The organism is Paraburkholderia ginsengiterrae, assembly GCF_001645125.1.
Taxonomy (GTDB): domain Bacteria; phylum Pseudomonadota; class Gammaproteobacteria; order Burkholderiales; family Burkholderiaceae; genus Paraburkholderia; species Paraburkholderia ginsengiterrae.
In genome coordinates this window covers 57672-173014 of sequence record NZ_LXKA01000360.1, presented here as the reverse complement: position 1 = coordinate 173014, position 115343 = coordinate 57672, and the positions used below count along the sequence as shown (strand labels likewise).

89 protein-coding genes and 1 pseudogene (2 of these 90 cut by a window edge) are annotated in these 115343 nt (G+C 63.9%); 37 read left to right on the top strand and 53 right to left on the bottom strand.

The genetic code is table 11. From position 1 onward, the window contains the following. The 7 genes from A6V37_RS33315 to A6V37_RS33285 all read right to left on the bottom strand — a co-directional run. Positions 1-5027 carry the 5' portion of a choice-of-anchor Q domain-containing protein gene (locus A6V37_RS33315; protein WP_165614436.1) on the bottom strand. 3244 nt of this gene lie to the left of the window's left edge, so only the first 5027 of its 8271 coding nucleotides appear in the window; the start codon lies at positions 5025-5027; the stop codon falls past the left edge of the window. Positions 5028-5044: 17 nt separating this feature from the next. Beyond that, on the bottom strand, positions 5045-6709 hold the full coding sequence (locus tag A6V37_RS33310; protein WP_425262293.1) for a multicopper oxidase domain-containing protein: 1665 nt from the start codon (positions 6707-6709) through the stop codon (positions 5045-5047). A gap of 10 nt (positions 6710-6719) precedes the next feature. Continuing rightward, positions 6720-8285: a multicopper oxidase domain-containing protein gene (locus A6V37_RS33305; RefSeq protein ID WP_064267899.1), complete on the bottom strand. Its 1566-nt coding sequence runs from the start codon at positions 8283-8285 to the stop codon at positions 6720-6722. A 420-nt stretch (positions 8286-8705) separates the two neighbouring features. After that, the gene (gene argE, locus A6V37_RS33300) at positions 8706-9869 is read right to left on the bottom strand and encodes an acetylornithine deacetylase (RefSeq protein ID WP_064267898.1); all 1164 of its coding nucleotides are present in this window, start codon (positions 9867-9869) and stop codon (positions 8706-8708) included. Beyond that, complete coding sequence (locus A6V37_RS33295; protein ID WP_064267897.1) at positions 9862-10539, bottom strand: DUF1028 domain-containing protein; 678 nt, start codon at positions 10537-10539, stop codon at positions 9862-9864. Before A6V37_RS33295 ends, argE begins: the two co-directional genes overlap by 8 nt. A 10-nt stretch (positions 10540-10549) precedes the next feature. After that, on the bottom strand, positions 10550-10987 hold the full coding sequence (locus tag A6V37_RS33290; RefSeq protein WP_064267896.1) for a RidA family protein: 438 nt from the start codon (positions 10985-10987) through the stop codon (positions 10550-10552). A gap of 28 nt (positions 10988-11015) precedes the next feature. Further along, a complete protein-coding gene (locus A6V37_RS33285) occupies positions 11016-12344 on the bottom strand; it encodes a flavin-containing monooxygenase (protein ID WP_064267895.1) in 1329 nt (442 codons plus the stop codon). Positions 12345-12532: 188 nt separating this feature from the next. Here A6V37_RS33285 and A6V37_RS33280 point away from each other — a divergent pair, with 188 nt between their 5' ends. After that, entirely contained in the window at positions 12533-13459 is a 927-nt protein-coding gene (locus tag A6V37_RS33280) for a LysR family transcriptional regulator (protein WP_064267894.1), read from the top strand. Between the two features lie 76 nt (positions 13460-13535). Here the strand turns inward: A6V37_RS33280 and A6V37_RS33275 are convergent, their stop codons facing one another. The 5 genes from A6V37_RS33275 to A6V37_RS33255 are packed head-to-tail and all read right to left on the bottom strand — an operon-like array spanning position 13536 to position 19335. Next, entirely contained in the window at positions 13536-15101 is a 1566-nt protein-coding gene (locus A6V37_RS33275; RefSeq protein ID WP_064267893.1) for a DUF3138 family protein, read from the bottom strand. 37 nt (positions 15102-15138) lie between these two features. Next, on the bottom strand, positions 15139-16053 hold the full coding sequence (locus tag A6V37_RS33270) for an ABC transporter permease subunit (protein ID WP_064267892.1): 915 nt from the start codon (positions 16051-16053) through the stop codon (positions 15139-15141). Next, entirely contained in the window at positions 16050-16997 is a 948-nt protein-coding gene (locus A6V37_RS33265) for an ABC transporter permease subunit (protein WP_064286781.1), read from the bottom strand. The genes A6V37_RS33270 and A6V37_RS33265 overlap by 4 nt, the downstream gene beginning before the upstream one ends. Next, positions 16994-18157 (bottom strand): ABC transporter ATP-binding protein, encoded by a 1164-nt coding sequence (locus A6V37_RS33260; RefSeq protein ID WP_064286780.1) that lies wholly within the window; start codon positions 18155-18157, stop codon positions 16994-16996. The genes A6V37_RS33265 and A6V37_RS33260 overlap by 4 nt, the downstream gene beginning before the upstream one ends. 44 nt (positions 18158-18201) lie before the next feature. Next, positions 18202-19335, bottom strand: coding sequence for a polyamine ABC transporter substrate-binding protein (locus tag A6V37_RS33255; protein ID WP_064286779.1), 1134 nt, complete (start codon positions 19333-19335; stop codon positions 18202-18204). 455 nt (positions 19336-19790) lie between these two features. Here A6V37_RS33255 and A6V37_RS33250 point away from each other — a divergent pair, with 455 nt between their 5' ends. Both A6V37_RS33250 and A6V37_RS33245 read left to right on the top strand, forming a co-directional pair. After that, positions 19791-21263: an aldehyde dehydrogenase gene (locus tag A6V37_RS33250; RefSeq protein WP_064286778.1), complete on the top strand. Its 1473-nt coding sequence runs from the start codon at positions 19791-19793 to the stop codon at positions 21261-21263. A 30-nt stretch (positions 21264-21293) separates the two neighbouring features. After that, complete coding sequence (locus A6V37_RS33245) at positions 21294-22685, top strand: aspartate aminotransferase family protein (RefSeq protein WP_064286777.1); 1392 nt, start codon at positions 21294-21296, stop codon at positions 22683-22685. Between the two features lie 106 nt (positions 22686-22791). Here the strand turns inward: A6V37_RS33245 and A6V37_RS33240 are convergent, their stop codons facing one another. The 7 genes from A6V37_RS33240 to A6V37_RS33210 form a co-directional block, all read right to left on the bottom strand. Next, positions 22792-24210: an efflux transporter outer membrane subunit gene (locus A6V37_RS33240; RefSeq protein ID WP_064286776.1), complete on the bottom strand. Its 1419-nt coding sequence runs from the start codon at positions 24208-24210 to the stop codon at positions 22792-22794. A gap of 2 nt (positions 24211-24212) precedes the next feature. Then, positions 24213-27377, bottom strand: a complete 3165-nt coding sequence (locus tag A6V37_RS33235) for an efflux RND transporter permease subunit (protein WP_064268076.1) — start codon at positions 27375-27377, stop codon at positions 24213-24215. Between the two features lie 3 nt (positions 27378-27380). Further along, a complete protein-coding gene (locus A6V37_RS33230; RefSeq protein WP_064286775.1) occupies positions 27381-29072 on the bottom strand; it encodes an efflux RND transporter periplasmic adaptor subunit in 1692 nt (563 codons plus the stop codon). A gap of 822 nt (positions 29073-29894) precedes the next feature. After that, positions 29895-31457: a DHA2 family efflux MFS transporter permease subunit gene (locus A6V37_RS33225; RefSeq protein WP_064286774.1), complete on the bottom strand. Its 1563-nt coding sequence runs from the start codon at positions 31455-31457 to the stop codon at positions 29895-29897. Positions 31458-31539: 82 nt separating this feature from the next. After that, on the bottom strand, positions 31540-32781 hold the full coding sequence (locus A6V37_RS33220; RefSeq protein ID WP_064268074.1) for an HlyD/EmrA/EmrK family protein: 1242 nt from the start codon (positions 32779-32781) through the stop codon (positions 31540-31542). Positions 32782-32823: 42 nt separating this feature from the next. Further along, on the bottom strand, positions 32824-34362 hold the full coding sequence (locus A6V37_RS33215) for an efflux transporter outer membrane subunit (RefSeq protein ID WP_064268073.1): 1539 nt from the start codon (positions 34360-34362) through the stop codon (positions 32824-32826). Positions 34363-34435: 73 nt separating this feature from the next. After that, complete coding sequence (locus A6V37_RS33210) at positions 34436-34873, bottom strand: MarR family winged helix-turn-helix transcriptional regulator (RefSeq protein ID WP_064268072.1); 438 nt, start codon at positions 34871-34873, stop codon at positions 34436-34438. A gap of 276 nt (positions 34874-35149) precedes the next feature. Between A6V37_RS33210 and A6V37_RS33205 the strand changes: the two genes are divergently transcribed. Together A6V37_RS33205 and A6V37_RS33200 are read left to right on the top strand one after the other, a co-directional pair. After that, positions 35150-35830, top strand: a complete 681-nt coding sequence (locus A6V37_RS33205; protein ID WP_064268071.1) for an FMN-dependent NADH-azoreductase — start codon at positions 35150-35152, stop codon at positions 35828-35830. Beyond that, positions 35827-36258: a cupin domain-containing protein gene (locus tag A6V37_RS33200; RefSeq protein ID WP_082902715.1), complete on the top strand. Its 432-nt coding sequence runs from the start codon at positions 35827-35829 to the stop codon at positions 36256-36258. The genes A6V37_RS33205 and A6V37_RS33200 overlap by 4 nt, the downstream gene beginning before the upstream one ends. Before the next feature lie 118 nt (positions 36259-36376). Here the strand turns inward: A6V37_RS33200 and A6V37_RS33195 are convergent, their stop codons facing one another. From A6V37_RS33195 to A6V37_RS33170, 6 genes are read right to left on the bottom strand one after another with little or no spacing between them, the layout of a single operon-like run. After that, the gene (locus tag A6V37_RS33195; protein WP_131799874.1) at positions 36377-37816 is read right to left on the bottom strand and encodes a hypothetical protein; all 1440 of its coding nucleotides are present in this window, start codon (positions 37814-37816) and stop codon (positions 36377-36379) included. Between the two features lie 14 nt (positions 37817-37830). Further along, complete coding sequence (locus A6V37_RS33190) at positions 37831-38205, bottom strand: GtrA family protein (RefSeq protein ID WP_064268090.1); 375 nt, start codon at positions 38203-38205, stop codon at positions 37831-37833. Positions 38206-38215: 10 nt separating this feature from the next. Continuing rightward, positions 38216-38950: a class I SAM-dependent methyltransferase gene (locus A6V37_RS33185; protein WP_064268069.1), complete on the bottom strand. Its 735-nt coding sequence runs from the start codon at positions 38948-38950 to the stop codon at positions 38216-38218. A gap of 18 nt (positions 38951-38968) precedes the next feature. After that, complete coding sequence (locus tag A6V37_RS33180; RefSeq protein WP_064268068.1) at positions 38969-40033, bottom strand: glycosyltransferase; 1065 nt, start codon at positions 40031-40033, stop codon at positions 38969-38971. A gap of 57 nt (positions 40034-40090) precedes the next feature. Next, complete coding sequence (locus tag A6V37_RS33175; protein ID WP_242665807.1) at positions 40091-41362, bottom strand: glycosyltransferase family 87 protein; 1272 nt, start codon at positions 41360-41362, stop codon at positions 40091-40093. After that, positions 41359-42600 (bottom strand): glycosyltransferase family 87 protein, encoded by a 1242-nt coding sequence (locus tag A6V37_RS33170; protein ID WP_064268067.1) that lies wholly within the window; start codon positions 42598-42600, stop codon positions 41359-41361. The genes A6V37_RS33175 and A6V37_RS33170 overlap by 4 nt, the downstream gene beginning before the upstream one ends. Before the next feature lie 1073 nt (positions 42601-43673). On the opposite strand from A6V37_RS33170, the gene A6V37_RS33165 reads away from it, so the two are divergent. The 16 genes from A6V37_RS33165 (at position 43674) to A6V37_RS33090 (ending at position 58238) form a co-directional block, all read left to right on the top strand. Continuing rightward, positions 43674-43844 (top strand): Flp family type IVb pilin, encoded by a 171-nt coding sequence (locus A6V37_RS33165; RefSeq protein WP_064268066.1) that lies wholly within the window; start codon positions 43674-43676, stop codon positions 43842-43844. Between the two features lie 94 nt (positions 43845-43938). Beyond that, positions 43939-44157, top strand: coding sequence for a Flp family type IVb pilin (locus A6V37_RS33160; RefSeq protein ID WP_425262292.1), 219 nt, complete (start codon positions 43939-43941; stop codon positions 44155-44157). A 112-nt stretch (positions 44158-44269) separates the two neighbouring features. Then, complete coding sequence (locus A6V37_RS33155) at positions 44270-44452, top strand: Flp family type IVb pilin (RefSeq protein ID WP_064268065.1); 183 nt, start codon at positions 44270-44272, stop codon at positions 44450-44452. 31 nt (positions 44453-44483) lie between these two features. Further along, positions 44484-45035, top strand: coding sequence for an A24 family peptidase (locus A6V37_RS33150; protein WP_064268064.1), 552 nt, complete (start codon positions 44484-44486; stop codon positions 45033-45035). Between the two features lie 33 nt (positions 45036-45068). Beyond that, complete coding sequence (locus tag A6V37_RS33145; protein ID WP_064286773.1) at positions 45069-46466, top strand: hypothetical protein; 1398 nt, start codon at positions 45069-45071, stop codon at positions 46464-46466. 37 nt (positions 46467-46503) lie between these two features. Beyond that, positions 46504-47334, top strand: a complete 831-nt coding sequence (cpaB, locus tag A6V37_RS33140; RefSeq protein WP_064286772.1) for a Flp pilus assembly protein CpaB — start codon at positions 46504-46506, stop codon at positions 47332-47334. Positions 47335-47438: 104 nt separating this feature from the next. Then, positions 47439-49406, top strand: coding sequence for a type II and III secretion system protein family protein (locus A6V37_RS33135; protein WP_064286771.1), 1968 nt, complete (start codon positions 47439-47441; stop codon positions 49404-49406). A 21-nt stretch (positions 49407-49427) separates the two neighbouring features. Beyond that, positions 49428-49736: a hypothetical protein gene (locus A6V37_RS33130; protein ID WP_064268060.1), complete on the top strand. Its 309-nt coding sequence runs from the start codon at positions 49428-49430 to the stop codon at positions 49734-49736. A 35-nt stretch (positions 49737-49771) separates the two neighbouring features. Further along, entirely contained in the window at positions 49772-51022 is a 1251-nt protein-coding gene (locus tag A6V37_RS33125; protein WP_075643601.1) for a pilus assembly protein TadG-related protein, read from the top strand. A 9-nt stretch (positions 51023-51031) separates the two neighbouring features. Further along, positions 51032-51547, top strand: coding sequence for a TadE/TadG family type IV pilus assembly protein (locus tag A6V37_RS33120; protein ID WP_064268058.1), 516 nt, complete (start codon positions 51032-51034; stop codon positions 51545-51547). After that, positions 51544-52011, top strand: a complete 468-nt coding sequence (locus tag A6V37_RS33115; RefSeq protein WP_064268057.1) for a TadE/TadG family type IV pilus assembly protein — start codon at positions 51544-51546, stop codon at positions 52009-52011. Before A6V37_RS33120 ends, A6V37_RS33115 begins: the two co-directional genes overlap by 4 nt. 25 nt (positions 52012-52036) lie before the next feature. Further along, positions 52037-53245, top strand: a complete 1209-nt coding sequence (locus A6V37_RS33110) for a CpaE/TadZ family protein (protein ID WP_064268056.1) — start codon at positions 52037-52039, stop codon at positions 53243-53245. 21 nt (positions 53246-53266) lie between these two features. After that, positions 53267-54634 carry a TadA family conjugal transfer-associated ATPase gene (locus tag A6V37_RS33105; protein ID WP_064268055.1) on the top strand — a complete coding sequence of 456 codons (1368 nt, stop codon included), beginning with the start codon at positions 53267-53269 and terminating at the stop codon, positions 54632-54634. 99 nt (positions 54635-54733) lie between these two features. Beyond that, positions 54734-55711 carry a type II secretion system F family protein gene (locus tag A6V37_RS33100; RefSeq protein WP_064268054.1) on the top strand — a complete coding sequence of 326 codons (978 nt, stop codon included), beginning with the start codon at positions 54734-54736 and terminating at the stop codon, positions 55709-55711. Between the two features lie 49 nt (positions 55712-55760). Continuing rightward, positions 55761-56720, top strand: a complete 960-nt coding sequence (locus tag A6V37_RS33095; protein ID WP_064286770.1) for a type II secretion system F family protein — start codon at positions 55761-55763, stop codon at positions 56718-56720. An 87-nt stretch (positions 56721-56807) separates the two neighbouring features. Further along, positions 56808-58238, top strand: coding sequence for a sigma-54 dependent transcriptional regulator (locus A6V37_RS33090; protein WP_082902717.1), 1431 nt, complete (start codon positions 56808-56810; stop codon positions 58236-58238). On the opposite strand, the gene A6V37_RS33085 is transcribed toward A6V37_RS33090, so the two are convergent. Together A6V37_RS33085 and A6V37_RS33080 are read right to left on the bottom strand one after the other, a co-directional pair. Further along, on the bottom strand, positions 58235-58618 hold the full coding sequence (locus A6V37_RS33085; protein WP_064268087.1) for a hypothetical protein: 384 nt from the start codon (positions 58616-58618) through the stop codon (positions 58235-58237). The genes A6V37_RS33090 and A6V37_RS33085 overlap by 4 nt on opposite strands. Before the next feature lie 136 nt (positions 58619-58754). Then, positions 58755-61286 (bottom strand): annotated as a pseudogene (locus A6V37_RS33080) (penicillin-binding protein 1A). Between the two features lie 174 nt (positions 61287-61460). Here A6V37_RS33080 and fabV point away from each other — a divergent pair. Then, on the top strand, positions 61461-62657 hold the full coding sequence (gene fabV / locus A6V37_RS33075) for an enoyl-ACP reductase FabV (protein WP_064268050.1): 1197 nt from the start codon (positions 61461-61463) through the stop codon (positions 62655-62657). Between the two features lie 76 nt (positions 62658-62733). Here fabV and A6V37_RS33070 read toward each other — a convergent pair whose 3' ends face one another. Both A6V37_RS33070 and A6V37_RS33065 read right to left on the bottom strand, forming a co-directional pair. Then, entirely contained in the window at positions 62734-63093 is a 360-nt protein-coding gene (locus A6V37_RS33070; RefSeq protein WP_064268086.1) for a hypothetical protein, read from the bottom strand. Between the two features lie 68 nt (positions 63094-63161). After that, positions 63162-63794 (bottom strand): glutathione S-transferase family protein, encoded by a 633-nt coding sequence (locus A6V37_RS33065; protein WP_064268049.1) that lies wholly within the window; start codon positions 63792-63794, stop codon positions 63162-63164. A gap of 247 nt (positions 63795-64041) precedes the next feature. Between A6V37_RS33065 and A6V37_RS33060 the strand changes: the two genes are divergently transcribed. From A6V37_RS33060 to A6V37_RS33050, 3 genes are read left to right on the top strand one after another with little or no spacing between them, the layout of a single operon-like run. Then, positions 64042-65391, top strand: coding sequence for a glutamine synthetase family protein (locus A6V37_RS33060; RefSeq protein WP_082902716.1), 1350 nt, complete (start codon positions 64042-64044; stop codon positions 65389-65391). Between the two features lie 40 nt (positions 65392-65431). Further along, positions 65432-66790, top strand: coding sequence for an aspartate aminotransferase family protein (locus tag A6V37_RS33055; protein WP_157447921.1), 1359 nt, complete (start codon positions 65432-65434; stop codon positions 66788-66790). Positions 66791-66802: 12 nt separating this feature from the next. After that, positions 66803-67450, top strand: coding sequence for a GntR family transcriptional regulator (locus A6V37_RS33050; protein WP_064268047.1), 648 nt, complete (start codon positions 66803-66805; stop codon positions 67448-67450). 10 nt (positions 67451-67460) lie between these two features. Here the strand turns inward: A6V37_RS33050 and A6V37_RS33045 are convergent, their stop codons facing one another. After that, entirely contained in the window at positions 67461-68357 is an 897-nt protein-coding gene (locus A6V37_RS33045; protein WP_064268046.1) for a LysR family transcriptional regulator, read from the bottom strand. 172 nt (positions 68358-68529) lie between these two features. On the opposite strand from A6V37_RS33045, the gene tam reads away from it, so the two are divergent. The 3 genes from tam (at position 68530) to A6V37_RS33030 (ending at position 70938) form a co-directional block, all read left to right on the top strand. Then, on the top strand, positions 68530-69312 hold the full coding sequence (gene tam, locus A6V37_RS33040; RefSeq protein WP_064268045.1) for a trans-aconitate 2-methyltransferase: 783 nt from the start codon (positions 68530-68532) through the stop codon (positions 69310-69312). Between the two features lie 166 nt (positions 69313-69478). Then, complete coding sequence (locus A6V37_RS33035) at positions 69479-69844, top strand: hypothetical protein (protein WP_064268044.1); 366 nt, start codon at positions 69479-69481, stop codon at positions 69842-69844. A gap of 158 nt (positions 69845-70002) precedes the next feature. Beyond that, complete coding sequence (locus A6V37_RS33030) at positions 70003-70938, top strand: LysR substrate-binding domain-containing protein (RefSeq protein ID WP_064268043.1); 936 nt, start codon at positions 70003-70005, stop codon at positions 70936-70938. 68 nt (positions 70939-71006) lie between these two features. Here the strand turns inward: A6V37_RS33030 and A6V37_RS33025 are convergent, their stop codons facing one another. From A6V37_RS33025 to nirB, 9 genes are all read right to left on the bottom strand, one after another. Beyond that, positions 71007-72668 carry a GMC family oxidoreductase gene (locus tag A6V37_RS33025; protein ID WP_064268042.1) on the bottom strand — a complete coding sequence of 554 codons (1662 nt, stop codon included), beginning with the start codon at positions 72666-72668 and terminating at the stop codon, positions 71007-71009. 56 nt (positions 72669-72724) lie between these two features. Then, complete coding sequence (locus A6V37_RS33020; protein WP_064268041.1) at positions 72725-73942, bottom strand: mandelate racemase/muconate lactonizing enzyme family protein; 1218 nt, start codon at positions 73940-73942, stop codon at positions 72725-72727. After that, positions 73943-75265: an MFS transporter gene (locus A6V37_RS33015; protein WP_064286768.1), complete on the bottom strand. Its 1323-nt coding sequence runs from the start codon at positions 75263-75265 to the stop codon at positions 73943-73945. It lies immediately after the preceding gene. Positions 75266-75417: 152 nt separating this feature from the next. Continuing rightward, positions 75418-76854, bottom strand: a complete 1437-nt coding sequence (gene aldA, locus A6V37_RS33010) for an aldehyde dehydrogenase (protein ID WP_064286767.1) — start codon at positions 76852-76854, stop codon at positions 75418-75420. A gap of 167 nt (positions 76855-77021) precedes the next feature. Continuing rightward, positions 77022-77699, bottom strand: a complete 678-nt coding sequence (locus tag A6V37_RS33005) for a type IV pili methyl-accepting chemotaxis transducer N-terminal domain-containing protein (protein ID WP_064268038.1) — start codon at positions 77697-77699, stop codon at positions 77022-77024. 68 nt (positions 77700-77767) lie between these two features. Beyond that, a complete protein-coding gene (locus A6V37_RS33000) occupies positions 77768-79135 on the bottom strand; it encodes an MFS transporter (protein WP_064286766.1) in 1368 nt (455 codons plus the stop codon). A gap of 191 nt (positions 79136-79326) precedes the next feature. Continuing rightward, positions 79327-83520: a bifunctional nitrate reductase/sulfite reductase flavoprotein subunit alpha gene (locus A6V37_RS32995; protein ID WP_064286765.1), complete on the bottom strand. Its 4194-nt coding sequence runs from the start codon at positions 83518-83520 to the stop codon at positions 79327-79329. A 43-nt stretch (positions 83521-83563) separates the two neighbouring features. Then, the gene (gene nirD / locus A6V37_RS32990; RefSeq protein WP_064268035.1) at positions 83564-83917 is read right to left on the bottom strand and encodes a nitrite reductase small subunit NirD; all 354 of its coding nucleotides are present in this window, start codon (positions 83915-83917) and stop codon (positions 83564-83566) included. Positions 83918-83957: 40 nt separating this feature from the next. After that, positions 83958-86498 carry a nitrite reductase large subunit NirB gene (gene nirB / locus A6V37_RS32985; RefSeq protein ID WP_064268034.1) on the bottom strand — a complete coding sequence of 847 codons (2541 nt, stop codon included), beginning with the start codon at positions 86496-86498 and terminating at the stop codon, positions 83958-83960. On the opposite strand from nirB, the gene A6V37_RS41040 reads away from it, so the two are divergent. Together A6V37_RS41040 and cobA are read left to right on the top strand one after the other, a co-directional pair. After that, positions 86475-86756: a hypothetical protein gene (locus A6V37_RS41040; protein ID WP_131799873.1), complete on the top strand. Its 282-nt coding sequence runs from the start codon at positions 86475-86477 to the stop codon at positions 86754-86756. The genes nirB and A6V37_RS41040 overlap by 24 nt on opposite strands. A gap of 414 nt (positions 86757-87170) precedes the next feature. Then, entirely contained in the window at positions 87171-87998 is an 828-nt protein-coding gene (cobA, locus tag A6V37_RS32980) for a uroporphyrinogen-III C-methyltransferase (RefSeq protein WP_064268033.1), read from the top strand. Between the two features lie 105 nt (positions 87999-88103). On the opposite strand, the gene A6V37_RS32975 is transcribed toward cobA, so the two are convergent. Continuing rightward, positions 88104-88592 (bottom strand): NUDIX domain-containing protein, encoded by a 489-nt coding sequence (locus A6V37_RS32975; protein ID WP_064268032.1) that lies wholly within the window; start codon positions 88590-88592, stop codon positions 88104-88106. Between the two features lie 77 nt (positions 88593-88669). Continuing rightward, positions 88670-89554: an MOSC domain-containing protein gene (locus tag A6V37_RS32970; RefSeq protein WP_064268084.1), complete on the bottom strand. Its 885-nt coding sequence runs from the start codon at positions 89552-89554 to the stop codon at positions 88670-88672. Between the two features lie 331 nt (positions 89555-89885). Between A6V37_RS32970 and A6V37_RS32965 the strand changes: the two genes are divergently transcribed. From A6V37_RS32965 to A6V37_RS32955, 3 genes are all read left to right on the top strand, one after another. Further along, positions 89886-90119 carry a hypothetical protein gene (locus A6V37_RS32965; protein ID WP_131799872.1) on the top strand — a complete coding sequence of 78 codons (234 nt, stop codon included), beginning with the start codon at positions 89886-89888 and terminating at the stop codon, positions 90117-90119. A 45-nt stretch (positions 90120-90164) separates the two neighbouring features. Continuing rightward, positions 90165-90569 carry a heme-binding protein gene (locus tag A6V37_RS32960; protein ID WP_064286764.1) on the top strand — a complete coding sequence of 135 codons (405 nt, stop codon included), beginning with the start codon at positions 90165-90167 and terminating at the stop codon, positions 90567-90569. Positions 90570-90698: 129 nt separating this feature from the next. After that, the gene (locus A6V37_RS32955; protein ID WP_064268029.1) at positions 90699-92873 is read left to right on the top strand and encodes a malate synthase G; all 2175 of its coding nucleotides are present in this window, start codon (positions 90699-90701) and stop codon (positions 92871-92873) included. 228 nt (positions 92874-93101) lie between these two features. Here A6V37_RS32955 and galU read toward each other — a convergent pair whose 3' ends face one another. After that, on the bottom strand, positions 93102-94019 hold the full coding sequence (galU, locus tag A6V37_RS32950; protein WP_064268083.1) for a UTP--glucose-1-phosphate uridylyltransferase GalU: 918 nt from the start codon (positions 94017-94019) through the stop codon (positions 93102-93104). Between the two features lie 254 nt (positions 94020-94273). Next, a complete protein-coding gene (locus tag A6V37_RS41590) occupies positions 94274-94417 on the bottom strand; it encodes a hypothetical protein (RefSeq protein ID WP_165614440.1) in 144 nt (47 codons plus the stop codon). Between the two features lie 241 nt (positions 94418-94658). Between A6V37_RS41590 and A6V37_RS32945 the strand changes: the two genes are divergently transcribed. Next, entirely contained in the window at positions 94659-95879 is a 1221-nt protein-coding gene (locus tag A6V37_RS32945) for an acyltransferase family protein (RefSeq protein ID WP_064286763.1), read from the top strand. A 133-nt stretch (positions 95880-96012) separates the two neighbouring features. Here A6V37_RS32945 and A6V37_RS32940 read toward each other — a convergent pair whose 3' ends face one another. From A6V37_RS32940 to A6V37_RS32930, 3 genes are all read right to left on the bottom strand, one after another. Next, positions 96013-98469: a glycosyltransferase family 4 protein gene (locus tag A6V37_RS32940; protein ID WP_064268027.1), complete on the bottom strand. Its 2457-nt coding sequence runs from the start codon at positions 98467-98469 to the stop codon at positions 96013-96015. Further along, positions 98466-99932, bottom strand: coding sequence for a flippase (locus A6V37_RS32935; protein ID WP_064268026.1), 1467 nt, complete (start codon positions 99930-99932; stop codon positions 98466-98468). The genes A6V37_RS32940 and A6V37_RS32935 overlap by 4 nt, the downstream gene beginning before the upstream one ends. Positions 99933-100014: 82 nt before the next feature. Further along, complete coding sequence (locus tag A6V37_RS32930) at positions 100015-102216, bottom strand: NHL repeat-containing protein (RefSeq protein WP_064268025.1); 2202 nt, start codon at positions 102214-102216, stop codon at positions 100015-100017. A gap of 629 nt (positions 102217-102845) precedes the next feature. On the opposite strand from A6V37_RS32930, the gene A6V37_RS32925 reads away from it, so the two are divergent. From A6V37_RS32925 to gmd, 3 genes are all read left to right on the top strand, one after another. Beyond that, entirely contained in the window at positions 102846-103982 is a 1137-nt protein-coding gene (locus A6V37_RS32925) for an acyltransferase family protein (RefSeq protein ID WP_064268024.1), read from the top strand. After that, positions 103979-104704: an SGNH/GDSL hydrolase family protein gene (locus tag A6V37_RS32920; RefSeq protein ID WP_064268023.1), complete on the top strand. Its 726-nt coding sequence runs from the start codon at positions 103979-103981 to the stop codon at positions 104702-104704. Before A6V37_RS32925 ends, A6V37_RS32920 begins: the two co-directional genes overlap by 4 nt. A 143-nt stretch (positions 104705-104847) precedes the next feature. Continuing rightward, positions 104848-105891 carry a GDP-mannose 4,6-dehydratase gene (gmd, locus tag A6V37_RS32915; RefSeq protein WP_064268022.1) on the top strand — a complete coding sequence of 348 codons (1044 nt, stop codon included), beginning with the start codon at positions 104848-104850 and terminating at the stop codon, positions 105889-105891. Positions 105892-106056: 165 nt separating this feature from the next. On the opposite strand, the gene A6V37_RS32910 is transcribed toward gmd, so the two are convergent. The 7 genes from A6V37_RS32910 to A6V37_RS32880 form a co-directional block, all read right to left on the bottom strand. Further along, complete coding sequence (locus tag A6V37_RS32910; protein ID WP_064286762.1) at positions 106057-107223, bottom strand: glycosyltransferase family 4 protein; 1167 nt, start codon at positions 107221-107223, stop codon at positions 106057-106059. A gap of 80 nt (positions 107224-107303) precedes the next feature. Continuing rightward, positions 107304-108533: a glycosyltransferase family 4 protein gene (locus tag A6V37_RS32905; protein ID WP_064286761.1), complete on the bottom strand. Its 1230-nt coding sequence runs from the start codon at positions 108531-108533 to the stop codon at positions 107304-107306. Then, positions 108530-110014: a hypothetical protein gene (locus tag A6V37_RS32900; RefSeq protein WP_064268019.1), complete on the bottom strand. Its 1485-nt coding sequence runs from the start codon at positions 110012-110014 to the stop codon at positions 108530-108532. The genes A6V37_RS32905 and A6V37_RS32900 overlap by 4 nt, the downstream gene beginning before the upstream one ends. Before the next feature lie 3 nt (positions 110015-110017). Next, positions 110018-111256, bottom strand: a complete 1239-nt coding sequence (locus A6V37_RS32895; RefSeq protein WP_064268018.1) for a glycosyltransferase — start codon at positions 111254-111256, stop codon at positions 110018-110020. Between the two features lie 124 nt (positions 111257-111380). Next, the gene (locus A6V37_RS32890) at positions 111381-112313 is read right to left on the bottom strand and encodes a glycosyltransferase family 2 protein (RefSeq protein WP_064268017.1); all 933 of its coding nucleotides are present in this window, start codon (positions 112311-112313) and stop codon (positions 111381-111383) included. A 65-nt stretch (positions 112314-112378) separates the two neighbouring features. Next, the gene (locus A6V37_RS32885) at positions 112379-114604 is read right to left on the bottom strand and encodes a polysaccharide biosynthesis tyrosine autokinase (protein WP_423213123.1); all 2226 of its coding nucleotides are present in this window, start codon (positions 114602-114604) and stop codon (positions 112379-112381) included. A 93-nt stretch (positions 114605-114697) separates the two neighbouring features. Next, a protein-coding gene (locus tag A6V37_RS32880; RefSeq protein ID WP_425262291.1) for a polysaccharide biosynthesis/export family protein crosses the window boundary here: on the bottom strand, positions 114698-115343 show its 3' portion. Its footprint extends 563 nt past the window's final position; 646 of the gene's 1209 nt are visible here — the last part of the coding sequence; the start codon falls outside the window, past its right edge; the stop codon is at positions 114698-114700.

Here is a 115343-nt window from a genome sequence, read left to right as displayed (position 1 = left end):
AAATCCTTCATCGAGATCGGCACGTTCGGCACCGCGAACTTTTCACCGAATTGCGGCGAGTACGGGTCGAACTCGGATGAGAAGTCGTCCAGCATGAAGCCAGTGTAGTGCGCGGCGACGTGCGTCGAACTGAAAAGCCAGAACTTCGCGAGCGCCGTCCTTTGCGGCGTCAACGTCACTTCCTTGCGGTCGCACAGGTGCCTTGACGCGCCCGCGAACGGCGAGACTTCCTGCGAGCCCGGGAACAGGCTGATGAAGTCCGGCACGATGCGCAGCTCACCGACACAAGGCCAGAACTCCTCGATGCTGCCCGTGTCGCCTTCATGCCGCGGGTAGGTCAGGGAGCCGAGATCCTGAGTCGGATTCTGCGCACTGTTCCGGTTATAGCTGGCGTTCATCGCGGCCTGGTCGGGCAGGATAAAGATGTTGCCGATGCCGCCGAACTGCTGCGTGACCGGGGCAATATAGTTGTCGCCGATCAGGATGTTCTTGTCTTCCTCCTTCACCAGTTCATAGCCAGGCGGCACGATCACTTCGACGACGTACTTGCCGGCCGGCAGCATCTGCGTGCCGTCGCCCGAAGGGTTGGCCACGCAGATCGTGCAGTTCGTGGCAGTAGGCTTGCCGCTCGTCGTGCTGCGGCCCGTCACGCTGGGGAACCGGTACATGCCGTCGTACGGCGCGGGCTGCAGCTGGTTGAACGAGTGCATGCCGTCGTAGCACTTGAACTGCGAATTCGCCGGCAACGCACGCTTCTGCGGGTCGAGCCACTGGGGTGTGTTCTTCAACGTGTAGAAGAACGGGTCGGTGGTCTCCTGTCCCGGGCAGTTCATGTTCGGCACGCCGTCGGAGCGGAAGCCTTGCGCCCAGTCGTCCCAGCTTGCAGTCTTGGTCGTGTCCACCAGCGTCAGGCTGGTGGTGCCGTCCGCGGCGGTGCCCTCCTGATACAGGTTCACGGTGACGTTCGGCACGTTAGGCGTCCATTTCGTGTGGATCAGCAGCGACGGATCGTCGAACGGCCGTGTCGAGGCATAGATGACTTCGCCCCTGATGCCGCCGTTCTCAGTCGCGCCAAACTGCGCCTTGCCAAACTCGAGGAAGGAACTCTGCCCGGAGAAGCCCTGCCAGCCCATCGTGGTCACCCACGGCGGATCGACCCGGCCAGTCGACGGATTCGTGCCCGTGCGGTCATTGCAGTCCGCGTCGTTGCAATACACCGCCCCCGGCACGCGCAGGTTCGTCGGCAAGTGCGCCGTCGTGGATTCCAGCGTGTTGGCGTAGTTGGCGGCGATGGTCGAGCTGCCGCCACCAGGTGTGCCGTCGGGCGGGCCGCCCGCGTCGTACACCACGTGCACGCCGGTCTGCTTGAAGCGTGTTTCGTCGGTGTCAACTACGTACCAGTTGAACAGCGGGAACACTTCGTTAAACGATGCATAACCGTTCAGGTCGGTGTTGTTGAAGTTCGAATAGCTGCCGTCGCGGAAGCGGATATTGGTCGGAACCAGCGCGAGCCCCGGGTCGCTTGCCGTCGAGACGCCCGTGCCATTCAGATCCATGAAGGTCCGCGTGTAGAGATTCGTGTGCCACTGGAGCACAGAAATATCCCCGACATTCGTGGTCTGGCCATTCGCCAGTTGCACGGCCGTCGCGAGCCCATCGACGATCTGATCGTTCCATTGGTCGAAGATCGTGATTCTGTATGTGCCCGTTGGCAGTCCGCTAAAGCTGAAGGTTCCGTCGGCGTTGCACTTGGTGAACGCCATATCCTCGCCGTCCGGGTCGCCGACGCTGACATAGCATTGCGTGAAACTCAGCGAGGTGCGCGAGCCGGAGCCGAACAGATTTTCGTTCGGTGGACGGCTGTAGTGCAGGTTCGTTACCCTGCCCTTGATTCCGTTATTGCACGTCTGCGTTGCGCAAAGGAGCGGCAGGCGGGCGTTGATGATTTTCGGATTGGCGAAGCCGATCGCGACGTGAAAGCCTGCGGGCCCGAACTCCTGGAAGTACGCCGGCCCACCGACCTTGATGAACGAGTCGTGCGCCTTCTGGCCATCCAGCGTGTTCGTCTGCAGCCATTCCTCGCCTCGGCCGATCCGGTCGGCCGCCGGTGTCGCGACGATACCGTACCGGCCCGGCATCAGGTTGGCAATGATGGCCTGGCCGACGAGCGGCGAAACAGTCTTGCCGTCCGACTCGTATTTCGGGCACGTCGGGATCATGCCGACGAGGCCGTCGGTCGAGGTCGAAATCGGGCACGCATTCAGTCCTGTGACCGGATCGATAGTCCCCTGCAATGAATTGGACAGCGGCATGTTGAACATGTCGTAAGTCATCTGTCCGGTTGGGTCGCCCGAGCCGCCCGCGTCGTCCCACATCTTGATTTCGAACCCGCCCAGTCCCGGTTCGCGCGCCGTGCCGAACGTGTCGGTGCCGCCGCTGACATCCACTTCGCCATTCAGCGGAGCGTCGTCTTCGAAGACGAACACCGAGACCTTCGCGGTCGCCATCGGCGTCTCCTGCAGCAGCACGTTGACCGTGGTCTGTCCGGGAGCGATCGGCGCGCCGCCCATGGTGTGGCCGCACTTACCCGTGCCCGGCGCAAAATCCGCGCCGCCAGGACCCGTCGGGCAGTCCTTGGAAATATCGAACGGTCTTTGCGGCCCGGTCGGCTTCAACGGATCGACCGGCTGCGGCGTGCCCGCACCATTGCCGAAACTGTTGCCGGCGTCGCCTGGCAGGATCGAGATGTAGTAGTGCTTCTTCGGATCGAGCGCGACCCGCGACGGATCGACCGGCACCTGCTGCGCAGCCGTCGTGCGGCACACGCCGTTGCCGATATCGCACACGGCCGGCAGGTGCGAGTTGGTCGCCGGGTCATACACCTTCTGCCCCGACTCGCAGGCAACCTTGCCGACACAGCCTGCGGCCACCACCGGCATGTAGCTGGTGTGGAAGTTGGCGCCGAGGCTCGGAACCGGCAACGGCGGGCACGTAGCGGGACGCGTGGACGCGGTTGTCTGGCACGCCGGATCGATCTGGAACGTACGGTCTTCCTCGATGATCCAGCGGTAGTCGGTCAGCTGAACCGGCGTCATGCCCGGCGCCGTGCTCGGCCCGTCAAGCGGCTTGACGATGAGTCCGCTGCCGCCCTTGAACGTGACCGTCACGGTCGCGGGCAGGCTCGACGTGGACTGCGAATTCTTCGCCGTGTACTTGAACGTCAGCGTGGCGGTCGCGTTGCCGACCGGGGGCGTCGTCGGAATCGCGGTGAACGATCCATCCGGATTCAGCGTGACGGTCCCGCCTGTCACAGCACCAGAAATGGCCGCCGTCATTGCCAGTCCCTTCGGATCCGAGGCATAGGCCAGCACGCCGGGCGCGCCGATCTGCAATTGCGACGCGATGTTGCTGACGTAAGCGCCGTTGCTCGCCGTCGGTGGCCCCGACAGGCAGCCGTTCGCAGCGCTGCAGGCCGTCAGCGTGACGGTTGCAAATACCAAGGGGTTGCCGTTGGCCTGATATACGAAGCTGTCAGCGGTCGTGCCGGAGTTCGGCACGTAGACGAAGGTGCCGTCCGGGTTCAGCGTCAGCGCTCCGCCCGTGGTCGTCGTCTTGACCTCGACGCCATACACATTCACATCGTTTGCCTTCACGCCCTTGGCCGGGTCCGACACAGTCAACGTGGTGCCCGGAACAAAGAAGTACTTGGAGTTGGCGGCGGTCGCATTCTGGTTCGCGGCCCCGGCCGTCGGCAGCGCACCACCATTGACGGCGACGTAAGCCTGCATCCCGCCGTCACGCTGATTGTTGGTGGACAGGCTCAGTTCGCGGTCGAACACCGGAAGCGCCGATGCGCCGGTCGCCGGTGCATTGATCATCACGTCGTAGGTCTTGCCGGCCGCCAGAAACACTTCCGACTGGACACGCGGATTGCCAGGCAGCACATTGCCGTCCTCGGCGATCAGCGAGAAGCCGGAGGTGGCCGGATTGCCGGTTTGCGCACCGACCACCGAGGGTACGTGCATGCGCGAACCCGCGTTGACGAAACGCAGCAGCACCTGGCCCGTCAAGGCAGGCGCGGTGGCGGCAAATGAAGATCCACCGGCATTGGTCCGGTCGAATGCGACGCCATTGATCAGGTAGTAGCGCGGATCGTAGTTCACAGTCGGCGGATAGCAGGTGCCGAACGCGGTCGACTTCGAATCGCCGCATCCACCGGGCTGCCCTGACCACGCCATGGTCTCGCTGAAGCCCGGCGTCGTCACCGCTGCCGCAACAGCCGTGTTTTGCGCGGGATCGATTTCGCCCAGCACGAGCGGCACGTCGGCGTCATAGCAGATGCCCGGATTCGTGTAGGCCTGATAGACCTGCGACGCCACCGGACAACTCACGGTGCCGCCGACCGGCGCCTTCACCACCAGCACGCCGTAGAGCCCCATCGGCCCCTGGATCGACGGATGCGTGCCCGACTCGAGCAGATAGGTGCCGGGGCTGAGGTTGCTCCACGTGAGCGCGGTTGTCTTGCCGGTCGCCACCTCGGTGGCAAACGACTGAACGCGCGGGCCTTGCGCGGGCGGCGTGAAGGTCGCGCCGGTCGCGCTGCTGGCAATCGGCCAGGTCGTCGCGGTTTGCGTCGGGTGCGGCGGGCTCGGCATGGTTGTCGCCGTCGTCCCGAGGCCGCCGCCCAGCTGCCCAACCACGACGAGCGAGGTCGGCACCGCGCCGGGCAAGGTATTGGTGAGATTGATCGTCAGCGGTCCTGGCGGCACGGTGATCACCACGGGCGACCAGCTCGCTCCGGCACCCGGATTCGCCGACGCACAGGTCGCCGGCGCAACCGCGGCCGCCGAGCAGCTGTAGCCCCACATCGGCACGGCCTGTCCGTCCGGCAAGGTAGCCGTGCCCGCCTTCGCCGTCAGATTGACGACCTGAGCAAGACAGACGCTGCTGGCAGTCAGCAGAATGGACGCTGCAACCCCTGCCTTGAACAGGTCGAAGAGGGTCGCTTTAAACTGGGTGGATCTCATCGCGCTTCTCCCCGCCTCTAATTGGATTCGTCAATCAGGAAAGCCTGTGGATCGACGAGCATCATCATCATCATTCCGCCTGGGAAGATGTTGTTCGTGGTGATCTCGCGCTCGTTATGCGAGTGCCACATGAATGCGAAGCCTGCTTCGGTTGCCGGCGGATTCACGACGGTTCCGCTCGGCGGGGTGGTCCCGGTGGGCGCCGTCGCGCGGATCGTTGCATCAGGTCCGAGATAGGGACTGCCGCCATACCAGAAGCCATTGGTCAGCACGTGCGAGTCCGGCAAAGTCACTGGTCCGCCGCTGCCGACGTTGCCGAACGGATGCGCTTCGAGCGCCTTGCCGTGATCCGCGCACCACTCGTAGTAATTCGGCGCATGCGGGTCGGCCGTGTAATAGCCGTTCGCGTCCGGAGTGCAGACGACTGGCTTGCCGAGGTAAGCCGCGAATTGCGGAGCGGTATCGGTGTACACGTCGCTGGGTTTATGTCCGTAGACATCCCAGTTCAGACCCTTGCCCGTCCAGTAGAAAATGCCGTCCATCGCGAGGCCCGGTGTGGTGGTGGTCGTGAACAGCAGCGGGCCTGCCACCTTGGTCGAGTCGGTCTTGCTGAGCAGCATGTTGCCGTCGCGCGCCAGCACCCGCACGTGATTGCCGTGCTCGTGGAACGGATGCTGCCAGCGGCCGGTTCCGATGATGCGCAACAGCACCAGTTCACCCGGGTGCATGTGCGGATTGCCGTTGTAGGGCTGATGCGGATACTGCACCGCGTAGTTCGGATCCATGTCGTCCGGCATGGAGCGGCCGTTGACCATGAAATAGGCCGGGTGGTAGGGCTCCGTCTCGACGGTCATGCAGCCGCTCGGTGCCGTGCACGTGTTGCCCGCCTGCTGCTCCGCCTGTTCATGAATGCGCGGATCCATTTCGGAGAACTGAAAAAGATACTCACGGTCGTAGCAGGCGGCGCTGTGATTGTAAGCCGCACCGGCATTGCGGAAGTCCGGCTGCCCATCCGGCAGCGTCGCCGCGACCGCACGGCAGCCAGCGGGCACCGCGACGTTACCGGGCGACGAGGTCGGCAAAACGATGATCGCGCCATACAAGCCCATCTCGATCTGCAGATCGCCCTGAGTGCCGCTGTAGTACGCGTGTGTGCCAGGCGTCGCCGCCACGAAGCTATACGTCACCGTGGTGCCGTGGGTGGCCTCGCGGGTCAGCAGGCCCGGCGAGCCGGTGAGCGCCGCGGGACAGGTCCCGTCGGGGTTCAGGACGGCGGCGCAGACCTGGAATCCGGGAAAGAGAATCGAGGTGTTGCCCGCCGCGGCCGGCAGATTGTTGGTGAGCGTCACCGTGACGACATCGCCCTGCTTGACGATCAGCGTCGGACCGGGAATCTGCATGCTCGGACAGGTCGCGCCCGCAATCGTTGGCGGCGAAAAACCGGCCGGCGCCGTGCGGCATCCATAACCCCACGAGTAAACGCTCCCGCCGTCGGGCTGGGTGATGCGGTTCGCCTCGGCGCTCAGATCGAAGTGCGTCCCCGTGATGCCAGGCGCGGCGGCGTGCGCGTTCATGCAGGCGAGCGCGGCGAGCGTCGCCGCGCCGAACCGTGCGAGCCGCCCAACGCGCCCAAAGCGGCGCGCGAGCATGGCGATCCATGTGTTGTGAGTGATGTGTCCCACGGCTCTTCTCCTAGGTGCAGGACTTCTTGGTCGGGTCCACGCTGTTGCAGATGTGGACCTCGGTCATCAAGCCACCGAAGTTCTCCTGGTCGTTGGCCAGGTGATCGAGATTCGGCGTGTACAGGTAATAGATCGCACCCGGCCTATATTTCGACGTGTCGCTGGCGTCGAGGATCACGTCGATCGATTCGCCGCCGCCCAAGGTGATCGAGTTCGTGTTGTAAGTCATGTCGTTGCCGGACATGTCGCGCAGCAGGCGTGCGTTGATGCCGACCACGTGCATCGGAATACCCAGCGAGGCGAGCGTCTGATACTCGGTGACGTCGAGGTCCGAGATCCGCAGGAGCGCCCTGCCACCGGCCGGAATGTTGATCAGCGCCGGCAGCGGCTGGGAAAAATGCTGCGTGCCGTCGGCAACCGGTGTCGAGAGCGGATTTGGATTCACGGTGTCCGGATAGCTGCGCCCGTTCAGCATGAAGAACTTGTCCTTCATGTCGGTGAACGGCTCCGGATTGAACGTCATGCCCACGAAGTGGAAGTTCGGATCGAAGCCGTGGATCTGCACCGGATACTCGACGTCGTAGGCAGTCGAGCCGTCACCGTCGTTGTACGCGTAGAGCGTTGGCGAGCCGCTCTTGTTGTTGGCGTGGAGCACGCCGTTCGACGGCGGCAGCGGCGTCGTGCACAGAATGTCGTTGCCGCACGCCGTGCGCAGATCCAGTTGCTGCTTCTGTAGCGAGGCGTACAGCGACGCGCTGGCGGGCACGCGGTTCTGGCGCGGCCGCACGAAGATCTGACCGACCATGCCCATCTGCAGGTGCTCCGGCGGCGTGATGTGGCAGTGCCAGAAGTAGGTCCCGGCATCCGGCGCGAGGTAGTAGTAGGTGAAGCTCGCGCCGATGTTGATCGCCACCGACGCGTCCGGCACGCCGTCATAGAACGACGAGGCGTTCGGGTAGCCGTGGAAGTGCACCGTGTGCCGCTCGAACAGGTCGGGGCGCATGATCATCCCAACGTTGGTCAGCGTGAGGAAGAACTCGTCGTCCTCGTCGATCGCCATCATCGGCGCCGGCTCGTTGCCATTCATCACGCCAATGTCCATGATCGGCCGCGGATCGACGTGGCCGGTCAACTGGCCCGGTGGCACGGAATCCGGATCTGGCGTAAGGCCGACCGCGCCGTTGTAGGTCGGGTCCAACCTGGGGTCGCCGACGGTGTTGAACACCGAGGCGAACTCGGTGCCGGGATTGCCCGACTTGATGTCGGCGAGACCCGACAAGGGGCCGAAGGCGAACAGGTAGGTCTGCACGCCGTTCGCCATCGTCGCGTAGCCGTCACCCCCGGCGATCTGCTGACACTTGATCGCCCCGTTGATGACGCCCGTTGAGGCGGAGGTCTGTCCGGTATAGGACGGCCCGGTGTAGAGGGGCTCGGGTGCGTTTGGCGGCAGCGCCGTCGGATGCGCCGGCGTGGTGCTCGGGCATTGCACCGCGAACGACTGGCCGAATGAAGGAACTGCGAATAGCAGGAACAGCAGCGCGGCAACACTGCTGCGATAAGCGTGGGTACTGAACATATGACCTCCGTCCCAGGGGTCAGCCGGCGCGATAGGCGCCGGGCGTCATGCTCTACAGCGGATGCGGGCTGATTGCATTCTGAGATCGGCCCGTATCTGGATTCTGGACAAGAGCGCCGTAGCCTGGGATGGGGCACCCCCCTACACTTGCGGTAGGGGGAACCCATCGGCGGTCTTCGGATTGGGGGCGGACGGCGGGGAAATGAAGGCAGGCGCCGATTGCGTGCGGCACCGGCGCGGTTCGTCGCCCGATGCGCGGGCGGTTCATCAGGGCGGCTTTTATTCTTTCAATTTGCCTTCGTTTAACGGTAACTCCGGGATTGCTTGACGACTTAGCGTCGCCAAGGCGGGGCTACCCGGATAACCATGCACCGAAGGCTGAACGGCATGGGGGCTATTACTACCCCGCGGCGCGGGGCATCAGCGAGGGCTCCACAGGGTCTCGGCCAGGCGTCCCAGCATCGCATCGCAGCGGTTCAACTGATCGAGGGTAATGAACTCGTCCGGCTTGTGCCCCTGATCCATGCTTCCCGGCCCGCAAACCACCGTGGGAATGCCCGCCTCGTTAAACAGGCCGCCTTCGGTGCCGAAGGCCACCGTGCCGAACTCGGTGGAACCGCTCAGCAGTGCCAACAGGCTTGCCGCTTCGCTGTCGGGCGGAGTGGCCAGGCCCGGGTAGGCGCTCAGCGGCTGCAAATGAATGCCCGTGTCCGGCTGCACCGCGCGCATCGACAGCAGCAGTTCTGACTCGGCATAGTTGCGCAGCTTGTCCGCGACCTCGTGGGCATCGAAGCCTGGCAACGCGCGCACCTCGAAGTCGAATTCGCATTCCGCCGGCACGATGTTCAGTGCGCGGCCTCCTTTGATGACGCCGGTCTGCACGGTCGAGAATGGCGGATCGAAGCGCTCGTCGTGATGTTCAGGCTGCGCCAGTTGCGCACCGATCTCTTCCAGCCGGCCAATCAGCCGCGCCGCGTACTGGATGGCGTTCACCCCATAAGGTGCGTAGGCCGAGTGGCAGGCCGCACCATGCACGTGGCAACGCATCGCGAGCTTGCCCTTGTGACCCAGCACCGGCTTCATCTCAGTCGGTTCGCCGATCAGGCACAGGCGCGGCTTGTGCGGACGCTTGGCCAGTTCCGCCAGCATCGGTCGCACACCCAGGCATCCCACTTCCTCGTCATAGGAGAAGGCAAGGTGCACCGGCAGCTCCAACGTCCGTTCGAGAAAGATGGGGACTGCCGCCAGCACGGAGGCGATGAAGCCTTTCATATCGGCGGTGCCGCGGCCGTACAGGCGCCCTTCCCGCTCGGTCAGGCTAAACGGCTCGACCGTCCAGTCCTGGCCATCCACCGGCACAACATCGGTATGGCCGGACAGCACAATGCCACCGCGCTCACGCGGACCGATGGTGGCGAACAGGTTGGCCTTGGTGCGCTCCGGGTTGTAGAACAGTTCGCTCTCCACCCCGAGGCCGGCCAGGTATTGTCGGATGAAATCGATCAGCGCCAGGTTGGAATCCCGGCTGACGGTGGCTAAACCGATCAACCGTTCAAGCAACTCACGGCTCGCCGCCTTACTCATCACCTGGCACTCCATAGCTGGGTGCCGTGGTCGGATTCAACGCCCGCACCAGATAGTCCTGCATCTGCGGCCGATAGGCTTGCCAAAGATCGTCCAGCTTGCCGATCGGGTCGGCATCCGCCCAGTCGACCCGCAGATCGGCGATCGGCCAGCTCACATCGCCCACGATCTTGAGCGCCGCCGAGTGCACGGGGCCGGCCTCGCCGCCGGCCGCCATCGCCGCATGCATGGCGGCCAGCAGGCGTTCGGCGAGCATGCCGGACGCGCTGCCGAACGCCTGAGCCATGGCCTCGATGACGTGAACACCCTCCAGCAAGTTGCCCGCTGCAACGCACTGCTCACCGGCCACCGCATGGTGCACGCCCAGCGCTTCATTGCCGCTGAAGAACGCGGTGCGGCCCTGGCCGTCGATCACCGTCACCTGCCGGTACTCATGCCAGCTGTCGGTGCCGAGCGCGCGGTCGAGCGCCGCCGCGGGCGCGAGTTGCTGGTCTTCGAGGAGATCGAGGATCTGTGGACCAAGGGCTGGCAGCGTTACGTTCTGGGTCGCCACCGCGCCCACGCCTGAGCGCACCCAGGGGCACCGGGCGCCCACCGCAATACTGGACGAACTGATGGCGATCCCAAGCTGCCCGGTTTGCGCACAGCGTCCGATGATCGAGAATGTCATATGCCGCTCCTCAGGCCTGCTTCGCCGTCCAGCCATCCGGAATCACCGCGATCACGTCGATCTCCATCAACCATTGCGGCTGGCCCAGCGCGCTCACCACGAGACCCGTGGAAATGGGGAACACGCCTTTGAGCCACTTGCCGACTTCCTGATACACCGGCTCGCGGTAGCGCGGGTCGATCAGATAGGTAGTGGTCTTGACGATGTGGGTCATATCGCTGCCCGCCTCTTCCAGCAACTGCTTGACGTTTTTCATCGCCTGCTCGGCCTGGGCGCGCGGGTCACCGAGTCCGATCAGGCGGCCGTCGAAATCCGTACCGACCTGGCCGCGCACATAGACGGTATTGCCGGCGCGCACGGCCTGGCAAAGATCGTTATCCAGCGACTGGTTCGGATAGGTGTCCTTGGTGTTGAACATGCGAATGCGGGTATGCGTGGGTTGGCTCATCAATGCACCTCAATACGGGAAAGAAAATTCAGGCCGACAGGCGCGAATCGGGGTAGCTGTCGCCGGATTGCTGTTCGCGACGCTCACCCTCGTGGCGTTGCGACGCATCACGGTAAGCGAGATATTTGCGCTGCGTGGCGATATGGTCGGCAATATGCCGGGCGTCGTGCCAGACACCCCAGATGAACGAGGAGCCGCGGCGCGAGAGCCACGGAAGCCCGAGGAAATAGACACCGGGCTCGGACGACACACCGCGCTGATGCTGCGGCTTGCCGTTTGCGTTGAAGGCATTGACCTGCAGCCAGCCGTAATCGACTGAGTAACCCGTTGCCCAGACAATCGAGGTAATGCCGGCCTCGGCCAGATCGAGTTCGAGGAGCGGATGAGTCACGCAGTCCGGATCCGCAAGCATGCGGCGGGCTTCAGGTTCTTCCGGAAGATCGAGATTGTTCTGCGCTATGTAGGCGTCGGCGGCATTCAACAGCGACAGATAGTTCGCGTCGCCTTGAGCAATGTTGTCGGCAAGATCGGTTTCGAAGGTGACCTTGCCGTCGACAAACGACTTCGTCAGGCCGACGAGCGTCATGCCCTGGCTGGCGAGCTCGCGGAAGTCGATGGTGTGGCCGCCGCGCGCGCCGCTAACGGCGATGGTCACATGCTCCCTGCCCCGCGTGGCGACCTCTTTATCCCATTCGCCGAGCACGCCCAGCCACCAGCAGAAATCGCGGCTGCGATAGGCGCGTGGCGGACGATCGTGCGGTCCGACCGATAGATAAACCTTCCTGCCCGCACGCTGCAACTCATCGGCGATCTGCACGCCCGACGACCCGGCGCCGACCACCAGCACCGCGCCCTCGGGCAGTTGCTGCGGATTGCGATAGTCGGCGGAATGGATCTGCGTAACGTTTTTGTCTTGAGGCGCGATCGGCGGGATCACCGGGCGTTGGAAGGGTCCGGTTGCGACCACCACGCGATTCGCTTCGATCACGCCATCCGACGTTTCGATGGTAAAGCCGGGGCGGCCGGTATTGCGTACCACCTTCGTCACTTCCACGCCCGTACGGATCGGTGCGTTGAATTTCGTGGCATAGGCTTCGAAATATTCGGCCACCCGCTCTTTTCCGGCGAAGGCGTCGGGATCGAGATCGTCGAACTCGAGACCCGGAAACCGGTCATGCCAGGCCGGGCCATTCGCAACCAGCGAATCCCACCGGCCCGTGCGCCAGCGTTCAGCGATACGATCGCGCTCGAGGACGAGATGGGGCACGCCAAGCTTGCTGAGGTGTTCGCTCATGGCCACGCCGGCCTGCCCGGCGCCAACCACCAGCGTATCTATCGGCATTTTTTCAACTGTCATGGTGATGTCCTTCAGAGAGGCGGTTTGATCTTTGCTGTGAAAGAAATCTACGCGCAAACCTCACATCTGAAAAACATATTTAAAAAATGCAAGCTATCTGTTTTATCTATGCAAAACGCGGGATAATCCACGTGGAGACACGCGCCGTACCGGCGCGTCCATAAGAATCCGCTCATGGGGACGCTTCAATGGAAAACCCGCTGCTTCGCTATTCGCTGCGCCAGCTGCGCTATTTCGTCGTGACAGCCGAGGCGCTGTCGTTTACCGGCGCGTCAAAAGTGCTGCATATCTCGCAGCCCTCCATTTCCACGGCGATTGCCGAGCTGGAGGAGTCTTTCGGTGTGCAACTGTTCATCCGCCACCACGCGTCCGGCCTGTCCCTGACCCAGGCCGGGCGCGAGATGCTCGGCAAGGCGCGCGACCTGCTGAAGAATGCGGAAGAACTGCAGGCGGCCGCACGGGGCATGGACACGGGCATATCGGGCGGCATCGCTCTCGGCTGCCTCGTTTCGCTGGCCCCACCGCTGCTGCCGGGCATCATCAGCCGCTTTGTCGCACAGCATACCGGCGTCGTCTTCCAGACGCTGGAGGCGCACCAGGACGATCTGTTCACGGGCCTGCACGACGGCTCGCTCGACCTCGCGCTGACCTACAACATCGATCTGACCGACGACGTCGAATTCCTGCCGCTGCTGACGCTGCCGCCGTACGTCATCTTGCCGAAAACGCACCATCTGGCGCAGCATCGCTCGATCTCGCTGGCGAATCTCGTGGGGGAACCGTATGTGATGCTGGACCTGCCGCACAGCCGGGAGTATTTTGCGGCGCTGTTCGACGTGGTGGGCGAGCGGCCGGTGCCGGTGTTCAGGTCGGCACAACCGGAAGTGGTCCGCGGGATGGTGGCGAACGGCCTGGGGTACAGCATCCTGAACTTCCCGCTCAAATCGACTCACACCGTGGACGGTGAGGATTTCGTCGTCAAGCGGTTCAAGGACGATGTGGCGGCAACCACGCTGGGTATCGCGCAGTCGCGCAATATGAAGCCACGCCAGGTGGTGCGCCGCTTCGCGTCATTCTGTGAAACGTACATCAAGAAGAATCACGCGAAGCGCTAAGCATAGCGATAACAAAAGCGCGGGCGTCTGACGACGATGACACTGTCGCGAGGCGCCCCGTTTCGCTGCTTACACGTTAGAACGAGTAGATGAACTGGGTCGCGAGCAGGTCGTTGGACTTGCCATACGAACCGTCGTTCTTCAGGAACACCTGTTTGTTGGCCCAGTCGTGGCGGTATTCCACCTTGACTGTGATCTGCTGGGTCGGGAAGAACAGCAGGTCGAGCGCCACGTCCTGACGGGTCGCGCCCTTGCACTCGAAGCCGACACCACCGTTCGCCTTCGAATTGGCGAGACAGTCCGCGCCGATACCGAAGCCGTCGGCCGTGTCCATGCCGTTCGAGTTCAGCGCGATGCCACCGCCACCGCCGCCGTTCTTGCTGTCGACCAGCAGGTCATAACGCACGGTTGCACCCATGCGGCCCACCACCGGCAGATTGAACTTGCGGTGCGCGAGCAGCGAGAGGCCGTACCATTGCGCCTGGCCGCCGTTGAACGCGCCGTTCTGCTGCTGGCCGTAGTCCAGTTCGGCGTTGTACTGCACGTCCGCGAGCGTGTAGGTCAGGTCGGCTTCCGTGAAGAAGAACGTACCGCCCGCGCTCGGCGAGTTGCCGCCTACGCCGTAAGAGACGTTGCCCGTGGTCGGGTTGATCGCGCTAGGCAGCGTCTGACGCCCGATATTGAACGACCCGCCGATATCCAGCGCGCTCGACCACGTGTAGTCGGTACGTGCCGTGAAGGTCGGAATCTTGTTGCTGGTCGTGATCGGATCGCCCAGTGCATTGGTGCCGATCTGCGTCGTCGCACCATACGTGCGGTACTGCTCGTTGCCGAGGAAGAACTTCCACGCCCAGTCGCCCTTCGTGTAGTTCGCGCCGATCCCGATGTAGCTGCCCGGATCCGAGAAGTCATACAGCAGGTTGTGCGTGAGCGTGAGCATCTGGTTCGACTGCTGCACCTCGTAGCCGCCGAAGCTCGGAATCAAACCGGCCACGAGCGTCGTGGTCGCGTTCAACGGCACGTTCACCACGGCCGTATTCAGGATGTTGTTGCCGATATTGCCGTGCTCGTTCTGCAGCAGCGTAATGCCGTTGCCGCGGTTCGGCATCAGCGTGATCTCGGCCGACGGCGCCATCGGGCCGACACCGAAGGTCTTCTTGATGTCGAGGTACAGGTCGCCGAACGTGCTGTTGAAGTAGTTGTAGGCGCTCTCGTGGTTCGCGAACAGGAACGACGAGCTGCTCTGCGCGCGGTTATAGATGTAGGTCGGATCGATATAGCCCGTCACCGAGAGGCCCGCGATCGGACCGGTATTGGCCGCATCCACCAGCGAGTCGACCTTCAGCTGCTGGTTGGCGATCTGCTGCTTCATCGAATCGACCTGATCGTTGGTCAGCGTGGCTTGTGCCTTGCCGTAGTCAGGCGACGAGATGTCCACCGGCGCGGCGAGCACTGCCGGAGCAGGGGCTGCAGCGGCGGCTGCCTTCGGTTTGGTGGCGACTTCCGCGCGCAACTGCTTGACCTCCTTTTGCAGCGCGTTGAGCTGGGCTTGCAGCGCCTTGATCTGGTCGCTGGTGGCATCTGCCATGGCCATGCCAGGCAGACTCCCCGCCACCAACAGACAGATGAGCTTCTTTCTCATGCAAATTCTCCTTATTGGTCGTATTGCAAAGCGAGTGCTATGCACGCGCCGCATCGAGCGGCTTGCGAGCGGCGGCTTGTTGTGGCGCGGCGGTGGCGTTCGAGCCGGCTTCCTGGGGGATGGAGAAGGCTGTCTGCATATCACGCATCCGCTTGCGCTCACGCAACTGCATCCAGCGGTTCACCGCGATCACGCCGACCGTCACCGTGGTGATGAAGATCGTGGCAAGCGCATTCATTTCCGGATTCAGACCGAGGCGCACCCGTGAGAACACGACGAGCGGCAGGGTGGTCGAGCCCGGTCCCGACAGGAACGCGGAGAGCACCAGGTCGTCGAACGAGAGCGTGAACGAGAGAAGCCAGCCCGACATCAGCGCCTGCGAGATCAGCGGCAGCGTGATCAGGAAGAACACCTTGAACGGCGTGGCGCCCAGATCGAGTGCGGCTTCTTCGAGCGATCTGTTCAGCTCTTTCACCCGCGACTGCACGATGATCGCCACGTACGACACGCACAGCATGACGTGGCCGATCCACATCGTGATGACGCCCCGGCCCTTCGGCCAGCCGAGCATCTGCTCCATCGCAACGAACAGCAGCAGCAGCGAGATGCCCTGAATCACTTCGGGAATCACCAGCGGCGCGTTGATCATGCCGGCGAACAGCGTGAAGCCGCGAAAGCGCCCGAAGCGCGCCAGCACGAAACCCGCCCACGTCCCGACCACCACCGATGCGAACGCGGTCATCAAACCGATCTTCAGCGAGAGCCATGCCGCGGTGAGTAATTCCTCATCGTGCAGCAGTGCGCCGTACCACTTGAACGAGAAGCCGGACCAGACAGTGACGAGCTTGGACTCGTTGAACGAATACACCACCAGGCTGATGATCGGGATATACAGGAACAGGAAGCCAAGCGTCAGCACACCGGTCGAAAGGGGTTTATTGGGTTTGATCATTTCGTACCTTCCAGCTCCTTGACCTGGTAATACTGGAACACGGCCATCGGCACGAGCAGCAGCAGAACCATCGCGACTGTCACGGCGGACGCCATCGGCCAGTCCATATCGTTGAAGAACTCATTCCACATCACGCGGCCGATCATCAGCGTATCGGCGCCGCCGAGCAGTTCCGGGATCACGTACTCGCCCACTGCCGGAATGAACACCAGCAGGCTGCCGGCGATAATCCCGTTCTTCGAGAGCGGCAGCGTGATGCGCGTGAATGCGGTCCACGGTTTGCAGCCCAGGTCGTAAGCGGCTTCGAGCAGCGTCAGGTCCATCTTCACAAGGTGCGCGTACAGCGGCATCACCATGAACGGCAGGTACGAATAGACCATGCCGATATACACGCCGATATCCGTGTGATACAGGCGCAATGGCGAGTGAATCATGCCGAACGCCATCAGCGTGTGATTGAGCAGACCGTCGTCCTTCAGGATGCCGATCCATGCGTACACGCGGATCAGGAACGACGTCCAGAACGGCAGCATCACGCCCATCATCAGCAGATTGCGGGTAGCCGGTGCGGAGCGCGCAATGTAGTACGCAACCGGGTATCCGATCAGCAGGCAGCAGAAGGTCGAGATCGCGGCCATCTTCAGCGAACTGATATAGGTGGCGATATACAGATCGTCCTGCAGCAGGAACGCATAGTGGCTCAGCTGCATGACCATATGCAGCACACCATCTTTCGCGCTGACAAGATCGGTATAAGGCGGAATTCCAAGCCGCGAATCGGTGAAACTGATCTTCAGCACCAGCACGAACGGCACCGCGAAAAACAAAGTGAGCCAGAGAAACGGCACACCGATCACGGTCGAGCGGCCCGACGGCACTAGCATCGCAAGGCGCCGCGTCAGTGCGCCGGATGCCACTGTAGAGGTAGGGGCGGAGGTTCTCATTGCGTCAGCACCACGCCGCTAGCCGGCGACCAGTAGACGAACACGTCGTCGTTGTACGAGGGCGCACCTTCGCTCATCAGGTGCGAGCTGGACAGATTCGACACCACCGTCTTGCCGCTCGGCAGGCGCACGTGATACAGCGAATAGCTGCCCATGTACGCCACGTCCGAGACCACGCCGCGCGCCCAGTTGTGCGGCGACGACGGTTTCTCCAGCGACACCTTCACGCGCTCAGGGCGCACTGAGATCCCCACCGGCATGCCGAGCGGCCCGGTGATGCCGTGGCTCACGTACATGCGCGTTTCGAGATCCTCGCTTTCCACGAAGATGTGATCCGGTTCGTCCTCGACCACCGTGCCTTCGAACAGGTTGGTCGAGCCGATGAATTCCGCCGAGAAGCGGCTATTCGGAAACTCGTACACCTGGCTCGGCGAACCGATCTGCACGATGCGGCCTTCGCTCATCACGGCGAGGCGGCCAGCCATCGTCATCGCTTCTTCCTGGTCGTGCGTGACCATCACGCAGGTCACGTCCACCTTCTCGATGATGTTCACGAGTTCGAGCTGCGTTTTCTGGCGGATCTTCTTGTCGAGCGCCGACATCGGCTCGTCGAGCAGCAGCAGCTTGGGGCGCTTGACGAGCGAACGGGCCAGCGCCACACGCTGCTGCTGACCGCCGGAGAGCTGATGGGGCTTCCTCTGCGCGTATTTGCTCATCTGTACGAGATTGAGCGCATCGGCCACGCGCTCCTTGATCTCGTTCTTCGGCGTGCCTTCCTGCTTCAGGCCGAAGGCGATGTTCGCCTCCACGCTCATGTGCGGGAACAGCGCGTACGACTGGAACATCATGTTGACCGGCCGCTTGTACGGCGGCATCGTGGCAAGGTCTTCGCCGTCGACGAAAATCCGCCCGGAGGTGACCGTCTCCAGCCCCGCGAGCATGCGCAGGAGCGTGGACTTGCCGCAGCCGGAGCTGCCGAGCAGCGCGAACAGTTCGTTCTTGGCAATGTTCAGGCTGACGTTATCGACAGCGGTGCTGTCGCCGAATTTCTTCACGACGTTTTCGATGCGAACGAATTCGTCCGGTTTCGATTTTGTCGTCACTGCGAGGCGGGCCATCTGTGTGGCGCCGGCTGCGTTTTTTGAGGTCGTCGAGTTCATGATGTAACCATTCCTTGCGAATCGCGGGCCGTTCGGTTGTCCGCTTAATGACCGGTTTTCAGTTGGGACCAGAGACGGTTTTCAAGCCGCAGGATGTCGGTCGGCAACGGCTTCATCAGGGTCATCTTGTTCAGCACGTCCTCCGGCGGGAACACGCCCGGATCCTGCGCCACCGCCGGAATCACATACGCGCGCGCGGCTTTGTTGGCGGTCGGGTAAAACACCTCGTTGGTAATGCCGGCGTTGACCTTCGGGTCCTCGATATAGTTGATCCACTCAAGCGCGGCCTCGGGATGCGGTGCGTCCTTCGGAATGACCATCATGTCGATGCCGAGCAGGCCACCCTCCTTCGGATTGTTGAACTTGATCTCATACGAACGCTTCGCTTCCTGCGCGCGACGGTGCGCAATGCCGACGTCGCCCGACCAGCTGAACGCGACGCAGATGTCGTTATTGGCAAGGTCGTTGATATAGCCCGACGAGTTGAACTGGGTGATGTACGGACGAACTTTCTTCAGCACTTCGTACGCGGCCTGATAGTCGGCCGGCACCGTGCTGTTGGGGTCCTTATGGAGGTATTGCAGCACCGCGGCAAAGACGTTCACGGGGTCGTCGAGAAACGACACACCACAGCTCTTGAGCTTCGAGAGATTCTGCGGATCGAACAGCAGCGCCCAGCTGTCGACCGGCGCGTTGGCGCCGAGCGCCTTCTGCACAGCCTGCAGGTTGTAGCCCATGCCGTCCGTGAAATAGGCGTACGGCACGCCGTACTGATTACCCGGATCGGCGTCGCGCGTGATTTTCATCAGCACCGGATCGAGGTTGGCCAGGTTCGGCAGCTTCGACTTGTCGAGCTTCTGATAGACGCCGGCCTGCACCTGCTTGGCCATGTAGTTCGACGTCGGCACGACGATGTCATAGCCGGAACTGCCCGCGAGCAGCTTGGCCTGCAAGGTGTCGTCGCTATCGTAGTTGTCGTATTTCACGTGGATGCCGGTCTGCTTCTCGAAGCCCGGAATCGTGTCCTTGCCGATATAGTCCGACCAGTTGTAGACGTTCAGTTCGGTATCGGCTGCACGCGCGGGCGTGGCCGGCAGCGCACCCAGGCTGGCGACGGCGAGAAGTGCGGCCGCCGCGACCGCATGACGAATGAGACGTCCGGAATAACAAGCGTTCATGGTGATTCCCCTGTGGGCAAAGAAGTAACTGCGGAAGTCGGTGCGAGCCTCGCGGATTCCCCTTGTGCAAGGAGGCTGCGGCGAAGGACGGGTGAAGACTAGCACCGGGCATTTATTGAATAAAAATAGTTTTCCTACACTGTAGATAGTTTTCCCATATGCAGATTCATGGCGCCATCGCTCGCCTATGAACGCAAAAGATAAAATTCGTCCCGGCGTGTGAGTGCCGAAACATCGAAATTCACCGAAGGGGAATGCAACTCAAAAAATGCATAGGAAAACCTGATGCAATGAAGAACAAATTTGTTCTTTCCGCACCCTTTTTGTTGATCGACAGTAGGGTCTGAGAGCGGTAGCTGTTTCCATCATTGATGCAGGAGATGGACAGCGAGGCCTGTCCATCATCAGAACGGAGTCATTCCTTGAGTCATTCCTCAGCAGAAAATCACAGCCATATGGACTGGCAGCGACTGGCGGCGGAGATCGTCCCGCGCACGCAGGCGCACATCGACGGCCGTTTCACCAGTGGTCATCAAAACGAGACTTTCGAGGCGATAAACCCCGCCACCGAGGCCGTGATTGCCAACGTGGCGTCTTGCGGCAAGGCCGATATCGACGACGCCGTTCGCGCAGCCCGTGCTTCGTTCGATGCCGGGCACTGGTCGCGTTGTCCGCCGGCGGAACGCAAACGCGTGCTGTGCCGCCTGGGTGAGTTGATTGCGTCGCACGGCGCGGAACTCGCCCTGCTCGACTCGCTCAACATGGGCAAACGCGTGGCCGACGCCTTCGAGATCGACGTGCCGGCCGCCAGCAGCCTGTTCTGCTGGTATGGCGAGGCGATCGACAAACTGAACGGCGAGGTTGCCTCGACCGATCCGGGCAATCTCGCGGTCGTCACGCGGGAGCCGCTCGGCGTGGTGGGTGCTGTCGTGCCGTGGAATTTCCCGCTCGACATGGTGGCCTGGAAAGTGGCACCCGCACTCGCGGCGGGCAACAGCGTCGTACTGAAGCCTGCCGAGCAATCGCCGCTGTCCGCCTTGCGTCTTGCGGAACTCGCGCTCGAGGCCGGCTTGCCGCCAGGCGTGCTGAACGTCGTGCCGGGATTGGGCGAGACCGCCGGACGCGCGCTCGGATTACATCCGGACGTGGACGTCCTGGCGTTTACCGGATCGACGGCCGTCGGCAAGAAGTTTCTCGAATACGCCGCGCAATCGAACATGAAGCAGGTCTGGCTCGAATGCGGCGGCAAGAGCCCGAATATGGTTTTCGAGGACACCGACGATCTCGATCTTGCGGCCCGCAAGGCGTGCTTCGGCATCTTCTTCAACCAGGGCGAAGTGTGCTCGGCCAATTCACGGCTGCTGGTGCAGCGTTCGATTCACGACGAGTTTGTCGAGCGCCTGATTGCCCATTCGCGCGACTTCATGCCAGGCGACCCGCTCGATCCGGCCAGCGGCATGGGCGCGATTGTCGACCGCGCGCAATTCGAGCGTGTCAACGGATGGATCGATCGGGGGCGCACGAGCGCGACGCTGGCAACCGGCGGTGGAACATGGCGTTTCGGCGGCAAGGGGTACTTTATCGAGCCGACCATCTTCGTCGATGTGAACGCAAGCAATCCGATCGCGCGCGAAGAAATCTTCGGACCGGTGCTGTCGGTGCTCAAATTCGACACGGAGGACGAGGCGATCGCGCTCGCCAACGACTCGATCTATGGACTCGCCGCGTCGGTCTGGACGGGCCGCCTGTCGCGCGCTCATCGCGTAGCGTCACGTTTGCGTGCCGGCACGGTATCCGTCAATACGGTCGATGCGCTTAGCGCGCAAACGCCGTTCGGCGGTTTCCGTCAATCGGGATTCGGCCGTGACCTGTCGCTGCATGCGCTCGACAAGTACACGGGCCTGAAAACGACGTGGATCTCGTACTGATTAGTCTGTCACACAACTGGAAACTCAAACATGAACGCTCCTCACTTTCCGCACCGCGCGACTCGCGACTATCAACAAAGCGATGCAGCCCATCACCTGCATGCCTTCGTCGATCAGAAAGCCCTGAATCACGAAGGGGCGCGCGTCATGGTGCGGGGCGAAGGTGTCTATCTCTGGGACAACGACGGCAACCGCTACCTCGACGGCATGTCCGGCCTCTGGTGCACCAACGTCGGTTATGGCCGTCAGGAACTGATCGACGCGGCGTCGCGGCAAATGAAAGAACTGTCCTACTACAACATGTTCTTTCATACCACGCATCCGTCGGTGATCGAGTTGTCGGAACGGCTGTTCTCGCTGCTGGGCGATCGTTTCAGCCATGTCGTGTACACCAACTCCGGCTCGGAGTCGAATGAAGTGCTCATTCGCACGGTGCGGCGTTACTGGGACATCATGGGCAAGCCCAGCAAGAAAGTATTGATCGGGCGAGTCAATGGCTATCACGGCTCGACGGTGGGCAGCGCGTCGCTGGGCGGCATGGCCTTCATGCATGAGATGGGCGACCTGCCGATTCCGAACATCACGCACGTCGACGAACCTTACTGGTACGCGAACGGCGGCGATCTGAGCCCCGAAGCATTCGGCAAGCAGGCGGCACTGTCGCTCGAAAAGAAGATTCTCGAACTGGGCGCGGACCGGGTCGGCGCTTTTGTCGCCGAGCCGTTCCAGGGCGCAGGCGGCATGATCTTCCCGCCGGACGGCTACTGGCAGGAAATCCAGCGCATTTGCCGCCAATACGACGTGCTGTTGTGCGCGGACGAAGTGATCGGCGGTTTCGGGCGCACCGGCGAGTGGTTCGCGCACCGGCATTTCGGCTTCGAACCCGATCTGATCTGTATCGCCAAGGGACTGACGTCAGGCTATGTGCCGATGGGCGGCCTGATCATGAGCCGCCGGGTCGGCGAGGCGCTCGTGGAAAAAGGCGGTGTGTACGCGCACGGACTGACCTACTCGGGGCACCCGGTCGCGGCGGCGGTCGCGCTGGCCAATCTCGATGTTCTCCAGAAAGACGGGCTTGTCGAGCGCACGAAGAACGATACCGGGCCGTATCTGCAGAAGGCATTGCGCGATGCGTTCGGCGATCATCCGCTGATCGGCGAGATCCAGGGTGTGGGCGCGGTCGCCGCCATCCAGTTCGCGAAGAACAAGGCCACGCGCGAGCGTTTCAGTGACGAGGCCGAGTTGACCTGGCACAGCCGGACCGTCGGCTTCGAACTGGGCGCGATCGTCCGCTCCACGAACGGCCGGCTGATCGTCGCCCCGCCGCTCGTGATCGACCATGCGCAGATCGACGAACTGGTCGACAAGATGCGCCAGGCTGTCGATGCGACTGCGAAGAAGGTGCTCGGCAATACCCGTTGACTCCGTTCGATCTGATCGAACTCATCGCCCGGGCGTGGAACTGGCGGCGCCCTGCTCTTTAGCCGCCAGCTCTGCTGCGAGCTCAACTGCGGGCTCAACTGCCACGTTACCCGCCAGTTTGCGCCTGTGCCGCGGGGCCGACCGTCCATCCATAACCCAGCGCCTTGTACAGCGACACGACTTCCGCGAGCTCCTGGTCCTGCAGCTGCGATTGCTGGAGCTGCGCGGCAAACAGGCTCCGCTCCGCGTCGAGCACTTCCAGATAGCTCGTGTAGCCGCCCTCGTACAGATCACGCGCGAGCGACAGGTATTGCGTGAGCGCGTCGACTTGCCGGTTAGTGGCCTGCAACTGATCCCTCACGCGCGCGACACCCACCAGCGCGTCTTCCACATCGGCAAACGCGGACTGGATCGTCTGCTCATAGCTGAGCAAGGCCTCCTTCTGTATCGCCTCGGCGCTGCGCACGGAGCCCGCAATCGCACCCCCGGTGAAGATCGGCTGCGAGACCGCACCCGCGAACGACCAGATGCGCGCCGGACCGGTCCAGAGCCCCGAGAGCGCCGTACTCGCCGCGCCGAACAGGCCCGTCAGCGAGATGGTCGGGAAATACTGCGCGCGTGCCGCGCCTATCGACGCATTCGCGGAAATCAACGCCTGCTCGGCCTGAAGGATATCCGGCCGTCGTTCGAGCAACGACGACGGCAAGCCCGCCGGAATCGCGGGCGCGGTCAGTTGCGTGAGCGGCTTGCCACGCGGAATCGGCCCCGGGTTGTCGCCGAGCAGTAGCGACAACGCATTCTCCTGCTGGGCGATCTGTTGCTGGAACGAATAGACCTGCGCCTGAGCCGACTCGTACTCGGACTTCGCCTGACTGACCGGCAGTTGCGAAACGACGCCGCCGCCGTAGCGCACCCGGAACAGCGTCACCGCATCGGCACGGCTAGCCAGCGTCGACTTCGAAATCTCCAGCCTCTGGTCGAGATCGCGCAGCAGCAGATACGACGTCGCCACGCTGGCGATCAACGAAATGCGCGTGGCCTGTTGCGCGGCCTGGGTGCCGAGATAATCGGCGCGTGCCGCTTCCGTCAGACGCCGCAAACGGCCGAACAGATCGATTTCCCACGACGCCATCACGTCGAGCTGCACCTGGTTGCCGACCGCGGGCGGGAAGCCGGGTGCGGGCACGCCACGGCTGCGGCCGCCGGCGAAGTTCGCGCCGATTTGCGGGAACAGCGCGGCGCGCGTGGACATCAGCCGGCCGTAAAACTCGTCGACACGCGCAGCCGCGATCCCAAGATCCTTGTTCTGATCGAGCGCCCGCTGAATCAACCCGTCGAGCACCGGATCGTTGAACTGGCTCCACCATTGAAACGTGGAAGCGTCGACCACCTCGGCGTCGGGCGACGCGTAGCGGAACGACGACGGCGTATCGATAGCCGGGCGGTGGTAGTCCGGCCCGACCGCGCAGCCTGCGAGCCAGCAGGCGCACAGCGCGACGGTGAGGCGACACACAGAGGGTCTCATGCCTATTCCTCCCGTGGCCGCGGCACGGCCGGCGGTCCGGCATCCGCCCCGGGCTCAGTCTGCTTCTTGCGCGACGACAGCGTTTCGAGCCCCCAGAAGAACATCGGAATGAAGAACAGTGCAATGGCCGTCGCACCGAGCATGCCGAAGATCACACCGGTGCCGAGCGAGCGGCGGCTCGCCGCCGAGGCGCCGCTCGCGATCGCCAGCGGCACGCAACCGAGAATGAACGCGAGCGACGTCATGATGATTGGGCGCAGACGCAGTTTTGCTGCCTTGATCGCGGCGTCGTAGGGCCCCAGTCCTTCCTTCTCGCGCATCTCGACGGCAAACTCGAAGATCAGAATCGCGTTCTTCGCCGCGAGCGCGATCAGCACCGTCAAGCCGATCTGGAAGTACACGTCGTCTTCCATTCCGCGCAGGAGAATGCCGACCAATGCGCCGAACAGCGCGAACGGCACGGCCAGCAGGACGCCGATCGGCAGTGACCACTTTTCGTATTGGGCGGCGAGAATCAGGAACACCATCAGCAACGCGAAGCCGAACACCAGCGCCGCGGTCGAGCCGGCTTGCTTTTCCTCATACGCCTGACCGCTCCACGCGTAGCTGTAGCCTTCGCCGAGCACCTCCTGCGCGATCTGCTCCATGCCCGCGATCGCTTCACCCGAACTGTGGCCCGGCGCGGCGTCGCCGGTGATCTTCGCGGCCGGGAAATTATTAAAACGGTTGACGATGTCCGCGCCCGGCACGAAGCGGAACGTGGCGACGGCCTTGATCGGCACCATGTCGCCCTGACGATTGCGCACGTAAAGCTGCTGGATGTCGTCGGGCTGCGTCCGGTATTGCGGCTCGGCCTGCACGATCACCTGGAAGAGCCGGCTGCTCTTGGGAAACTGGCTCACATACGACGAACCAAACATGGTCTGGAGTGCCGCATAAACGTCCTGAACCGGCACGCCGAGCGATTCCGCCCGCTCCCGGTCGACCTCGACCAACAATTGCCGCGAGTGCGTGTTGATGGTCGAGTTCACGCCGCGCAGCGCCGGGTTTTCACGCGCCTTGGCAATCATTGCGCGGACCTTTGCCTCGAGGTCCTGATAACTGCCGTCGCCGGTGCTCTGCAGCCAGAACTCAAAGCCGCCGGTCGTGCCGAGACCAGGTATCGACGGTGGATTCAGCGGGACCACCACGCCGTCCTTGAACCCCGCGAACGCCTTGTTCGCATCGCGGATCAGATCCTGCGCGGTGCCGTTCTCGCCGCGCTCCTTGAACCCTTTGAGCGTAATGAACAGCGTGCCCGCGTTCGACTTGTATTGCGAGTCGATCAGGCTGTAGCCGATTGGCGCGGCAACCGACTTGACCGCGGGCTGCTTCGCGAACCATTGTTCGGCTCGCTGCGAGAGTTCGCCGGCCCGGTCGAGACTCGCTGCGTCGGGCAGGACCACTGCGCCGAGCAGATAACCCTGATCCTCGACCGGCACAAAGGACGACGGAATGTGCTTGAAGAGCCCGACGGTCGCGGCCACCATCGCGACGATCAACAGGAGCGACAGCGCAACGCGCCGGATCGCGAGCTGCACCGCGCGGCCGTAGCCCTGCGTCAAGCGGTCGAACCGCTCGTTGAACCAGCGAAAGAAGCGGTTCTTCTTGTGCTCGCCGGGTTTGAGCAGAATCGCGGCGAGCGCGGGCGAGAGCGTCAACGCGACCACCCCCGACAACACCACCGACACCGCAAGCGTCACCGCGAACTGCTTGTACAACTGGCCGGTGATGCCCGATAGAAACGCCACCGGAATGAACACCGCGAGCAGCACGAGCACGATCGCGATCACCGGACCGGTGACTTCGTCCATCGCGTGTTTGGCGGCTTCCTTCGGCGGCAGGCCGAATTCCGTCATATTGCGCTCGACGTTCTCGATCACGACGATCGCATCGTCCACCACGATGCCGATCGCGAGCACCATGCCGAACAGCGTCAGCATGTTGATCGAGAAACCGAACGCAATCATGCCGATGAACGCGCCAAGAATCGACACGGGTACCGCGATAATCGGCACGAGCGTCGCACGAAAGCTCTGCAGGAAAATGTACACCACCAGAATCACGAGAATCACGGCGTCGCGCAGCGTGTGGACCACCTCGCCAATCGACTCCTCAACGAACTCCGTCGTATCCAGCGCGACTTCATATTTGAGTCCCGGCGGGAAGCTCTTGTGCAATTGATCGAGCGTGGCGCGCACCTGCTTGGCGACCTGCAGCGCGTTGGCGCCCGGCTGCTGGTACACGGCGATCAGCGTGGCGGTCTTGCCGTTGTAGCGCCCGCGCAGCGAGTAGTCTTTTGCCCCCAGCTCCGCGTGGCCGATGTCCTTGATACGCACGGTCGAAGCGTCGCCGGAACCGGCGCGCAGGATAATGTTGTCGAAGTCGGCGGGCTCGGTCATCCGGCCTTTGGTCGCGACCGGGAAGGTTTGCAGAACCGGGCCGCTGGTCGGCGACTGACCGAGGCGCCCCGCCGAGAACTGCTGATTCTGGTTGCTGATCGCCTGCTGCACATCGCTCACGGTGATCTTGAGCTTCGCCATGCGGTCAGGCTTGATCCAGATTCGCATGGCGTAGTCGGCCGAGCCGAAGATCGAAGCCTGGTTCGCGCCCGGAATGCGCTTTAACGCATCGAGCACATACACGTTCGCGTAGTTCGCCACGTAGGACTGGTCATACGAGTTGTCCGGCGAATAGATCGCGATCACCATCATGAACGCCGACGAACGCTTCTGCACCGACACGCCTTGCGCCGTGACCGCGTCGGGCAGTGTCGGCAGCGCGAGGTTCACGCGGTTCTGCACGTCGACCTGCGCGAGCGCGGGGTCCGTGCCGATGTTGAAGTAGGTCGTCAGCGTCATGTTGCCGGTCGACGAACTGGACGAGTTCATATACATCATGTTGTCCGCGCCGTTGACCTGCTGTTCGAGCGGCGCGGCGACGTTCTGCGCGACGACTTCCGCGCTCGCGCCGGGATAGGTTGCGCTCACCGTGATGGTCGGCGGCGCGATGTCGGGAAACTGCGCGATCGGCAGATTGAACATCGCGACCGTGCCCGCCACCACGAGAATGATCGACAGCACCGAGGCGAAGATCGGCCGGTCGATGAAAAAATGGGCGAACTTCATCGCTCAGCCTCCGGTCGCGGACGAGAGGGTGAGATCGACGCGGCGCGACTTGTCAGGCGCGTCGGTGGACACGATCTTCGCGGGACGGCGCATCTCGATGCGCGCAACGTCGACGCCTGCGACGATCAGCGCCGAGCGCACAGTCGCGGCGCGCGCGGCGGCGAGCTTGACGTTCGTGTCGTAAGAGCCGGTTGAGTCGGTATAGCCGGACACCGCGACACGCGAGTCGGGCGCGGCGAGCAGGCGGCGCGCGACGGATGCGAGCGCCTCGGCCGACTGCGGATCGAGACTCGCGCTGCCAGTCGTGAAGAACAGTTCCGTGTGGCCGGACGGCGTGCCTGACGCGCCGGTAGCGCCCGTGTTGGCTGCGGACGTGCCCGCCGGGCCTGCTGCACCGACAGCGCCTCCGGTGCTGGCCGATCCCGCTGCACCCGCGTTGCCCCCTGCGCCTGCCGCGCCGGCCGATCCCGTTGCCCCGCCGCTACCCGAGGCGCCCGCCGCGCCGCCGTCGGCGGTGTTGCCCTGCCCGGCTGCTGCCGCGCCGATATTCACGCTCGCGGCCGGCGTCGGCACCACGCGCGCGTTGACCGGTGCGCCGGGCGCTAACCGCAACGCGTTGTCGACCACCACCCGGTCGCCTGGATGCAGACCGGCATTGACCACCCAGTCGTTGCCGTTCCAGTCCCCCGTCTGGATCGCGCGCTGTTGCGCCTTATTGTCCTTGTCGACGGTCCACACGTATTCGCCGCGCGGCCCTTGCATGACCGCAGCTTGCGGCACCGCCACCGCCGAGGCGCGCTCGGCGCCGACCAGCTTGATGCGCACGAACTGGCCTGGACGCAGCGCGCCGTCGGGATTGGGCACCGCGGCACGAATCAGATAGGTGCCGGTTTCGGAGCTCAGCGACGCGTCTCTGAACGCGATATGACCGCGCTGCGGATAAATGCTGCCGTCGGCCAGGACGACGACGGCCTCGATATCGTTCACCGCCGGCAGCTTCAGGGTGCCGTTCGAGGTCTGCGTGCGCAACTGCAGCATTTCGTTCTCGGACAGCGCGAAGTTGATCCACATGGGATCGAGCTTGGCGACATAGGTCAGCAGACTATTGCTCGCATCGATATAGGAACCGTTCTGCTTCTTCGCGTAGCTCGACAGGCCAGTGACGGGCGCCGTGATGGTCGTGTAGCCGAGATTCAGGTTCGCGCTGGTGACGTTCGCTCGCGCCTGTTCGAGCGCGGCGGCGGCAGCTTGCTGCTGGCCGATGGAATCGTCCAGGTCTTTCTGGCTCAACGCATTCTTCGCCACGAGCGGCCGTACCCGGTTGAGGTTCGCCTGCGCGGTGTCGAGGCGCGCCTTCTGCTGCGCGAACTCGGCCCGCGCGGCGTCGAGCGCCGCCTCGAACGGTTTGCGATCCATCTGGAACATCACGTCGCCTTGATGGACCAGGGCACCTTCCTGATACACGCGCGTGTCGAGAAAACCGTTCACCCGCGCGCGAATCTCCACCTGCTGCGAACTTTCGGTCTGGCCGACGTAGTCGAACAGCACCGGCACGTCGCGCAACGCGATGTCCATCACGTCGACATTGACCGGCGGCCGCGCGGCCTCGGCAGGCTGTTTGTCATGGCACCCGCTCAGCGCCGTGAGGGCTGTCAGGACGAGGCAAGCGGCAAGAACGCGCGACCGTCGTGTCATCTTGAACTCCGTTGGCAATTCTCCGCGGCCGTCAGGCGCGGGTGTCGAAACGCAATCGGGTTAAGTCAGAGACTTTATGATCTGGTGCCAGCCTGAGAAACGATATCGATACCACCCTGACCGTTCAGCGCCGCAAGGCGGCGTGCATGCTACGCAAGGTAGGGTCCGCTCGCGGATAGCTGCGCTTGCCGCTCGTGCAAGACGGAGCAACACGGTGAGTACTGCCGGTCGACAGTCCCTCGCGGCGTTTCACAATGCCCGCGAAGCAACCGGAATTAGCCGGTCAATTCCAAAGACGGAGGACGGTGCCAAGCCTCTTGGGTTATAGCTCGTATTTGAATGTGTTCGGAATTATTCGACAACCGATGCATACCTGCTCCTTATATTTTTAGCTGTATGTCCATTCGATGTCTAACACCGTGCACTGATGTCAGAAGGCAGTGGCCAATTGCCTGGAAGCGTTTTCCTGCCGTCGTGCGCAGGTAGTGTAGCACCGCGAATCAAAAAAAAGATACTGATTGAATATGACCGTTAGCCCATCGCCACACCTAAAGACCTGCAAAGCGGGCTCTTTTATCCATTCGCAAGGAGCGAATCAAAGAGCCATGGCCGTCATTTACATTGATCAAAAAATATAAGCGCTGCATTGAAATTCGTTATGCATAACTCCGCTTTAGCGGCACGCACAGCGCAATTGCAATGCTGCCGATAACCCAATCGGCAAGCTTGTAAGCGTACGCAAATAAATATCGCTCCTGCTCTGCCGTTTGCGTTGTCACCGCCAGCGCGTTGCTGTCGCCGCGCGCACCACCCGGTCTGCAATCAATGTCCGCCCGCCCCCGCTGCGGCAGCCGAGCTGGACCGATCCGGCCTGGTCACCCAGATCAACGGAATGATCAGCACGAAAATCACCGCCGACAGCCAGAAAATATCGTTGAGACCCAGCATGGCCGCCTGGGCATTCATGGCCTGCTCGAAAAACGCCCTCGCCTGTGCTGGCGTTCCTCCCAACGTGTTTTGCACGGCCGTCAGCGCGGACGTGAAAGCCGGATTGTTCACGCTTGTTTGCTCGGCCAGTTGCGCATGATGCAGGATGGTCCGGTTGTTCCATCCAGTCGCCGTGAGCGAGGTCCCCACCGCGCCGGCAAACACCCGCGCGAAGTTCGACAGCCCGGCTGCGGCCGGAATCCGCTCGTGCGACAGGCCGGAAAGAATGATGGCGGTCAGCGGCACGAAGAACAGCGCCGTCGGAATACCTTGCAACAGCGTCGGCAAGACCAGTGTCCACGTGTCCACGCCGGTGGTGTAGTTCGAGCGCATGAAGAACACGCCGGCAAAACCGACAAAGGCCAGCGTGGCGAGAACCCGCGCGTCCGACTTCGGCATGATCTTCGCCAGCACCGGTGCAAGGAGCACGGCGAAGATGCCGAGCGGCGCGGTCGCGAGGCCGGCATCCACCGAGCGGTAGTTCAGGTACTCCTGCATCCATTGCGGCAACAGCACGAGATTGGAGAAGAACACCGCATAGGCCACGGAAATGGCAATCGTGCCGCCCAGAAAATTTCGTTTTCCGAACAATGTCAGATCGACGATGGGACTCTTTTCGGTCAGCTCCCAGATCACGAAGAAAATAAAGCTAATGGCGGCGAACACGGTCAAGGCGATGATCACCGGCGAGTTGAACCAGTCGAGATCCTTGCCCTTGTCGAGCATGATCTGCAACGAGCCGACCCATGCGATCAGCGAGATCAATCCAACCTTGTCGATCGGCAAACGCTTGGTGGGGGTTTCGCGGGTCCGGTAGATCGCCCACGTCACGCCCGCGGCAAAGATGCCGATCGGAATGTTGATGTAGAAAATCCACGACCAGCTGTAGCTGTCCGTGATCCAGCCGCCGAGCGCGGGGCCCGCGATCGGGCCGACGGTCGCCGTCATCGCCCACAACGAGAGCGCGGTGGAGGATTTCTCTTTCGGATACGACCCGAGCAGAATCGCTTGCGACAGCGGAATCAAGGGGCCCGCCACCGCGCCCTGCACGATCCGCGCGGCGAGCAGCACCGGCAGATTCGGTGCAATGCCGCACAGCCACGACGACAGCACGAACAACAGGATCGCCGTCACGAACAGTTTGATCTGCCCGACGCGTTGCGTCAGCCAGCCGGTCAGCGGAATGGCGATGGCGTTGGCGGCGGCAAACAGGGTAATCACCCAGGTCCCCTCGTCCACCGAGACGCCCAGATTGCCGGCGATGGTCGGAATCGCCACGTTCGCGATCGACGAATCCAGCACGTTCATAAACGTGGCAAGCGCCACGGCCACTGTCGCCAGCACGAGCTTGCCGCCGGTCAGCGGCGGCAGCGCGGGCGGCATGGTCGATTGATTCATGTGATCACCTGTCGAACAAGATGAGATTCTCTGACTTGTCAGTTAAATGGCCGAAAAAAACCGGCGTTCAAACGCCGCGGGTTCAGCCGGCTTTGCGCGCCGCGTTTTTCTGCGTCGTGCTCGCGGCCATTTCGCGCCCGGCGGGCATGTTCTGGGCGATGATCCGCGCGATCTCGGCGTCGGCATCGGCGCCGTACTCGGCGAATACGTCGGTGCGATACGAGGTGTTGACCGCCGCGCCAAGTTGCTCGCCGGTTTGCTCGTGTGTGTCGACCTCGACCTGCATCGACAGGCCGATCCGCAACGGATGCGCGGCCAGTTCCTTCTGATCGAGCTGAATACGCGCGGGCAGGCGCTGCACGACCTTGATCCAGTTGCCGGTGGCGTTCTGCGCGGGCAGCGTGGCGAAGGCCGCACCCGTGCCCGCGGAGAAGCCCACGACCCGGCCGTGATACTTGACGCCGGAACCGTACACGTCCGCCGTGAGCGTGACAGGCTGGCCGATGCGCATGTGCGTGAGCTGGCCTTCCTTGTAGTTCGCATCGACCCATACGCCGTCGAGCGGCACGATTGCCATCAACGGTGTGCCGGGCGCCACGCGCTGGCCGACCTGCACCGAGCGCTTCGCCACGTAGCCGGTCACTGGCGCCGGCAAGGTATCGCGCGCGTAAGTCAGGTAGGCGTCGCGCACTTTCGACGCCGCGGCCTGCACGTTCGGATGCTGTTCGATCGACGTGTGGTCGGTCAGCGCATGGTTGGCTTCGGCCTGCTGGCGCGCAGCGTCGAGCGTGGCCTGCGCGGAGCTCACCGCGTCGCGAGCGTGGGCGATGTCCTCGCCGGACACCGCCCCGGTTGCCGCCACGGCCAGGCGACGCTTCAGGTCGTCGTTGGTGCGAGCGAGATCCGATTGACGTTGGGCGACATTCGCGGCGTAAAAGTCGTTGTTGACATAGAGGCCGCTCACCTGCCGCACGGTCTGGCCGAGCGTGGCTTCCGCGTTCTCCAAGGCGACTTTCGCGTCGGCGCCGTCGAGGGTGACGACAGGGTCGCCCTGCTTGACGATCTGGGTGTCGTCCGCGTTCACCGCGACCACCGTGCCGCTCACCTGGGGCGTGAGTTGCACGAGGTTGCCGCTCACGTAGGCGTCGTCGGTGGACTCATAGAAGCGAGCGGTCGTGTAGTAATACGTGCCGTAGCCGGCTCCGGCCACCACGATTGCGGCGGCGAGCAGCGAGAGCAGCAGCTTGCGTTTCGTGGGGGCCTGCACTTGCAGGCGCTGGTCCGCGTCCGACTTCGCGCGGCCGGTGTTGATCGTGTCGCTCATGATGTGGCTCCTGGCAGAAGATAAAAGTGTCGCGATAGCGCTTCAGCGCGCGGCAATGGCGGGATTGGCCGGATTGGCGGAAACGGTCGCGCTCGCCGTCGCCGGGGCAGCGGCGTCGCTGTGCGCGGCGGAGCCGGCGTTGTCCGTATATCCGCCGCCGAGCGCCGCGGCCAGCGCAATCTGCTGATCGCGCCGGTCCATCTTGAGATTGGCGACCTGCTGGTCGGCGGCGAGCGCGGTCGTGTCGGCGTTGAGCACGGTCAGCTGGTTCGCAAGGCCGCCCTTGTACTGCGTGAGCGCCAACTGGTCAGCGCCGCGCGCGGCCTCCTGGGCGGCTTGTGCATCGGCGAGCTGTTCGTCCGTCGAGCGGATTTGCGAGAGCTGCGTGGCGACTTCGGACAGCGCGGTGATGAGCGTCTGGTTATACGTGGCGACGGCGTAGTCGAAATCGGCATAACGTCCCTTCAATTGCGCGCGCAGCTGACCGCCGTCGAAAATAGGCAGATGGATGGCCGAGCCGACCGATTCCGTGCGGCTCGCCGCGGTGAGGAAACGGCCGAAGCCGAACGCGTCGAGGCCGAGCGCGGCGCTCAGATTGATGTCGGGATAGAACTCCGCCTTGGCCTCTTTCACATCGTGCGTGAGCGCGTCCACGCGCCACCTGGCCGCGACCAGGTCCGGGCGGCGGCTCACCAGATCGGCCGGCAGATTGTCCGGCACGTGCACTTCGTCGCCCACGCTGAGCGTTGGCCGCGTGATCGCCAGACCGCGGTCCGGTCCGGCGCCCAGCAAGGCGGCAAGCTGATAGCGGGTGGTGAGAATGCTGCCGTCGATCGACGCCAGCGTGGCGCGGCTGGTGGCGAGATTCGCCTGGGCCGTCTTGCGCTCCACCTCGGTATCGAGACCCGCGGCAATGCGTCCTGCGGTAATGCGGTCGATCTGTTCGCGCTGCGTGATTTCCTGCTGCGCGATGTCGCGCAGCGCATAGAGCCGCGCGAGCTGGTTGTAGGCGCGTGCCGTGGCCGACGTGAGCGACAGCTTGACGACCTCCCCGTCCGCCTCGCTCGCCTGCAACTGCGACAGCGACGACTTCAGCGCTTCGCGGTTCTTGCCCCACAGGTCGAGATCGTAAGAAGCGGACAGCAGGCCCTGGTTCTCCGTCTGCCACGATCCGCCATACGGCGGCGGCACGAGCGCCGTGCCGGAATACTGCTGACGCGTCAACGAGTAGCTTGCACCGACCTTCGGCAGAGTGCTGGCCTTTGCCGTCTCACTGTAGGCGGCGGCCGCCGCCACGCGGGCGCGGGCCTGCTCGACCGTCGGATTGCCCTTCAGCGCTTCGGCGATCAAGGCCTTCAGCTGCGCGTCGCCGAACTGGTCGGCCCAATCGGCAGCCGGCCAATGGCCGTGGTCTTGCACGATGCTTTGCTGTGTCGCATAGGCTTGCGGCTGCGCCATCTGCTTGTCGCTCGAAATGCCGGCGTAGTTCACGCAGGCCGACAGCACGGCCGCGAAGATCACCGTCAAACCGGTCTTTGCGGCCCGCGACACGATTTTCCGGGAAATTAACTGAGTACTCATTGTCTGACCTGTCAGATATTTAACTGAAAAAAACGCTGCGAATATTCGCAGCACTCTTTGCCCGGCTACGTGCCTACTCTGCGAGAAACTTGTTCAGCAGACGGCGCAATTCCTCGAATTCAGCCTTCGTAAACTTCTTCAACCGCCGGTTCAGCACCAACGGCACGATATTCGGAAGCTGCGCGGCAACGGCCTCGCCCTCTTTCGTCAACTGCAGGTTGACGACACGGCGATCTTCGACGCTGCGCGAGCGCTCCAGCAGGCCCTTGGCTTCCAGCTTGTCGAGCATGCGCGTCATCAGGCCTGTGTCGATGCCGAGCAGCCGCGACAACTCGAACGGCGTGGCGGCGATACCCCGGCGCATAGATAGCAGAATGCCCATTTGCTGAGTGGTGATGCCGAGATCCTTCAGTGCAGTGTCCATTTCGACTACCAACAAGTTGCGTGCTTTGTTGATCGAGAAACCCACGCTCTGCGTCAGACTGAAATTTTCCGGCGAGTAGTGGTTCATTCATCCCCCTGTACGATGAGACGAATTTTATCTGCTAGGTCAGATATTGTCAAAATCGGATTCCGCACTGGACTGTTGCAGCCGAGCGTACTAATCCGCCGTTGCGGCTTTCAACTGCTTTCGGCGGCTTTCAACCGCCCTTCGCTATGAGGCGCGCAAAAGTGGTTACCTCAAATTAACCACAATCGGTCATTTTATAATGCCAGTCGGGTCTTTAATCTGCCGCCATGCCCACTCACTATCAGTGACGACAGTCACTCAAGAAGGATGGAAATCATGAAGATCATGCACGTCGACGCCAGCGCCAAGCGCGAACGATCCAACTCCCGCGCGTTGAGCCGCTATTTTCTGGAGCGCCTGCGCGAACAGGGTGTCGATCTGGAAATCGACTATCTGGATGTCACGATCGACACGCCGCCGCACGTTACCGAAGCGTTCGCCATTGCAACCTACACGGCCGAGCACGATCGCACGCCGGCCATGAAAGCGACGCTGGCGCAGTCGGATGCGTTGTGCAAGCGGCTCCTCGCGGCCGACGCCTTCGTCTTCGCCATGCCGATGTACAACTGGTCGATGCCCTCGGCGTTCAAGGCGTTCATCGACAGCATCACGCGCGGCGGTTTGACCTATCAGTTCGACGCAGATGGCCGCGTGGTCGGTCAGTTTTCGCGTCAGAAAACCCTCTTCATCACGAGCCGTGGCGCGGATCTGCGCGCGGGTTCGCCTTACGCGGCAATGGATGCGCTCACGCCCGCCCTGAAGGCGGCGTTCGGGTTCCTGGGCGTGGCCGAGCCGACCTTCGTCGATGCGCAGCCGCTGCAGTTCGCGGATCCCGAAGCACGCACCGCGGCGCTGCAACGCGCACACGCCGAGCTGGACGCGGTGGCGTCAAGCTGGGCCTCGGTCGCGGATTCGAGCGATGAAGATCTGACTGCATTCTCGGGAGTCACAGCATGACACTGCGCACACTGATCGCTGCCGCCACGTTCGCTGGTTTGGCCTTTCTGGGAACGGCCCAACCGGTTTTCGCCGCGGACACCGCCGCCACGCAGGAAACGATCACCCCCGCCTTCGCCGAAACCATTGCAAACGTGCCGGGCAAGACAATGACGGCGCTCGTCGTCGACTATGCGCCCGGCGGCAAGTCGCTCCCGCATCGCCATGGGCAGGCGTTCGTGGTGGCCTATGTGCTCTCAGGCGCGATCCGCAGCCAGGTGAATAACGGCGAGGTGCGCGTCTATCACGCGGGCGAATCCTGGACCGAGAAGCCCGGCGCGCACCATATGGTCAGCGAGAACGCGAGCGATACCGAACCCGCGAAGCTGCTGGCGATTTTTGTCGCGGATACGAATGACAAGCAACTGGTCACGTTCGACAAGAAGTGACGGTATCGAAGTGTGCGTGTGAGCCGGCAGGCAGTCGGCTCACGCGGCCGCCAAGTCCACTGTGCCGGGCTCTGCAGCGTCCCGGTGGACTGCCTGCCGCCGTCGTAACAGCGTGGGATCAATCTCGCACATATACGGCGGCAACCCTATCTGCATACACACGCCGCCATCCCGGAAGCGCGTCGATCATCGGCAACGCGGAACTGTGGGCGCCGAGCAGTGCCCATCGAATCCCGTATTTGTCCACGGTCCGCTCGAATGCGGCGCGGTCCGGCTTGAAGGCGGCGCTGTAGCCCGCCATGAAGTCGTCCCCGTACATGTCAGCACGGCCGTCGATGAATGGTTTGACGTTCCTGAATATCAAATACCCGCCAAACTCATAACTGTTGATGACCGGCTCGCTCAGGAGGCCCGGCGGAACGTGATCCAGCGCTGTGGCCGGCGACACGTAGTCATCCGTGCGCACGAGAGGATGGGCGATGCGCAGCGTCGTCAACACGAGCATGCAAGCCACTCCGGCCACGGCCCAGCGCAGCGCCGGGAACGGGCCGGGTCGATCGGATCCGGTAGCGGCGCCGAAAGCCTGGCCAAGCGGGGCCGTTAGAAGCAGCGCGCCTGCGAGACCCGCGAGCATCTGATGCCGGCTGTGCTGAAGCGCTAGATGCAACACAGCGAGCAGCGTGAGAAGCCGGGGCATCGGCAAGCGTATGCCCCGCGAAAACGCGATATACAGCGTGGCCATGAGCGCCATTTCCATCGGCTCGAGCGCGTGGAAGTCCGTGGGCCTCCACTCGCTGATGCTGCCGATCTGCGTCATGCGCGCGAGTTCGAAAGGAAACAGCAGACCGTGCCAACCATTGGGCGTAACGAGCGACACGCCGGTTGCCGCCGCGAGGAACACGCCCCACCCACGCACGACACTGATCCTGCTCTCCCCAGCGTCGAGCCACGCTTCGATAGCCAACGGCACAACCAGCGCCAGGCCGAACACGAAGCTGCCGTGGAGATTGGCCCAGACCAGCATGAGCGGCAGGAGCCACAGCGACGGCGCCGTACTCTGATCTCTCGCCCGCAGCAAACCGGCGGACCAGAGCACGAGCACCGGCAACGCGAGCAGATGCGGACGTGCCAGCAGGCTGCCACTGATGCAAGCGGCGCCGAGGATAAACACGACTAGCGCAGCCGGCTGGCGAAGCCAGCGTGTGAGGTAATGCGCGAACGCACCGAACGTGATGGCCGTTGCCGCGCCGAACAGCATCATGATGCCGTTCCACCCGGCCGCTTTCCAGGCGAGCGCCATGACGAGCTCGGACAGCCATTCATGCGCCACCCAGGGCGCGCCTGCAACCGTGTACGAGAAAGGATCCGCATGCGGGATCGCACCGGTTCGCAGTATCCATTGGCCGGTCGCGATGTGCCAGTAGGTATCGCCATCATTAAGCAACGCCGGCGTGAAAAGGCCAATAGCAAAGCCGATTACCACCACGACTATCGGAAAGGACGGCCAGCCCCACGCATCCGTGGTGCTGGTTTTCGCGAGAACGAGTCCATGCTTCAATTGCGCCTCCATGTCTAGCGATAGGTCCAGCGGCGGTGCGTCACAAAAGTGAGCGGCGTGACGATGCAGACGACCATCGCAATACCCGCCCACGGCCCGGCTCCCGCTGCCTGGGCGAGGTAGGACACGAGACCGGTCAACGCCACGCCGCCAAGCGACACGGCAATGAATCGCGAGACGTTCCGCAAATGGAGCGAGGACGAGAAACTCCACAGGGTGTTCGCAAGATACGACCAGCACGTCGCGCATACGAACGCCAGCGCATTCGCGAGGGCCGGCGACGCGCCGGCGCGCGAAATCAGCGCGACGGCCACGCCGATATGCAAACCTGTCGCCAGCACGCCGCAGACGCCGAAGCGGACCAGTCGCGTTACTTCGAAATTGTTCACCACGGCTTGGTCACTTGAGTGTGAGCACTGCGAGCAAGGACACGCCGCATGGCAAGCTGCCACGCGACACCCAGTGACGTTCCGCACTGAAAACCCGATAGAGCAACGCGTTCAACGCGCTTGCCGGCGTGGCATCGCCGCTCGACCGCTCACGCTTGAGCAGACGGTCGATGACGCGCACCGCAACCGCCAGCGGCAGCAGCAGCGAGTTGAAATACGTGACGCGTTCGACGCGATAACCGGCGGCTTCGGCACACGCCGCAAGCGTCGCCCGATTGTAGCGACGATGGTGCTGCAGAAACACGTCATGCGCGCTCCATAGCCACTGATAGGCCGGCACGGTCACGAGAACCTTCCCGCCGGGCGCCAGAATGCCGCGCATGCGCGTGAGCGAACCGACATCGTCGTCGATATGCTCGAGACAATCGAAAAAGCAGACCAGGTCGAAGCGTTCGCGCTCGAATGGCAGATCGTCCGGCAAACGCCCCGCGCGTATGTCGAAGCGCCCGCCGGTACTGGCTGCCGTGAGCCTGCGCGCCGTTTCGTCCATTTCCACGCCGCTCACGCTGCCGAACTCGGCCAGCATGTCCAGGTTGCCGCCTGTGCCTGAGCCCACTTCGAGCACACGCGCCCGGGACGGCAACACGAGGCTACGCAGCACCGAGCGCAACACGTCGCGCCGGCCGCGAAACCACCAATGTTCCGCTTCGGTTTCGGCCATCTGCAGATAAGCTTCGGGAGACATGATTCAACCCTCCTCGCGTCAGCGGCTGGTAGCGAGCCGCACACGCTGCGCGGTACGCTTGCGTGAAAGTTCCAGCCGCACGGCGGACGATGGGCGCGAAGCATTGCGTCCGGCGGGCAGCGTGCTGACTTTGCTCTTGGCCTGGTAACGGCGCCGCACGAGGTAGATCGGGCGGCCCTTGCTCTCGTAGTAGATGCGCCCGATGTATTCGCCTACCACGCCGATACCGATCAGTTCGATGCCGCCCATCAACAGCATGACCGAAAGCAGCGACGCATAACCCGGCACCGGGTTGCCGAACAACAGCGTGCGGCCGATGATGAAGCCGCCATACGCAAAAGCCGCGGTGGCGATCGCCAGCCCGATATAGCTCCAGCTGCGCAGCGGCACGGTGCTGAAGCTGGTAATGCCTTCGAGCGCGAAATTCCACAGCCGCCAGCCGGAAAATTTCGAATGACCGGCGCTGCGCGGCTCGCGCTGGTACTCGACGATCACGGTCCGGTAACCCACCCACGCAAACAGGCCCTTCATGAAACGCCGACGCTCCGGCAGGCTGCGCAGCGCATTAACGACCTGGCGGTCCATCAGCCGGAAGTCGCCAACATTCTCCGGCAGCTTTACTTCGGATAACGCATTGTGGACGCGATAGTAGATCGCGGCGGCGGTCCGTTTCGCGAAGGTGTCGCACGCGCGGTTGGACCGTTTGGCGGCGACCACTTCGGCACCGTTGCGCCAGTGCTCGATCATCACCGGAATCAGACTCGGCGGATCCTGCAGGTCCGCGTCGATGGGAATCACCGCGTCGCCGAACGCTTCATCGATTCCGGCTGTCAGCGCCGCCTCCTTGCCGAAGTTGCGCGTCAGGTCGATGACCCGTATGCGCGTGTCCTTCACGCTCGCTGCGATCAGCTTGTCGAGCGTGCCGTCGCTGCTGCCGTCGTTTACGCAGACGATCTCGAAGCGCGTCGCTTCGATCGCTTCGAGCACCGGAATGATCTCGCTAAAGAAATGGCCTACCGCTTCACCCTCGTTGTAGAAGGGCACCACCATTGAAATCAGTGGAATATAGTTTTTTTCGAACATGACAACCTCCCCGTAAAACTGCTTACACCTCTTCGACACTACTTTCGTGGTCTCTGCTCACTCGCCGGAGCGCCGCAGGACCGGGGCCGCGCGCCGCTCCCTGGCAATGCGCCGCAGCAACATCCACAATGTCGCCAGCGAAATCAACGGCATGAACTGGAATGGTCCGCAAGCGATGATCAACATGCCCGAGAGCGGCGCGACCCACAGCACCACCAGCCATTCGCGTTCGCCCCGCCCCCACCCTTCGTTCAGCGCATGACGGCAGTACCATGCAATCAGCACTCCGTACCAGGCGAGATCGTAGTCGTAGAGATAGGGGCTCACGAGCAGGCTGGCGCAGATCAGTGTCGCCGCGCGCAGCGAGTACGAACACTCGCGCCCCCACGCATAACCAACCGCGGCCGCCGCGGCCAGCGCACAGGCGCCCTGCCCTGCATACGCAAGCCAGGCCGGAGCATGAAGCAGCGTCGCCAGCGCGAAGATGGTCGGCACGCGCGCCAGGGTGGCGTGGGCGGATTCGATACTGTGGGTGGCAATCCCGGTGTTATGAAGGAATGCGCTCAGCGTGCCGGTGCCGAACACGAGCAGCGCGAGCGCGAGAGTCGACGCCGCCGTCAACACGAGGGCGGCCAGCGCACGCCACGAACGCGAGCATAGGAGTGCCAGCGGAAACAGCAGCGCCAGTTGTGGCTTCATGCACAGCAGGCCCAGACAGACCCCGGCCACAACGGGATGGCGGCGCAGCGCGATGAGTCCATAGCCGGCGAGCGCAGCCGTCAGCAATCCGTTTTGCCCGACGCTGACGACGAAAATCGCACCCGGGAAAAACAGCGCCGGGAGCATGGCCTGGCGTTCCGCCACGATGGTGCGGATCATCCTGACGAACAGCACATACGCGCCACCGAGCCATAACACGGCCGCGGCTGTATAGGGCAAGAGCGCAAGCGGCAGAACCAGCAGCAACGTATTGGGCGGATATAGCCACGGCAAGATGCCGTTCGCCGTAGCGAAGCGCGGTTGCGCGGCGATCTCGATCAATGACAGTGCGTGAACGTTGTAGGCATCGGCCGCGTGCCCATGCAGCGCGAGGGTCGCCGCGCTCCAGCTCGGCAGAAAATCCATCACGAACGGATTCATGTCGCTGCGGCCGGTCAACCGAACGAGATAGAGCACGGCGAACAGCACGTAGCACCCCAGCACCACCAGCGGATACAGCCGCAGACGGTCCGCGTTGAGCCAATGCGGCCCCCGCGCCGGACCCGCCATGCGCAGCGTCGGCAGTGGCCGGGACTTCGTCGTCACCAAGCGGGATATATGCAGGTTCATGACACCACCTTCATCTCGAGCCGCGTGCGCCGCACGATCGCAAGCAGCGTCAGCAGCAGGACAACCGGTCCGATTTGCGGCCACAGCGTCAGGCGATTGAAGTATTCGTAGAGCGGCAGCAGCCAGGCGAGCACCAGAATGGCCTGCTCGCCGCGGTGCCAGCCTTTCTCGAGGCCGCATGCGACCAGACAGACGAGCGCGACGCCGAGCCAGGTCAGTTCGTAGAACCAGAGGTAGGGATTAGCGAGTAGTGTGGCCACCGCAAGCGCCGCGGACCGCATGCGCAGATCACGGGTGCGTCGCCACACGTAACAGGCGGCCGCGGCGGCGATCAACGCGACAGCGCCTTGCACGGCGTAGGACATGGCGATCGACGCATCGGCGAGACGCAGCGCGGCGAACGGCGTCGGCGACGCGAACCAGTACGGGATCCGGTGTTCGAGCACCAGCTCGCGCGCCACGCGAGTGCCGTCCAGAAATGCGCGAAGCGACTGCGGGCCGCACACGAGCACGCTCGCTGCCGTGAAGAGCCCTGCGCTGATTGCCGCCGCCCAGATGGTCTTCCACGCTCGCGCTACGATCAGCACCACGGGGAACAATACGGCCAGTTGCGGCTTGATCGCCAGCAAGCCGATGCAGATACCAGCCCGCACCGGGTGCCGCTCGCTCCAGCGAACCGCGAATGCCATCAACGCGGCGGTCAGCAACGCGTTCTGCCCGACCACGGCCGCGACGAATACACCGGGGTACGCCAGCACGACGAGGGCCGCGAGCCGCGGACGGCCAAAGCGGGCGGCAAAGCCGGTCACACCGAGGGTACTGGTCGCGAAGAGCCACAAGCCCACGCACACGAACAGCCCATAACTGACCGCGTACGGAAACAACGCAAACGGTGTCACGAGCAGGAGCAACGTGGGGGGATAGAGCCACGGCAGAAAACCGTGATTCAGGTAGGCGCCGAACAACGCGGATTCGGCGCGTGCAAACGATGGATAGTCGTAGACCGCTGCGGGGGACCCGTTCAGCATCAGGTGCGATGCGGTCCAGAATACGGAGAAATCGACGCCAGGTCTCGCGGCTTCGGCACGTATGAAGCCGTCGCTGCTCCGATACCATGCCGCAAGCAGAATCGCACATAGCACGAGCGTCGTGCAGCTGTAGAACAGCACGCGCTCCCGTGTCAGCCAGCCGTGAATGCGATGCTCAGAACTGAGCGTTCCTCGATTTGAAAAGTACATGATCCCCGCCTTGCTTGAGAGCCGGATGTTTTTTTGACTCATCCAGTCAATCTGTTTTTTTGTTTCTATTCCTAAGCGTGCAAATGGTTCATCACGCGTGTGGTCGATTCATTGTTGTAGGAAAAGCCGCGACTTTCAACCTGGCGCATTCCTCCTACCTGACGACGAGACGTATCAGAGCGTCAATTCGGGTAGATTTACCCACCTTGGGAGGGGGCATGTTTCAGCATTGCAACGATTAGGGCAGATGCACCTGCAAAAATGACCCCCATCCCACTCGGATCGGTTTCATGCCGCGCATCGGGCCTGCTTAGGGTAAATCGCTATGAAATCGCCGCAGCGCCAAGCACGGCGCGCCTTTGCGGGGACCGGCCGCGGCGCCCGCCCCCCCTTCGAGTTGTCGCAGAATCGAGACGATCCGTGTTTCAGGAGTGAGTCCAAACCGGGGGCGGCGCAGCGTCCCCCGCATGTTTCCTGGCATTTGGGGGAGCTGGCCTGGTGCTTGCATAGGAAAGAGCGCGGAAGTCGACGACGTGACGGCCGATGCGATTCAGACAGCAGCAACGAGGGAGAGTCCGAATCGCAACGGCATCAGCCACGGGGATGTTTCTTCACTACACAGCTGCGGATCGCAAAGACAGCGCAAGTGAAGGTCAGATGGTGTCGTTGACTGACTAGCGGGCTCCGGTTTGACACGGAAGCCAATAACGAGCAACGGAAGTCGAGGGACCACGACATGAAGAATTACCCGACAAAGCGGCGGACCCACCACCGCAACAGCGGCTCAGACCATGCGTCTGCCGTCGCCATTGATTCGATCATCCGCGGCATGCAGCATCGCTTCGTGGCTGGTCTGAATGGACCGCATGAGAGGCCACTCACCCACTACGCGGTCCCCAGTCAGTCTCCTCGTACAGACAATTCCGTCATGACGGGCGTGCACGTTGACGCGTGCATGCCACCACGTCCGGCGTAGATCCGCATTATCCGTTTTACCCTGTAGTACCCGTAGGTCCTCCCCTAGCCAATTCCGGCCAAGGGTTTATCGTTAGTTATCCGAAAGGAGTTTCATCATGCAAAAGATCATCAACCAAGCTCAACGTTTCGTTCGTGACGAAGATGGTGTGACCGCCATCGAATACGGCCTGATCGCCGCCCTGATCGCCGTCGTCATCGTCGGTGCCGTCACGACCGTTGGCACAAAGCTGAACCTGATTTTTACGACGATCGGCAACGATCTTTAAGCCGTGCGCCGACGGACAATCCATTCAACCGATTCGTCCGTCATCGCCGGATCTCGATACTGATTTCCTGGCAGAACGCAAAGTGGAGTGACCCATGGATGCGACAAAAATAACGATGCAAGGCGTTCCAATACGGCGCTACGTCCGCACCGGTGCAGAGTGCGCCAGACGTTTCATTTCGGATCGGCACGGCGTAACGGCCATCGAGTACGGACTGATCGCCGCCCTGATCGCCGTCGTCATCGTCGGTGCCGTCACGATAGTCGGAACGGATCTGAACGCGATTTTCACCACGATCGGCAACGATCTTTAAAGACGGGACTTGACGGGTGAACGGATCTTCCGTCTCTCCCGTCTATTTCCCCAGATCATGCAGTGCCCTGCGATCAGACCACGCAGGTTACGAACCGAATCAGGAGATTGCCATGAGTGCGTGTAGCAACATTGCGAAGCAACTGCTGCGGGATGACGGCGGTGTCACGTCGATCGAGTACGCGCTTATCGGCTCGCTCATCGCCGTGGTGATTGTTGCCGCAGTCACTACGGTGGGCGCCAACTTGAACGGTCTCTACGAGAACGTCGCGGCCAAGGTCGCCACGGCGGCCTGATAAACCAGGACAACACCGGTCGAGCCCAATCATGTTCCTGCCACCACAACCCATTCCGCTTTGCGTGACCGCGCTGACGATTCTGACCGCCAGCACGGATATCACCAGCCGGCGGATTCCGAACCGGGTCATCGCGATCGGCCTGGCCGCCGCGCTGCTCGTGCAAGTCTGGCTGCACGGCCCGCTCGCCGGCGGCGAAGAATGGCTGACCGGCGCATTGACCGGCTTCGCGGTATTGCTGCCGTTCTATCTGTTGCGCGGCATGGCGGCCGGCGACGTGAAACTGATGCTGACCATCGGTGCCTGGGTTGGACCGGCGCTGACGGTGCGCATCGCGCTAGCAACGTTTGTCATCGGCGGGATCTGGTCGCTGTGGGTCACCTTGCGTCACGGCCGGATGAGGCAGCTGCTCGTCAATCTCTGGTGCATCGCAAGTCATGCGGGGCACCCCGGACTACCGCAGACAGGCGAGCTCGGATATCAGCAGAACGAATCGGTTGGGTCCCTGCCCTACGGCGTTGCCATTGCCGCAGGAACCCTAGGTGTGTTGTTTGCGTCGGCTGCCTGGCCGTACAACCTGTAATGCCGGCCGCAAGCCGACGTTGGAGAAAGAGCGATGAACCAGCAGAACCTTGAAAACGGGAATGGCGCGCAGGTGACGCATCTGCCTGAGCCGGCGCCCTCATACGGGCGTCAGGCGGAGGCATCCACCGTGTCGCGGCGTGCGCCACGCACGCTGGCCGAAACCGGCCTCCCGCAGGAGTTCGTCACACGCCTCATCCTCAAGTCCGCCCTGCTGCACGGCAAATCGAGCTTCGCGGATTTCGCCGAGCGGCACTGCCTGTCGGTCGGCGTACTCGAGGACGCGCTGGCGTTTCTCGTGCGCGAGCACCTCATCGAGATCACGCATCGCGGCTCGAACGACCTCGACGTGCAGAGCCGTCTCACGGAAAACGGCCGCCTGCTCGCCCAGGATGAAATGACGCGGTGCCGATATTGCGGCCCTGCTCCGGTCGCATTCGAAACCTATGTGGACAGCGTGCGCGAACACTCGGTTCGCTGGATCCGCATCACGCAGGCCGATGTGCACGCGGCGTTTCGCGACGTGATCATCGAGCCCGCGCTGCTCGATTCGGCCGCCGCCTCGCTCAACGCCGGCCGGCCCCTGCTGCTGCCCGGCCTTGCCGGCAGCGGCAAGACGTTTCTGGCGGAACGGCTTGGACTGCTGCTGCGCGGCGCCGTGCCGATTCCGTATGCGCTTTACGTGGGCGGCGAAATCGTGCAGTTGTACGACCCGCTCGTGCACCTCGACGCGCCGGATCAGGGCACGGCATCGGCCGGCGACCGGCGCTGGCGCATGTGCCGCCGCCCTGTGGTGATCTCGGGGGGCGAGCTGACGCTCGAAGGACTGGACCTGCGCCATGACGCCACGGCCGGTTTCTACCAGGCGCCGCCGCATGCGAAGGCCAACATGGGCCTGTATATCGTCGACGATCTCGGCCGCCAGCGCGTGGCGCCGCATGAGTTGCTGAATCGCTGGCTGATGCCGCTCGATCGCGGCGTCGATCAGCTCACGCTGCAATCCGGCTCGCGTTTTCTGATGCCGTTCGACGTCTGGCCGGTGTTCTCCAGCAACCTCTCGCCGGCTCAGTTCGACGATGCATTCCTGCGCCGGCTCGGCTCGAAGATCTACGTCGGGCCGTTGTCGGTCGACCAGTATCACGCGCTGTTCGACGCCCGTTGTGCCGCTCTCAAGCTCAACGCCTCCCAGGCCGTGTTCGATTATCTGCTGCACAACCTGCACTTCCCGAGCGGCCGGCCGTTTCTCGCCTGCTATCCCGGCGATCTGCTCGATCTGGTTTCCGCGTCCGCGCACTACCACGGCGCGGCGCGCGAAGTGACGGAAGACGGACTGCGCGATGCATGGCACAACTATTTCGCCACTGCAATGGAACACGAAAGCCCTTACCCACCCACGGCCGACCGGCCGGCCCGACAGTTGGCCGCCGGTTGACCGGCATGTGTCCAACGACCTACGCAGGAGTCTCACCATGAAAAACAGTCGCGCTTTAATGATGCTGGCCGTCGCGGTCCTGGCCGGTCTCGCCGCCGTGGTCTTTGCTTCGCGATGGCTGATGCAGACCTCGTCGAGTGCGGTCACGCCGATCGCGGTCGCCGCGGGTGACGTCAGTCTCGGCGAACCGCTCAACGCCAGTCTGATCCGCACGGTCAACTGGCCGACGGGCAGCGTGCCGCCCGGCGCATTCAGTGATCCGAAGTTGCTCGAAGGCCGCGTGGTGCGCACGAGTCTCGGCCGCGGCGAACCCGTGATCGAAGCGAAGCTCGCGCCGATCGGCACCAAAGGCGGTCTGTCCGCCGTCATCGGCGAAGGCAACCGCGCCATCACGGTACGCGTGAACGACGTGGTCGGCGTGGCGGGCTTCGCGCTGCCGGGTAACTACGTCGACGTGATCGTGAACACGCAGGAACCTGGAAAGGCGGACTCGCAGCAAAGCATCTCGAAGATCGTGCTGGAAAAGATCCTGGTGCTCGCGGTGGCCCAGCAGGTCAATCGCGACGATACGGCGCCGAAGGTCGTCAACGCCGTCACGCTCGAAGTCTCACCCGAGCAGGCGGAAAAACTCGATCTGGCTCGCAGTGTCGGCACGCTGTCGCTGGTGCTGCGCAATCAGGTCGACAAGGCAACGCTGCCGACCGACGGCGCCACCAAGGTGTCGCTGCTCGGCACGCCGGTTCCGGCTTCGGCTCCGGTGGCGGCGCCGGTGCACCCCGCTCGTGTGCACTACGCGGCCCGCCCTGCGCCAAAGCGGGACTGCGTTGGCGTGTTGTCAGGTGTGCTGGGCAGTGTGGAATGTTTCTAGGCGGAAGGCGGCGGCGTCAATAAGGACCAGGCGCCGCCAGCGCCACCATCAAGGCAAATAACCTAAGTCACGATCCACCGAGGTCGGCAAACGGGGGCAGGAAAATGAAAACGAAACACGGTATTTCATCCGGTAGCGCGATGCGCAACCGCTCGCTGGGCGGCGTCATGCTCGCCTCGGCGCTGTGCACCGGATTGCTGGTCGCGCAAAGCGGCGTGGCACAGGAAGCGGTGGAGCTTCCTGCTCTCGCCAAGGCTCGGCCGAATCTGCCGATGCCGGCGGGCCGCGGCGCAACGCCGATGATGGTCAGCATGGCGCCGATCCCGGCGGGCGGAGCAGCCGGGGCGGCCGCTGCGGCCGCCCCGCTGCGCGGACCGAGTTGCACCGGGGACATTCACGAAATGAGCAGCGTGGTCGTGCCGGTCGGCAAGTCGACCTTGTTCCCGCTCGCCGAACCGGCACGCAACCGCACGCTCGGCAATCCGACCATCGTGCAGGCCACGCTGGTGACGCCGCGCACGCTCTACCTCGTCGGCATGGCGGTCGGTACGACCAACATGATCGTGCAGGGACGCAGCGGCGGATGCCAGATGATCGACGTGATCGTCAACATCGACCCCAACGGCCTGCAACAGTCGCTGACGCAGCTGCTGCCCGCCGAGCGCGGCATTCGCGTCTCGACCGCGGCGGGCAATCTGGTGCTGGGCGGGCATGTGTCGAGCTCGCCGGCAGCCCAGCAGGCGCTGGAAATCGCGAAGGCCTACGCGGAAGCGCAGGCCACCCAGCAGCAGCAAAGCGGCACCGGCACGCTCGGCGGCACGGCCAACGTGTCCCAGCAGAGCTCGACCACCAGCAAGGCCTCCGAGGTCATCAACATGATGACGGTTGACGCCCCGCAGCAGGTGATGCTCGAAGTGAAGGTCGCCGAGGTGTCGAAGACGCTCATCAACCAGATGGGCGCGGCGCTCAACATTCAGGGCGGTTTCGGTTCATGGACCGGCGCGCTGGTCAGCAATCTGCTGGCCGGCGTCACGAGCGCCGTGGCGGTGAGCAAGGCGAACAACCGGCCGTTCAATCTCGCCTTCGACGCGCAGAAGACGGACGACCTGGTCAAGATTCTCGCCGAGCCGAATCTCGTCGCGATCAGCGGCCAGGAAGCCACCTTCCTCGCCGGCGGCAAGATCTTCATTCCGGTGCCGCAAAGCAGCGGTACCGGCGTGACGAGCATCACGCTGCAGGAAGAGGAATTCGGCGTGGGCCTGAAATTCACGCCGACCGTGCTCGCCAACGGCCATATCAGCCTGAAGGTCGCACCTGAGGTGTCCGAACTGTCGCCAACCGGCGTCACGCTAAGCGCCTCCAACGTGAGCGGCGTGTCGATCCTGCCGCTCATCACGACGCGCCGGGCCTCCACTGTCGTGCAGATGCATGACGGCGAGTCGTTCGCGATTGGCGGACTGATGAAGAGCAACGTGACCGGCGCGCTGAAGGCGATTCCCGGCATCGGCGAAGTGCCGGTGCTCGGTGCGCTGGCGCGCAGCACGTCGTTCCAGCAGGATCTGACGGAGCTCGTGTTCATCATCACGCCGCATCTGGTCAAGCCGCTGCAAACCGCGGACCTGCCGCTGCCCACGGACACCTTCTCGCATGTGAACGACGTCGACGTCTACGCGACCGGCAACATGGAAGGCCGTAACCCGAAAATGCGTGCCGCACCCGGCAACGCTACCCCGGATGTGTCGCCCATGCCTGCTCCGGCCGCCGCTCCTGCCACGATGAGCCCGCCGGCACCGCAGCCCGCCCCGGCGCCGCAAGCACCGGCGGCACCGGCAGCGATGGCGTTGCCGCCGTCCGATCCGCAGGCCGAAGCACGCAGCACCGTCACCGCGACGCCCGTGCCGGACCCTGCGCCCAGCACGTCGGTCCTGCTCGCGGAAGCGCCACCGTCCGCGACGGCTGAGCAGGCCGCCCGCGCTGCCCGTATCGAAAGCGCCGCGGCGCGGATCGCCTCCCACCAGGGACGGCAGGACGTCGCCAAAGCGGACACGTCGAGCCACACGGCCGACCGTTGATGTGATGCCAAGGGGAATCTCATGAAACACGAACACTTTGCTTTCGCGCGCTGGACCGCGCTCATCGTGCCGGCCTGCGTGGCGCTGAGCGGTTGCATGACCAGCACGCCGATCTGGGACAAGCATTTCGGCGAAGCCCTCAAGTCCGTCAAGGAGGCGCAGATCATCGATCCGCACGCGGGCGAGCATGCTCCGCCGGCACCGGGCATGGACGGCAAGGCCGCCGCCGCGGCGATGGACACGTATGACAAGTCCTTCCAGCAACCCGCCCCGGCACCGAACGCGTTCGTCATCGGTGTCGGCAGCGGCAGCGGGGCCGGCAGTCAGTAACACACGAAAGGTAGGGGGGCGCCATGCGTCGCGTCATGCAATCACGGAAATACGGTGCGGCTCGCAGGCGCGAGCGCGGCGCGGTGGCGATCATCGTCGCGTTGTCGCTCGTCGCGCTGATCGGCTTCGTCGGCCTGGTGCTCGATCTCGGCAAGCTGTATGTGACCAAGAGCGAGTTGCAGAACAGCGCCGACGCCTGTGCGCTGGCCGCGGCGCGCGACCTCACCGGCGCCACCCCTTTGTCGGTGTCCGAGGCGGCCGGCATCGCCGCCGCACACGCCAACAGTGCTTTCTTCCAGAGCACCGCTGTCTCGGCGGTGACGGACAGCACTGTGCTGTACAGCGATTCCACGAGCGATACCTTCGAGAGCAAAGACTCGATCACCTATTCGCTCGCTAATATCAAGTACGCACAGTGCACCACCCAGCTCACCGGCATCGCCAACTGGTTCGTGCAGGTGTTCGGTGCGCTGCCGGGCATGAGCGCGGCCAACGCCGCGAAGCTGGCAAGCTCGTCAGTGTCCGCGGCAGCTGTCGCCACGGTGGGTGCCGCGCAAACCACCTGCGCCATCCCGGTGTTCGTCTGCACACCGGCCTCGGCCGGCGTGTCGTCCTACACGATCGGCCAATGGCTGACCTCCAAGGTGGACAGCCAGGGCAACGGCACCTACGGCGGCGGCAACTTCGGCTGGGCCAACCTGACGCCGGGCAACAGCGGTGCGAGCTCGCTGGGCTCGCTGCTGTCCGGTGCCGGCCAATGCAGCCTGCCCGCGAACGGCACCCAGATCGGCACCACCGGCAACAAGTCGTCGCTCGACAAGGACTGGAATACGCGCTTCGGCATCTATGCCGGCGGCTCCACCGGTGTGACCGACTTTACCGGCTACGCGTACACCACCGCGTCCAATCCAAACGGCAACGCCTACCCCGATTTTGTCCAGGAGCGCACCAAGTACGCGCCGTACCAGGGGGACAACGTCACCGGCTACAAGACGCAAGGCAGCCCCTCCGCGCAATCTGTGTACAAGGCGGGCGCCGATCGCCGGCTGGTGCTCGCGCCGATGGTCGATTGCACCGGCTTTACGAACCCTGGCACGCACCAGGTGCCGGTGAACGGCTGGGCCTGTGTGCTGATGGTCAACCCGATGCAGCAAGGCGGCGATATCAATGCTGTGTTTCTCGAGTATCTCGGCCTGTCGAATTCGGCCGGCAGCCCGTGCGCCACGCAAGGCGCGCCGGGCGCCGGCACCGGCGCCGGACCGCTGGTTCCCGTGCTGGTGCAATAGGAGCGTGTCATGAAAAGAACCCTGCTTTCACGGCGGAAGATGCGCGGCGTGGCCGCGGTGGAGTTTGGCCTCGTGCTGATCCCGCTCGTGCTGCTCGTGACCGGCGTAACGGAATTCGGCTACGCGATCTACCAGTACGACGCCCTCACCAAGGCAACGCGCGACGCTGCACGCTATCTGTCCGAGTTTTCGCCGAGCGACATCGCGTATCCGGTCGCCCAGGCGCAATGTCTCGCGGTATACGGCACCACCGACTGCAGCGGCTCCGTGCTGGTCAGCGGTTTGAAGACCAGCATGGTGGTGATCTGCGACCGGGTGAGTTCGACGGGTTGTCCGGGCATGACGTTCGGCAGTGTCCCGACCTACGACTCGAACAACGGTGCCAGTTCGGGCACGGCCGCGGGCACCGTCAACCTGGTCGCAGTCAAGATCACCGGCTACAGCTACGCGCCGATCGAACCGTTTCGCGGCCTCGGCTCGATCAGTTTCAACGACATCACGACCGTCATGAGGCAGGTGCTATGAACACGCTATCTCCGTCGCGCACCTCGCCACGGCAGTGGCGCCAACGCGGTGCCACAACCGTCGAACTGGCGCTGGTGCTGGGCATTTTCCTGAGCCTGCTGATTGGCGTCTGCGAATTCTCGCGTGTGCTGTTCTACTGGAGCACGGCCACCGAAGCGGTTCGCCTTGGTGCGCGCACAGCTGTCGTATGCGACGCCAACGCGAGTGTCATCAAGACGAGAATGACCGCGCTGCTGCCGTTGCTGAGCACCTCGAATATTTCAGTTTCCTATTTGCCTTCCGGGTGCGACTCCGATGCGCCGACCGCCCGCAGCAGTTGCAGCACGGTGACTGTCAGCGTCACCAATGTCAAGGTGAAAACCATGTTTCCGTTCATGCCGCTCACGCTCACCATGCCGCCGCTCACCACCACGTTGCCACGCGAGAGCCTCACGAGCTCGACAGGCGGCACCGTCTGCAATTAACGACCACAGCCAGGCAGCCACGACCATGATCAATATTCTCACCACTTCGGACGACACCACGCGGCTTTCGCAGATCGTGCAGATGATCGGCGAATGCGGCAATTACCGCACCACCCGCATGGCCGGCAAACCATCGCTGCTGATGGAGCGTGGCGACAGCCTCGACGCGTTCGACGTGCTGATCGTCGACGCGTCGGTCATGGATACCAGCGAGCTTCCCGCGATCGGCAAGCTGTGCCATCAGCACGCGCGGGTCACGTGCATTCTGCTGATTCCGGATGCGTCGCCGCAAACGCTGATCGAAGCCATGCGCGCCGGATTTCGCGACGTGCTGAGCTGGCCGCTCGACAAGCACTCGCTAGGGGAAGCGCTGTTGCGCATCGAGAATCAGCGTGCGATCCATGGCGGGCACGAGACGCAGATTGTGTCGTTCCTCTCGTGCAAGGGCGGCGCGGGCACCAGCTTTATCGCCAGCAACGTGGCGCAGGCCATTTCCGATAGCCAGCAAAAACGTGTGCTGCTGGTCGACCTTAATCAGCTTTTCGGCGACGCCGCCTTTCTCGTCTCCGACGAAAAACCGCCCTCCACCTTGCCGCAAATGTGCGCGCAGGTCGACCGGATGGACGCGGCCTTCTTCGACGCCTGCCTCGTGCACGTGAGCGACACCTTCCATCTGCTCGCCGGCGCCGGGGACCCGATCAAGGCCGCGGAGATCAAGGAGGAGCGGCTCGAATGGATTCTGGGCGTCGCCGCGCCGCGCTACGACGTGGTGGTCTTCGACCTCGGCCAGACCCTCAATCCGCTATCCATCCTCGCGCTGGATCGCAGCGACCAGATTCATATCGTGCTGCAGGCGAGCATGCCGCATGTGCGGGCGGGCCGACGTCTGCAGGAAATTCTCGCATCGCTCGCCTATCCGGCCGACCGTACCCGGCTGCTGCTGAACCGCTACACCCGGCATGGCGAACGCGCGCGCGCCGCGCTCGAGGAAGTGCTCGGCATGCGTCCTTATCAGGTGGTTCCCGAAGACGCCGAGAACGTGTCCGAGTCGATGAATCACGGAATGCCGATTACCAAGATGAGCCGCAATTGCGCAGTCTCGCGCAGTCTGCTTGCGCTCGCGAGCAACATCGTCAGCCAGGCCGCTGGATCCGAAGGAGGCAGTGTGCGCAGCGAACCCCTGCTCTCCCGCTTCTTCGGTCGCAGCCCGGCACCGAAACTCAAAGCAATGTAGCGCACTCACAAGGAGAACGACATGTCGCTGCGTGACCAGATTTCAGCCCAACGCGTGCAGCCTTTCGGCGAACGTGAACACGGCCTGTATTCGCCGAACCAGATGGCGCGCGCCGCCTATCAGGAGCTCAAACGCGAGGTCCATCAGTGTGTGCTCGAACGCGTCGAACTGGAACGTCTCGCCCGGATGCCGGCCGACCAGGTGCGCCATGAGATCGGCGCGCTCATCGCGCGCATTCTCGACGAACAGAAGGCGCCGGCCAACGACCTCGAGCGCCGCCAGCTCGTGATCGACGTGTATGACGAGATGTTCGGCTTCGGTCCGCTGGAAAGCCTGCTGCGCGATCCAACGGTGTCCGACATTCTTGTCAACACCCACGCGCATACCTATGTCGAACGCAAAGGGCGGCTGGAGATGACCGACGTGACGTTCTACGACGATGCGCACCTGATGAAGGTGATCGAAAAGATCGTCTCGCGGGTCGGGCGGCGCATCGACGAATCCAGTCCGATGGTCGACGCGCGCCTGCCGGACGGCTCGCGGGTGAACGCGATCATTCCGCCCTCCGCGGTGGACGGGCCGCTCCTGTCGATCCGGCGTTTTGCGGTCAATCCGCTGCAGATCGCCGATCTGATCGAGTTGCAGAGCCTCACGCCGCCGATGGCGCAGGTGCTCGACGCCCTCGCCCGCGCGAAGGTCAACGTGCTGGTCTCGGGCGGCACTGGCAGCGGCAAGACGACGCTGCTCAACGTGCTGTCGGGCTTCATTCCGGACGACGAGCGCATCGTCACCATCGAGGACGCCGCGGAACTGCAGATGCGCCAGCAACATGTGCTGCGTCTCGAAACCCGCCCGCCAAACATCGAGGGGCGCGGCGAGATCACGCAGCGCACGCTGGTGCGCAACGCGCTGCGCATGCGGCCCGATCGCATCATCCTCGGCGAAGTGCGTGGCGCGGAAGCGCTCGACATGCTCAACGCGATGAACACCGGCCACGAGGGATCGCTTGCCACGATTCACGCGAATACGCCGCGCGACGCGCTGACCCGCCTCGAAAACATGATCAACCTCGGCGGCCTGTCGCTGCCGCCCAAGACCATGCGCCAGCAGATTTCGTCGGCTATCGCGGTGGTGGTCCAGGCGGCCCGGCTGACCGACGGCCGGCGCAAGATCGTCAGCATTCAGGAGATCACCGGCATGGAGGGCGACGTCGTCAACATGCAGGAAATCTTCACGTTCAAGCGGACCGGCATCGATGAGAACGGCAACGTGCGGGGACGGTTCTGCGCGACCGGCGTGCGGCCCAAATTCGCCGAGCGCCTGCAGGCCTTCGGCGTAGGGCTGCCTGAACAGACCTACGACCCAGGACGACAGTTCGAAACCGCCTAACCTTGCTGACATGATCCGCGCGGTGAATCCGGCACCGAATCTCTCACAAGATCGCTCGCCGATTTTCACGCCGATTCGCCGCGGTTTCAGGAGACTTGCATGAACCCGATCTTCTATGCCTTCGCCATTCTGCTGTTCATCGCGGTGGTACTCGCGCTCGAAGGCAGCTACCAGTGGTGGAACAATCGTCATGGTCCCGCTGCCCGCCGGATCGAATCGCGCATCCGCGCCCTGTCCGCAGGCGGGCAGGTTCACAAGGAGCGCCTGACGATCCTCAAGCAACGCATGCTGAGCGAGTCGCAAACGATCGACAAACTGCTCATGCAGGTGCCGCGCATCCAGTCGCTCGACCTGTGGATCCAGCAGTCGGGGGTCAAGTGGTCGATTGCGCGGCTGATCGGCACGACCCTGCTGCTTCCCGTCGCGGTGCTGGCTTGCGGCAGTTTCGCCCCGGTCCCGCTGTCGATCGCCGCACTCGTTGCTCTCGCGAGCTCGGTCCTGCCGATCCTCTATGTGGCCAGGCGGCGCGCCAAGCGGCTGCGTCAACTCGAACGGCAGTTGCCCGAGGTGGCCGACATGATCAGCCGCGCGCTGCGCGCGGGGCACGCATTCTCGGGGGCCATCGGCATGGTGGGCAGCGAGTTCGCCGAGCCCATGGGCGGTGAATTCCGCATCACGTTCGACGAAATCAACTACGGCGTCTCGCTGAACGAGGCCTTGATGAACCTCGCCACGCGCGTACCGATCCGCGATTTGCGCTACTTCGTGATCGCCGTGCTGATCCAGCGCGAAACCGGCGGCAATCTCGCGGAGGTGCTGGACAGTATCGCCTCGCTGATCCGCGAGCGTCTGAAGCTGTTCGACAAGATCCGCGTGCTCTCGGCGGAAGGCAAGTTGTCGGCGTGGATTCTCGGCTTGCTGCCGTTTGGCACCGCGGCGCTGATGATGTTCGTCAACCCGACTTTCCTCGAAGTGCTGTGGCACGATCCGGCCGGTCTGAAAATGATCGAGGTGGTGGCGGGGTCGATGTTCTCCGGCGTGCTGTGGATGCGGCGCATTGTGAAGATTCGCGTCTGACGGCGCAACTGCGCTGTTGCGCCATGAATCAAGCTATTTAGGAGCTGTCATGCAAACGCTCGACTCGATGCATCTGCTGTTGCTGGCCGGCCTGTTCGCCGTGGTGTTCGGTGTGGTGTGCGTCATCATAATCCTGGTCTCGCCGCGCGATATGCGACGGCGCATTGAACAGGCCAGCGGCGCGACGATGCCCATGTCCGAGCCCGGTTCCACGTCGACGGGAACCGCCTGGCTCGAAAAGCTCGCGGAGATTTCGCAGCCTATTTCGAAGCTGTCCATCCCCGCCGAAGGCTGGGAAAACTCGGCCCTGCGCGTGGAGATGATGAATGCGGGCTGGCGCACGCCAGGCGCCGCCGCCCTCTACTTTGCCGCCAAGACCCTGCTGGCGCTCGCGCTGCCGCTAAGCGCGCTGGGCTGGCTCGTCAACACGGCGCTCGCCGAGGAGCCGTACATGCTGTTCGGCATGCTCGCGGCGCTTGCCGGGATCGGCTACTACATCCCGAACATCGTGCTGGCACGCCGCATTGCATGGCGCAAGCGGGCGATTTTCGAAGATTTTCCCGACGCGCTCGACCTGCTGACCGTCTGCGTCGAAGCCGGTCTCAGCCTCGATGCGGCATTGATGAAGGTGGCGGATGAAATCGAACTGCGCAGCCCGGTCGTCGCCAGTGAATTTCAACTGATGCTGCTTGAAATGCGCTCGGGGTTCACCAAGGAGAAAGCGCTGCGCAACCTGACACTGCGCACCGGCGTTGAGGATGTCGAAGCGTTCTGCGCGATGCTGATCCAGGCCGAACGTTTCGGCACCAGCATCGGCTCCTCATTGCGCGTGCTATCCGACACGCTGCGCACGCGCCGCAAGATGCGGGCTGAGGAGCAGGCCTCGAAGATCGCGCTGAAATTGCTGTTTCCGCTCATTTTCTGCATTTTCCCCGCGCTCCTCACGGTGCTGCTGGGACCTGCATTCATTCACATCTACCGGACGCTTCTGCCGAGCATGGGCAGTTAGAGACCCGATGAGGCGCGCGTGAAGCGACTTCGCCACGCGGACGGCTCGCAGACGTGCTACGACACAATAAAAAATCGGGGGTGCAACGTGTCAGATTCAACCAACCTTCGCGAAACGGCCACCTGCGCGACGGCCGATGCCGCATCATCCGCGCCGCGGCGCCAGGCGGCGCTCCGCCCTCGTCTGATTTATATTGCGCGCGTGCCGAGCGAGAAAATCCTCGCCATCACGCGCACGGCCGGCTGGGACGTCACGTTGGTGAAAACCGCCTCTGGCGCGCAAACGGCGACGAATAAAACCGGCGTCGCGGCCGGGCTCATCGACTTCAGCGGCTTCACGGCGCGCGACCATGACGTGCTCAAAGCATGCCTGAGCCAGCCGGCCATCGGCTGGGTGGCGCTCACGGAAGACGGTCACCCGGAAAACCGTACGGTGCGCGAGCTGATCCGCAATTACTGTTTCGACTACATCACGCTGCCGCTGTCGTCCGAATGGCTGGTCCATGTGCTCGGTCACGCCCGCGGCATGGCCGCACTCGACTGCGCGGACAATCCCGCCGAGACGACCGAAGCCCCGATGACTTTCGGCGCAGAAATGGTCGGAGCGTGCGACGCGATGCGGCAACTCTTCAGTACCATCCGCAAGGTCGCCAATACCACGGCTAGCGTGTTCATTGCCGGGGAATCCGGCACCGGCAAGGAACTCACCTCGCGCGCCATCCACGAGCTCTCGTCGCGGCGCAAGGCACCGTTCGTCGCGATCAACTGCGGGGCGATTCCGCAGCATCTGATGCAGTCCGAACTGTTCGGCTACGAACGCGGTGCGTTCACCGGCGCTGAGCAGCGCAAGATTGGCCGGGTCGAAGCGGCCAACGGGGGCACGTTATTCCTCGATGAGATCGGTGACATGCCGCTCGAGGCACAGGCGAGCCTGTTGCGCTTTCTGCAGGAAGGCCGGATCGAGCGGGTTGGCGGCTGCGAATCGCTGCCCGTCGACGTGCGCGTGATTTCGGCAACCCACGTCGATTTGCAGGCGGCGATACGTGATGGACGCTTCCGTGCCGATCTGTTCCACCGTCTGTGCGTGCTGCGCATCGACCAGCCGCCGCTGCGCGCTCGCGGCAGGGACATCGAAATCCTCGCGCATCACATCCTGCAGAAGTACAAGACCGAAAGCACACGCAAGATTCGCGGTTTCACGCCGTCGGCGATCACCGCCATGTACAACAACGCGTGGCCCGGCAATGTGCGGGAATTGAGCAATCGCGTGCGCCGTGCGCTCGTGATGGCCGAAGGCAGGCTCCTCACGCCCCATGACCTCGACCTCGAATCGCCGGCCGACTGCCAGGTGCCGACGCTCGATCTGGCTCGCGAGCAGGCCGAGCGCGGCGCGATCACCACCGCGTTGCGGCGCCACGGTTACCGGATCGGTGAAACCGCGACGGCGCTCGGCATCTCGCGTGTCACGCTATACCGGCTCATGCTCGCATACGGGATACCCAACGCGGCCGATAGCTAGAACTTCGGATGACATTCGAAGTTCATCGACGATCCGTGCTCCGTCAGCATCTGTACGCCGCTGACGGTCTCCGACGTGACGCTGATCTGCATGCCGCGCTGCTCGCAGTAGTCGCGCGCCTCGTTCATCGCGTGTTCGTGAGCGCGGGCCCATGCCATCCGGCCGCCCGTGGCGTTGGCCGCCACCGTGTAGGTGCCGGGTTTGTCCGTGGCGACCACGTCGCCGCCCGATGCGCAGCCCACGAGGCTCGCGCAGGCGGCGAGTGCCGCGACGAGGGCGCGCGCGTGCCGCGATAACGGCGTGCGCTGCGGGGTTATGCCACTAGGCGCGCCGGATGTTGCCTCCCGTTCCGGCGTCCGGCCTGAGATCGTGTTGAACATGTTTGCCTGCACATCATGCGGATTGACCAATGGCGCAATTATCCGCAAACACGCGCAGGAGATCAGCCTCACGATCTGAAAACACTGTTGCCCCCGTCTAAATAATCGGGGGCACGTTGCCGGCCGCTCAGGTCGCTCAGGTCCCCGGCGACGCGCCGGCTGTGCCACCCGCGTCCGGCGGCACGACGTCGTCCGGCGTGGGCGTGGGCGCGGAGGCCGGCTCCCCGCCCCCGTGCGTTTCACCGTCGACCGCCCCGCTCGCCGCCACCGGCGCCGATCCCGGCGCTGGAAGCAGCGGCGGCTGCGGCAAGGCCCGCGGCTCGATCGCCGCAGCGGACGCCGGGGCGCCAACCACTCCACCCACTCCAACCGCTGCGCCAGATGCGGCAGATTCCGCAGATGGCGCGGTTCAAGCCGACGCGGCCGCAGGCGCACGGCGCACCTCGCCGCGCTGCGCCACCACCGCCTCGGGCTTCGCCGGTGCGGGCGCGAACAGCTGCCGGAACCACTCACGCAAGCGGTCCGAGCGCTCAGCAAACCAGCCTGGCTCCTGGTCGGTGGCGAACTTGACGCGGCTGTCCACCAGCCGCGAGCGCTGCGCGCGCTGGAAGAAATCGCCGACGATCGGCAGCGCGCTGTGCGCTCCCTGGCCCCAGTAATCGCTGCGCAAGGTCACACGGCTGTCGTTAAAGCCGACCCACGCCCCCGCCACGAGCTGCGGATGAATCAGGATGAACCAGCCGTCCGCGTTGCCCTGGGTCGTGCCCGTCTTGCCCGCCACGTCGCCGCGCACGCCGAAGCGGCTGCGAATGCTCGAACCCGTGCCCCGGTTCACCACGTCGCGCATGATGTCGATCAGCATCCGGTCGGCGTCGGCGGGCAGTTCCTGTTTGGGCGACGCCGGCGCGAACTCGGCCAGCACCTCGCCCTTGCGGTCCTCGATGCGCGTGACCATCACCGGCTCCACGTAGCCGCCGAGGTTGGCGATCGTGCCGTAGGCCGACACCATCTCCTTCAGCGTGACCGGGCTCGTGCCGAGAGCGAGCGACGGCACCGGGTCGAGTTCGCTGTCGCGCACGCCCATTGCGCGGGCGAGGCGCGCGACCTTGTTGGGGCCGACCGTCTCCATCAATTGCGCGGTAATCCGGTTGCGCGAATACGCGAGGCCGTCGCGCAGGCTGATCGCGCGTTCGCTCGGTTCGTCCTCGTCGTTGGGGCGCCAGACTTCGCCGCCGGCGAGCGGGATTTCCACCGGCTTGTCGATGAAGGTGTCGGCCGGTTTCGCGCCCGCTTCGAAGGCCGCGGCGTAGACGAACGGCTTGAAGGTCGAGCCGGGCTGGCGCCGCGCCTGCTGAACGTGGTCGAACGGATCCTGGCTGAAGTCGCGGCTGCCCACCCACGCCTTGATCTCGCCGGTGCGCGGGTCCATGGCGAGGAAGTCCGCCTGCACGCGGGTCTTGGTCTCGCACACCGACTTCACCAGATCGCGGTCGGACGACACGCGCTTGAGCGCATCCTCATCGGCCAGGCCGGCGTCTTTGGCGGCACGGTAGTCGGGCGTTTCGCGCAGGAAAGTCTGCAGCAGGTCGCGGCCGTTCGAACAGCCCGAGCGCGCCCCCCACGCCGAGTTCGCGATGCCTTGCAGCTGATTGCCCTGCAATGTCACGGCCTGGGTGGCCATGGCCTGCATGCGCGAATCGATGGTGGTGCGCACCACCAGGCCGTCGGAGTACATGTTGTAGTCGTTGCGATCGGCCCAGGCCGCCAGCCACTTGCGCAGCTGCTGCGCGAAGTGCGGCGCGGGTCCAGGCGGCTCGGTCTGCCGCTCGAAATCGATGCGCAGCGGGCGGCGCTTGAGCGTCTCGAAGGCCGCCGGCGTGAGCTTGCCGAACTTGACCATTTGCGCGAGCACCGTATTGCGCCGCTGCAATGCGCGCTCCGGATTCAGCACCGGGTTGTAGTAGCTGTTGCCCTTGAGCATGCCGGCAAGCGTCGCGCTTTCCAGCACGTTCAGATCCGAGGCCGGCTTGTCGAAATAGGTGCGCGCCGCCATCTCGATGCCGTAGGCGTTATAGAGGAACGGCACCGTGTTCAGGTAGGTCTCGAGAATCTCGTCCTTGGTGTAGAGCGCCTCGATCTTGAAGGCCGTGATCGCTTCCTTGAGCTTGCGCGTGAGCGTCGGCGCGCGGCCGATCTCGTCCGGATAAAGGTTGCGCGCGAGCTGCTGGGTGATGGTCGAGCCGCCCTGGCGGTCGCCGGAGAACGTATGCAACGCGGCCGAGGCGGTGCGCCGCCAGTCGAGGCCCCAATGCTGGTAGAAGCGGTGATCTTCGGTGGCGATCAGGGCGTTCACCACGTTCGGCGAGATGTCCGTGAGCTTGACCCACTCGCGGTTGGAAGGCTTGAACTTGGCGAGCAGCTTGCCGTCGGCCGACAGGATTTGCGCGGGCTGTTCGATCTTGGCCTTGCGAATGTCGCCGATGCTCGGGGTGAACGGAATCAGGATCAGCACATACAGAAGCAGCAGCACCGGCAGCGCGACGCAAGCTCTCGCCACCCCACGCCAGGTGGGATGGCGCACGCGCCACCACGCTTGGGCGATCAACGGGTTCGCCGCGGTCAACCCTTTGTCGAGGGTTTCCAGAATGAGGGGAATCAGGCGCTTCACACTGCTTTACCGTCTGCTTGGAAAGGCGCCATCCTACCAAGATGCGCGGCGGCGGCTGATTTTTTGCGGGCCGGATGTGGTTCGGGCATGGCTCGGCCCCCCGCAAACCGGCGCAGCGTGTCCGCAATAATCTCGTTTCACTATAATGTCGCCAATTCCGACAAGAGGTGCTTCATGATCATCAAACCGCGCGTGCGTGGCTTCATCTGCGTTTCCACCCATCCGACCGGCTGCGAGGCCAACGTCAAGGAACAGATCGAATACGTCAAGGCACGCGGCCCCATCGCCAACGGCCCGAAGAAGGTGCTCGTGATCGGCGCGTCCACGGGCTACGGCCTCGCCGCCCGCATCAGCGCGGCGTTCGGCTCCGACGCCGCCACCCTCGGCGTGTTCTTCGAGCGCGCGGGCAGCGAAACCAAGGCGGGCACCGCCGGCTGGTACAACACCGCCGCGTTCGAGAAATTCGCCACGGAAAAAGGCCTGTACGCGACCAGCATCAACGGCGACGCGTTCTCCGACGAAGTCAAGGCGCGCACCATCGAAGTCATCAAGCGCGATCTCGGCCAGGTCGATCTGGTGGTGTACAGCCTCGCCGCGCCCAAGCGCACGCATCCGAAGAGCGGCGTAGTGTTCAGCTCCACGCTCAAGCCGGTCGGTCAGTCCGTGAATCTGCGCGGCATCGACACGGACAAGGAAATCATCAAGGAAACGGTACTCGAACCCGCCACCCAGGAAGAAATCGACCACACCGTCGCGGTAATGGGCGGCGAAGACTGGCAAATGTGGATCGACGCCCTGCTCGAAGCCGGCGTGCTCGCGGACGGCGCGAAGACCACCGCCTTCACCTATCTGGGCGAGAAGATCACGCACGACATCTACTGGAACGGCTCGATTGGCGCAGCCAAGAAAGACCTCGACCAGAAAGTGCTCGGCATTCGCGAGAAGCTTGCGGCGAAAGGCGGCGACGCGCGCGTAGCTGTGCTGAAGGCGGTCGTGACCCAGGCCAGCTCCGCAATTCCGATGATGCCGCTGTACCTGTCGCTGCTCTTCAAGGTCATGAAGGAGAAAGGCACGCACGAAGGCTGCATCGAACAGGTCTATGGCCTCTACAAGGACAGCCTGTACGGCGCGGCGCCGCATATCGACGGTGAAGGCCGTCTGCGCGCGGACTACAAGGAACTCGATCCGGAAGTCCAGGGGCGTGTGCAGGAGCTCTGGACGCAGGTCACCAACGAGAACATCTACGAACTCACCGACTTCAGCGGCTACAAGACGGATTTTCTGCGTCTGTTCGGCTTCGAAATCGCGGGCGTGGATTACGAAGCGGACGTCAATCCGGACGTGCAGATTCCGAAGCTCGTTCAGGTTTGAGTCTTGACGGGGCCTCACGCGGCCCCGTTTTCTGCTGGGGCCGTGCCGGCCCCAGGCAGTCAGCGGCAATCAGCCGCTATCGGCAGGGAAACGCCGCTTGCAACGAGCGGAGAATGGCGAGGCCGATCGGAAAGTCGTCCGAAATGCTCGGATGATTCTTGAAGAACTCGTCGAGCAACGGATACACGTTCTGGTTGCCAATGGCGAGATTTTCCGGCGGGCAGTACAGCGGCGGCCGCTTCTTCGACACCAGGTCGCCGTTCGCCCACCCCAGCGCGTTGATCGTGCCGGTAATGTAGGCCGCGTAGACCGAGTTGTTGTCGCTATGCGCCCATTGCCTGTATTGCGCGGCTGTCATCTCGGCGCTCGCGTCCAGTGTGAAACCCAGGGTGAAACACGCGGCCATCGTGGCCAGCAAAAACTTCGAAACCCGCATCGTGGAACCTTCAATCGGTGTCGCAAAAACGGCCATTGTAGGCGAGTCGGGGCATGCAGCGCAGAATCTCAGGGCGTGCCATTGCGGCAATACTTTCGAAAGCCTTCACGCGCGCCCAGCCGCTCCATGTAGGCCGTCACGGCGGGCATGCCGCCGTGCTCCACCGGCGTTTCCAGCCAGCGGTTGATCGATAGCGCAATCGGAATGTCCGCGAGCGAAAACGCGGGCCCGGCGATAAACGCACCGGTCTTTTCCAGCTGGTTTTCGACAATCCCCATATGCCGCGCCCAGTTCGCGGCAGACAGCTCGATCTGGCGCGGATCCTGATGCGCCGGAGAGTGCCGGACCAGGGCGAGGAACGCATAGCTCCAGGCGCGGTTCAGCTCGCTCGCCTGCCAGTCGATCCATTGGTCGCAGCGGGCGCGCTCGCAGGGATCGCGCGGATAGAGTAGATCCAGCGACTCCCCCTGATAGCGCCCCGCCAGATAGCGGATGATCGAATTGGACTCCCACAGCACGAACTCTCCGTCCTTGATGACGGGGACCATCGCGTTGGGATTCAGGGCGAGAAATTCCGGCACGCCGGTCGCGCGAAATCCGGAGCCCCAGTTTTCCTGTTCGAACGGCAGCGCAAGCTCCGCGCAGGTCCACAGCACTTTGCGAACGTTGATGGATGAGGTCTTGCCGAGGATCTGGATCATGGGGTCAAAGCTTAAAACCCGCTCGAGGGAACCGACAGGCACAGTTTGTCCCACGAGTGCCAGTCCAGCCGCGCCTCCCGTCTCCCGTCTGCTGGATTTGATCAAATTTCCCAAAAGATTTTTTTCATGGCATGATTTGATCAAATCTCACCATGCAAAAACGCCCAGCTTTACCGAACCGGCCTTCCGTCGCGCCTCGCTGTCGAACGCGCTTCGTGCCGTCTTCATCAACCGACTGGAGTCAACCTTGCAAAGCGACCTACGCAACGATCTGCGCGAATTCCTGGAGCAGCACCGAATCCATGAAGTCGAGTGCGTGATACCGGACATGACCGGCGTCGCGCGCGGCAAGATCGTGCCGAAGAACCTGTTTCTCTCGGAAGGCAAGATGCACATGTCGAATGCGCTGTTGATGATCACCGTCAACGGCGAATTCGCCGACTTCGAGCGCTTTGTCGGCCCGAGCGATCCGGACATGGTCTGCATTCCCGATCCGAACACGGTGCGGCTCGTGCCGTGGGCGATCGAGCAGGTGGCGTTTGTGATCCACGATTGCGTCGGGCTCGACGGCGAGCCGATCGCCATCTCGCCGCGCGCGGTGTTGCGCCGCGTGTTGAAGCTCTACGAAGCGCGCGGCTGGCAGCCGGTGGTAGCGCCAGAGATGGAGTTCTATCTGATCGCGCAGAACCAGAATCCGCATGAGCCGCTGCGCCCGCCGCTCGGCCGCGCGGGGCGCAGCGAAGCCGGCCGCCAGTCGTTCTCGATCGACGCGGTGAACGAGTTCGATCCGTTCTTCCAGGAATTGTCGCGCTTTTGCGAAATGACCCACCTAGGCGTCGAGACGCTGGTGCACGAAGTCGGCGCCGGTCAGATGGAGATCAACTTTTCGCACGGCAACGCGCTCGACCTTGCCGACCGCGTGTTCCTGTTCAAGCGCGCGGTTCGCGAGACCGCCTTCCGCCACGGCATTTTCGCCACCTTCATGGCCAAGCCGATGGAGCACGAGCCGGGCAGCGCGATGCACATCCACCAGAGCATCGTCGACAGCGGCAGCGGCCAGAACATCTTTTCGCTGCCGGATGGCTCGGCGAGCCCGCTGTTTTTCAACTACATCGCCGGCTTGCAAAAGTACATGCCGAAAGCCATGCCGATGTTCGCGCCGTATGTGAACTCGTACCGCCGCCTGTCGCGTTTCACCGCCGCGCCGATCAATGTGCGCTGGGGTTACGACAACCGCACCTGCGGCATCCGCGTGCCGAACTCCGGCCCGGACGGCCGGCGGCTCGAGAACCGCGTGCCGGGCGTCGACGTGAACCCGTATCTGGCGATGGCGGCCACCCTCGCCTGCGGCTATCTCGGCATGGTCGAGCAACTCGAAGCGTCGTCACCGATGATCGAAAGCGCCTACGACCTCGAATACGAGCTGCCGCGCGGACTCGAAGACGCGCTCAAGGCGCTGTCGACCTGCACAGAGCTCGCCGAAGTGCTCGGCGACAAATTCGTGCAGGCCTATTGCGCGGTGAAGGAAAAAGAATTCGAGACCTTCTCGCAAGGCATTACCGCGTGGGAACGCGAGCATCTGCAACTGCTCGTTTGAGCGCGGCTGCTGAATGACAACTTCATTGGAGAGCGTGGAATTGAATACCCGTCACGGCATCAACTGGGCGCGCGCGCAGGCGCTGGTCGAGCGCGAACGCCGCGCGTTTGTCGAAGCCATGCCGAAGTCGCGCGCGCTGTCCGAACGCGCGGCGCGCCATCTGCTGTTCGGCGTGCCGCTGCACTGGATGAACGACTGGTCGACGCCCTTCTCGCTGTATGTCGAGGCGGCGCGCGGCGCGTCCTTTACCGACGTCGACGGCCACCGCTATGCGGACTTCTGTCTTGGCGACACCGGCGCGATGTTCGGCCACTCGCCGGCGCCGGTGGCGCGCGCGCTCGCCGCTCAGGCCGAACGCGGCCTGACGGCGATGCTGCCGAATGAAGACGCGGCGTGGCTCGGCGAAGAACTCGCGCGCCGTTTCGGCCTGCCCTACTGGCAATTCGCGATGACCGCGAGCGACGCGAACCGTTTCGCGTTGCGCTGGGCGCGCGCGGCGACCGGGCGCAAACAGATCGTCATTTTCAACGGCTGCTATCACGGCACCGTGGACGACGTGTTCGTCGATCTGGTCGACGGCCAGCCGCAGCAGCGCGACAGTTTGATCGGCCAGGTGCACGACCTCCTCGGCAGCACGCGCGTGATCGAATTCAACGACCTCGCCGCGCTCGAGAACGCGCTGAAAGACGGCGACGTGGCCTGCGTGCTCGCCGAGCCCGCGATGACCAACATCGGCATGGTGCTGCCCGAGCCGGACTACTGGCGGCAAGCACAAGCGCTGATGCGCCGCTACGGCACGCTGCTCGCCATCGACGAAACGCACACGATCAGCTGCGGTCCCGGCGGCTATACGCGGGCGCACGGACTCGAACCCGACTTGTTCGTGCTCGGCAAACCGGTCGGCGGCGGCTTTCCGTGCGCGGTGTACGGCTTCAGCGCCGAACTCGCCGCCCGCGCGCAACAGGCCAAGCGCGACGCGCCGCCGGGCCACTCGGGCATCGGCACCACGCTCACCGCGAACCTGCTGGCGACGAGCGCGATCCGCGCCACGCTCGCCGAGGTCATGACCGACGCCGCCTACGAGCACATGTTCGCGCTCGCCGCGCGCATCGAAAGCGGCCTCAAAGAGGCGATCGCGCGGCACGGCCTCGCGTGGTGCGTGACGCGCGTCGGCGCCCGCACCGAGTTCCAGTTCATGCCGACACCGCCGCGCAACGGCACCGAAGCAGGACGCCAGCTCGACGCGGAACTGGAGCACGTCGTGCATCTGTATCTGCTGAACCGCGGCGTGCTGATCACGCCGTTTCACAACATGATCCTGGTGTGCCCCGACACGTCGGTGGAGGACGTCGACAAGCTGGTCGCCGCCTTCGACGCCTGTCTTGGCGAACTGATCTGAGGTGGCGCGGGCATGAAAACTTCGCGCCATCACACGCTGCAGGATCAGACCTACGACACGCTGCGGCAATGGCTGACGATCGGCCGCTTCGTGCCGGGCGAGCGCATCAAGATCCGCCACGTCGCGGCCGAACTCGGCGTGGGCGAAATGCCGGTGCGCTCCGCGTTGCAGCGCCTCGCCGCTGAGTCGGCGCTCGTCAACGTGCCCAATTGCGGGGTGACGGTGCCGCATCTGTCGAAGGAACAGTTCGACGACGTGCTGCGCGTGCGCCTGATTCTCGAAGGCCAGGCCGCCGAGCTGGGCGTGCCGAATCTCACCCCGCACGACCTGGAGACACTCGAACGGCTGAATGCGCAAATGGCGCAAGCGCTGCAAGACGCCGACGCCAAGGGCTATCTCGACGCCAACGAGGCGTTCCATCTGATTCTCTACCGCGCGGCCGGCTCGCCCTTGCTGCTGGAACTGATCGAAACCGTGTGGCTCCAGGTCGGCCCGATTTCGAATCTGCTGTTCGGCGAGGCCCAGTTCGCCGGCACGCTCAACGACGCGCACGACGATCTGCTGAGCGCCGCGAAAGCGCGCGATGCGGCCGGCGTGCGACGGGCCATCGAGCGCGATCTGAGCCACGCGGCGACGAGTTTGCGCTCGCAGTGCCTGTAGCGCGCGGCCTTCACGCCTTCAGGGTCGCCTGTTCGAGGATCATGTCGTACAGCGCCTGCGCCGCCGGCGACAACTGCGCGGCCTTGCGCGTCACGAGCACCAGTGTGCGCGACACGACCGGCTGCGTGAGTTCGACGATGCGCACGGCCGGATACGCGCCTTTCTGCAGCGCGAGCGCCGGCACCACCGCCGCCCCCACACCTTGCGCGACGAGGCCCACCGCCGTGGAGCTGCGCTGAACTTCGTAGAAGGAGCGCAAGGCCAGTTCGCTGCGTTCGAGCGCGACGTCGAGCAACGCGCGGTTGCCGCTCACCTCGCCGGCAAAAATCAGCGGATAGGGTTGCAGTTGCCGCCACGCAATACGCCGCCGCTTCGCCAGTGGATGATCTTCGTGGCAGATCAGCACGTAACGGTCTTCCGTGAGCGGCACACTGGCCAGATCCGGATGACGGTCGCGCGCAATGTTGATGCCGAATTCCACCTCCCGGCGCAACACGGCCTCCTCCACCGCCGACGACGCGTGATCGAGAATCTTCACGCGGTTATGCGGGTAGCGTGCGGAATACGCCTGCAGGATGCGCGGCAAATATTGCACGCCCACGGTCGGCACGCAGGCGATCGACACGTCGCCGCGGCGCGCCTCGCCGGTCTCGCGAATTTCCACCAGCGCATCGGCGAGTTCGCCGAGCAGGCGGCGCGCCTGCGGCAGGAAACTGCGGCCGATTTCGGTCAGCGCCATGGAGCGCGTGGTCCGCTCGATCAGCGTGACGCCGAGAAACGTTTCGAGCTTGCGCAGGCGCTGCGTGATGGCGGTTTGCGTGACGTGCAGCGAATCGGCCGCGCCCTGGAAGCTGCCGCGATCCGCAATCGCAACAAACGCCTGAACGCCGAGCGTGTCGATTTTCATTAGAAAAATGAAGGAATCGGAAGAATAAATTCATTTTACTCCGCCCCGGGCGACGCTGAGAATGCATGGATCGGATCGGTTCGCAACGCCACGCAGACCAGGCAGACCAGGCAGACCGCGCACGCCAGGCGGCCGGCGGCCGGTCCGGCCATCACAAACCAGGGAGTACGAGATGACGTCGAACAAGGATTGGCACGCGAAGCAGTACGTGTTGTTTGAGAACGAGCGCACCCGTCCGGTCAGGGATCTGCTGGCCGCCGTGCCGGCGACGGACGCACGCGTCGCGGTGGACCTCGGCTGCGGCCCCGGCAATTCGACCGAAACGCTCGCGGCGCACCTGCCGGGCGCCGTGGTGAGCGGTCTGGACAGCTCGCACGACATGATCGACGCGGCCCGCCGGCGCCTGCCGCAATTCCAGTTCGACGTGTCCGACCTGACGACGTGGGACGCGCCGGGACCGTACGACGTCATTCTCGCCAATGCGGTGCTGCAATGGGTGCCAGACCACGAACGGCTGTTTCCCTCGCTCGTGGAAAAGCTCGCGCCGGGCGGCAGCCTCGCCGTGCAGATGCCGGACAACCTGGACGAACCCGCACACCGCCTGCTGCGCGAAATCTCGGCGGACGGCCCGTGGGCGCAGCGGCTCAAGGGCGTGGAGCGCACGCTGCGCCACGACGCCGGCTGGTACTACGCGTTGCTCAAGCCGCTCTGCGCGCGGGTCGACGTGTGGCGCACCGTCTACCATCACCCGCTCGCGGGTGGCGCGGATGCGGTGGTCGAATGGTTCAAGGGCAGCGCGCTGAGGCCGTTTCTGGCCGAACTGGACGAAGCCGGCGGCGAGCAGGCCGCGTTTCTGCAACGTTACCGGGACGCGATCGCGCAGGCCTATCCGGCGCTCGCCGACGGCACGGTGCTGCTGCCGTTCCCCCGGCTTTTCATCGTGGCCACCCGCTAGCGGCGCGAACTTGCTCGCGGGCGCGAGGAGCCGGCTGCGGCGGCTGGCGCGCCAGGGTAGTTCAGGCATTGCCGGGCTTGAATTGTGCGTGATATTGTTCAATTAAAGCGGAGGACGGCAGTTGGGCGTCCTCACCGGAATGCCTATTTCAGCAGCGAGCGTCGCCATGAGTGATGTACGCCATTCTCTGAGTCCACGTGACCGTGTGGAGCTGTTGTGCTGGCTCACCTGCGGCAGTCTCGGCGCTTATTATCTGAACGAAGACTGGCCCGACGCGGCGTTTCACGTGCAGTCCGCGCATAAATGGCTCGACCGGCGATCGCGCGAGGCCGACTGGCTCAGTATCGCGAAGTTGTCGGCCATGGCGGTGGAAATCGCCCGGCGGCACGCGCGCTTTGTCGAAGCGGACTGGGCGAGAGATGCGGTCGAAGAGATTCTCGACACCGACGAACTCGATCCTCAAGCCCGCCTCGTCCGGCAGGTGATCGCGGATTGCCAGAGCGCTCTGGCGGACAAGCGGCTGGCGGATTGAAGTCTCGCGGGCGCAGCGCCATTGCCCGCTCGTCAGCCTCAACGCGGCCAAAACCATCAACCCATGATCGCGCCGTTCTGCGGCGGGCCAAGTAGATAGAATACCGGGACCTCGCGCCAGCGCGCCTCACGTTCCGGTAGACCATCTTGAAACGCAAAATGCCCGCGCTGAACGCGCTAAAAGCCTTCGAAGTCGCCGGCCGCACGGGCAGCTTCACCCGCGCCGCGGAGCTGCTCAACGTCACGCAAAGCGCGGTTAGCCGGCAAGTCCGGCAACTCGAGGGGCAACTGGGCGAAACGCTCCTGCAGCGCCATCATCACCACCTTGAACTCTCGGCCGCGGGCCGCGTTCTGCTGCAAGCGCTGCAGCAGTCGTTCGACCGTATCGAGCTGACGGTCCGCGCCCTGCAGGAGAAAACCCACCGTAACCGCCTGCGCATCAACGCACCGCCCACCTTTACGAGCCGCTGGCTGATGCCGCGCCTCGGGCGCCTGCGTGACGCGCATCCGCATCTGGAGCTGAGCCTGTCGACCCGCGTCGACGACAATCTCGCGGAATCCGGCGTGCTCGACTGCGCGATCCGCTTCGGCAACGGCGAGTGGGAAGGTGTCGACAACCGTCTGCTGATGAGCGAGCGGCATATCGCCGTCTGCTCGCCCGCCTTGCTGGCGCGGGAAGCCGGCCGCCCGCAGATCGACCTGAACCAGTTCACGCTGCTGCATGTGCTGGCGAGCGCGGATCAGCGCTACCTCACCTGGCAGCACTGGCTGAAGGCGGCGGGAATCGACAACGTCGACACGCGCGGCGGTTATGAATTCGACCTGCTCGATCACGCGATTCGCGCGGCGATCGACGGGCTTGGCGTGACGATCGCCGACCGTCACATGATCGCGCGCGAACTCGCGGAAGGCCAACTCGTCCAGGTGCTCAACGTGCACCTGGACGGGCATCAGTCGTACTGGTTCGTCACGCGTGCGGAGCAGGAGGAGCCGCCGCACGTCGCGCAGTTCCGCGACTGGCTGCAGCAGGAAATCTGGCTGAGCGGACGGGCGCTGGATTCGTCGGAATCGGCGCCGTTAAGCGAAGCGGAATAAAAAAACGCGCCGGTCAATCCGGCGCGTTTCTCTTTGCAGAACGGAAGGCGAACCGCCAGCCGTTGCCGTTACGCTGCGGCAAGCGGCTCCGCGGAGTGGGCTTCGGAGGCGGCTTCGCGCGCGGCGTCCTGGAGGATCATTTCCGCACCCTTCTCCGCCACCATCATGGTCGGCGCATTGATATTGCCCGACGTGATGTTCGGAAAGATCGACGCGTCGACCACGCGCAAGCTGGCAATGCCGTGCACTTTCAGGCGTGCGTCCACCACCGACGTGGCCGGATCGTCGCCCATCGCGCACGAGCCGCACAGGTGATAGATCGACCCCGACTGCTCGCGGAAATATTGCAGGAACGCTTCCCGCGTGTTCACTTGCGGTCCGGGCGAGATCTCTTCGACGGTGATCGACTGCAACGCGGGCGATGCCATCACCTTGCGCACCAGTTCGCAGCCCTGGATCGCCTCGTCGATATCCTTCTCCGTGGTCAGCGCGTTGATGCGAATCTTCGCGGCGTCCTCGGCGCGATTCGACGCGATCTCGATCGAGCCGCGGCTGGTTGGCCGGCACGGATTGAAGGCCAGCAAGAAGCCCGAATACGGCTCAGGTTCGAGACTCGCCTTGCTGCTCTTCGGAATCCGGTACGACAGCGGGTTGAAGTAGAGCTGCAGGTTCGGCTGCGCTTCGCTCTCGCGGCCCTTGAAGAAGCCGCCCGACTGGTTCACGCTCATCGCGAGCGGACCCTTGCGCGTCAGCAGATATTGCAGGCCGAGCTTGAGCTTGCCGAGCAAAGGCCGCATCTCGTCGTTCAGCGTCTTCACGTTCGCACGATAGTAGAAGCTCACGCACAGATGGTCCTGCAGGTTCTGCCCCACCGCGGGCAGTTCCTTGACCACCGGAATACGATGCCGCGCGAGCAAGGCGCCGGCGCCCACGCCCGAGAGCTGCAGCAGCTTCGGCGAATCGACCGCGCCGGCCGACAGAATCACCTCGCGGTTCGCCATGAAGCGGCGCGTGGTGCCGTTCTGCACGACGCTCACGCCGATCGCGCGCTGGTTGCCGTCGAAGAGCACGCGGCTTGCCAGCACGTCGCGTTCGACGGTCAGATTCTTGCGCGACAGCACCGGGTGCAGATACTCGAAACTGCTCGACGAGCGCTGCCCGTTGCGCGTGTTCACGTCATAGATGCCGGCGCCTTCGAATCGCGCGCCGTTGAAGTCGTCGCTGCGCTGGTAGCCGGCCTGCTCGCAGCCTCGCAGGAACACATGGCAGATCGGGTGCACCGCGTCTTTCATCGGCGAGATGCGGATCGGGCCGTCGGCGCCGTGATACTCGGTGTTGCCGAGCGGATGCGATTCGAGCTTGCGGAAGTACGGCAGCACGTCGCGAAACGCCCAGCCCGCATTGCCGGCGGCGGCCCAGTCGTCGAAATCGTGCGGCTGGCCGCGCACATAAATCATCGCGTTGATCGAGCCCGAGCCGCCCTGCACCTTGCCGCGCGGACAATAGATCGGCCGGTTGTCGAGTTCCTTCTCGGGCTCGCTGTAGTACATCCAGTTATAGGTTTCGTTGTAGTACGTCTTGGTGAAACCCACCGGAATCTTGAACCAGAACGAGCTGTCCTTACCGCCCGCCTCCAGCAGCAGCACCGAATATTGGCCCGACGCCGACAGACGATTGGCGAGAATGCAGCCCGCGGAACCCGCGCCGACGATGATGTAATCGTAGTTCATGCTCTATGTCGCCAGTCGGCGCTCAATCCATTGATTAGGTATGCTGCTGACCGCGCTCAGCCCTTGGCCGGTGCGAGGTCTTTCACGTCGGCGGGTTGCGGCGCCATCTGCAGATGCAGACGCTCGCCGGTGTAAGGCGTGTGCGCCCTGACCACGTCCATGTTCAGTTCGACGCCGAGGCCGGGTTCCTGCGACGGAATGATGTAGCCGTCTTCCCATTGAATCGGCTTCTTCAGCACTTCCGCGTGGAAACCGTCCCACGTGCCGATGCTTTCCTGAATCAGGAAGTTCGGCGTGCAGGTGGCAAGCTGAATGCTGGCCGCCGCGCCGATCGGCCCGTTGTACAGGTGCGGCGCGATCTGCGCGTAGTACACCTCGGCCAATGTGGCGACCTTCTTGGCTTCGAGCAGGCCGCCCACGCGCGCCACGTTCAGTTGCAGGATCGACGCGGCGCCCGCCTCCAGCAGCTTGAAGAATTCGTACTTGGTGGTCAGGCGCTCACCCGCGGCGATCGGAATGCTGGTGTGCTGCGCGACTTGCGCCATCGCGCCTTCCTGCCCCGGGGGCACCGGTTCCTCGAACCACAGCGGATCGTATTTTTCCAGGCGCTTCGCGAGGCGGATCGCCGACGACGGCACCATCTGCCCGTGCGTGCCGAACAGCAGATCGGCTTTGCTGCCCACCGCTTCGCGCACGCGGCGGCAGAAAGTCTCGCAACGGTCGAGCACTTCCAGCGACAGCTGGTGACCCGAATAAGCCGTGTACGGGCCCGCCGGATCGAACTTCACCGCGGTAAAGCCGAGCTTCACGTTCTGCGCGGCGCATTCGGCGGCCAGATCGGGATCGTCGTAGTCATATTCGCCGCGGCTGTTCTTCGGGTACAGATAGGTGTACGAACGCAGGCGCTGATTCACCATGCCGCCGAGCAGCTCGTACACTGGCTTGTTCGCCGCCTTGCCGATGATGTCCCAGCACGCCATTTCCAGGCCGCTGACCACGCCCATCATGGTCAGATCGGGGCGTTGTGTGAAGCCGCTCGAATACGCTTCGCGCCAGAGCCGTTCGACATGGTGCGGGTCCTTGTCGAGCAGATAGCGGCTGAACACGTCGTCGATGATGTGGGTCATCGCTTTCGGATGAAACGTCGCCGAATAGATTTCGCCGACGCCCTCGATACCGCAAGCGGTCTTGAGCTTGACGAAGATCCAGTACATGCCGCCCACGTGCGGCGGCGGAACGGCGACGATATGCGTTTCGAGCGAGACGACTTTCATTTACGCACCCTCTTTCTGGTTGAGCATGTTTCTCAGCGCGAGCCCGGCGAACCCGCCGAGCGCCGCCATGGCGGCCACATAGCCGAAATACAGTTGATAGCCAAAGACGCCCGGGAAGTTCTGCGTCAAGTAGCCATTGATGAGCGGCAGGAACACGTCCGGCGAATAGCCGACCACGGAGATCAGGCCGATTGCCAGACCCATAGTGGCGGCCGGAATGTTGCAGCGGTCCAGCAGCGACCAGTACAGGCCGCGAATCGCGTACGTCAGAATGCCGATGAACAGCACGAGGAACACCAGCAGCACGTGGCTCGCAATACCCGGCGCCGCCATCAGGCCCACGAGCGACAGCGCGGCAAGAAAGAGCGCGATCACGAGCACCGACACCTTTGAATAACGGTCGCCGAGAAAGCCGCCGCCAATGCCGCCGATTGGCCGCATCCACAGCTTGAGCGTGGTGATCGTGCCGGCCATCACGACCGACAGGCCGATCCCGCCTTCATGCAGATAGGCGGAGAAACTATAGGTGGCCCAGAACACCTGATAGCCGCAGAACACGATCGCGGCCACGAGCCACAGTTCGGGAATCTTCGCGAGGGTTTTCAGGTCGACCAGCACGTTGCTGTGCGGGCGAGCCGCGCGGCCGGAGTCAGCGTCTTCGGCAGTCTGCGGCCCTTTGACGAGACCGAGCACCACGCCCAGCGCAATGCACAGAAACGCGTACAGGTAGACCACAAGCTTGAAACCGGCCGCAACCGGCTCGCCTTTCGTCTGCGTGACCCAGGCGAACAGCGTGATCGCGATAGTCGCGAGCATGGCTTCGATCAGGCCACGCCCGCCGTCCAGCAAGCCGAAGAAACGGCCCTGCTCGTTCGCGCCGGCAATCATCGTCACGCGCTTGATGACAGCGGCCCAGAACGTCAGGCCGGTCGACAAACCCCAGCCGCCGAAGATCAGCATCAGCATCGGGAATGCCGGCGCGGTCGAATACCACAGCCCGAGCACGCCGGTCGCGATCAGCGAAAAGCAGATCAGCAAACGCGGCGCGATCCGGTCGGCGAGCCAGCCGCTTGGCAGATAACTCAGCAGGAAGATCGTGCCCAGCGACGAGTACAGATAGCCGAGCTGACTGTCGGTGATGTGGAACACCTCGAGCATGGTCGGCTGATAGACCTGCCGGAGATACAGGATCGGGTAGATCGCGCCGGCCGCGATCACCAGCAGCATGAGCTGGATATAGCGTTGCGCGTTGCTGTTCTGCTGGACGGCCTGCGCCTCGTTTAATGCAGGCGAGGCGTTGCTTCGAACTGACGGGGATGACACGTGAGCGCTCCTTGGAGACACAGCGCCCGCGCGTCGGGCCAGTGAGTCTCCAATATGTGTTGTTATGGATTGGCAGCGGATTCGCCGCGGGTTGACGATGGCGAAAACGGCGCGCGCTCGTGCGAATTCGTGCGGCGCGCGCCGCTTCAGATTCAGTACTTCATGACCACGAGACGGGTCTGGGTAAACTCGAGCATGCCGTGCTTGCCGTCGTCGCCACCGAGGCCCGAACGTTTCCAGCCGGCATGGAAGCCCTGATACGGATCGGCCGGCGTGCGGTTCACGTACAGCTCGCCTGCTTCAATGCCGTTGGCAATCTTCATCGTGTTCCGGTAGTTCTCCGTATAAAGGACGGAGGACAACCCGAATTGATGGTCGTTGGCCATCTCCAGCGCTTCGTCGAGCGTGCGGTATTTGACCACCGGCATGATCGGGCCGAACGTTTCTTCCTGAATGATTTCCATGTCCTGGCGGCAGTTCGACAGCAACGTGGCCGGATAGAAGAAACCCTTGCCCTCAGGCAGCTTGCCGCCCGTTTCGAGCGTGGCGCCCGCCGCGACCGCGCGTTCCACCATCGCGTGAATCGACTGGCGCGACGCTTCGTTGACGAGCGGCCCCATCAGCGCGGGCTGTTCGCTGCGATCGCCGGTTTCCACCGCGCTCATGTGCTTTTTCAGCAGCGCAACGAAACTGTCATGCACGCTTTCCTGCACGTACACCCGTTCGATTGCCGTGCAAAGCTGGCCGCAGTGCGTGGTCTTGGAGGCGACCAGGTCGCGCGCCGCTTTCTCCAGATCGGCGTCGGCCTCGATGATCGCGGGCGTCTTGCCGCCGAGTTCGAGCGACGGTTTGGCGATGTTCGCCTTGCAATAGTCCAGCACCTTGCGGCCCGCGCCGACGCTGCCCGTCAGCGTGATCATGCCGACCTTGGGATGCGTGCACAGCGCTTCGGCAGTGGCGTGGTTCATCGCCAGAATGTTCACCACGCCGGCGGGCAAGCCGGCCTTTTCCACGGCTTTGGCGATTTCGAATGCGGACGTCGGGGTGTTGTTGCTCGGGCGCACCACCACCGTGTTGCCGGCGATCAGCGCCGGCGCCACTTTTCGCATGAACGTGTAGACGGGGTAGTTGAACGGGATCAGGCATGCCACCACGCCGATCGGCTCGCGATGCAGCACGAGGTTTTCGTCTGGCGTATCGCTCGGAATCACTTCGCCTTCGATGCGGCGCGCCCACTCCGCGTGATAACGGGTGATCTGGCCGGCGTAAATCGCCTCGTTGGTGGCGTCCGCCACGCTCTTGCCCGACTCCAGCGCGAGCGCCGCGCCGATGGCGGGCGCCAGTTCGGTCAGCGCATCGGCCAGTTTGTGCAGGTAGGCGCCGCGTTCGGCCGAGGGCAGCTTGCGCCAGCCTTTTTGCGCGACGGCGGCGGCGTCGACCGCGGCGATCGCCTCAGCCTCAGTGGCGGCCGTGACGTGGGCGATCACGGCCTCGGTGGCGGGGTTGGTGACGGCGATGAGCTCGCAGTCAGCGGCGCCAGCCGCGGGTTCGATGAACCGGCCGTTAGCGAAGTTCCGATCGAGTCGCATGGTCGTCTCCAGAAATGCGTGGTGCGAAGAACGCATGGCCTCTGGCTATGTCCGTCATGCCAAAGGTGCATGGACCGAATTTTTCTACTCGATAGGGTGACTTACAAGCGAATAATTTGCGGGGCGAACATTCGAAAAAGTCATGTTAGACCGGAAATGGGCGCCTCTCAGCCCTCCTTCGCCGCTGTTTTCTTCACAAAAGCGCTCACCACCGCCTCCAGTTCCTTCGTGATCGTGGTCATCACCCCCGCCACGACGGCGAATTCGCGGCCGGTCACCTGCGCGCGGCTCGCCACGATCTGACCATTGAACGAGACGATATGGGCCTCCTTCGCGATCGCCTTGATCCGCTCGATCAGCGCCTGCTGCTCCTTCTTTTGCTGACGTGCAATGCGCCGGCTTTCCTGTTCATAGACGGCGGTGACGTCGTGCAGATGTGCCAGTAACGGATCGACGGCTTGAATCAACGCGGTCAGCGCCGCTTCCGCGCGCGGCGAAGCCTGGCCGATCGCTTCCAGCGCTGCCGTCGCCAGCGTGATGAAATTCGCAATCCGCGCAGCCACCTTGCCGCTGCCGTGAAACGCGTCGCGCAACGCGGGCGAAAACAGCCCGGGCAAACCGTCGCGGCCTTCCACCAGCATCGTGTGACTGTCTTCGAAGGTCCGCAAGGTCTCCCGCGCGGTCGCGAGTGCGCCGTCGAACTGCTGAAACGCCAGCATCGCCTTCAATACGATGCGTTGCGACAGCATCCGCTGCCGCCCCGCCAGATTGATCAACGAGCTCAGCACCTCACTCGTGACTTCCACTTCGCGCGGCGCCTGAACCCGTTCTATCGTGATGCTCATATCCACTTCTTGCGATGTCGATTGGTCTCGTCGCGCGATGCCCGCGCCGAAACGCGGGCCGTCTCGCGTTACTCCGTGGCGTGCGCGTGCATCACACCCGTATTCATCGACCACGCCATCCACGGACGGCGCAACGCCACGATGGCGACGAACGCACACGCGGCCAGCGTGCCGAACGTTGCAAAGCCCATCTGATAGCTCCCCGTGCTTTCTTTCGCGATGCCCATCACGACCGGCAGATAGAAACCGCCAATGCCACCCGCAGCGCCGACGATGCCCGACATCAGGCCCGTGCGTCCGGCCCAGCGATGCGGAACCAGCTGGAACGTCGCGCCATTGCCGAGACCGAACGCCACGTACAGGCACAGCAGCAGCGCGATGCCGCCCACCATGCCAGGCATGACCGCGGCGAAGATGAAATCGCCCACCGAGATGATCGCGAGCAGTAAGGTCAGCGCGCGCACGCCGGACACCTTGTCAGCGATCAGGCCGCCAAGCGGGCGCACCATCGCGCCGGTCGCGGCGAGCAAGGCCATGAAGAGGCCCGCGTCGATCTTCGAGAGTTGATAGAGGTTGGTCAACAGCAACGACACGTACGAGGACATGCCGACAAACCCGCCGAACGTGATGCTGTAGACCAGCATGATCGCCCACGTGTCACGCTCGGCGAGCACCGCGCGGTAGCGCTGGGGCAGCACGGCGATGGCGAGCAGCGCGCCGATCACCGGCAACAGCAGCACACCGGCCTTGCCCGCGCCGAACAGGCCGGCTTCGACCAGCAGCACGAGCACGATCAGACCAACCAGCGTCACCGCGAAGCTGCCGAAGGCACGCAGCACGCTGCCCGTTTTGACGCTCGAATCGTTGGCCCAGAAGTAGAGCGTGATCGCCGCGATCGCCAGCAACGGCAGTGCACCGCCAGCGGCCATCTGCCAGCCATAATGCGTGGCCAGTTGCGGGAACAGGAAACCGTCGAGTACCGCGCCGATATTGCCGGCCGCGGCGAGCCCCAGCACGAGGCCCTGCACCTTCGGCGGATAGTTGCTGCCGGCCATCGGCAGCGCCACGGCGAAACTCGCGCCTCCGACTCCGAGGAACACGCCGAGCACCAGCAGCACCGTGTACGACGGCACCGACGGCAAGAGAGGCAGCACGATGGTCGGCACCGCGGACAACAGCACCCCCATCAACGCAATGCGTTTGCCGTGCGCGGATTGATACAGATTGCCGAGCGTCACGCGCAGGATCGCCGCAGAGAGAACAGGCACGGCAACCAGCAGACCTTGTTGAGCGGGCGTCATCGCCACGCTCTTGCTGATGAACGGCGCAAGCGGCCCGTACAGGACCCAGACGGTGAAGCCGGTGTCGAAATAGAGGAAACACGCCACCAGCGCGCGCCAGTCTCCACTCTTCAGGGAGCTCATCACGTTTTTCATCAGATATCCTTAAAAAACTGATTTTCGACTATCCGGCAGATTGCGCTTCGCGCGACGCACCGGAATGATCACGATGTTGAAAACTGACCAGGATACGCAACCTTCATGCCATTGAGGCGCGTCTCTTGAAACCGACTTCTGAACCTTCGCAAAAGCGCGTGCGATGCGTTTCAACGCACCTGCTCCCGCCATCAATAAACGTCGCGTGCGTAGCGCTTTTCCTGCGCGAGACGGCTCACGTATTCGTTCGCCTTCTCTTCGCTCATGCCGCCGTGCAGCGAGACCACTTCCTTGAGCGCCGCGTCGACGTCCTTCGCCATCCGGTTGGCGTCGCCGCACACGTAGAAGTGCGCGCCCTGCTCGAGCCACGACCACATTTGAGCGCCCTGCTCGCGCATGCGGTCCTGCACGTAGATCTTCTCGGTCTGATCGCGTGAGAACGCCACGTCGAGACGCGAGAGCACCCCGCTGTCGCGCATCGCTTCGAGTTCATCGCGGTAGTAGAAATCGGTAGCAGCATGCTGCTCGCCGAAGAACAGCCAGTTGCGCCCCTTGTCGCCGCGTGCACGGCGTTCGTGCAGGAAGCTGCGAAACGGTGCAACGCCGGTGCCGGGACCGACCATGATCATCGGCGTGTCGGAACTGTGAGGAGGACGAAAGTGTGCGGACTTCTGCACGAACACCGGCACATTGACGTCGCCGGCGCGGTCGGCGAGAAACGTCGACGACACGCCTTTGCGATGCCGGCGGCCATTGCTGTAGCGCACGGCGGCAACCGTCAGATGAACCTCGCCCGGATGCGCTTTCGGACTCGAGGCGATCGAGTACAAACGCGGTTGCAGACGCTTGAGCATGCCGGTCAATTCCGTGGCCGTGAGGCTCGCCGGAAATTCGTGGAGAACGTCGGCGATCTGCTGGCCCCACAGCCACTGCTTGAGGTCGACCTTGCGTTCCGGCGTAAGCAGATCGCGCAGCGCAGCGTTGTTGCTGCGGGCGGCGACGAACGCCAGCAGGTCCGGGTTCGGGCGCGCGATTTCGTAGTGCTTGCCGAGTGCGTCGGCGAGGCGCATTTCGCCCGCGCCCGCCACGTTCACCGTGGCGTTCGCACTCAAGCCGCTCAAGCCGATCAGCTCGTCCACCAGTTCGGGACAGTTGCTCGGCCACACGCCGAGCGCATCACCCGCTTCGTATTCAAGGCCCGAGTCGCCGGTGTTCAGCGAAAAATAGCGCGTGTCCTTGGCCGCACCCTGCCGGTTCAGGCGCAGATTGCTCACGAGCCGCGACGCGGCCGGACGCGTCTTGCTCGGCACCGCGCCCGGCACGACCGCGTTGATCATGCCGTCCGGTGGCACCGCATGCAGCGCCGCATCTTCTTCCTTGATGCGCACGATGATGCGTTCGAGCCACCCGTCCGCGCTCTCCTGATACTCGCTGTCGCAATCGACGCGGTCCATCAGACGCAACGCGCCTTGTGCGGCGAGCCGCTCGTCGAGCCGACGGCCGTGGCCGCAGAAGTCGTCGTAGTTGCGGTCGCCGAGTGCGAGCACTGCGAAGCGCACGCCGTCCAGACGCGGCGCGCTGCCGCCGCCCAGTTGCGTCCACAGGCTTTGTGCATTGTCGGGCGGATCGCCGTCGCCGAACGTGCTCGTCATCATCAGCACGTATTGGGCTTTGACGAGCGTCGAGATCTGGTAATCCGCCATGCACGACGTACGGATCTCAAAACCGGATTCCATCAAACGCGTGGCATAGCGGTCGGTGAGCGATTCGGTGTTGCCGGTTTGCGAGGCCCACAGCAGCGTGACCTTGGGGCGTGCGCGCACGATGCGCACACCATGCTCCGAAGCGGCCGGCAGCGTAGCGGCCGATGCGGGGCGCGCGGCGCTCGTGCTGCGGCTATAGAGACCGGCGAGCAGACCGTCCACATAGAGACGGCTGGCCGACTCGAGCGGTGCATTGCCCGGCAGAACCGGCACGCTGTCGATGATCTGCTCTTCTGCCGAACGCAGTCCGCTCACGAAGCCGGCCAGATAGGCCCGCTCCGTGTCGGTGAATGACGGCGCGGGCGTGGGTGGCAATTGCAACAGACTGGTGAGTGCATTGATACGAGGCATATCCAGATCCTTGGCGTTTGCCGATACGGTATTTGCCGGAAGCGCGCTCGCGGCAACGGCAACAGCCTCGTCGATGAGCGTCTCATCGGTGCTACGCGGAGCCGGCTCGATGTGTTCGACCACTACCGGGCTCAGCGCAACCGCGCAGAATTTAAGTTCGGGCTGCTGCGAAACCGGATCGATCGCGTCGCTCGTCACCGCGTTGACGCACAGGTCGTCGCCGAAGACGTCGTTCCAGTGCATCGGCGCAAAACAGTTGCCGGGGCTCACGCGGTCCGTCACTACCGCCGGCAGCACCGCGCGGCCGCGGCGCGAGCGAATCTCGACAGAGTCCGCCGCCTCGATGCCGAGCGTGGCGGCGTCTTCGGGATGAATCTCGACGAACGGGCCGGGGTTCAGCTTATTGAGCATCGCGACCTTGCCGGTCTTGGTCATGGTGTGCCATTGATGCTGCAAGCGGCCGGTGTTCAGCACGATCGGAAATTCACGGTCGGGCAATTCCGCCGGGGCGACATAAGCGCGGGCGAAGAACATGGCCTTGCCGCTCGCGGTCGGGAACACGAGGCGCGGACGGCTGCCGTCGGGACCTTCCTTCAGCGTCTGGCTCACGCCGTCGTTGAGGTAGCGAACCGGATTGCGATCGGCCGAGTCGTCCGAGGCAAGCGGCCATTGCAGCGGTGTCTCTTTCAACCGGCGATGGCTCGCGCCGCGCAGGTCGTAGCCGGTTTTCGGATTCGAAGCACGCGTGATTTCGGCGAAGATCTCCTCGGCGCTCGCGTAGGTAAAGGCATCGGCGAAACCCATTTCGCAGGCGACCCGCGCGATGATCTGCCAGTCCGGCAGCGCGGCACCCGGCGGCTCGATGCCCTTTTGCATCAGCGTGAGGTTGCGCTCGGAGTTGATCATCACGCCTTCGGCTTCGGCCCAGAGCGCGCCGGGCAGCAGCACGTCGGCGTAGCGATTGGTCTCGGTGTCGAGGTACGCGTCCTGGGCGATCACGAGTTCCGCCGCGCGCAAACCGTCAATCACATTCTGGCGATTGGCGACACTCGCCACCGGATTCGTGCAGATGATCCAGCACGCCTTGATCTCGCCCGCAGCCATCCGCGAGAACATGTCGATCGTGCCGTTGCCGACCTGGGTGGTCAGCGTGCCGTCAGGAATGCCCCACAGGTCCTCGATAAACGCGCGGTCTTCCGCGACCAGCACCGAGCGCTGGCCCGGCAAGCCCGACCCCATGTAACCCATTTCGCGGCCGCCCATCGCGTTGGGCTGGCCCGTCAGCGAGAACGGGCCGCTGCCGCGGCGGCAGATCTTGCCCGTCGCCAGATGCAGATTGCAGATCGCGTTGGTATGCCACGTGCCGTGCGTGCTTTGATTCAGGCCCATGGTCCAGCAGCTGATCCATTCCTTCGCGGTGCCGATCATCCGCGCGGCATCGCGAATGGACTCGACTGACAGGCCCGTGATTCGTGCGACGTTGTCCGGCGTGTAGTCCGCGAGAAACGCGGGCATCGCCTCCCAGCCTTCGGTGGCTTCAGCGATAAATGCTGCGTCCGTATGGCCGTTTTCTTGCAGCAGATGCAGCAGGCCGTTGAGCAACGCGAGATCGGTGCCCGGTTTGATCTGCATGAACAGATCGGCCTTCTCCGCTGTGGTGTTGCGGCGCGGATCGACGACGATCAGTTTGGCGCCGGCTTTCACGCGATCCATCATGCGCAGGAACAGAATCGGGTGACAGTCGGCCATATTCGCGCCGATCACGAAGAACAGATTGGCGTGGTCGATGTCGTCGTACGATCCCGGCGGGCCATCCGCGCCGAGCGACAGCTTGTAGCCGCTGCCCGCGCTCGCCATGCACAGGCGCGAGTTGGATTCGATGTTGTTGGTGCCGACAAAGCCTTTCGCCAGCTTGTTGACGAGATACTGCGCCTCGATCGACATCTGTCCGGATACGTAGAACGACAACGCATCCGGTCCGTGTTCGTCGAGCAAGCCGCGCAACCGCGCCGCCGTGGTGCTGAGCGCCTCGGCCATCGGCAACGGCGCCGGGTCCTGGCCGCGCGCATGACGCACGAACGCGTCTTCGAGCCGCCCCGATTTGCGCAAGGCGACGTGTGCCGACTGGCCCTTCGTGCACAGCCGGCCGAAGTTGGCCGGATGCTCCTTGTCGCCGGCGATTTTCACGACCTGGCCGTCCTCGACGTGCAGCACCATTCCGCAGCCAACGCCGCAGTAGGGGCACACGGTTTTTACGGTAGTGGCGGACATGGCGGGCAAGGTCTGTGGAAAGGGTTGGCGGAAAAGCGGTCAGTCAGATTTCGACCCACACCTGGCCGTTTTCCACTCGCGCGGCGAACGCGCTGACGGAATATCCCGGTGTTTCGAGGCACTCGCCGGTGCGCAGATCGAAGTGATGCTTGTAGATCGGCGAGGCGACCACGACGCGTTCACCGAGATTGCCGATCAGCCCGCGCGAAAGCACCGCGGCCTGCGAGCCCGGATCGAAGTTCTCGATCGCGTACACGATGCCTTCAGGCTCGCCGTTGTCCACATGGAACACCGCGACCTGCTCGCCCTTGACGAGCGCGCAGACACCCGTGTTGGGCACGATGTCGTCGAGCGGGCAGATGGCGGTCCAGGACAGAGGCAGGCGATCGTTGTTCATGGCGGGACTCCTCAGTGAAGGTGATAAAACACGTTTGAATTCAGACTGTTTCGGCTACGACCGGAATCGTGGCGAGCTTCGAGCGCCGCTCGGCCACCGTGGCCGGCCGGATCTGCCCGCGCTCTTCGACGAAGGTGACGTTGGCATCCGATTCGCCGCTGTTCACGAAGTGACGGAAACGCTTGCGGGTTTCGGGATCGTTGACGGCCTTCTTCCACTCGCACTCGTAGGTGGCGACCACGTGTTGCATTTCCGTTTCGAGTTCATCGGCTACGCCGAGGTGATCGTTGACCACCACGTCGATCAGATAGTCAAGGCCGCCCTCGAGGTTGTCGCGCCAGACGCTGGTGCGTTGCAGGCGGTCGGCGGTACGCACGTAGAACATCAGGAAGCGGTCGATGTAGCGCACCAGCGTGTCCTTGTCGAGGTCCGACGCGAGCAGTTCCGCATGGCGCGGCTTCATGCCGCCGTTGCCGCACACGTAGAGGTTCCAGCCTTTGTCCGTGGCGATGATGCCGACGTCCTTGCCCTGCGCTTCCGCGCACTCGCGGGTGCAGCCCGATACGCCGAACTTGATCTTGTGCGGCGTGCGCAGCCCCTTGTAGCGGTTCTCGAGCTCGACCGCGAGACCCACCGAATCGCCCACGCCATAGCGGCACCACGTCGAACCGACACACGACTTCACGGTGCGCAGCGACTTGCCGTATGCATGCCCCGACTCGAAACCGGCGGCGATCAGCTCTTCCCAGATGCGCGGCAATTGTTCGACGCGCGCGCCGAACAGGTCGACGCGCTGACCACCGGTGATCTTGGTGTAGAGGCCATATTTCTTCGCGATCTGGCCGACCGCGATCAGCCCGTCCGGCGTCACTTCGCCGCCCGCCATGCGCGGCACCACCGAATAGGTGCCGTCGCGCTGGATGTTGGCGAGGTAGTAGTCGTTCGTGTCCTGCAGCGAGGCGTGCTCTTTCTTCAGCACGAACTCGTTCCAGCACGACGCGAGAATGCTCGCCACCACCGGTTTGCAGATATCGCAGCCGAGCCCGTGACCGTGCTTCGAAAGCAATTCACCGAAGCTGCGCACGCCTTCCACGCGCACGATGTGATACAGCTCCTGGCGCGAATACGGGAAGTGCTCGCACACGTGGTTGTTGACCGCGAGGCCCTGCTTCTTCATCTCGGCCTTCATCACCTGCGTGACGAGCGGCACGCAGCCGCCGCACGCGGTGCCGGCGCTCGTCGCGCACTTGAGCGCGCCGATGTCGGTCGCGCCTGCGCCTACCGCGGCGCACAGCTCGCCCTTGGAGACGTTGTTGCACGAGCAGATCTGCGCGGCGGCGGGCAAAGCCTCCACGCCGAGCGCGGGCTTCGCGCTGCCGTCCGCTTGCGGCAGGATCAGGAACTCAGGCGATGCCGGCAGCTCGATGCGGTTCAGCATCATCTGCAGCAGCGTGCCGTATTCGCTGGCATCGCCGACCATCACGCCGCCCAGCAGATACTTGCCGCACTCGGAGACCACCAGCTTCTTGTAGAGCTGCTTGCGTTCGTCGCTGAACTGATACGCGCGGCTGCCCGGCGTGTTGCCGTGCGCGTCGCCGATGCTTGCCACATCCACGCCCATCAGCTTGAGCTTGGTGCTCATGTCGGCGCCGGCGAACTCGACGGCCTCGCCCACCAGCTGTTTCGCCACCGCGCGGGCCATGTCATAGCCGGGTGCGACGAGACCGAAGAGCTGCCCGTTCCACAGCGCGCACTCGCCGATCGCGTAGATGTGCTCGTCGCTGGTGCGGCAGGCGTTGTCGATCACAATGCCGCCGCGCGCGCCAAGCGTCAGACCGCAGGCTCGCGCAAGGTCGTCACGTGGACGAATCCCCGCGGAAAACACGATCATGTCGGTGTCGAGATGGCTGCCGTCCGCGAATTGCATGCGGTGCGTGCCCTCTTCGCCGTCGACGATCGCGCTGGTGTTCTTCTGCGTGTGCACCGTCACGCCGAGTTCTTCGATCCTGGTGCGCAGGACGCGGCCCCCGCCCTCGTCCACCTGCACGGCCATCAGACGCGGCGCGAATTCGACCACATGCGTTTCCAGGCCCATATCGCGCAGCGCCTTCGCGCATTCGAGACCGAGCAGCCCGCCCCCGACCACTGTGCCGGTCTTCGAGCGCGCGCCGCACTCCTGCATCGCCTCGAGGTCGTCGATGGTTCGGTAGACGAAGCAATCGGCGCGCTCGCGGCCCGGCACCGGCGGCACGAACGGATAGGAGCCGGTGGCGAACACCAGTTTGTCGTACGGCAGCGTTTCGCCGGTCGACACCGTCACGGTGCGCGCTTCGCGATCGATCGACACGGCCTTCGCGTTGAGCTTGAGCAGCACGTTCTGGCGCTCGAAGAAACCCGGCTCGACGAGCGACAGGTCGTCCGCCGTCTTGCCCGCGAAGAACTCGGACAGATGCACGCGGTCGTAGGCCGGCCGCGACTCTTCGCACAGCACCGTGATGTCGAGGCCATGCGCGGCGTCCTGGGCGAGGCACTCGACCAGTTTGTGACCGACCATCCCGTGACCGATTACGATGATTTTCATGAGCGCGGTTTCCTCAATGTGCTGGGCTTGGTGCGCCGCCCTGGGGCATCGGGCGAACGCGATTCCGGAAATAAAAACGGCGTCCCGCGAACCCAGTCGATGCCGATGACTGAATTCGGGGGACGCCGTTGTCCTGACCTGTATTGCGGCGAGCACTTTGTGTTGCACTCGCGCCGGATCCACGTTGATCCGATGGCTGGGTGTAACGCAAAGGCTGTGCCAATTGCTTTTTATTTCCTTGCAACGTCCGTGGCATAAGGGTTTGCGGCCAGTCGGGCGAGTCTGTTATGAAGTTTGCCCAAGGCTCGTCTTGATGCAGCCAGGCACACGGATGGTGCGACGCAGCACTGTGCACGTGCGAAGTGCGGGCACGCGAGCGGTGCGTCCGGTACGCGTTTTCAGGGCTATTTGCGAGGCGCGGCGGGGTATCGGGCGTGTCTAGCCGATGGGTGGCGTGGTACTTGCATAAAGCTCGGCTAGGCCGTTGCGGCAACGCAGCCGGAACGGCATGAAGCACGGCATAAAAGCACGGCATCGAAGCCAGGCATTCATCAGGCAGTAAGCGGACAACGGCGTCCCCTCGTGATTCTCACGAGCGGACGCCATTTTTTATTGGGCGCGGCGCAGCAGGCAGCAACCGCGCCGGCAGACAGAGAAAGTAAGGACACCGCGATGAACACGAACACCGGCAAGGTCACTCTATTGAGCGCAGGCCCAGGCGAGCTCGACCTGCTCACGCTCAAAGCCGCCCGCGCGCTCGCGGCCGCCGACGTCGTGCTGCTCGACGACCTCGCGAATCCCGAGATCGTGACGCTGGCGCCACAGGCGCGTGTTATCCGGGTCGGCAAACGCGGCGGCTGCCGCTCGACGCCGCAGGCGTTCATCGAGCGCCTGATGCGGCGCTATGCGCTCAAGGGCCTGCACGTGGTGCGGGTGAAAGGCGGCGAAGCGCTGCTGTTCGGGCGCGCCGGTGAAGAACTCGCGGTCTTGCGCGGCGCGGGCATTCCGGTGGAGATCGTCAATGGCATCTCGTCGGGTTTCGCCGCCGCCGCCGGACTCGGTATGTCGCTCACGCACCGACGCCATTGCCACGGTGTGAGCTTCGTCACCGCGCACACCGAGGATCACGGCGAGCCGGACTGGGCCGCGCTGGCGGCGACCCGCACCACGCTGGCGATTTATATGGGGATGCGGCGCATCGACAGCATTGCTGGTGCTTTGCTTGCGTGTCTGCCGGGTGATACGCCGGCCGCTGTCGTGCAATGGGCCGGAGGCGCTAACGAGCGGCGGTTGCTAAGCCGTCTGGACCAGGTTGCGGCTGCGGCGAGCCGCGCGGGGTTTGGCAGTCCAGCGGTGATTCTGGTAGGTGGCGCGGTTGGGGAAAGCGTGGCGTTTGCCGAGGCGGTGGACGGGGCACGGGACGATGCTGCGGCGCTCCAGCAGGATGAAAGGCGGGCTGAAGCACGTACGGCGCGCGAGGCGGTCGCGCGTGCCGCGTGAACTGAGCAGTCCAATAGGCATCGCCTCCCACGATCGACCCATGCAGCTCTGGAAACCATCAGGAAACAGCCAGCCACCATCGCAAGGATTGCCAGGTACAGCCAACTACCGGCTGAGATCTTTGCCGAGAAACATAGCGACCGGCGCAGTCAGCGCGATGCTGTGCAATTCCTCCGGCGACGCGAGCCGCGCGGCGATGATCTCGCGGTTATCAAGCCGCAGCTCCGGCAGGCGATCGAGGTGCAACTCAAAGAAATGCACCCGGTCCCGCCGCCCGTCCCAGATGCCGCTGACACTGCCCGCGGGGCTTAATGGGTGCGACGGGAGACCAATCTCCTCCTCCAATTCGCGCTGCGCCGCCAGGTCCGGCGACTCGCCGGGATGGATGCTGCCGCCAGGCAAACCCCACTCAGTCCGGTACGATGACTTCACCAGCAACAGCGCCCGCCCGACGTAAATGGCGACCAGCGCGCCCTCATGGTGAGGCCGCCGAAGGTGCCACCAGACGCGAGCGAGCCGAAATCCGAGCCAAAGCGCCATACGCCAGACTGAGTCGATCAGCAGAGCCAGTCGCGTTCGCTCAACGCTTGGCATGAGGTCTCTCCTTTCGTTTCATGGTCAGGCGCGCTGCCGGTCGCCGGGTTCGTGTGGCTCGGGTCATGCCGCGTCGGTCATTGGAAATCCCCGAACCCCAGCTCCGCTTCCACCACTTGCCCCACGCGCAGCCACGCCCCGGCTCCGCTCGCAACGAGCGCGTTGTTGCCGAACGTGATCGCGCCGCCGCGCTGCGGATTGGCCCGGTAGGTGCTCATCGTGTCGGTCGGTTCGTGCGGCCATGCTGGATCGGGCGCCCCCTTTGCCTGGTCGATGGTGGGCATCGGACAGCGCGCGCACAGCTTGACCAGTTGCAGCTGCACGCCCTCACCCTCGCCGCCGCCTTCGACGCTGAGGGTCTCCACATAGTCCTCTTCGTAGGCGTCGAGCCCCTCCAGCACGACATTGGGACGGAAGCGGTCGATCGGAATTGACGGCGCGCCCTTGCTGTTCAACCGCCGGTTCAGATCGTCGAGCGACGCCTGGCCGATCACCAACAGCGGAAAACCATCGGCGAAATGGGTGGTGGCGCCGCCGACGCGCTCCGTGTAATCCGGATCGACAATCCGCTCGCGCTCGGGATTGAAACGCAACAGCCGCGCCGGCACGCCGAGAAAGCTCGAGAACCAGGCCGCGCTGGCTTCGCCGGTGTCGAGACCGTACGCCGCGTCGCCCCAAACCTCGGTCTGCACCGCGCGCGGCGCGTCGAGTTGCGCGGCGTCGAGCGGCGTGCGCAAGTCGCTCATGCCAGGCGCGCGAATCACCAGGTCCTGCTCGCCGAGCTCGACCTTGATCAGCGCCATGCGTGGATAGGCGCGCTGCGTGAGCATGGCGCCGGCCGCATCCGTGACCATCCAGCATCGGTCGTATTCGAGGCCGGTGGCGAACAGGCGTGCTTCGCGCAACGCGATGCCCGCGCAGGATTTGATCGGATAGACGAACAGCTCACTGATGGTCGGCATGGTGGGGTGGCGCACGTGGGAACGCGTGCGCATTCTTCAGTTCAAAACCCGATTGTAAAGCGCGACGGACTTTCCCTCCCAGCCCGCCGGCCGCAACCTCGCGCGCGAGGCCCGTGCGAAACCCCTTGTACCGCGTGGCTTCGCCTGCGCCCGGGTTCGACGCGCCGCTGAATACCCCCTATGCGCCGCCGCCGTTACATCCGGCCGCACTTGGACGTAAAATCCCTCTGCGTAGCGCCCGATTATTCCCTGAATGCGCCACAGGTCGGCCCCGCGCGGGCCACGGCGCACTGTCCACGCGCCGTGGCCGGCTATCGGCGCCGGCGCCATCGTGCAAGCCGCGAACGGCGGTGGCGCGTTCATCAAGGAATCGGGGCACCCGCTGCGCAACGACCTTCGCTATGCGTCACGAGCGCAGCGGGTCAGAAAGACGGCGCGAGACACCTTCGAGGGATGGGCCACCGAGCCGCTCGAGCCGTTGCAGGCAAACCTTGCCAGGGCAGACACGGTCAACTATCCGTTGCCAGATGCATCTGAACGGCGCCGGACGCACGCCACCGGATAACACTTGTAGAAGATTCCCTACCATAAACGAACTAGGAAATTCATTATGCTGAGCAAACCCGTGCTGACCGTTGCCGAAACGACCCGAATCCTCGAAGCCGCCCGTGCGGAAGCCGAGAAGAACCAGTGGGCCGTTGCCATCGTGGTGGCCGACGACGGCGGCCACCCGCTCGGAATGCTGCGTCTGGACGGCAGCGCGCCGGCCAGTTCGTACATCGCGACGGAAAAAGCCCGCACGTCGGCCATCGGCCGCCGCGAAACCAAGGTCTACGAAGACATGATCAACAACGGCCGCACGGCCTTCCTGAGCGCGCCGCTGCAAGGCACGCTGGAAGGCGGCGTGCCGGTGATCGTCGACGGCCAGGTGGTCGGCGCGGTCGGCGTATCGGGCGTCAAGTCGGATCAGGACGCACAGATCGCCAAGGCCGGCATCCAGGCCATCGCCGCCTGAGGTCGCATGGCGTCGAATGCGAGTTTGCAGCGCGTTTGACGTGACAGTCATCAAAGAAAGAAGCTAACCCGTTGCACAACGCGGGCCGGTGCCCCCTCATCGGCCCCATTCAGATAGATGGAGCAGTCGATGACTCAGATGAACCCGCGCGGCGGACTGCAAGTCGCCGCCAACCTCGACCAGTTTGTCGAAACCGAAGCCCTGCCCGGCACCGGGATCGACAGCGCCGCATTCTGGTCGGGTTTCGACGCCCTCGTGCATGAGCTGGCGCCCAAGAACCGTGCGCTGCTCGCCGAGCGCGACCGTCTGCAAACCGAACTCGACAATTGGCATCGCGCAAATCCGGGTCCGATTCGCGATCTGCGCGCCTACCGGGCGTTTCTCGAAGGCATCGGCTACATCGTGCCCGTGCCTGCCGGCGTCAAGGCCACGACCGACCACGTGGACACCGAGATCGCCGAACAGGCCGGCCCGCAGCTCGTCGTGCCGCTGTCGAATCAGCGCTATGCGCTGAACGCGGCAAACGCGCGCTGGGGCAGCCTGTACGACGCGCTGTACGGCACCGATGCGATTCCCGAGACCAACGGCGCCGACAAGCAGAAAACCTTCAACCCGGTGCGCGGCGCCGCGGTGATCGCCTATGCCCGCAAGTTTCTCGATCAGGCCGCGCCGCTCGCGAACGGCTCGCATGCCGACGCGACGCGCTACAGCGTCGACGGCGGCAAGCTGACCGTCACGCTCGCGAATGGCACGAGCGCATTGCAGACGCCGGCGCAGTTCATCGGCTATCAGGGCGACGCGAGCGCGCCGTCCGCCGTGCTGCTGAAACACAACGGCCTGCACTTCGAAATCCAGATCGACGCGAACGATTCGATCGGCAAGACCGATTCGGCGCACGTGAAGGACGTGGTGGTGGAAGCGGCGGTGAGCACCATCATCGACTGCGAAGACTCGGTCGCGGCCGTGGACGCCGACGACAAGGTCCAGCTCTACCGCAACTGGCTCGGCCTGATGAACGGCGACCTGGCCGAAGAAGTCACGAAGAACGGCAAGACTTTCACGCGCCGGCTCAACGCCGACCGCGAGTACACCGGCGCGGACGGCAAGACGTCCGTCAGGCTGCATGGCCGCTCGCTGCTGTTCGTGCGCAACGTCGGCCATTTGATGACCAACCCGGCGGTGCTGACGAAAGATGGCCACGAGATTCCGGAAGGCATTCTCGACGCCGTCGTCACCACGCTGTGCGCGCTGCACGACCGTCGCCACAAGCTGAACTCGCGCACCGGCTCGATCTATATCGTGAAGCCGAAAATGCACGGCCCGGCCGAAGTCGCGTTCGCGAGCGAGCTGTTCGCGCGCGTCGAAGATCTGTTGAAGCTGCCGCGCAACACCATCAAGATGGGCATCATGGACGAGGAGCGCCGCACCAGCGTGAACCTGCTCGCCTGTATCGCCGAAGCTTCGGAGCGGGTGGCGTTCATCAACACGGGTTTCCTCGACCGCACCGGCGACGAAATGCACTCGGCCATGCAAGCCGGCCCGATGATGCGCAAGGGCGACATGAAATCGAGCGCGTGGATTACCGCGTACGAGCGCAGCAACGTGCTGGTCGGTTTGAGCGCGGGCCTGCGTGGCCGCTCGCAGATCGGCAAGGGCATGTGGGCGATGCCGGACCTGATGCACGCCATGCTCGAACAGAAGATCGCGCATCCGAAGGCCGGTGCGAATACCGCATGGGTGCCCTCGCCGACCGCCGCGACGCTGCATGCGCTGCACTACCATCAGATCGACGTGCAGGCTGTCCAGCAGGAACTGGAGCGCACCGATTACGCGAAGGTGCGCGACGAACTCCTCGACGGCCTGCTGACGATTCCGGTGGTGGAATCGGCCAAATGGAGCGACGATGAAATTCGCGCCGAAATCGACAACAACGTGCAGGGCATTCTCGGCTACGTGGTGCGCTGGATCGATCAGGGCGTGGGTTGTTCGAAGGTGCCGGACATTCACAACGTCGGCCTGATGGAAGACCGCGCCACGCTGCGAATTTCCAGCCAGCACATCGCCAACTGGCTGTATCACGGCGTGGTGAAGCGTGAACTGGTCGACGAGACGTTCAGGCGCATGGCGAAGGTGGTCGACGCGCAGAATGCCGGCGACCCGCTCTACAAGCCGATGGCGCCGGGCTTCGACACGATCGCGTTCAAGGCCGCGCAAGCGCTGGTGTTCGAAGGACGCCAGCAGCCGAGCGGCTATACGGAACCGTTGCTGCACAAGTTCCGGCTGGAAGTGAAGAAACTGGGTTGATGGTGAATTGGCCGGGCCGTGCGTGAAGCGCGGACCGGTGCAAAGAAAGACGGGCGCCGCGTGGTTTGCGGCGCCCGTTTTAATTTGCGTGTTGCTTCTGCGTGATGCGTTCGCGGCGGCGGCCCACGCGCTGTTAATGCTCGCGTCGGCCGCCGGCGCCGGGCTCACCGCCCGGCGTGAGTCAAACTCAAATTCAATGTCAAACTCAAAGCCTAATTCAAAGTCAAATCAGGCCGCTTCCGCCGTGTACTGTGCCGGCACGTTCGCCTGCATATTGCCCTGCATATAAGCCTGCAAATACGCTTCGAATTCCGCCTTCACTTCCGGATGGCGCAGCGCGAACTCCACCGTTGCCTTCAGATAGCCGAGCTTGCTGCCGCAATCGAAACGCGTGCCGAAATAGCGATACGCAAGCACCTGTTCTTCGGTCAGCAGCGATTGCACCGCGTCGGTCAATTGCAGTTCGCCGCCCGCACCTGGCTTCACTGCGCGAATATGCTTGAAGATGGTCGGCATGAGCACATAGCGGCCCACCACGCCGAGATTCGACGGCGCCTTGTCCGGTGCCGGCTTCTCGACGATACCCGAGAGCTTGATCACATTGTCTTCCCACTCGCGGCCATCCACGACGCCGTACGAACGGCTGTCTTCGCGCGCGATGGTTTCGACGCCGATCACCGAGCTGTGATAGTGATTGAAGGTGTCCACGAGCTGGCTCATGACCGGCTTCGTGCTGTGCAGCAGGTCGTCGGCCAGAATCACGGCGAACGGGCTGCCGCCCACCAGTTTTTCGGCGCACAGCACCGCGTGGCCCAGACCGAGCGCTTCGGCCTGACGCACGTAAAAACAGTCGACGTTGGCCGGCTTGATGCTGCGCACGAGATCGAGCAGCTTCTGCTTGTTGCGCGCCTCGAGTTCGGCTTCGATCTCGTAGGACTTGTCGAAATGGTCTTCAATGGCGCGCTTGCTGCGGCCGGTCACGAAGATCATCTCCGTGATGCCGGCGGCAATCGCTTCTTCTACCGCGTACTGAATGAGCGGCTTGTCGACAACCGGCAGCATTTCCTTAGGACTTGCTTTGGTAGCCGGCAGGAATCGTGTCCCGAGGCCCGCTACGGGAAACACGGCTTTGGTGACTTTCAGCATGGTAGGCATTCCCACATCGGTTAGAAATTAGTGTGTTCGCGGGCCAGGCGGCCAATCGTTGGCGTCGAAAAGACTAGCAAAAAAATCTAGCCCGTAAGCAGGTGAAATTTCCTCATTCCCAATCAATAAAGTCATTCATTTTAGATATCGCGTTTTGTGACCAGAATATGGCAACAATTACGCATCGGATTCGAATTATTTTTTGGCAATGTTGAAAATTTTACGCATCCTGACAACGAGCTTTCAGGCCTGCGTCATTCGTGCTCGTCGAGTTGCGGCAACTTGCCCGGACTCATCCGGAAACGGCGGATTGGTTCGTTGCGCAGCGCCTCGCGGTACGCGGAGGCGGCGACAAGGATCAGCAGCACGGCGATGCCGGCCAGTAAGTGCAGGTTCATGACTTCACCCCAGGTCAGAGAATCCGTGCCTTAAATTAGCATGACAAAATCGCCAAATAATTCACCGAGGCAATTGCTTATGCTCAATTACACTTCGTCACAAAATGAAGGATTAAATCAATTCACTACGCAATTTTTTATCGATTTTTTGCCGGCGTCGTGCACTAGCATGTCAAGCAACGCGGGCCCGTACGGCGCCCGTGCGAATCCGCTTTTTCCTCCGCCAGAATAAGGACCGCGCATGAGCGACTCAGCACTGGATGCCGCCGCCGCATCCCTGCCCAGTTCCACACCCCGCACGCCCCGAACAGCGGCTGCACCGCGCGCCCAGAGCGAGGCGCGCGCGGAAAGCGCCGGCAAAGAGCATGTCATCGACGCCATGCGGGGTTTCGCCGCGCTGCTGGTCGCGTATTTTCATTGCCGCCAGGTCGAATGGGTCGGCATGCAGGCGTTTCACCAGAGTGTGGGACACGCCATCAGTCTGAATGCGCTTGCCGCGTATCTGACGTTCCCGATCGCGTGGGGCTCGGCGGGCGTGCCGATTTTCTTCGTGATCAGTGGCTATTGCATTCATCGCGGCGGCGCGCTGCGGCTCGCCGGCAATCCCGCGTACCGGCTCGACAGCGGCAATTTCTGGCTACGCCGTTTCGCGCGGATTTATCCGGTGCTGCTCGCGGCGCTGGTGCTGACCTTCGCGCTCGACTGGTATAGCCTGCAACTGACGCCCGTCAGTCACAAGATCCGCGAAATCGGCTGGCAGGCTTTCCTCGTCAACCTGTTTTCCCTGCAAGGCGTGGCCGGCAAGACGTTCGGATCGAACGGCGCGCTCTGGACACTCTCGCTCGAAGTGCAGTTCTATGCGATCTACCCGCTCCTGTTCGCGCTGCGCCGGCGCATCGGCATGACGCCCGTGCTTGCGTTCATCGCGCTTGTCAACGTGGTGTCCGCGTATGTGCTGGAGCGCCACGACATTCAGTTCTTCACGTCGTACTGGTTCGCATGGGCGCTCGGCGCGTGGATCGCCGACGCCAGTGCGCATGGTGCGCCGAATGCCCGCTCGTCGGTCTGGCTCTATGTGCTGGCCGCCGGGTTCATCGCGCTGGGCTGCGCAGCGTTCCATTTCGGCCAGTACGGGGCGTTCCAACTGTGGGCCGTCGGCTTCGCGTTCTATCTGTACAAGGCGCTCGACCGGCGCAACGGGAACCAGCGCGAATCCACGGGTCTGCGCCTGCTGTCGCGCTTCGGCGATTTCAGCTTCTCGCTGTATCTGATCCATCTGCCGATCTTCGTGCTGCTGTCCTCGCTGCTGTTCCGCTCGGCGCTGCAAACGTCGATCTGGCCGTCGTTCGGCTACATGCTGGTGGCCGTGCCGGTCGCTTACGTGTTCTACCGGCTGGTCGAACTGCCGGCCATGAAGTGGTCGGCCAGCTTCAAACCGAAAGCGGCCTTGAAGCAGGCCTGAGTCGGCGGCGTGAACCGCGGGTTGCAGCGAGCGGTGTGCAACCCGCAATAAAAAAGGAGCGAAGGTACACGAACCTTCGCTCCACCCCGCACCGACGGCAGAGACCCGGCCAGGCCCCTGCTCAACAACCGCTCTAGGCCTTTTTCCGGCCCGCTACCCGCTTCAGAATCCGCTCGACGCCTTCCACATACGCCGCGGTGCCGAACCGGCTTAGCGCCGTCTGATAGCCGTTCCTGACCAGTTTGTTGCGCAACTCGTCGTTCGAACGCAACTCGGCGAGCGTATCGGCCAGACCGTGGGCATCGCCCGGCGTGCACAGCACGCCGTTCTCGTAGTCGTCGATAATCTCCAGCACGCCACCCGCTCGCGCGGCCACCACCGGGCGCTGCGCCAGCATGCCTTCGACGATCACGCGGCCGAACGGCTCCGGCGTGATCGACGTATGGACGACCGCGTCGACCGCGCACATGCAGGCCGCGATATCGTGCTGGAAGCCGAGAAAATGCACCCGGCCGGCGAGGCCGTGCGCAGCGACGAACGCGTGCAATTCGATCTCGTACTGATCCTCACCGAAGAGCGGCGCGCCCACCAGCACCGCATGCATCTGCGGATTGAGCACCATCGCTTCGAGCAGCACATGCTGCCCTTTCCAGCGCGCGAGGCGGCTGAATGAGCCGACCAGGAACGCATTCTCCGGCAGATTCAGGCGGTGCCGCAGGGTTGCCTGCGGCACGGTGCGCAACGCGTCGAACGGCGCGGCGGAGATGCCGTTGAATACCACGTCGATCCGCTTGTCGTCAAAGCGCGTGAGCTCGGCGAACGCGCGCGCCGACGCCGCCGAATTGGCGATCACGTGCGCGAGGCCAAACCGCGCGCACCATTTGATGATCGCCAGCTGCTTGCGGCCAAAATGCTCGGGGCTCACGATATCGCGCAAATGCCACACTACCGGACGCTTCGCCAGCTTGCCGGCGAGCGCGCCGATCACCATCGCGCGCTGGGTGTTCGCGTAGATCACGTCGGCCTTGTGCGCCCGTTTGGCTGTGGCGCGCACAAGCGAAATCAAGCCCTTGATCGCCTGCCCCTTCGGCAAGGAACCGCCCTGCTTGCGCACGTTGCGCAGCACGCCCGCTTCCAGCACTTCGACGCCCACGCCGGTTTTCGCCAGCGCGGTGTGGAACGGGCCGTCGTCGAACAGCACGACCTGGATGCGCGAATGCAGGGCCTTGACGATTTCCAGCAGCGACAGCTCCGCACCACCGAGCACACCGCTCTGATCGACGGCAAGAATGCGCGGCCCGTTGGCGGCGGCCGGCGCCTTATAAGGAACGTACGGCGGCAGCGTCGCCGTGCGCAAGGCCGGCACCGAGGCCCGCACATGCGCGAAGAAGCGCTCGCGGAAATGCGCGGCGGAAAACTGCTCGGCGTTCGCGCGGCAATCCACCGGCGAAATACGCTTGACGTGGCCGTCGAAACGCTCGACCGCGGCGATGATCGACTCGGCGTTCTGTTCGTCGAAGAACATGCCGGTGGGCCGCGGCTCGGACAGATCGCGCACGGTTTCGAGCGCCCCGCCCTTGCCGTAGGCAATCACCGGAGTGCCGCACGCCTGCGCCTCGACCACCGAAATGCCGAAGTCTTCCTCGGCGGCGAACACGAAGGCCTTGGCACGGCTCATCTTTTCCTTGAGCACCTTGAACGGCTGGTAGCCCATGATCTCGACGTTCGGCCCCGCCTTCGCGCGGATTTTCGCCATATCGGGGCCGTCGCCGATCACGACGAGCTTGCGCTCGGGCATGCGCGCGAACGCCTCGACGATCAGGTCGATCTTCTTGTACGGCACCATCCGCGAAGCGGTCAGATAAAAATCTTCCTTGTCGGTGCATAGCGAGAATGCTTCGACATCGACCGGCGGAAAGATCACCTGCGCGTCGCGCTGATAGACCTTCTTGATCCGCCGTGCAATGAAGTCGGAGTTGGCGACGAAACCGTCCACCGAATTCGAGGTGCGGATATCCCAGTTGCGGATGTAATGCAGAATCAGCCGCGCGAGCGCCGACTTCGGGCCATTGGTCAGTTTGGACTGCTGCAGATACTGATGCTGCAGGTCCCACGCATAGCGGATCGGCGAGTGCACGTAGCTGATATGCACCTGGTCAGGGCCGGTGAGAATACCCTTGGCGACCGCGTGACTGCTGGAGATCACCACGTCGTACGCGGACACGTCGAGCTGCTCGATCGCGAGCGGCATGAGCGGCAGATACGTGCGGTACTTCGTGCGCGCCATCGGCAGCTTCTGGATGAACGAGGTCGTAACCGGCTTGCCGCGCAGAAAGCTGCGGTCGTCGAGGAAATCGACGAGGCTGAACAGGTCCGCGTCGGGAAAGCACGCCACGATCTGTTCGAGCACCTTCTCCGCGCCCGCATAGGTGACGAGCCAGTCGTGCACGATCGCGACGCGCGCCGTCCTGTTGCCACGCAACGCAGCGCGGCGCGTCGGCGCCTCTACGCCGGGTACGGTGGTGAGTTCGGCCAGTGCGCTGCGCTTCGCGGGTTGCAGCACGGCTTCTTCAAGGACTTCCTGGTTCATGCGCTTTTCCTCGGATTCAGACGCAACAGCAGTGAACGCGCAAGATCGCGCAAGGCGGGGGTCATCGTGAACGACCAGGCGAGATTCGCGCCGACCATCAACACGCCGGCGACGATCGCCACGGCGAGACCCGGCAGAAAGCTGGCAAGCCACAGGCCGGCCAGCAGGAAAGCGAGGTGGGCGAGCATGTCGAGCGCGATCTGCCGCGCGCGAATCGCCGAGAGGCGCAGCAGCAGCGCGTAGTCGAACAGCGCCCGGCCGGCCACCGCGACGGCCGCGCCAGTCAGGCCAAAGTGCGTGATGCCGAGCCATAACGCCCCTGCAAACAAGGGCAATTCGAACAAACCGACGCGCGCAGCCGTGGCCGGGTTGACCTGCGACTGGATCAGGATGCGCGTCACGTTCGCCTGCCCGACCAGCCACACGGCGATGATCAGAATGCGGCCCACGGGCGCGGCCACGGTGGCGATTTCATTGCCGACCCACAGGTGCAGGAACGGCTCGAGCACCAGCATGGCTACGAGTGCGACCGGCGTGAACACCCCGTTGAGAAATTCGAGCGACTGCTGCGTGATGGTGTCGGCGTCCGCGCGCCCCACCGCTGACAGGCGCGGAAACAGCGTGCGCACCAGCGCCGTCGGCACGATATTCAGACGCGTCACGAGGTTCTGCGGCACCGTGTAGTACGTGACGAACCGCGCGCCGAGACTCGTGCCCAGCATCACGCGATCGAGCGAGTCGGCGACCATGGTGGTCACGCTCGCAATCAGCATCCAGCCGCCGAAATTGAACAGCCCCTTGGCCACGCCGAATTGCGGCGGCAGAACGCGGCGGATATCCAGCACTTGCAGCGCGCAACGGCCGAGCAGCAGCGCCGCCAGAATGCGCGCGAACACCGCGGCGGCCAGTACGTTCTGCAAGGTCGCGCCCATCCACAACGCGGCGCCGAGCGGCAGCAACTGGAACAGGAACGTGCCGATGGTCTGGTTGGTGTTATAGAGGCCGAAGCGCTCCGCGCCGTTGATCGCCCCCGCGAACACCCACGACACGTTGGCAATCGGGATCGCCACCGCGAGCCAGGGCAACGCCATATACACCTCGTGCTGCAACTCCGGCGACACCTTGCTGAAATACGCGGTGTAGAGAAACGCGCCGAAATAGATGATCAATCCGCCGATCACCCCGGTGGCGAGATTGAGCCACGTCGCGCTCCAGAACACGCGCACGCTCTCTTCCTGGTCGCCGGAAGCGCGCGCCTTCGAAATGTGATTCTGCGCGGCCATGCTCATGCCGAGATCGAGAATCCCGAAGTAGCCGATCAGCGTCCACACGAGACTGATCACGCCGTAGCGCTCGACGCCGAGCAGCTTGATATACGACGGCACGGTCACGAGCGAAACGAAGGTCGGCAGCACCAGCCCAAAAAAATTGATCGCTACGTTCTTGAGAATGCCTTTGTCCATCGGATGCCTTGGGTTTGACTACGTTTGCCTTGCGGGTTTGCGGATTTGCTTTCCACTGCGAATGAAAACATCACGCGCTTCATCAAGGTTTCCAGCGGTACATCATCACTTTGCCGCGCGCGTCTTCCTCGACGAACACGAGATACTCGCCATTGCTGCGTTTCGCGGCGCTGATGCCGTTCGGCACGTCGACCCATCCGGATGCGCGGCCCACTTCCGGGCCGGGCCGGATCACGCCGACCTCCTTGCCGCTGTCCTTGTCCCACACATGCACCGCGCCGACCGGTTCGACGCCGAACAGGTATTGCCCCTCGACAGTCAGGCCGATGATGGTCGCAATAGGTTTGCTCTGCGTCTGCCACGGCAGCGTGATCGCATAGCGCTGCACCGGATTGCCGCTCGACCACTTGTCGTAGCGCACCAGCACGCGGCCCACTTCCTTCCAGAAGCCGCGATCGACCGGTGTATCCGGCGTGTAGCCGGTCACGTACATCGTGTCCGTTTCCGGCTCGTAGATCGCGCGGTGCAGTTCCGTGAACGGCTGCGGCACCGGGTACTGGGTCATGTTCGAGTACGCGTAGACCGGATTGCCTTTGGCGTCGAGTCCCCCGAAACGGAAGCGGTAGATGCCCTTGTTGTCGCGCGTGCGCCAGATGTCGCCGGCCGTGTCGACCCACCAGCCCCAGCCGCCAGCGAGATGCGTGCCGGTGGTGTTGGGCGTGAACTCATCGGTGTTGAACTTGCCGTCGCCGTTCACATCGCGCCAGATCCAGTCGCCACCCGGCGGCGCGTTCGGTACCTTGGCCACGGCGCGCTCGCGCCCCGCAATAAAGCCCGACGGAATCGCTGTTTCGCCGTCATGCTGCGGATCGAAGCGATAGATCTTCAGATGGTCCGCATACATGTCCGTCAGATACAGGAACGTGTGGCCCTTCAATCGGCGGGCGATCGGCAGACCCGGATACTGATCGGTGTGAAAGACCGGATCGTCCGGATACTTGAAGCGGTTCGACAGGAAGCCCGCGTAAGTCCAGTCCTGTCCGGCGGGCTTCGACAGATCGAGCTCGAAGCGTTTGTTGCCGGTATAGACGCTGTCCGGGCGCGCCGGATCGATCCATGCGCCGTCGACGAACAGCAGCCCCTGCACCTGCCAGTTCTGCTTGCCGTCGGGCGCGTAGCTTTCGAGCGTCGCGCCGAGGCCCGCGCCAATCGGTTCGTAACGCGGACCGATGCCGTTGGTCGAGACCACCACGTTGCCGCGCGCGTCTACGCCCACGCCAGTCAGTCCGTTGAAGCGGCGCGGTCCCGGCTTGCCCGCCACACCGCTGAAAATGCCGCCGCGCTCGCCGAGCGATCCCGACTCGGCATAGCGGCCGTTAGTCGTGGTGAAATACAGCACCTGCTGACGCGGACCGTTATCGGCGATCAGGATGCGCCCTTGCGCGTCCACCGCGAGATCCACCGCGACCGTCTCGGCCGGCAGCGTGACGTTTTCGTCGATACGCTTGCCGTCGGCCGTGTAGTGCTCGACATGCGGCGCGCGGTCGTTGCGCGTGCCGCTCAGCACCCACAGCGTGCCGTCCGGCGCGAGCGCGATTCGGCCCGGCTCGTGCACGCTCCAGGTGGTTTTCTGCTGCATCGATTCGGCGTCGTACACCTCGATGCGATCGCGCGCCGTGTTGGCGGCATAGAGCGTGGTGTCGTTCGCCGCGAGGCCGCCGATTTCCGCGCTCGTGCCGGTCGGCACCTCGTTCATCATCAGGAAGCCGGCCGCCAGTTGCGCATGCGGGTCCGCGCTTTTCGCGGCGGGCTGGAACGGCGCGACGCGTTTCGGATCGTCGATCAGCCGGCGCGAAATGCCGTACCACTGCTTACCCTTCTCCGGCCACACGCCCTGTTCGACGAGGCGCCCCTTCTCATTGCCGACCGCGATCGCCACGAACACGTATTTGCGATTCACCGCGACCGCATTGCCGCCGCCATTGCCCCAGCCATGCGTGCCGCCCGCGAAGCCGAGCATCTTGCCGTTCTGATAGACGCTCGCTTCCGCGCCGCTTTCGTCCCAGGGCGCATTCGTATAAATCTTGCCGTCCGGCGCCACCGCGATGGCGGTGATGTTGATCTGCGCCCAGGTGCCGTCGCCGAAACCGAAGGTGTTGCCGATCCACGAAGTCTTCGCGTTCAAGGGGGTTTCCGCGCGAACCGCGAAACTGGCCGATCCCGCAGCCAGTCCGGCGGCACACGCTAACAGGGCAAACCAGCTTTTGAACGTGAAACGGGGCAAGGTATTTCCTCCAATCAACGCCGCGCACGGGCGATGCGACCCGCGCAGGGACGGAACTCCGTGAAATGACGGTATTCATTGCGCTACAACCCGTGCGCGACAACCCGCGCAGCACAAGCCCGCGGCACAGGCCGCCGGCCATCCGGCAGGGACGTGAGACAGATGCGTGCGCGACAGAACGTGTGGACGAGCGTGTGGATGAACCCACAGCGGCTCACATTACGCGGAAAAAACGCCGCAACGAAAATAGAAAATAATTCAAAAATATTCGTCGCTTTAAGCGTAGAGAAAGAAATCAATTTTTAATTCTATTAAAACGAAACGGCCCGCTCCGGATGCCGCCGCCGGTCCGTTTGCACCCATCCTTACCGATGCGAGGCGGCGTAACGCGCACTTATTACGCATTGCGTCATCCGCTTGACACAAGCATAAAAAGCTATTGCGAATGGATAACGAAACACCCTGTTGCAATCTGATTCATTTATCCAATTCATTCCCGTTTTTTCACGATTTTATTTTCCCTAGAATCGATTGCACTTCCGTTGCTACGCGAAGCGGGCGCGCCTGTGCTGCAGTCACCCTGGCGCGACGCTTCGCCCGGCCAATCCGCTTCACACCATGGACGGTTCATGACTGCCAGCGCACTGCCCCTAGCGCCTTCCCACTCCCGCCGCATCGTGCAGCTCGACGGTCTGCGCGCGATCGCCGTACTCGCCGTATTTGCGCAGCACGCGTTGAAAGCGCCGCTGTGGATGGGCGTCGATCTGTTTTTTGTGCTGAGCGGTTTTCTGATCACCGGCATCCTCCTCGAGCGCAAGGCGCGCCAGCAGTCGTATTTCGGCTATTTCTACGCACGCCGGGCGCGCCGCATTCTGCCGCCGTACGTCCTTCTGATGGTGGTGTCGTCGATTCTGTTTGGCCTCGGCTGGGCGCAGCACTGGCAGTGGTACGCATTTTTTGCGACCAACATTGGCGACGCGCTCAATCAGAGCGGCCATGACAGCCTGAATGTGCTGTGGTCGCTGGCCGTCGAAGAGCAGTTCTATATCGTCTGGCCGTTCGTGATCCTGCTCGTGCCAGAGCGTGTGCTCGGCTATGTGGCGGCCGCGTTGATCCTGCTGGTGCCCGTGTTGCGCGCGGTGGCCACGCCCTGGTTCGACTCGTTCTGGCCGATCTATTACCTCACGCCGTTCCGCATGGACCTGCTCGCGGCCGGCGCGCTGCTGGCGGTTGCGGTGCGGCGCGACCGCGATGCGCTCGAGCCGTTCAAGGGCTTCGCCGTGCTGGGTTTTTTTGCGGCGCTGGCGGTGCTCGCGTGGCTGCATCTGCACTTTCCGCGCTTTCGCGCGGCGAATACGCCGCTGTCGAACGCCGCGCTTTATAGCGTTTCGCTGGTTCTGTGCACATCCGTCGTGGTCATCGCCCTGCAAAGCAAGGGCATCGTCAAACGGCTGCTGTGCAATCCAGTGCTGGTCTATATCGGCACCATCAGCTACACGATCTATCTGATTCACCTGAGCGTGCTGTACGCGCTCTGGCCGTTGCATATGAACCGCTTCGTGACCGCCGCGTTCGCACTCGCGATCACGCTCGGCTACGCAAGCATCACATGGTTCGCGTTTGAGAGGCGCCTGATTTTCGGCTCGGGCGGCAACGCACATGCGCCGTTGCAGGCTGCTGCCGGCGGCCGCGCAAGCGCCACGCCGCAAGCGCGACAGGCAGGACGACAAGCAGCGGCACAAACTGCGCCGCAAAGCCGCGCATGAGGCGCCTTGCATGGCTCGTCGCACGTGTGTGGATCGCGGCGTCGATCGCACCGCTTGCACATGCCGCGTCAGCCGCTGCGCATTCGCCCGTGCTGATCGAGGCTTACGGTGATTCGACGACGCTCGGCATCACCTGCAGCGACGGCCACTGCGGCCCGCAGGCGAACAACGCCGTGACGTATCTGCAGGACCAACTGCAGGCGCGCCACGGCGAACGGGTGCAGGTCACGAACTACGGCGTGGGCGGAACGACGGCCACGCAATTGCGCGACGGCATGGGCGGCCGCCGCACCGGGCCGACGACCGGCCTGCCGTGGCAGGAACGGCTCGCCGCCTCGCCCGCGCAGATCGTGTTGATCAATTACGGCATCAACGAAGTGATGCGGAATCAGACGCCCGAGCAGTTCTACACGGCGGAAACCACGCTCGTGAAAACCGCTCGCGCGCTCGGCAAGCAGCCGGTGCTGCAAACCGCAAATCCGATGCCGGATAACCGGCTCAACGCGAGGCTTGCCGCGATGGTCGCGATGACACGCCGCGTGGCCGCCGAACAGCAGGTGCCGCTCGTCGACCAGTTCGCGTACGTCAGCGGCCTGCCCGACTGGAAGACGTTGATGTCCGACGGTGCGCATCCCAAGCCCGCGTTGTACCGGCTCAAGGCGCAACAGGATTTTCAGGTCGTCGAACCATTGGTTCAGCGGCTGCTGGACGGCACGCCCTGAAGCGCTTTTTCAAGCGCGTTTCGAGCACCGCGCGTGCTGAGGGAACGTGCTTCTGAGATGCGCTTCCGAGTGTGCCGATGAAATGCGCCCTACCCGGCGCGAATGCTTCTTTTTTTATCTTTTACCAATATTGAAGGCAAGCTATGAGCCAACCACGCAAAGCGATCATCACCGGTGTCTCCGGCCAGGACGGTGCCTATCTGACGAAACTGCTGCTCGACAAGGGCTATCACGTCACCGGCACCTATCGTCGCACGAGCTCCGTCAATTTCTGGCGCATGCGCGAGCTGGGCGTGCTGGATCATCCGAATCTGCGTCTGGTCGAACACGATCTGACCGATCTCGGCTCCACGCTGCGCCTGCTCGAAGGCGCTCAGGCGGACGAGTTGTATAACCTCGCCGCGCAAAGCTTCGTGGGCGTGTCGTTCGACCAGCCGGTGACCACCGCCGAAGTGACCGGCATCGGCGCACTGAACCTGCTGGAAGGCATCCGCATTCTCAATCCGAAGATGCGTTATTACCAGGCGTCGACCTCGGAGATGTTCGGCCTCGTGCAGGCCGTGCCGCAACGCGAGGACACGCCGTTCTACCCGCGCAGCCCGTATGGCGTCGCCAAGCTGTTCGCGCACTGGTCGACGATCAACTACCGCGAGTCGTACAACCTGTTCGCGAGCAGCGGCATTCTGTTCAATCATGAATCGCCGCTGCGTGGCCGCGAATTCGTCACCCGCAAGATCACCGATACCGTCGCCAAGATCAAGCTCGGCAAGCAGGACGTGCTCGAACTGGGCAACCTGAGCGCCAAGCGCGACTGGGGCTTCGCGCTGGAATACGTGGAAGGCATGTGGCGCATGCTGCAAGCCGACGAGCCGGATACCTTCGTGCTCGCCACCGGCCGCACCGAGACCGTGCGCGACTTCGTGCGCATGGCGTTTGCGGCGGCGGGCTACCAGCTCGAATGGTCGGGCAAGGAGGAGCGCGAAACTGGTATCGACGTCGCCACCGGCAAGACGCTGGTGCGCGTGAATCCGAAGTTCTATCGCCCGGCGGAGGTGGAGCTGTTGATCGGCTGCGCCGACAAGGCGCACGAAAAACTCGGCTGGAAGCCGGAGACCACGCTGGAACAGCTCTGCCACATGATGGTTCACGCGGACCTCGGACGCAACGAGCATCACGAGACGTTCTGAGCGGTGTGACGGTGCGCTGCTGCCGCGGCGGCCGCGCGATGAGTGGCGCCAAGGACTCTTCAAGGCGAGATTCAAAGCAAAAAAGACGCGAGGCCTGATCGTCATGATCCAGGCCTCGCGTCTTTTTGTTACGCCGGCCGATGAGTCAGCCGGCGTGTCTCACACTCAATGCACCCCGCCCGCCGCAATCGCTTCCTCATACACCGACGCCACGCGCCTCGCGATCACCGCGTTGTCGAAGTTCTCGCGCGCATAACGGCGGCAGGCGTCGGCATCCGGCAACTTCAGCGAGCCGTCGAGCGCCCCCGCGAGTCCCTGCGCGATCGCCTTCGCGCCCGTCTCCGGCAGCACCAGATTCGGCGACAAGCCCGCCACCGCTTCCGGCAGGCCGCCCACCGGCGTGACCAGCACGGGCGTGCCCGAGGCCAGCGATTCGACCGTAATCAGGCCGAAGCCCTCCAGCGCCACCGTCGGCACGACGCTGATCTTCGCCGCGCGGTACAGCGCCGCCAAATGCTGATCGGGCACGAAGCCCAGCAGCTTGACGTTGTTCTCGAGCCCCGCCTCGGTGATGCGCGCCTGCAGCTCGCCTTCGAGCCGCCCCTTGCCCGCGATCAGCAGCAACACATCCGGATGGCGCTGCTTGACCAGTTTGATGGCGTCGATCAGATCTTCAAGCCCCATGCGGCGCACCAGCCGCCGCACCGCCAGCACGATCGGCCGGTCCTGCGGCAGCTGCAGCTTCAGGCGCGCCTCGGCGGGCGTGATCGGCAGATTGAACTGCTCGACGTCCACGCAGCCCGGCACGACCCGCACACGGTCCGGCGCGATGCGATAGCGCGAGGTCAGAATCTTGCCGAACGCTTCGGACAGCACGATCAGCCGCGACGAGCGCGCATACACCGACTGCTCCAGATAGCGCTTGGCGCGCTGGCCGAGCGAGTCGGCGCCTTCCACGTGGCTCTCGTCGGCCCACGGTCCCTGAAAGTGCGAGACCTGCGGAATACCGCGCGTCACGTCGAGACCCGGAAACGTGTAGAGCGCGAAGTGCGATGAAATCACGTCCGGACGTGACGTGCTGATTTCCTGGCGCAGCGCGCGGCGCGCCGCCATCAGCCGCAGCGGCAGCGATTGCGCCGCCGAGCCGAAGCCGTTGATCGCGCCGCCCGTGTCGGCGGCCACCCTGGGCGAACCGGCCACCACGCCGCGCACCGCAACGCCCGCGCCCGGCAGCGCGCCGACCAGCGAGTAGTACATGCGGTCGAGGCCGCCCGCGCGCTCGGGAAACCAGTGCATCCCGATCTGCAGCGATTTGATTGAGCTCGTCGTCATGGTCGTGACCCCTGTACGTTTTGAATGAGTGTGATAGTCAAGCAATGCCTGCGCCGATGCGTCGGGTAAGACCCGCCGCGTCATTCGGCGCTCTTCTGGCCGGCCAGCGTGTTCAGCGTTAGTGCATCCGTCTTGGCGACAGCCGCCGCCTCCGCCTCGCTGCGCCGGCGATTTTCCTGCTGCCCCGCCAACTGCCGGTACAGCGCGATGTACTGCGCGGCCATGCGCGCCCAGCCGAAGCCGGTCGCGAGTTCATTGGCGGCCACGCCCATCGCGCGGCGCGCGTCGTGGCGATCCGCGAGGCGCGCGACCGCGCGGGCCAGCGCCTTGGGATCGTCCGGATCGTCGAGCACGATGCCGCATTCGGGCGTGATGATTTCAGCGCCGCCGGCGGTGCGCGCGGTGACCACCGGCAAGCCGGCCGCCATCGCTTCGAGCAGCGACAGGCTCATTGCTTCGTAGCGCGAAGGAAAGACGAAGGCGTCGACCGAATGCATCAGCACCGGCATCTCTTTCACCAGCCCGAGAAAATGCACGCGATGCGCGATACCCAGTGCCTTGGCCTCATCCGGATACGGACTGCCCGGCAGGTAGCCGGCCACCGCGATCTGCACGTAGTCGGGCAGCAACTTGAGCGCGGCCAGCACGGTGCCGAGGTTCTTGCGCGGCGTGCGCAGGTCGCCGACGAACAGCAGCAGGAACGCGTCTTTCGGCAGGCCGAATTTCTCGCGGTCGCCCGTGGCGGCCGCGAAGCCGCGCGTATCGACGCCGTTGTAGATCACGTCGACCCGGTTATCGGGCGTGAGACCAATCGCGCGGATCTCGTCGGCGACTTTTTGCGACACGGCCGTGATGACTTTCGAGCGGCGGTACGCCCAGCGCTCCAGCAGCGCATTGCAGCGCGTATAGATCGACTGATACGCGGACCACACGCCCTTGGTGAGCCCGAACGGATAGTACTTGCTGCCGAACCAGCCGCTATGCACGAAGTGCGAGGTGTTGACGTCGGCGGGCATCCACGTGATAAAGCCGTTCACGTGCAGCACGTCGTATTCGTGCCGGTGCGCGCGCAGCCACAGCGCGCTTTTGAGCGCGAACACCTGCTGGCGCAGCAGATTGGTCGGCCACCAGCGGCCGATCTTCACCGGCACCCAGCGAACGTTCGGATGCGCGAGCAGATCGGGCGCCACGTGCGAGGCCACCAGCGTGACGCCGATGTTCTCGGCGAGGGCCGCGCGCGCAATCTCGTGGTTGACGCGCCCCTGGCCGTCGTTATGGCGTACAACGTGCGTGACAATGGCAACTCTCAAGCAGTGCCTCCGTTGAAAAATAGCGTGCGCCGGCGGTTCATCTTGTCGTAGTGGACCGCGGAAAGAATCGAAAAAACACCCATGAAAAGCAGCAGGCCGCCGGTGCCGACCAGTGAGTTCGTGAACACCAGCATCGCGAAGGTCGCGAGACTCAGGCTCATGCAGGCGGACACGAATTTGTCGTTGCGCAGCTTGAACGAGGCGAGCACCGCGCGCGTGACCAGCCAGACAATGCCGGACATGTAGAGCAGCGTGCCGGGCCAGCCGAGCACGAACGGGATATTCATCACGCCGCTGTCGAAGTTGCCGTACTGCCCGAGCTGGCCGCCATCGTTCGAGAGCTTGGTCGAGGTGCCGGTCGCGCCCATGCCCTCGCCCGACACGTCGGTAAACGCCGTCTTGGCGAAGGTCGCGTAGAACTCGTTACGCGCGGCATAGCTCTGATCGTCGCTCAGGTTGACGATGGTGTTCAGGCGCGCCTGCATCCGCTCGGCGACCGGCCCCACCGCCAGCAACGGCACGCACAGCCCGGCGAGCAGCACCGCACTGGCGATGATGCGCACCCGCACCTTGTTGTTCGACTTGACGAGCTGGATCAGGAGCGCGATCACCCAGCCGCCCCACGTCGAGCGCACCAGACTCAGCGCGAACGAGAAAAAGCCCAGTGCCGCGGCGACCCAGCGCACCCGGTGCGTGGCGGCCATCACGAACACCATCGCGCCCATCATGGCGAACGCGAACGGTCCCGACGAATTCATCGTGCTGAACACGCGCACGCCCATCGGCACCGGGTCGCCCTGCGAGTTCATCTCCGAGCCGAGCATCCACAGCGCGTCCCACGGCGGCATGATGAAGAACTGGATGAGGCCGTAGCCGCCCATCACCAGCATGCCCCAGATAAACGTATTGACGATGGTGTCGCGGTACTGCGGATACTGGCGCGTGTGCGCCATGATGTGAAAGCCGATCAGGATCGGATACAGCCAGTTCGCGAGGTCATAGGTGGCCGCGAGCGGGCCGCTCGACATCACGCCCACGAGGAACGCATAGATGAGGCCGAGCAGCACCAGCAGCACAGGCAGGCCGCGCCGCTGGCCCAGCAGCTTGTAGTAGCGCAGCAGCGACAGCCCGCTGATCATCGTCACCGCGAGCGGCGCGACCTGGATCAGGCTGGTTGGCGTGAACGAGCCTTTGGACCAGTCGGCCAGACGCCGCACTTCGGGGCTCAGGAACCACAGCCACCACATGAAGCCGATGTAGCGCGCCGGGCTCTTGAAGTAGAGCCACAGCCCCGTGAGGATGGCCAGCACCGGAAACGCGAGCGTGAGCACCGTGCCCTGATGCGCGACGATCAGGACCGCCGTGATCAGCCACAGCAGGACCGGCGGCAGCCATTCCTGCCGGCCGCCGGACTTGCCGCGCGCCGTGCCGTGCGCCTGGCCGCCGGCGCCGGCTACGCCGGCTCGGGGAATCGTCGACATCGTTCAGACACCTCCGCGTGATTCGCGCGCGGCGCTGCGCGGGCTTTGCGCCCTCGCCTGCGCGGGTGCCGCTGCCTGTGCCTTTGCAGCAGGCGCGCGTGGCGCCGGCGCGTGGACGTGGGCATCGGCTGGGGCCGGCGCGGCACGTCCCTGCGACGCGGCACGCGTGCGCAGCATCTCCTGCGTGATCCACACGTGCTGCATCGCGTAGTGCTGCGTGGTCAGATCGCGCGCCAGCAGACCGGCGGCGGCCGCCTGCGCCTGGCGCAACGCGTCCGCGGGCGCGGCGGCCAGTTGATCGACGGCGTCGCGCAACGCCTGCGGGTCGAACGGCGGAATATAGAACGCCTCGCCGGCCGGAAAATAATCCTGCAACGCGCCGACGTTGGTGACCACCATCGGCTTGCCGACCGCCGCCGCTTCCAGCATCACCGTGATGCCCGACGCGTGCGTGTTCGGCCGCAACGGCACGACGATCAGATCGGCCCAGTCGTACAGCTCGTGCTGTTTCTTGATGCCCGAGAACAGCGCGATCTCGACGTTCGACGCGCGCAGCGCGGCGGGGATCCGGCGCCGGGTCGCGAGCTTCACCGTGTAGCGCGCGTCGTGGCCGAACGCCTTGACGAGCGTCTCCCAATCGCGGTCGCGGTCATTGCCGATGGCGGCAATGCGGATCGGGCTGTGCGGCTTCCATTCGGCCGGCGGCTTGACCGGAAAGTCCTGCGTATTCAGGCCGTAGAGCAGCGGTTTGGCGTCGCGATTGAAATAGCGCTGGCACAGCCCGGCGTTTTCGCTGGCGAGCGTGGTGAGCTGATCGGCGCGCGTCATCAGCTTGCGATACAGCCAGCTGCGCAAGATGCCATAGGAAGGCCATTTATCGAGCAGCCACACGCTTTGCGCGAGCAACAGGGGCGATGCCCCCGGGCCCGCCTTGCGGCCGCTCAGCAGCAGCATGAGCGCGGCGGACAGCCATTCCTGCTCCGTGTGCGTCCAGATCACGTCCGAGCGCAGCATCTCGGCGCGGTTGCGCCACGTGTGAATGAAGTCGAATCCCAACGCCGCCTTGAGGCCGCGGCGCAGCAGGCGCACTGCTTTGCCTTCGCGGGCGTCCTGCGAATAGGTCAGTGCGAACGCGTCGGACTGAGCGTGGTGATAGCCGTACAGGCAGCCAATGTTGTCGCCCGGACGGTAATAGCGCGGATCGGCGCCGTAAAACAGATGAACGTGAACTTTCGTACTCATGCAGACACTCCGCTCTGCCGGTGGAAAGGGGCATCGGCGGCCCGGACAGACATGTCCCGGCGAACCTCGCGGCAGACCGCATAGCGGGCCGCGCACCGATGCGCGAACGTGCAGAACGCAGGGCTCATGCAGCGCGGGACAGCGCGCGGCGCGCTTCGTGCGCGCCGCTGCGCACCGCGCGCCAGCGCGTCAGCCGCAGGCCCGCCTGCTTCGAGAGCAGCGCGAGCACCGCATGCGTGAGCCCCGGATAGACCCGCGTGCCGACCAGCGTCCACCACCACCACGCGGTTTCGCGGCGCAGCGGCGGCAACTGGTCGCGCAGGATCAGATGGAAATTGAAGGCGGCGTTGCGCAGCGCCGCCATGGTTTGCGCGTCGCGCCGGTCGTCGTCGAAACGCTCGGCGGGAAAATGATCGACCGCCACTCGCGGGTCGTACATCAGCTTCCAGCCGGCGTTCTTCACGGCGAGGCTGAAGGCCATGTCGTTGTGCACCTGCGCGCCCGCGCCGCGCAAACGCGCGTCGAAGCGGATCGTGCGCACCGCCTCGCGGCGGTAGCTCATGTTGGCGCCTTTCAGGATGTCGACTTCGCGTGCCGCGCCGACGCCGAGATGATGATTGCCGATGATCTTGCCGTGCGCGGTGACCTTGCCCACCAGCGGCCGCTCGCCGTCCAGCACGCGGCCTTTTTCATGCACCCAGTCGCGCCCGCCGAGCGCGCCCAGGCGCGCGTCGCCTTCGAACGCGGCGGCAATGCGCTCCACCCAGTCGCGGTGCGGCGCGGCGTCGTCGTCGGTGATCGCGATCACGTCGCCTTCGGCCGCATCGAGCCCGCGGTTCAGCGCCGCGACCTGACCGGGCACCTCGACCAGCGCCACCGAGAGCGGCAGCGCGCCCGGCACCGCCGGGTCGCGCAGACAGTCATGGGTCGCCGCGTCGTCGGCGCGCGCCACCACCACCACCTGATCCGGCGCGCGCGACTGGCGCTGCAGCGCCGCGAGGCAGCGCGCCAGGTCGGCCGGGCGGCGGTAAGTCGGAACCAATACCGTCACTTTCATCGTGCTGTCCTTTGTTGTCGTCGTTGCGCGGGAGCCGGTATGCACCACCCGCTCCGCTCACCCGCTCAGTTGCTCAGATATGCCTGAGCCGCCGCATAGCTGCGGTCGTAGCCGCCGCGCGAGCGTGCCGGGATGCCGTTGAAAATGCCGCCCTGCACGTGCACGCCGGCCGCGCGCAGGCGCTTGAGCGCGTCGATGATCTCGCCCTCGCTGTGCATGCCCGAGCGCATCACGAAGAAGGTCGACGCGGCATACCCGCCGATGATCGACGCATCGGTCACGGCCAGCACCGGCGGCGTGTCGATCAGGATCACGTCGTAGCGCTTGGCGAGACCTTCGAGGTATTGCGGCAGACGCGGCGACATCAGCAATTCCGACGGATTCGGCGGACGGCGGCCGCACGAGATGAAGCTCAGGCCTTCCACGTGCGAACTGCGAATGGCTTCTTCCAGCGAGATCTGGCCGCTCAGCAATTCGGACAGACCGTTATCCTGCACGCCGCCCATATAACGCTCGAGCACGCCGCGGCGCATGTCGCCGTCGATCAGCAGTACGCGCTTGCCCGAATTCGCCAGCAGCACGCCGAGGTTGGCCGTGAGGAAGCTCTTGCCGACGCCGGCCATCGGGCCCGTCAGCATGACGATGCGATTCCTCGCGTCCATCAGCGTGAACTGCATGGAAGTGCGCAGGCTGCGCAGGCTTTCGACGGTGAGATCCTTGGGTCGCGCATTCGCGAGCACCGAGCGCAGGCGCTCGCCGCCGCGCTGGAAGCTGCTTTCGAGCACGGCCTGCTCGGCGGAGAGCGGCACGAGGCCGAACACCGGCAGATGGAAGGTCCGCTCGATGTGATCCGGGTCGTCGATGCCCTTGAACATATTGCGGCGCAGGAACACGAAGCCCGTGCCCGCGATCAGCCCGAGAATCACTGCCGCGGACAGAATCAGCACCTTCTTCGGCTTGACCGGCGCACCCGGGCGCAGCGCGGCGTCGACGATATGCACGTTGCCGCCGGTGCCGGCCTTCTGCACCGACAGCTCCTGCACGCGGTTGAGCAGCAGCACGTAGATGTCTTCCGCCACCTTCGCGTCGCGCTGCAACTGCACGGCCTTCACTTCGGTGGCCGGCAGATCGCGGAAGCGGTCGGCGTATTTGGTGCGTTGCGCCTCCAGTTCGGCCATCTGCTGGCGCGCGGCCACGAGCGTCGGATGGTCGTCGCCGTAGCGCTCGGTGAGCTGCGCCATCTGCAGGCGCAAGCCCGCGATCTGCTGCTCGTACTGCACGCTGCCTTCGAGGTACACCTTCGCCTCGTCGCTCGCGTTGATCGAACCGGACTGGCGCTGATACGCGGTCAGCGCGGCTTCGGCGCGTTCGAGGTCGGCCTTCAGGCGCGGCTCCTCGCTCGTCAGGAAGTCGAGCATCTTGCTCGCGTCGGCCTGCTTGTTCAGCACGTGCTGGCGCACGTACGACTGCGCGAGCGCGTTGGCGACCAGCGCGGCGTGCTCGGGGCTCTTGTCTTCCAGCGAGATCTGGATCACGCCGGTCTGCTTGCCCTGCTCCTGCACCGTAATGGCGGACTGGAACGCGGTGATCGCGTCGAGGTCGTTCGAGCGAACCACCGTGAAGGACTCGCCCGGGCGCGCCGCCAGCTTGCTGACCAGCATGGTCACGCCGCCGCCCTGCGCTTGCTGGCCGACCTGGCCGCGCAGCAGCAGCGCGCCGTTCTCGGCATACAGTTCGTAGTGCTGGTCGTCGGTCACCTTCATTTTCAGCTTCTGCCCTTCCAGCGCGGGCACCACCTCGATCGAGTCGACGTCGGCCTGCTCACCGCCCCAGGCATACGACGCCAGACCGAGCCACGGCCGCGCCGGCTGACCCGGCGTGGCGAGGCGCGCGGCGATGCTGCCGAGGATCGGCAGCGCGTTCGGCGTGACGCTGAAGTTCAGCTTCAGCTGCTGCACGACCGGGCCCACCACGCCGCGGCTCTTGATGATCTCGATCTCGGCGTCGGTCGGCAGCGAGGTCGAGCCGGTGGTGATCGCCGCGCCGGTCTGCGTCTGCGTGAGCGCCTGCGAGGTGTTGTCGGACTGCTCGACGCGCACGTGCGCGTCGGCCGAATAGATCGGCTTGGCGAGCAGACAGTACGCGCCGGCAATCGCGACGATCACCGCGGCGATGGCGACGAGCCACCAGATGTCGTCGAGGATCACCTGCAGCAGTTGTCCAAGGACGACGTCCTCTTCTTCGGTCTTGATCGGACCCGCCAGGTGTGGAGAGATTTGGTTATTCACAATTCGATCCCGTATCGGTTACGTCGGCATTCGCTTCGTGCCCGCGCCGCGTCCATCACGGACGGTACGGCGCGGGCCTGTCGACGGATCAGACTCTTAACGCGTCAACTGCTTCAGGTAGAACAGCGTCTGGATGGTCGGCAAAACCTGCTGCAACACACGGTTGAAGGTGGTCGAAGCGGCGGTGCCCACGTACACGACATCCATCGGCTGCAGCTGGAACTGCGCGGACAGCATGATGGCGTCCGGCTGCGTCATGTCGAGGCGATAGACGTCCGGTGTGGTCGGGTGATCCTTCATGCCGCGCATCACGTAGATCTGGCGCGGATTGGCGTCCGTGTCGAGAATGCCGCCCGCCTGCGTGAGCGCGTCGGCAATGGTCAGACGGCCCTTGAGCATCGGCAGCTGGAGCGGGGTCTTCACCTCGCCCATCACGAAGATGCGGCTGTCGCTGCGGTCCGGCACGTTGATCACGTCGCCGTCTTGCAGCATCACGTTCTGCGTGGTGTCGCCGGCATCGAGCATGCGGTTCGCGTCGAGCACGTACAGCTTGTTGTTGCGCGTGAGGCGCACGCGCTGGATGTCGGCGCTGTCGGTCGTGCCGCCCGAGCGCGTGATCGCGTCGACCAGCGTGAGCGGCACGTCGCTCACCGCGAGCGGGCCCGGCGTCTTCACGTCGCCGGTCACCTGCACCTTCTGGCCGCGGTACGACAGCACGCGCACGTCGACCTGCGGATTGCGG

Coding starts and splice junctions, on each gene's coding strand:
- A6V37_RS33185 (WP_064268069.1), bottom strand. CDS start 38,950: ATGTCTCCCGAAGCTTATCTGCAGATGGCCGAAACCGAAGCGGAACAT.
- A6V37_RS33105 (WP_064268055.1), top strand. CDS start 53,267: ATGTCGCTGCGTGACCAGATTTCAGCCCAACGCGTGCAGCCTTTCGGC.
- A6V37_RS33035 (WP_064268044.1), top strand. CDS start 69,479: ATGAGTGATGTACGCCATTCTCTGAGTCCACGTGACCGTGTGGAGCTG.
- A6V37_RS33125 (WP_075643601.1), top strand. CDS start 49,772: ATGCAATCACGGAAATACGGTGCGGCTCGCAGGCGCGAGCGCGGCGCG.
- tam (WP_064268045.1), top strand. CDS start 68,530: ATGACGTCGAACAAGGATTGGCACGCGAAGCAGTACGTGTTGTTTGAG.
- A6V37_RS33100 (WP_064268054.1), top strand. CDS start 54,734: ATGAACCCGATCTTCTATGCCTTCGCCATTCTGCTGTTCATCGCGGTG.
- A6V37_RS33275 (WP_064267893.1), bottom strand. CDS start 15,101: ATGAGAAAGAAGCTCATCTGTCTGTTGGTGGCGGGGAGTCTGCCTGGC.
- cpaB (WP_064286772.1), top strand. CDS start 46,504: ATGAAAAACAGTCGCGCTTTAATGATGCTGGCCGTCGCGGTCCTGGCC.
- A6V37_RS33150 (WP_064268064.1), top strand. CDS start 44,484: ATGTTCCTGCCACCACAACCCATTCCGCTTTGCGTGACCGCGCTGACG.
- A6V37_RS33030 (WP_064268043.1), top strand. CDS start 70,003: ATGCCCGCGCTGAACGCGCTAAAAGCCTTCGAAGTCGCCGGCCGCACG.
- A6V37_RS33005 (WP_064268038.1), bottom strand. CDS start 77,699: ATGAGCATCACGATAGAACGGGTTCAGGCGCCGCGCGAAGTGGAAGTC.
- A6V37_RS32960 (WP_064286764.1), top strand. CDS start 90,165: ATGCTGAGCAAACCCGTGCTGACCGTTGCCGAAACGACCCGAATCCTC.
- A6V37_RS33240 (WP_064286776.1), bottom strand. CDS start 24,210: ATGAGACCCTCTGTGTGTCGCCTCACCGTCGCGCTGTGCGCCTGCTGG.
- A6V37_RS33160 (WP_425262292.1), top strand. CDS start 43,939: ATGGATGCGACAAAAATAACGATGCAAGGCGTTCCAATACGGCGCTAC.
- A6V37_RS33230 (WP_064286775.1), bottom strand. CDS start 29,072: ATGACACGACGGTCGCGCGTTCTTGCCGCTTGCCTCGTCCTGACAGCC.
- A6V37_RS33265 (WP_064286781.1), bottom strand. CDS start 16,997: ATGAGAACCTCCGCCCCTACCTCTACAGTGGCATCCGGCGCACTGACG.
- A6V37_RS33255 (WP_064286779.1), bottom strand. CDS start 19,335: ATGAACGCTTGTTATTCCGGACGTCTCATTCGTCATGCGGTCGCGGCG.
- cobA (WP_064268033.1), top strand. CDS start 87,171: ATGAACACGAACACCGGCAAGGTCACTCTATTGAGCGCAGGCCCAGGC.
- gmd (WP_064268022.1), top strand. CDS start 104,848: ATGAGCCAACCACGCAAAGCGATCATCACCGGTGTCTCCGGCCAGGAC.
- A6V37_RS32970 (WP_064268084.1), bottom strand. CDS start 89,554: ATGCCGACCATCAGTGAGCTGTTCGTCTATCCGATCAAATCCTGCGCG.
- A6V37_RS32895 (WP_064268018.1), bottom strand. CDS start 111,256: ATGAGTACGAAAGTTCACGTTCATCTGTTTTACGGCGCCGATCCGCGC.
- A6V37_RS33050 (WP_064268047.1), top strand. CDS start 66,803: ATGAAAACTTCGCGCCATCACACGCTGCAGGATCAGACCTACGACACG.
- nirD (WP_064268035.1), bottom strand. CDS start 83,917: ATGAACAACGATCGCCTGCCTCTGTCCTGGACCGCCATCTGCCCGCTC.
- A6V37_RS33260 (WP_064286780.1), bottom strand. CDS start 18,157: ATGAACTCGACGACCTCAAAAAACGCAGCCGGCGCCACACAGATGGCC.
- A6V37_RS33020 (WP_064268041.1), bottom strand. CDS start 73,942: ATGAAAGTCGTCTCGCTCGAAACGCATATCGTCGCCGTTCCGCCGCCG.
- A6V37_RS32935 (WP_064268026.1), bottom strand. CDS start 99,932: ATGGACAAAGGCATTCTCAAGAACGTAGCGATCAATTTTTTTGGGCTG.
- A6V37_RS33165 (WP_064268066.1), top strand. CDS start 43,674: ATGCAAAAGATCATCAACCAAGCTCAACGTTTCGTTCGTGACGAAGAT.
- aldA (WP_064286767.1), bottom strand. CDS start 76,854: ATGCGACTCGATCGGAACTTCGCTAACGGCCGGTTCATCGAACCCGCG.
- A6V37_RS33025 (WP_064268042.1), bottom strand. CDS start 72,668: ATGAACTACGATTACATCATCGTCGGCGCGGGTTCCGCGGGCTGCATT.
- A6V37_RS41590 (WP_165614440.1), bottom strand. CDS start 94,417: ATGAACCTGCACTTACTGGCCGGCATCGCCGTGCTGCTGATCCTTGTC.
- A6V37_RS33225 (WP_064286774.1), bottom strand. CDS start 31,457: ATGAATCAATCGACCATGCCGCCCGCGCTGCCGCCGCTGACCGGCGGC.
- A6V37_RS33045 (WP_064268046.1), bottom strand. CDS start 68,357: ATGAAAATCGACACGCTCGGCGTTCAGGCGTTTGTTGCGATTGCGGAT.
- A6V37_RS33245 (WP_064286777.1), top strand. CDS start 21,294: ATGAACGCTCCTCACTTTCCGCACCGCGCGACTCGCGACTATCAACAA.
- A6V37_RS33200 (WP_082902715.1), top strand. CDS start 35,827: ATGACACTGCGCACACTGATCGCTGCCGCCACGTTCGCTGGTTTGGCC.
- A6V37_RS33295 (WP_064267897.1), bottom strand. CDS start 10,539: ATGACATTCTCGATCATCGGACGCTGTGCGCAAACCGGGCAGCTTGGG.
- A6V37_RS32955 (WP_064268029.1), top strand. CDS start 90,699: ATGACTCAGATGAACCCGCGCGGCGGACTGCAAGTCGCCGCCAACCTC.
- A6V37_RS32940 (WP_064268027.1), bottom strand. CDS start 98,469: ATGAACCAGGAAGTCCTTGAAGAAGCCGTGCTGCAACCCGCGAAGCGC.
- A6V37_RS33290 (WP_064267896.1), bottom strand. CDS start 10,987: ATGAGCCAACCCACGCATACCCGCATTCGCATGTTCAACACCAAGGAC.
- A6V37_RS33110 (WP_064268056.1), top strand. CDS start 52,037: ATGATCAATATTCTCACCACTTCGGACGACACCACGCGGCTTTCGCAG.
- A6V37_RS33095 (WP_064286770.1), top strand. CDS start 55,761: ATGCAAACGCTCGACTCGATGCATCTGCTGTTGCTGGCCGGCCTGTTC.
- A6V37_RS33210 (WP_064268072.1), bottom strand. CDS start 34,873: ATGAACCACTACTCGCCGGAAAATTTCAGTCTGACGCAGAGCGTGGGT.
- fabV (WP_064268050.1), top strand. CDS start 61,461: ATGATCATCAAACCGCGCGTGCGTGGCTTCATCTGCGTTTCCACCCAT.
- A6V37_RS33280 (WP_064267894.1), top strand. CDS start 12,533: ATGGAAAACCCGCTGCTTCGCTATTCGCTGCGCCAGCTGCGCTATTTC.
- A6V37_RS33220 (WP_064268074.1), bottom strand. CDS start 32,781: ATGAGCGACACGATCAACACCGGCCGCGCGAAGTCGGACGCGGACCAG.
- A6V37_RS33115 (WP_064268057.1), top strand. CDS start 51,544: ATGAACACGCTATCTCCGTCGCGCACCTCGCCACGGCAGTGGCGCCAA.
- A6V37_RS33175 (WP_242665807.1), bottom strand. CDS start 41,362: ATGAACCTGCATATATCCCGCTTGGTGACGACGAAGTCCCGGCCACTG.
- A6V37_RS33285 (WP_064267895.1), bottom strand. CDS start 12,344: ATGACAGTTGAAAAAATGCCGATAGATACGCTGGTGGTTGGCGCCGGG.
- A6V37_RS33205 (WP_064268071.1), top strand. CDS start 35,150: ATGAAGATCATGCACGTCGACGCCAGCGCCAAGCGCGAACGATCCAAC.
- A6V37_RS32920 (WP_064268023.1), top strand. CDS start 103,979: ATGAGGCGCCTTGCATGGCTCGTCGCACGTGTGTGGATCGCGGCGTCG.
- A6V37_RS33235 (WP_064268076.1), bottom strand. CDS start 27,377: ATGAAGTTCGCCCATTTTTTCATCGACCGGCCGATCTTCGCCTCGGTG.
- galU (WP_064268083.1), bottom strand. CDS start 94,019: ATGCTGAAAGTCACCAAAGCCGTGTTTCCCGTAGCGGGCCTCGGGACA.
- A6V37_RS32945 (WP_064286763.1), top strand. CDS start 94,659: ATGAGCGACTCAGCACTGGATGCCGCCGCCGCATCCCTGCCCAGTTCC.
- A6V37_RS33130 (WP_064268060.1), top strand. CDS start 49,428: ATGAAACACGAACACTTTGCTTTCGCGCGCTGGACCGCGCTCATCGTG.
- A6V37_RS33065 (WP_064268049.1), bottom strand. CDS start 63,794: ATGATCCAGATCCTCGGCAAGACCTCATCCATCAACGTTCGCAAAGTG.
- A6V37_RS33070 (WP_064268086.1), bottom strand. CDS start 63,093: ATGCGGGTTTCGAAGTTTTTGCTGGCCACGATGGCCGCGTGTTTCACC.
- A6V37_RS33250 (WP_064286778.1), top strand. CDS start 19,791: ATGGACTGGCAGCGACTGGCGGCGGAGATCGTCCCGCGCACGCAGGCG.
- A6V37_RS32890 (WP_064268017.1), bottom strand. CDS start 112,313: ATGAAAGTGACGGTATTGGTTCCGACTTACCGCCGCCCGGCCGACCTG.
- A6V37_RS33120 (WP_064268058.1), top strand. CDS start 51,032: ATGAAAAGAACCCTGCTTTCACGGCGGAAGATGCGCGGCGTGGCCGCG.
- A6V37_RS33170 (WP_064268067.1), bottom strand. CDS start 42,600: ATGTACTTTTCAAATCGAGGAACGCTCAGTTCTGAGCATCGCATTCAC.
- argE (WP_064267898.1), bottom strand. CDS start 9,869: ATGAGTAAGGCGGCGAGCCGTGAGTTGCTTGAACGGTTGATCGGTTTA.
- A6V37_RS32995 (WP_064286765.1), bottom strand. CDS start 83,520: ATGTCCGCCACTACCGTAAAAACCGTGTGCCCCTACTGCGGCGTTGGC.
- A6V37_RS33135 (WP_064286771.1), top strand. CDS start 47,439: ATGAAAACGAAACACGGTATTTCATCCGGTAGCGCGATGCGCAACCGC.
- A6V37_RS33155 (WP_064268065.1), top strand. CDS start 44,270: ATGAGTGCGTGTAGCAACATTGCGAAGCAACTGCTGCGGGATGACGGC.
- A6V37_RS32925 (WP_064268024.1), top strand. CDS start 102,846: ATGACTGCCAGCGCACTGCCCCTAGCGCCTTCCCACTCCCGCCGCATC.
- A6V37_RS33305 (WP_064267899.1), bottom strand. CDS start 8,285: ATGTTCAGTACCCACGCTTATCGCAGCAGTGTTGCCGCGCTGCTGTTC.
- A6V37_RS32975 (WP_064268032.1), bottom strand. CDS start 88,592: ATGCCAAGCGTTGAGCGAACGCGACTGGCTCTGCTGATCGACTCAGTC.
- A6V37_RS33085 (WP_064268087.1), bottom strand. CDS start 58,618: ATGTTCAACACGATCTCAGGCCGGACGCCGGAACGGGAGGCAACATCC.
- A6V37_RS32900 (WP_064268019.1), bottom strand. CDS start 110,014: ATGTCGACGATTCCCCGAGCCGGCGTAGCCGGCGCCGGCGGCCAGGCG.
- A6V37_RS32910 (WP_064286762.1), bottom strand. CDS start 107,223: ATGACGACGAGCTCAATCAAATCGCTGCAGATCGGGATGCACTGGTTT.
- A6V37_RS33000 (WP_064286766.1), bottom strand. CDS start 79,135: ATGAAAAACGTGATGAGCTCCCTGAAGAGTGGAGACTGGCGCGCGCTG.
- A6V37_RS33180 (WP_064268068.1), bottom strand. CDS start 40,033: ATGTTCGAAAAAAACTATATTCCACTGATTTCAATGGTGGTGCCCTTC.
- nirB (WP_064268034.1), bottom strand. CDS start 86,498: ATGAAAATCATCGTAATCGGTCACGGGATGGTCGGTCACAAACTGGTC.
- A6V37_RS33270 (WP_064267892.1), bottom strand. CDS start 16,053: ATGATCAAACCCAATAAACCCCTTTCGACCGGTGTGCTGACGCTTGGC.
- A6V37_RS33215 (WP_064268073.1), bottom strand. CDS start 34,362: ATGAGTACTCAGTTAATTTCCCGGAAAATCGTGTCGCGGGCCGCAAAG.
- A6V37_RS33145 (WP_064286773.1), top strand. CDS start 45,069: ATGAACCAGCAGAACCTTGAAAACGGGAATGGCGCGCAGGTGACGCAT.